Here is a 115,343-nt window from a genome sequence, read left to right on the forward strand (position 1 = left end):
CAAAGCCTCATCCAACAAACAGTACCAGTTGCAAACCCATCGGTTCATGCGAACTCCGTGTTAAATCACAATACAAATAATGGTTCACAATTGGTTCACGAGCAAAGCCTCATCCAACAAACAGTACCAGTTGCAAACCCATCGATTCATGCGAACTCCGTGTTAAATCACAATACAAATAACGGTTCACAATTGGTTCACGAGCAAAGCCTCATCCAACAAACAGTACCAGTTGCAAACCCATCGGTTCATGCGAACTCCGTGTTAAATCACAATACAAATAACGGTTCACAATTGGTTCACGAGCAAAGCCTCATCCAACAAACAGTACCAGTTGCAAACCCATCGGTTCATGCGAACTCCGTGTTAAATCACAATACAAATAATGGTTCACAATTGGTTCACGAAAAGGTTAATAATTTGGCATCTAAGACATTAGAGGATCAAGATATAGTATTGGAAAAAAATCCTCAAATTAGCTTTTCAAAATTAGTTGGCAACCAGCGGGCAATTATAATTGCACTATACAAAAACATTAAAATTAACAAATCAGATACAACTGATGAGTTAACACTCGAATCAATATCCAAATTAACCCAAGTCAATCAAAAATCTCTTAAAAACACTTTGTTCCGTTTAAATAATGCAGGAATACTTATCCGAGCCGATCAAAAGGTTGGGCGGGGTGGCTGGGTTAAATATAAAATAAATACTCAAATCATAAGAGAAATTCAACAGAAGGAGTTTTTTAGATAAATGGTGTTTTTTTGTGGTTCTATCGCGTTGTGATAACATAAGGAGCAATTTCGGTTTAAAAGAACATGATATAAAGAAAGAAATCAAAAAATAGATTTTATCTTCTCTTATAGGCCTAGCGCTCCGGAACTTGCGCCCTGACGCAAAAATTTAAAATATCAGATCGGAAAATCCCCGATAACATCATTATACTTATCTTGTGCATCGGCCAAGCTTAATTTGGAATAGATTTCCAGAGAGTCTCTTTTAGCATGACCTGAGTAGGGTTGAATAAAAGCATCATCGATATTTTTCTTCTTAAGCCAGGTAAATAAAAAATGCCTTAACTTATGAGGTGATATAGACCGCTCAATACCGGCAAGCTTAGTATATCTCATCAAAATTTTTCTAATTCCACGATCAGTATAGTGGCGTCGAAATCCTGACTCAAATAAAAATAGTCTGTTTTCATTTTTATATTGTTTCATATGAAGCGCCAAAGTTTCTTTAAATGCTGGCGAAAAAGGGACAACTCTATCTTTTTTTCCTTTACCTTGATTAATTTTTATTCGACAATTGGTTAAATCAACATCAGTTAATTGTATATTAATTAATTCACTAACCCTTATTCCTGTATAAAGCAAAACTTTAACGATAAGCATAGGAACAATATCATGAGACTCCCAAACTGCCTTATAAAAAAGCCTGATATCATCCTCAGTGGGTACGTAGGGTAAGCGCTTTGGTGTTGTAGTGACCTCGATATTCAGATTTTCTCTTACAAACCTGAATACATCTCGAAGATAATCATAATTAGGGTTCTGTGCTTTAAGCAAACTTGAAACCTTTTGAGCCATTTTTTTTGCTGATATTCGTTCCATTATGCGGCTACTCCATAATGAAGATGGGGCAAGCGTGTTGATAAATCTAACGGGAATAAGCCATATGGGTTTACGTGCTCATAAATAAGGGGTGTTAACGCTCTTTTATCTTCCGTCGTTAATTTATTTTTTAGTCCCTGCTCTTCTATGATTTGCTGAATCATTAAGGTATTGATATATACCATTGAGAGTTGTAAAAGATGTAAAGACAATACAGATAAGGTTTGTGCCTTCTCATGATTAGAGGATATCTCACCTGAACGGCCATAAAAAATGAACTTGGATACGCCATTCCAAAGCTCAACCACATTTAATCCTTCTTGAATTTCCTGTCTGATAGATTCATGCATCAAATAATTACAGATGAATATGGTTTTTAATACCTTACCTAATTGTGATAATGCTAAATACGCTGGATGTTTCAGATTGTTTTGATTAAAACGCCTAAGAATAGATTCAGGATCAGCATGACCAGCCTTCATTGCAGCAGTATATTTTACAATTTGGCTATATTGCTCTTTAATTAATTGCCAATTAATAGTGTCTGTAAGTACCGGTTGTAGATTTTTATACTTTTGATAATCTCCAAGTTCACATTGTGCCAGTTTTTGTTTGTTCAAATTCGCCAGTCGTGGCATTAAAGAAAATCCTAGAAGATGTGAAAAGGCAAAGCCAACCTCACTTTGGCCATGAGTATCAACATAATTTTTTTGAACCGACATTTCTGTACAGTGTCTTAGTACACCTTCAATCATGGCAGAAACCTCAGAGCTTGATACGCTTTTTAATTGAGAGTGGATGCAACAGGCATTTTTTTCAACATGCCAGTAAATCATCACGCCTCTTCCCCCGTAGCGATTATGGTATTCCGAAATCAAATTTTGAAAATAAGCTGAAAATTGCGTTGAATCACTGGCAACAGCTATAGGCATATCGCCCCATATATCTTTTAATCTGATTTTGAATAAAGCGTTTGCCACTTTGCTTAGCGCGTTTTTTAAGTTATCAGTGGATAAAAAGTAATTTTTGATGTGTCGAAGCTGGTACTCACTTACATGAGCATTTCCCGCACACATATGTTTTAACCCAACATTAGTTCCCATTCCATAAATAGACAATAAGATCCTTTCTGAAATTTCATTGGGTTTTAAATAAATTTTTTGGCCATAGGAAATAAAATCATGAGTAAACTGGTTTTCTAAATCGACCTCTTTAATCATATCAATAAGATTGGTTCCTTCCCATTTTTCCTGTAAATGTTTTTTTATAATTCCAATATTGTTTGATTCTGCCTGGGGTGTAAGAGGAGTTACGATAATACGACCGCCATTTTGGGGGCTAATTCGAACTTTCGTATTTTTGGGAATATTACCATTTAAAGCAGCTAATGCATTTGTGTGGCGCTGTTTTAATTGTTCAATAAATACATCACCGTCAAGGGGCAAAGAAAGTTCATCAAAATACACTTCTTTGTCTTCTTCAAAATTATTTGGCAAATCCTCATCTGGGTTTCGGTGTTTAAATGACGATTCAATCCATATTTCACGGCATCTAATCCTGTCTGCAAGTTTTTTTAGTACATAGACTTCATAACAAATACGTTTAATTTTTCCGCTAGTTGGATCAATAATACGCTTTTTCCATTTATCTGGTAAACAATCTAGAGGTACCTCTTCATTGTCTGGAAAATAAGTTTTGTTGCTGTCAAAATATTTTTTAATGAGTGCCAATGCATCGAGTATTGGTTGATGCTCTGAATTATTGGAGCGAAAAACGATATTTTCTAATAAAGGCTGAACCATGCGCCGATAATAAGTGGCATAAGAACTTCTAATCTGTTGATGCAGTAGACTCTGGTATTTTGGTCCTTTTTTCTTATATTCATCAATGATATTTTTTAGCTTATCCTGACCAACAATAGGAAAAATTTTATCTCGAATTGTTGCATCCGGCTGTTCCAAGCATACTTCGGCTATATTAAATAGAATAGTGTCTTTGCCATAGACTTTTTTTACATCATTGATAAGCTTTCTAACTACGCGCTTTTCCGATTTATGAATCACGTTACGGATGATGCGGTTAAACATATCAATCGTTTTATCTATAACGTTTTCTTTTCGTGTGTGACAATGTATCATTAAATGAGCGCATCGCTTGTTATCAGTCATTTGTTTTAAATCACTCGGATTAAAACGTGTAAATGCTTCTGAATAATGAATGGTTCTTTTTCTTGGCATTAGTTGAATAGTGGCTGAATCAAAGTTAAATCGGTTTAAAATAGACAACTGTTCCATTAAATCTAATATTGAATCTAGTGAAGGATTATTAATTTCTTTATTTACCCATCCTAAATAGGATAGTCCTTCTTTGTAAGGCAATAATAAGCCATTCAATTGTGCTTCATCCGTTGTAGACAAAGAGTTCTTTAGTTTTTCAAATAAATCATTCTCAAATGCATTTGTGGCATCAACAATTACTCGTGCCATCGTTTTTTCTTTAAATGTCTCAATGCCTTTTTCTTTTAAATACTGTATTGCCTGATTTTTAATTTCCTCGTCAGATAAATAATGAGCCGGTAGCAGCTCGCTCTTTATCCATGCTTCAAGTTCTTTATAATGTGTTTTTTTAGAGAATGAAGTTTTAAAATATTTTCTAATCAACGACAGATAATTGTCGTAAGTTCTTGAGGATACTTCACAAATAACAGGTGGAATGTTAAGTTGGTTTGCAACTTGATTGATAATATAAGCTGGTAATTTCGTTAAGTCGCTGATGAATTGATGGCTTTTTTGGTAGTACTTAAAAAGTAAAGCGAATGCTAGTTGCTTACTTGTATGTCTTGTCTTTATAAAGTTAATTTCTTCTTGGGTTAAACCAAATTCATTCATTGTTAAATCGGATACACTCATTTTACCAGTTCCTAGAATAGCCAGAGTCGGAACTCAAAAGGCTATATTCACTTCAATTTGTCATTGTAATCTATCCAAATCCGATGGTAATATCAACCACAAATATAAAGTAGGAACTATGATGTCCGATAAAAAAATTTCAACACTTCCACAAACTAATAATAATTACTTTATCTGGATCCAAAATGGACATTACCCAGTAGAATCCAGAGAATAAAGGAGGGATTGATGAGTAATTGAACGACCAAACGACTTAAGGATTTTCTGATGTTTTTGATAGCTGCAGCTCAAGATATCTCACATCATCTTGGCTATTTATATTTGATTAATTTTCGTTGGAGAAAAATGAATTTGTTCAATATCTATGATAGAGATGGTTCTTTAACAACCTTTACTTTTACGCGGCATATAGCATCAGTGTTCGAAAAAATTACGAATAAGGAGTGTAAATAAATGGGCTGCTCCACATGTATTTCTCATAAAGAGCCAATGCCCAGGCTGTGGCAAAATCCCCAAGTTATTACGGCAACAATAGCTGGTTTATTATTAACTATTGGTTTTGTAGGCTCATATTTGACGTTACCAAGGATTATCGCTAACGGGTTTTACGTAGGCGCAGTATTAATTGGCGGATATTATTTCGCCCGCGAAGCAATAGACGAATTTATCAAAGAATATGAAATCGGTATTGAATTCTTGATGTCTCTTGCAGCCATTGTTGCAGGTATCATGGGGCAATGGGCGGAAGCAGCAACATTGGTATTTTTGTATTCTATTTCTGAAGCTGCGGAAGGTTATTCCGGTGAAAGAGCGCGACATGCTATCCGAGCATTGATGGATCTTGCCCCAAAAACAGCATTGGTCCGGCGAAATAATACTGAATTTCGAATACCCATAGAAGAAATTCATATTGGAGATGAATTCATTGTTCTTCCTGGTGAAAGTCTTGCCACAGATGGAGAAGTCATTTCAGGACATTCTAGTGTTAATCAAGCACCTATTACGGGTGAGTCAATTCCAGTAGAAAAAACTATAGGGAGTAAAGTTTTTTCTGCAACTATAAACGGTGAAGGAACTCTTACTGTTCGTGCAACCAAAAAATTTGCTGATAATACATTATCTCGTATCATATTTCTTGTCGAAAAAGCACAAGACAAAAAGGGGCGTAGTCAACGTTTTATAGAACGTTTTGGTAACCTATATAGTCCATTTATCCTTTTGGTGGGAATACTCATAGCTACTTTACCACTTCTATTTGGGCAACCTTGGCAAGAGTGGGTGATTCGTGCCACAGTATTTATTGTTGCTGCAGCACCATGTGCCCTAGTGATTTCTATACCCATTACACTTGTAGCTGCTCTTGGCACAGCAAGTCGAAATGGAATATTATTAAAAGGTGGCTTATATTTGGAGCAACTAGTGAAGATAAAGGTTATTGCACTAGATAAAACAGGAACATTAACACAAGGTAAACCGAAGGTTACTGATATCATTCCATTGAATAACCATACTCGGAACCAAATTTTAAATGCAGCAGCAACTCTTGAATCGCGCTCCCAGCATCCCATGGCCCAAGCCATTTTGCAACAAGCCAATGAAGAAAATATTCAATATAATCCTGTTGAACAGTTTAAGTCATTAACTGGTTCGGGGGTACTTGGTTTTATCAATGGAAAAAAATTCTACATAGGCAATCCAAAATTATTTATTGATATGAACCTATTGATAGAAACATTAACACAGGAAATAAATAAATTACAGGCCGCTGGAAAGACAGTCGTATTATTAGGAACTGATAAGGAAATACTCGGTTTAATTGCAATTGCTGATCCTCTAAGACCAACAGCCAGACAGATGGTATCTAACCTAAAATCGATGGGTATTGAACGTGTGGTTATGCTCACAGGAGATAATTTGATAACTGCCTCCTCAATTGGCGAACAAGCGGGTGTTGATGAAGTATTTTCTGATTTATCACCAGAAGATAAGACAAGAAAAGTTGAAGAACTGGAAAGACGTTACGGTAAGGTAATGATGGTTGGCGATGGAGTAAATGATGCTCCAGCACTCGCAGCAGCTCATGTAGGAGTTGCTATGGGTGCTGTCGGAACTGATGTCGCATTAGAAACTGCGGATGTAGCATTAATGGGTGAAAATTTATTAAAATTACCTTATCTCATCGAATTTAGTCGTCGAACCTGGAATATAATTTTACAAAATTTGGGACTCTCTATAATTGTAATTGGATCTCTTGTTGTCGGAGCAGTAACTGGGTATTTTACGTTGCCAATAGCCGTTTTAGCTCATGAAATCAGTGAACTTATTGTTATTGCAAGTGGTCTTCGTATGCTAAGATCTTAATTATGGATGATCCATTACAATGCCTTTAGTACTCTCTCAAGTCTTTGTCTCACCTCACTTGCAATATGATTGATCTCAGAATTACCGACCAATTCTAATACGGCGTTCGGATCCATGAATTCGATATACACTTTGCCGGCATTATCTTGGCGTACAACCACATTACAGGGTAGAAGCAAACCAATAGACGGCTCTTTTTCTAAAGCTTGATGGGCAAATTGTGGATTGCATGCACCAAGAATTTGATAGGGAGGCATATCTTGATTTAATTTTTTTTTCAGAGTTGCTGACACATCTATATTTGTAAGAACTCCAAATCCCTCTTTTTGCAGTTCTTCGGTAACTTTTTTAATTGCATCATCAAATGAATACAATGTCTTTTTTCCAAATCCATATTTAATGTTATTCATATTTCTTCCTAATTGTTTTGATAATTAACTACTTACTTCGTAATCGTTTTGCCCACCAAAGGAGAGCTAGAGTAATCAGGGCATTGATAACAATTGACCAAGTATTTAAAGTGGGAGTCAGAATTATAAATTTAAGATCTAAAGGAACTAAAAATGCAAAAAAGACATGTGCCAGCGTATGAAAAAATTCAAATCCCGCAAAAAATAGAACGATATCCCTAAACATAGGATTTCTCCTTTCAATTAGTCCTTTTATTTGTTAATTATAGGGTACTTTCATGTACTAATAGAAAAATAGACGTTGATTATCGATTTTTTTAAAATACGTTTTTTTCTTAAGTAGGTGACAGAGGCCAATAAACGACATCCCTTTGTTTGGATGTTAGTGTGTCAATATTGCTAATGTAAGATCAGCTCCTTATGAAATACTAAAGCAAGCTTATCATCAACGTTCATTCTTTATAATAGTACAACTTCTTAAAATAAATCTCTTGAGAGCAATTTTTGCGTCAGGGCGCAAGTTCCGGAGCAGTAGGCCTAAAAGAGAATAGAAGTATTTTAGGAATTGCTCTTTACCTTCAACATTCAAGCTTTGCCACATGTGGGTATAACAACCACTAAAATAAAAAGTTTTAATAAATGCTCGTAGCTCATCAATATTACCCGGTATGGGATTATTTTCCAGAAGATGATCAAATTTATTCATTTGATAACGCAAAGCTTCAGTAGAACTATGGAGATGAGCAGAATCAACAGGACTCTTGGCATCTTTTTGATAAGCATTCCAAAATAATATTTTTGCTTCTGCAAATGTTAAACTGCCAGGAGAGCGTTTTTGTAGACTACTGGATAACTCCTGTTGGGCGATTACGTCACAACTATCTGTATTGCCTTTGGTTGTTAATATAGTAGGATTTCGCGTGACACAGTGTATTTTTCCTGAGTACTGCTTCTTCATAGTTAACCAAAGTGCAGCATCAACAAATGCTGCCTGACCACCAACGATATAAACATCATCTGCTAAATCCCATGTATCTGGATTTCCAGTTGTGTTTTCAAAACGGAGAAAACCCGGTTGATTCTCGACAGCATGAAAAAAAGGATTTGTTAAATGTCCAGTTGTTATAAAAAGTCTATCAGCGATATAATTTTGATCCATGCATGTTATCTGATAATTCCCTTCTTTTAGCGGACAAATATCTGAGATTGGCAAAAAAATTTCTTTGATTGTTATTCCTAGTGATTTAGCCAGTGTTTTATGTTTTTCATATTGAGCGCGTAAATAATGTCCCACCAACGAACGAGTGATATATTGTTTGTCTCTATATGGATAATGCTCTTGGAGCAACTCTGGATTAGCATCTATCCATTCTGTCAAGCTATCCGTAGTAGAAGTAAATTTGAACCCATCGGCAGGATTATTTAAAGTCCAAAAATCTGGGCTATCAATAGAATAAGCAAAACCTGTAGCGAAATATCGTGGGTTTTGTTCAAAAAGTAAGACAGTTATGTCATTGTCAGAATATTTCATTGTTGCCAGTAGGTGACTTAAACGACAAAAAACAGCATTTCCACAGAGTCCCATTCCCGCGATAGCAATTACTTTTGGCATTATATCAAGACAATTGTTGGATCAGAGGAAAATTCTAGGGTTTAACCTCGATACTGTCAATTTGTAGATTTCTTATCTTTAAATGACAACAGATTGATCGATCCAAATTCTTAATTTAGAGCTAAATCGTCCCTGACGGCATAGAGTTTTGACGGCCTTTGTAGTGATGCTTTTAATTAAGCGGTATTCCCCCAGTACTGCATGTATAGACCAACATTGGTTAATAATTGCGATGATCTCAAATAAATGAACTGAAGATTCTATGGAGAGCCAATTTTTAAAACAGGCCTCTTGTAACTGCCTGTATTGAGTCCCTGAAAGTTTTAGGTGTTCTGTTGCTCGATGCAAACAATTAACGAATGAGAAAAAGGGATGAGTAATAACAACTTCACCTAAATCAATCAGCGTGGTTTGATGAGTATTTGGATTCACTAAAATATTTTTATCATGAAAATCTGCATGACCAAAAGTATCAGGTACTTTAAAACTGGCTAATTGGTCACAAAGGGTTCGTAATTTACTATCTAAACTTTTTAATTGTTTTAATTCTTCTTGGGTTAATCCATCTCCCAACAATAACTCTTCTTCACATAGTAATTGCTTATAAAGTTTTGGCAATTGATGCAGGCGCCAATCAGGGATGCCCAGCTCAAGAAATAGATTTATTTTATCAGCTGAGTTTATTTGAAGCATTGTATAATGATGCATCGTATCAATTAAAAGATTAGGTCTAAATTCCTGTTTAAAAACATCATGCAAAGGAATGCCTGCATCTTGCATTAAAAAGCAGTGAAATTCCTGATTATGAGCTAAGATTTTTGGAACAGGGGCATTGAATTGTTTCTGTAATAGCAAAATGACGTTAGCTTCTAATGACAAGGCAGAAGGTACCTTCTTCAAATAAACTAATCCAAGATTGGTTTGAAAGCGACTCACTTCTGACCAGGCTGTGTCGAGAATTATTTCGGGTATCAAAGTTTTAAGTTGATATCCTAATTCGTTTAAGGCGCTAAGTGCCCATTCTATGTGAGGATTATTCATGATAATTGCTTATGATCCTCGACCACTTCATGAATCGTGCGCAATGCTCTTTTTGCTTCAAAATTCATCTCGGTTTGTTGGTTAACAAGATACATCATTGCTTTCCATAAAGCCCAGGCGCGTCCTCGTGCCCCAGTGTTTGGGTCAAGTTCCAGTGTTTCAAAAAAAATGCCCCGACTTTTTCCTTCAAATAGTGTCCAGGCAATAGCAAGATCGCAAGCAGGATCGCCGATTGCGAGTTGGCCAAAATCAATCACCGCACTTAATTTCCCTTGAGAAAGCAGTAAATTGCCAACACTCACATCACCATGGACCCATACTGGTAGATTTTGCCATGAGGTGGACAGTGCTTGTTCCCAAACTTGCGTTGCGGCATGAAAATCTATATGGCCCTTTAAGTCTTCGATGGCTTTGCGTGTCTCTGAATCATAAACGGCTAAATCACCACCACGATAAAAACTCTGGGGACCAGCAAGAGGGCCACCCATTGAATCGATGCTCTGGAGCGCTTTAAGAAATAAAGCTAAACCATGTGCAAATTCAGGCAAATCATTAATGGGAGCAGCTGCCGTCTCTCCAGGAAGCCAACGATTAATGGACCACCTCCAAGGATACAGTGTATTGGGTTTTCCCATCGCAAGAGGTGCGGGTATGGGAAGAGGAAGATGTGGGGCTAATTGGGGTAACCATGCTTGCTCTTTTTCCACTTGTCCAGCGTATTCGGCGCTACTTGGCATGCGAATGAGCATTTCTGTACCTAAATGAAAAGTTCTATTGTCCCAACCGCTATTTTTTACAGCTTGGATAGGCAGATGACTCCACTGTGGAAATTGCTGAGCAATGAGCTCGCATACTAGGGCTTCAGTAATATTCATTTGTTTGTTGGATTGTGTATTCGTCATTAGTACACCATAAAATCGATATTCTACCATATTAGCAATGAGCATCTTCTTAAGTGAATTCTTTTGTAAGAGAAAATACCGCTATTTTTCCCAAAATGAATTTTTCTGTTAGATTAAAATAATAAGCTTGTACCTGATACGCACGTAGTTCTACGTATTGATGCATCTTAGGCCCTATTTGTATAATTATTGTGTAATTTGGATTTAGGAGATAGTAAGAATGAATCAACCGCAACGAATTTTTATTGTTGGGCATCATGGTGCTGGTAAAGGATTATTAGCAAAGTCTGTAGCTCAATCATTAGGGTGGCAATTTGTCGATGCGGATTTGGGGTTAGAGTCTCATGTTGGACGACATATGTCTGAAATTCTTGGAGGCCCTGGGAGTGATGCGTTTTATGAATGTCAGTTTGATATATTAACCTCCCTTTGCACCCAAGAGCATATTGTGGTGACAACCGATTCCAGTGTTGTTCTGTCTTTAAAAAATCGTCAATTATTGCGAGATGAAATGACCATATTTTTGGATGTGAGTACTCCGATTCAAATCGATCGTACTGCACGCAATCCAGCAAATTTATTGCCTGTACCAAGTTGGAGAGACTTTTTTGACCAATTACATGATGAGCGCGATAACCTATATAAAGCAGTGGCTACGCTGACTATTCATGGAGATGATGGCAAATTAGAAGACCATACGAGTTGTATTGTGACGGCTATTTTGGGAAATGAAGAAAGGCTACTCCAGAAAAGCCTAAAATCAATTTTGGAGAAAAAAGATTTCACTTTATACCATAAAGAACTCCACACAAAAGTTGAATTATCTGAACAACAAGCCTTGTACCTCAAGTTATTGGCTCAAGGAAAAACGGCAAAAGAAATTGCGCGTGAAGCTCATGTTTCTTATAGGACAGTCGAAGGGATGGTAGCTAAGTTGATGGAGTCCTTAGGATGTTCCTCCAGTAAAGAATTAATTGCTTTATATCATGAACAACCATGAGTCTAGAACTATTCGATTGGCTTAACTAATAAATAAGTTTTTCGCGTTGTTGGCATCAATCGTTCAATAGCATAGCGAAGCATGGTTCTTGGCATCCGACAAGCATGGCTGTCTAAAAATTCGACGAGGATTGCTTGATTACGTTTCCCCACTTCCCTTAACATCCAGCCAACTGCCTTATGAATTAAATCATGTTTATCACACAGCAGGTTTCCTGCAATTTTAAGCGTGCATTCAAAATGATTGTTTCGGATAAAATACCAAGTGGCGATTATAGTTATGCGTTTTTCCCAAAGGTTAGTACTTTCTGCAAGGGTGAAGAGGAGTGTTTTGTCCTTATCTAATAAATGTGCGCCAACAATCCAATGGGCTGAAGCATCAACTAAATTCCAGTTAGTAACCTGATGGATGTGAGTTAAATAAAATTGAAAAATCGTTTGCTTAAGGTCTGTATCTCCTTTTTGATAACGGGTTACTAAAATCAACAAGGCTAATAATCGCTCTTCATTGATGGGTGAATACAACAATTCTTGTAACAAAGAAAAGGGTAGTAGTGATTGATAACGTTTGGCAACTTTTCTTAAATCAGGGACGCGTACACCCATAAATTGGTCATGCTCTGCATAATCTCCTGGTCTTGTTTTATAATAGATTGCTTTTGGCTGCGAATCAGGTTTTTTGAGTAACTCGAGCTCGCTTCTAAGTGTTTTGAGTGACTCCATCATTTCGGTTTTATTTAGAGTTGTTGTCATAGTTAAAGTCTTATTTTGGTTATTTTATGCCTATGTATACTGCACTTTCATGAGGCTTTTTGTAGAGCTCAAACTCAGTGAGGTAGGTTCTTTCGTATATTGATTTTTTATTAAAATAGCTCCAAATAATTTGCCAGGCATTAATGATTGCTGAGGGATTAGGGCCGATTGCTTCAAAAACCAGATAGTTGCCCGCTTTTATAGTGACTCTATCTAAGTTCATAACGTTAGATTCATTCACAATTTCTATTCCCGCAGTGACTGTATAGTACCCTGATGAATCGGACTCATAATGGTGATACACGCCATAAACCGGCTTTTCTTGTTGTGCTCTGATGTTTGAATCAAAGAATTGTTCCCATAGTTGAGGCAGTCTTGCCGTTTGAGGATTAAATTCCTCTTCATTTTTTGTTCTTACACTGTAAATTCTTGAATCTGAGTCAATTGGGGGATAATAACAGTCATACCGTTCTCCAAATAGAAGTTTTAATTAATATAAGCCTGCATGGCATTTGCAATGACGCGTTTGTCCTCTTCACTGATTTTTAATAATCCAAAACGAAATGGGTATCCCCAATTCTTAGTATTTTTTGTCAATTCAAGTGATTCAAGGAGCCCGTGTATGGGAACATCAAATCGTTTATTGGCCCAAAGTACATTGCGTCGAAATGGAAAAAAACCATTACCCATATCCACTTGATAGGGTGCGCCAGGTAGAACGATTCCAAGTGCTGTAAATGCTTGCAGTTTCTCGATGCCTTTAAAGTGCAGAGTTGGTGAGTAATAGATGATGCAATCACCTGCTTGTATTCTTTTTAGAGGCGCAAGTTTACCGTGGCAAACTTGCATAAAGCCTTTATCCACTCCAATTCGTACGTGGGACGCGCAGGCGACAGCCAGCCAGTTTTGGTTCATGATTAGTTCTTTGAAAAAAAACGAATTCGATGACCATCTGGGTCGCAGGTTACAAACGTGTAACCAAAATCCATTGGTGTTGGTTCTTGTATTATTTTAAAGTTTTTCGTTTGATAATTTCTAAAAAGTTCATCAACGGCTTGTTCATCGGGAACCAAAATAGCGAGTTCGCTACCGCCACCCAATGCAGTTGGTGCAGGTAACGCAGAATTTTGAGACCATAATCCCAATCGCAAACCGGATTTTAATACAAACATGGCGTAATCAGGCTCAGTGTGGATAGGCTGGGCATTGAGTAATTCTGAGTAAAAACCTGTACTGTTTTCTATATTGCTCACATAAAATAAAACTAAATTGGGGTCAAACGTCATGATTTCTCCTGTTTTTTATTTCGTTAAATTCATTGGGGAATATAAAACAGACTCATGACAGTTTTTGTCAGCATCATTTAATAGGATTGGGGAATATTATGTAGGATGCGCCACTTCTTTAAAAGGGATTGTCGGCGTTCGGAATATTTTTGTTCTTTAATGGATAATTGAAGAATTCTATCGGTTCTGAAGTGGCGGAAGTCCTGCCTAAGTTCACACCAACCCACCATGAGATGCGCTTCATCAAAAAAGCCGAGCGCAATAGGCCAGATTATTCGTGTCGAATGATTGTTTTGGAGATCTTGATATTCTAATTCGATTTTTCGCTCTAAACGTATCGCTTTGCGAATGAGAATAAGATCACTATCCTTACTTTCGGCACATTTTCCTGGAGGAACTAAGAGTCCTGAAGTTTCTAGTTGGTGTTTTAATTCAGTAGGAAGGACTGCTGAAATTTTTGCAAGCACATTTTGAGCTGCGATTTTAAGTTGAGTATCCGCTCGTTGTGCAACCCAACGTGAACCTAGCACCATTGCCTCAATTTCATCATCTGAAAACATCAAAGGAGGCAACATAAAACCAGATTTAAGCACATAACCAACACCAGGTTCACCTTCAATCGGCGCACCCAAGGATTGTAAGGTTATTATATCTCGATAAAGAGTCCGTAGGCTCACACCTAATTCTTCTGAAAGATTTTTGCCACTCACGGGTAATCGATGGCGTCGTAGTAGTTGAATTAAATCAAATAAACGTTCAGTTCGAGACATTGTTGTAATAAATACTGCTGCCAAATTATGTCAGTAGTGTATCATGAACACTTATAGAACTAATAATTTGCTTATTCTAATAGCAACGAACTTTGAGATTAATGGATGCCCTCAAGAAACGCTTTAAAACCACCTGCGATCGGGCTATGCTGATTGGGATAATAGGCTTGGTAGGCCTGTCGATCCACACTCAGTATAAACTGATTAGACGCGAGTATATTCCAAAATAGCCGGATTTGTTTCGCTAAAAGGAATGCACTTAATAACCGTTCCTTTGTCGCTAATCCTAACCAATTTTCGAGGCAAGCATCTTGAAGTTTCTGGTAGGTTGAATCACCTTCTATTATTCCATGGTGAGTAACCGATTGTTCTAGACAGGTATGTAAAGAAAAAAATGGATGAATTATAGCGGTCTCGGCCCAATCAACAAACGTCATTCTTTTAGTATTTGGATCAAAAAGAACATTCTTATCATGAAAATCGTGATAACCGATAGTTTCAGGAATCCTAAAGCTCGCTAATAATTTGCACTGAGCTGAAAATTTCGGGCTTAGGGTGTATAGTGTTTGTAATTCTTTATCGGTGAGTCCCTCTGCTTTTAAAAAAGTAGTTTGCTTTAAGATGTGATCATAAAGAAAGGGTAATTGATTTAATCGCCAATCGGGTACACCAAGTTTGAGAAACGTAGCGATAAACTCTTCAGATCTGCGTTGAATTGATGCATATTGCTTTATTGCTTGGCATAATAGCTCTGGCTTGAAGTTGGTTTTAAGCGTTTGACGCAAAGAAATACCCGCATCCTTCATTAGAAAACAATGTAAATCCTCATTAATTTCAATTATATCGGGCACATCGGCATGGAATTGGGATGACAATACTCGAATGATTTTCGGTTCATTAGATAGAAAAAGAGAGGGTGGTGTTTGTTTTAAATAAAAACTCTCTGTTGATGTTGCAAATCGGATCACATGAGACCACGGTGTTGACAATACAATTTCTGGCGAGTGCTCTATTGAGTAGCCATTAGAAACCAGGTAATCGGTTCCCCATTTGAGAAGTGGTAGTAGATTATTCATTTTTGGAAGTTAAAATGCATAAAATGACGAGAAAACTATAAGTCTTACTTAACATAAAAAACTTCCCTTTAAATAGTTACCAAGAGAATATTATACATAAAAAAGCGAGTCTCAATAGAATAGTAAAAGCAGGATAAAATAATGGAGCAGCAAGATGATTAACCTATATCCGTGGTATAAACAAAAGGATAATGGATTAATTCTTAGTTTGCTTATTCAACCCGGTGCCAAATGCAATCAAGTAGTAGGTGCTGTTGGAGGGGAACTCAAGATAAAAATCGCGGCACCTTCTATTGAAGATAAAGCCAACATGGAATTAGTGCGATACCTGTCTGTCTTATTCAAAGTCCCTAAAAGTCAAATTAAAATAAAGAGAGGCCTTAAGTCTCGACACAAGATCATTGAAGTCATTGGTTGTGGTGTTGATGCTCTTCAGTGGTGTAAAATTTAAAGAATGATTTTAAATAATGAGCCTAAATGCTGGATACAACAATAATTGAGAACAATTGGCGCTCTCGTGGCTTTAGTTTTGAGCTTTGGGAAGATCCCCCAGGTCAAATTTGGAAAGATTTTAAGCATGAAACGGATGAGTTATTCATGTTGCTTGAAGGTGAAGTTATTTTAACCGTGGGCAATAAAACGTTAAAACCTGCTATTGGAGAAGAAGTATTGATTCCAGCAGGAGTAGATCATACGGTTCAAACCAGTTCCACCACAGGGAGCCGTTGGTATTATGGTTACAAAGTAAGAAGGTAAGGAAATGACACAAAAGAAAATATCATTAGAAAATGATGTTGTTCTGCAATTCATTGTTGATGAATTAATATCTTTACATCATTGCCATACAATTATTTTATATGGCTCGCGCGCACGAGGAGACTTCACAGTAACCAGTGATTATGATGTTGCAGGGATTAGAGAAAAAGGAGATAAGCAACGAATTGCACGCTTTGATGAAGCACATCAAGTTTATCATGATATTTTTGTTTATCCCGAGAATGCTTTTGATTCAATTTCTGATGAACATTTATGTATGTCAGATGGTATCGTTGTTGTTGAAAAAGCTCATTTTGGCACAGAGTTATTAAAAAAACTCTCTGCTTTTTTAATATTGCCTGAGTCCCTCCCTCCTGATGAAATTACAGCACGTAGAGTGTGGTATCAAAAAATGCTGGCAAGGGCATATACTAGAGATTTAGAAGGGAAATATCGCCATATTTGGTCAATCTTCACAATTCTAGAGGATTATTTTGTATTCAAAGAATTGCGTTATCAAGGTCCAAAAAAAGCATTCAAGTATTTAGAAACACACGATCCAGAGACTTTATCATTATTTGATGAGGCCATAATGAATATCGATAACTTGGATGCCTTAAATAGGCTAATTACAAGAGTTATAAAGATAGACAAAACGTAGGATAATTATGCCAGAATTAGATATTGAAATTATCAAAGATAATCCAGAGTACTATCTTTTGAAAAGGCATCTATTATTTTAGAGTACATAGTAATGAAATTTAATATTTATATTAAAATCTTGACTGCGTTCTTTGTGATTTTTTTAATTCTTGTGTTGGCATTTTTTAACTATTTAAAGTCAGTTGAGACAAAGATAGTTGTTAATGCCGGGAAAACGACCTCGCAAGGGCTTTTAATTAGTTTAGAAAAAGAGTTAATTAATAACCCGAAATCAAACTGGGATGCGATAATAAAGAAAAAAACAGATTATGTTATTCATCTTATAGCAATCGACAGTCTAAAACTCACCCTGGTGCAGAATAATCAATTAAATAATGGTGAAATCATTTTTTTATCAGGTACAACCTATCAATTTCTAAACGAGGTCATTGTAGAACATACTGCGTATAAAAAAATTGGTAATACCCCATATGCATTAGCTTACAATTTTTCAGATCCTGGCGAAATTATTTTTAATTATATGAATCCTGTTTTAAAACAAATCGTTCAACATTTATTATCAAAATCAAAAAATACCTGGAGTAATGAACTATTAAATTTAGAAAAAATATATGGCTTCCCTCTTCATGTTTATAAAACTAAGAGTAAACACTTGCCAAGTAATATAATTAATTCTTTATCAACAAAGCGGTTAGTATTTGAAACCAATAATAACTCGTCACAAATTGTTATTCTCTATTATAGTTTTAGTGGTGGAATACTCAAAATTGGCCCACTCAGCTATCTGCCCGTTATGACAAGAATCAGTGATGTTATGTACTATTTTATAGGGACTTTCTTTTTTTTATCCCTCTGTCTTATTGCCTTTTTTTCATTGCTTTTTGTTAGAAATATGAAAAAGGTGTATCAGATAACTAAAAATTTCAGTCAAGGGAGCTTTGATTTTCATCGGAAAATAGGTACTACCTCTGTTTTGTATGGGCTGTATAGAAATATCATCCAAATGGGTGAGCAATTAAAAGAACTGATTGAATCACATAAACAATTGTGCCGGTTTGTCGCGCATGAAATTAGGACCCCTTTGTCAACCATACAAATGGCGACGGATAGTATCAAAAGGAAAAACGCTGAAGATGCATTGCTCAATAAACAGATAAGCAGCATACAAGAAGATATTGCAGATATGAATCGGCTCGTCAGCACTTTTTTGATTTACTCAAAAATGCATTTAAACGAATTGAAATTAAAACAGTCTGAGACCGATATAATAGTATGGTTAAGAAAGTTATTAGAGACTTATTCTTCCTCAACATTTGAAATTACATTTCATTCTAATGAGTTAAATTCTTTGAAAGCATACATAGATGAAAATATTTTAAAACACGCTGTTACCAATTTGATTACAAATGCCATGAAATTTGCAGAGCACACTATTTCTTTAACCATTTCGCTGGATGATAGTCATATTTTACTTCACGTAGACGATGATGGCCCAGGTTTGCCGGATGATGGTGCGGATGACATTTTTTCTGAATATACAATTGCCGAAGACTCCGGAATTGGAGATAAACATATTGGGTTAGGATTAGCTATTGTTAAAAAAGTTGTTAATCTCCACGGAGGAAAGGTCATGGCTACACAATCACCGATATTAAAAGGTGCTCGATTCACCATAGTACTTCCAATATATTCTTAACGATTAAGATTTTAGTTTTGGAAGTTGGTCCTCAACTGTAGCATCTTTTGAAGTACCCATCTCTTGTTTCATCCCAACCAGTGCGTCGATAACCGCTGTTAACTGGAGTTTTGCATTTTCAAAACGTTTAGGGATAAATTCATCTTCCTCACCATCAATCGCTTCTCCAGTTCCAATGCCTTTTTCAAGAGCGCTGATAACCACACTAAGCTCTGATTCAAACGCCGATAATAGTTCATTACTCCCCGTTGCAGATTGCAAGATTCCATGCAATTTTTCCACTACATCTTCAGGAATATAAAGAGTGCCTTCACTGCATTTGCTATATTCACGTTTCGCAATAGGTAATGAAAGTAGTTCATCAGCCTTGTGTTGACTCATCTGAAATATTTGTCTAACAGATTGTTTTAGTTCTAAGGGAGTTGGTGGCGAATTGCTAGATTTCAAAGATGCGAGAAGCTTATCACTAGCAGTTACTCTTCCATCTTTGCTATGTTCTTGCGCTGTCTCGAGAGGAGTCTGTCCTTTTTCATTTCGCACTTCAAGACTAGCACCACACTCTAATAACTTTTTAATGAGATGTAACGGCTCTTTTCTATAATTATAAAAATTCTGTACCGCATAGTGCAAAGCCGTCATGCCTTTTTTATCAGCACTATTAATATCAGCGCCATGTTTTAATAATAAAGCAATGACGCTATCATTACTTGGGCCACCAATAAGGACTTTTCCACAACTTACCATTGCCAGGTTTAACAAAGCTTTATTAGCTAGAATTGACTCTAGCAAGTCTTCATGACCTTTAAATACAGAAGGTTCTTTTAAACCTAAGAGAAGTTCTAGTACATCTCTATCTGTCAGTCGTTCTATAGGGTCCGCCCGACCTAAGATATCACGGACACGGGTTAAATAATTTTCTTGTTCTTTACCTAATATTTGGTTTTCCTGTTCAACAAACTTTGCAACATCATCTCCTTCAAATCGCAATTCTGGAAAACCATCAATTTTCTTTAAATCTTGAATATTTAGAATATCTCGATTTAAAGCGATTTTTGCTATCAGTTCATCGGCTCCGTCTTTACCTAGAATTGCACGGGCATATTCTATGGTGTTAACTTTTAATTCTTTAGCTGTTTGTGTTGAGGCAAATAAAGATTTTCGAACGGCAACTTGATATTCACCATGATGAAAAATAACACTGTTTCCAGCCTTCCAAATATTTCCTGCCATCGATGTGATAGGGGATGCCGGCGAAAGGGATCGGAAGCCGGTCTGTACATCTTGCGCATTCCATGGTCCAGTTCCACCAAACGTGATTTCTGGATGTTTCACTGATACTCTTTCTAAAAATGTTTTTTCCTGTGAGTTTGCTGCAGCATTAAGTTGATTGTCTGTATTACAACCTTCTAAAGTCACAAAAACTTCACCATGATGTGCGGGCAATGCTCGTTTAAAACTATGTAATAAATTATCAAAATTATCATCATATAACTGCTCACTTGGGCCATGGCAATTACCCATACCATATTCGCCACCACCAGCATGGCCCATAATAAATAATTTTGGGTTTTTCTCAAATATATTGTCTAGTTCTTCCGGTAAGTCGCGTTTGAGTTCATCCAAACTACTATAGATTTTTGGGGATTTATCACACTGATCGAAAAAATAATACTTCAAATCAGAGCCTTCTAAATAGACGCCAATTGGAACAAATTGCTTGAACCGTTGTTTTAAGTGAGGATTTATCACCACACCTCTCTGATTTTCAGGCAGTGGATGATCTGGATCTGGTTTATATATTAAGATTTCTATTGCAGCGTCTTTCATGGCTCATCTCGACTATTACTTAAAATAATAGGCTGATTTTATCAAAAACACTCGGCTCAAATGTATATATATTGTACAAACGTTCTAAAATGATACTTTTGTCGAGGGTAAATGATTATAGATTTGCGATATATTTGGTGAAGCTTTCATAACTGGACGAAAAATCCCAAGGTCGAGGCAAAAGAATTTTTTACTATTTTTGATAAGTCTTACATAAGATTAGTGGCTGTGATCTATATTTATTCCCAAGCCGCTGATACAAATATATATCCTTTTTTATGGATTGTTTTTATACGATAGGGCTTTTTATTATTATCATTCAATGCTTTTCTTAAACGTGATATTTTTAAATCGATACCTCTATCAACCCCATCATATTCATGCCCAGAAAGAGCATACATAATGCTATCTCGACTCAGCAACCTATCATGGTTCTTAACCAACAAAGCAAGCATTTCAAAGTCACTGGTACTTATTGAAATTTCTTCATCAAAGAGATGAACACTCTTAGTACTAAAATTGATAGAAAAATTGCCAAATTGAAATTGATTTTGATTATTAACTAAATTAGGTCGACGTAATAATGCTTCTATTCTTGCTTTTAAAACCTCGTCGGCAACAGGTTTAGTTAAGTAGTCATCTGCTCCTAAATTTAAAGAGGATACTTCACTTTCAATATCATTAACTGCTGTTAACATGAGTATTTTCCCCAAATATTCATCTCTAATGGTATGGCATATTTGATCTCCATTCATGCCAGGAAGCATTATATCTAATATGACTAGGCAAGGTTGCTCACGAATAATACGATAGACCGCTCTATCACCACGCTTTTCAATAGAAACATCATAACCTGCTTCGTGTAGGCTTTCTTTGAGGTAATTGGCTAACTTAACATTATCTTCTACAAGCAATATTGATTTATCTTTCATTCGTTCTGTCTAAGCCTCTTTTAAATAAGAAAACTCTCTAAACAAATTTAGTCTGAATTGATTTTTAAGTTCAGTGTTACATAGATATCAGTAGGTAAGCAAACACACGGCGCATCCGTACATTTTATATACAATCGATCTGTTTTAACTCGATATAATGATAGCTAATGGGCGAATCTGTGGAGATAAATTATGAACGCTTATGTTAAAAATTTTGATGAACATAAAGAAATCAAATCTTCACGTGACATTTGCAAATCATTAAAACCTGTTCCCACAGCGTATACGGACAATAAACATTGTGATCATTGCTATCCCGAAAAACGTTCTCATTTTCGAAGAAAATTTTTTAATTTATTCCATTATTTTATATTCAATCCATTTATCTATCTTTTATCTAAACTTTTTCTCCTATCAGAGCAGGATTTTTTACGATTCAATAACCTATTAAATCGGTTGGTCATTAATATTTTCCAAAAACTAAAACTATATACCAAGACTCAGACCATTGATAGGAAACAATTCAATAACAGTGTCCTTGCATTTTGGGATGAAGCACAAAGAAGAGGGCTAGAGCTGTATAATTTTAAGGAATCTAACTTGCATACTCTGTATTTTAAATTGGTCTACAATAGAAAAAAATATTATTTCATGCAGACCCCAATCTCTCTTATTTCTCAAAAAAATACACGCTTTGATGAGGATACTAAATATGATAATAAATGGAGCCTCAAGAAAAAATTATTAGATAGCCAAATTCCCTGTCCCTTAGGGAGGGTTTTTCTTTCCAGTAAAAACGCCTACAACTATGGTATCTCATTGGGATTTCCTCTTGTGGTTAAGCCACTATCTGAATCTCTAAGTATTCATACTTCATGTACTATTCAAACTCCAAATGAATTAAAAGAAGCGATAAAAATAGTAAAGCAGGTTGATTTTCGCGTGCTGGTTGAAAAACACATTCTTGGTGATGTTTATCGGTCATTAATTATTAATGATTCATTAATCGCTTGTGTGAGACGACAACCTGAGAGCGTTGTTGGCGATGGTGTAACTATACTTCAAGAGTTAATTGATAAAAAAAATAAAGTTACGTGGAAAGAAGGACATGGTGAATATCCATACAAAATTACTCCAAATAGCAACTTAATGAAAATTTTGGCAGCTCAGGGAGTTGCTCTTAATACGATAATAAATAAGGGACAACAAATCTTTATTGCAAAAAAAGTTACTATGAGTAGTGGTGCAAAAATCAGTAATGTTATCGACCTGATACATCCTGAGAATAAACTGTTATTGGAAAAAGTACATAAAATACTCAATATACCGCTTACGGGTCTTGATTTTATTTGTCAGGACATTTCTCTTCCATGGCAAAAGCAACAATTTGGCATTATTGAAAATAATAGCTTCCCTTATATTGACTTGCATCTCAATCCATCTGATGGGAAAGGAATAAATGTAGCAGGTAAAATTTGGGACTATGTACTCGATGTTTTAAGTCAAAAAAACGAGTAACCCAATAAATGTACATTTTATATACAATTGAGTTTTTTTAACTCGGTATAATAACAGATAAGTAAATCTTTATTCGGATGAAATCATTATGAACTTGCACTGGAGTATTATCATGAAAACAGACAAAGAAAAACATCAGCCTATCCCTGAATCCATAACGGCAGATGAACCCAAAACCTCTTCTATAGCATTAGCTTTACAACAATTTAGAAAGGAAGCAGAAAAAAAAAGAGGCTGCTGAGGAAGGTGCAAAAGTACGCTGCCGGACTTGTTTTAAAGAAATCGCACCTAAGCGCCTTTGTTCCGGACATGGCGCAGGTGGTAGCGGAGGTGATAGTGCCACCTCTGATAAGAAGACATCTGAGGAAAAAGCGAGTCCTGGTGAAGATAAATTCCTAACTAAATCAGGCAAAGTAGTTGGGTCTGAAGATGAATTGGTAGGCGTGTTTGGTTCAGAGGAACTTGATTTAGAGTCTGGTTTTGACCCAGAAATAATTGCGGAATTGATCGCCAAAGGATTATTGCTGGTTGATAGTGATCGCGAATCAATGACCCTTTCCATTAAATGTGAACCTAGTAAATTAACTGAAGAACAAAGAGAAGAATTAAAAAAATTCATGGAAGCGATTATAAAAGAATTCAATGAATTTAAAGAAGAAAATCATCTTTCTGATGATTGCATACAAATCCTTCAAGATGAGGAGGGAAACATACGTTCTCTTCGCATTACCATGCCCACATTAGCTTTATACGATGCATTTATCCAACAGTTAGCAAATAATTTAGTACCCGTACCCAGTCCGAAAGCACAAGAAAGAGATGAGGTAACAAAAGAGCAAGGCTTTACTCCAAATCCACTTTCGCGGGAACCAAGGCCGTCTAATAAAGATCAATTCTCCAAACAAGAAGCCAATGAGGAGATAAATAATAAATCTGAAGATGGGGAGCATGAAATTTTTAACCCATCTCCTTTTAATGGGAAGCCATGGTAATAAAGAGTAGGGGTTTATTGATTTTTGAAAAGAACTTTAATTCAAGGCCCCATTTTATATCCAATAAGACAATTACGTAATTGGGAAATACCATTTCATGCTTTCTCAAGACTGAGCCCTTAAGTTTCGATATATATAAGATCATTGAGGTCATTGATTGCGTGTTGAAGCGATCCAGTGGGTAGTTGATTTATAACTTTTCTTTTTCTGGTTTTCTTATTTATCTGATTGAATGGTGTAGCTTTTTAGGCTATGATTGAAGCTTAGTTGGCTTCAACATAAAAATCATGTTTGATACTTCAATATTGTTTTCTGAATATCGGCGGCGTGTGCTGGCACTTTTATTGCTTCATCCTGATGAGCGTTATCATGTCCGAGAGATTGCGCGGTTAACGAATACCACAGCGGGTACACTTCATCGAGAACTATCCAAACTTGCTAAATCCAAAGTACTTCTGCGCGAGCAGAGCGGTAATCAAGTTTATTACCAAGCAAATCGAAATTTTCTTATTTATACGGAGCTTGCAAGCATTTTAAAGAAAACGTCTGGTTTGGTGGATGTGTTGTTTGATTTTTTAACTCCATTAGCTGAAAAAATTGAAGTAGCTTTTGTTTTTGGTTCGGTGGCCAAAGGAACTGAAAACCTTGGAAGTGATATTGATGTGCTTATTATTGGTGAGGTTGATTTTACAGAAGCAGTTGCGGCTCTTTATGCTGCTCAAGCTAGTTTAGGAAGAGAAATTAATCCCAAAATATATTCCAGGGAACAATGGAAGGCATCTTTACAAAAACAAGACCTTTTCATTCAGGAGGTTTTAAATAATCCCAAGCTATTTATTATGGGAGCTGAACATGACCTTGGATAATTTAATTGGTATCAGCCTGGAAAAAATACCGATTCACCCAGATACCATAAAACGGCTTTTGCATGCTGCTGAACGTAATATTGTGGATTCAAAAATTGACTTGGTTAGTGCGGAGAATCGCTTTGATGCTGCCTATAAAGCAATTATGCAAATAGCAAATGCAGCACTTCAATCTCATGGATATCGAACCTTGACTTCTAAACCAGGACATCATCAAACGATGATTCAGTTATTGCCTCAGACTTTAGGTATTGATAAAAAAACAGTGATTATATTGGATGCTATGCGTAAACAACGCAATATTGCAGATTATTCTGGCGATATTATTCCTGAGAGTGCAGTAATAACTTGTATTGCTCAAGCAGAAGCATTGTTAAAGGATTTTAAAAAATGGCTGAGTGTTAATGATTGTAAACAACAGTGATGTAAAGCAACAACTCAATGAATGTCTTGAGGTACTAACAAAGATTTTAGGCGCAGATCTTTTGGGTGTTTATCTTTATGGTTCTTATCTTGTAAGTGGTTTGCAAAAATACAGTGACATTGATTTATTTGTTGTAACAAATCGTACCACAACTTCAAAAGAAAAGATGGAGTTGACTAACCATCTTCTCCAAATATCAGGCATTTACATGAAAAGTACGAAGCCACCTATAGAAATGACCCTTGTGGAAAGGGTAGCAATTAATCCTTGGCTTTATCTACCCCTTTTTGATTTTCAATATGGCGAATGGCTTCGCTCATCATTTGAAATGGGAAATTTTGAACCATGGTCTGATCGTGAAATGCCCGATCTTGCGCTGATTATCACTCACGTCTTATTGAAGAGTCATACATTGATGGGGGAAAGCCATGAGCAACTATTAGACCCGGTCCCATATAGCGACTTTATAAAAGCGATGCTTCATGATCTTGATAGACTTTCAGCGGAACTTGAACAGGACACTCGAAATGTATTACTAACCTATGCACGGATTTGGAGTACATTAGAAACTAATGAGATTCGATCGAAACCTATAGCCGCCGATTGGGTGATTGATCGTCTACCTAAAATGTATCAGCCTGTGATGAACAGAGCGAAACACATATGCATTGGTTTGGAAGATGAATATTGGGATGATATTAATGTGCTTGTAAAACCCTGTGCTGATTTTATATTAAGTAGAATTATCGATCAAAAGTTATCAATAAATCTAAAAGATCCTTGCGCCTTAATAAGGTAAGCATTCCATCAACAATAGGGATGGCTTTAGTAGTAAATACCTTTTGTAAGAAGGGGAGATAGGTAATGACAAACTGTACCACGGTGATGACAGTCTGACGATCTGGGTACCTTTCACGGCATCCCAAGTCAGGGAAGTGCCATACATGTTACGAATAAAAAACAAATGAAAAGAAAGAGACGAATTAAATGGTAATATTCTGTAGATTACTCCCCAATTTTTTTCTTTGGCACTATAGGTTGCGGGCGGAAATAACTCATCGGGTGTTACATCTAATCCCTTAAGTATTCTTAGAAGATTTAAAACGGTAACATTTGCTTCGCCACGTTCAACAGTTCCATAGTACCCACGGTTCATTTCAATGAAATTAGCAAAACCTTCCTGAGAGAAGCCTTTCTCTTTTCTGATTTTGCGAATTTGTTCGCCTATTAAAATTAAATCGGTCTGCTTGTTCATTTAAAAAGGATATGTGCTATGCTTCATATATAGCCACACGGTATGTCTACCATTTTTATCGTTAATCAGAAGATTGGATAAAAGAAACATCAATACGGTATTTTCTTAATAAAACAAATAAACTAATTTATACTTTCTCTAATTGAATGGAATTCTAAACATGAGCATTGAATCAGTTAAAGTGTTTAACCAATCTGCTGACAGTTATGATGGCTGGTTCGATAGCCATTCGGCTGTATTTCAATCAGAGCTTGATGCACTAAAGAAAGTAATACCCAATTCAGGAGAGGGCCTTGAAGTGGGCGTGGGATCAGGACGATTTTCTGCCGCCCTTGGAATTAAGACAGGTATAGAGCCCGCGGTTAATTTAAGCACTATAGCGAGAGCACGAGGAATCACTGTTTATGAAGGAGTTGCCGAATCATTGCCTTTTCAAAATCAGCAATTCGATTTTGTATTGTTTAATACTGTGTTATGTTTTTTAGATCTTCCATTAACCGCTCTTTCTGAAGCAAAACGAGTTTTGAAGCCAAATGGTACCCTTATTATTGGCATGATTGATAAAAATTCAATGCTGGGAAAACTCTATGAGGCGACAAAACAAGAAAATCCATTTTATCAGCATGCTCATCTGTATTCAGTAAAAGAAGTTCTTGAGTTGCTTCATGAAATTAATTTCAAAGAAGAGGGCATTTATCAAACACTTTTTTCTCCCATTGAAACAATAGCAATGCCAGAAGAGCCCAAATCAGGTTATGGAGAAGGGGGATTTGTCGTACTGTCCGCCCATATTGAAACCAATAGATTTTTGTATTAAAAAATTATTGGGATTGCAGCAGTCAAGTTAAATTACTGCAAGGATGTAGCGATCTATCACGATATAAGCATCAGTCTGATGCAGGAGGCAACATGAAGGGCATAGTCTTTACTGCATTAAATGACATGATTATAGACCAGTTTGGGATAGAAACCTGGGATCACCTGGTGACCCAAACGGATCTCCCTAGTGGCGGAAGTTATACCGCAGGTGGTACTTATGAAGATACTGAAATTCTCCAATTAATCCAAGCCTTAGCTCAAATGAAGAATTTGCAAATTCCTATTTTTTTAGAGTCATTTGGTAACTATATGTTCTTGGTGTTCTCGAATAAGTATCCCGTCTTTTTAAAAAAAGATCTGTCATTAAAAGAGTTTTTAAAAAGTGTTGATGGAACGATTCATGTTGAAGTGGAAAAACTAAATCCAGGTGAACAATTACCCTTTATTACCTATGAAGATCCTGCTTCAAACATACTTATTATGTTGTATCGTTCACCTAGGAAACTATGTCACTTTGCCATCGGCCTCATCAATGGGGCTGCCAAACATTATAGAAAAAACATTAAAATTAACCAGACACTCTGCATGCATCAACAAAGTGATCATTGTCGTTTGGAGATTGCCTTTGAATGACGAAAAAAAAGCGGCACTCTTTGAGCGCTCTTATTATCGGGAAAAGAAAGCTCGTGAAGAAGCAGAGCACTTGCTGGAAAAGGAGACCAGAGAACTTTATTTATTAAACCAGAATTTAGAAAAAAAGAATGCTGAACTTACAAAGACGCTAAAAGAATTAGAACTAGCTCAGGACGAATTAAGCAAATTAGCACATTATGATTTATTAACCAGTTTACCCAATCGGTTACAATTTGAACTGGATTTGAACCGTGAGATTGCAAGGTCAAAGAGATACAATCGGCATCTTGCTCTTTTAAGTATCGACCTGGACTATTTTAAAAATGTAAATGACCGATTGGGGCATGATGCAGGAGATTGCCTATTACGTGAGGTAGCCCAACGCCTCCACTCAAGTATTCGTGAAGAAGATTGCCTGGCTCGATTAGGAGGGGATGAGTTTTCAGTTATTTTGACGGAAATTAATAATCCTGAGCAGGCAGAGAGGGTTGCAAATACTATTATTCAACTTCTTGGTCATTCGTTTCTCATTAAGGGTAATTCGGTAGTCATTGGAGCAAGTATTGGAATTGCCTACTTTCCTGAAGCAGGGGATGATTCAATAACAATTCATAAAAATGCGGATATTGCTTTATACAATGCCAAAGCCTGTGGTCGTAATAATTGCCAATTTTTCACGCCATCTCTAAAAAAGCAATATTCAAAACGTTTGCGGATAGGGACAGCATTGCATCTTGCACTGGAGCGGCACGAATTTTTTCTCGTGTACCAACCTCGGTTTGATTTAAAAACAAATGCGATGGTTGGGATGGAGGTATTATTACGTTGGCAACATCCTAAAAAGGGTGTGATTTTGCCTGATGAATTCATCGCTGTTGCGGAAAAATTTGGCTTGATTATTCCGATTGGTGAATGGGTGTTACGAACAGCATTCAGACATTATGTGGATTGGCACAATAAATACGAACAATTCAACGCTACACTGGCAATTAATATTTCCCCCTATCAATTTCAACATAAAGAGTTTATTTCTTCTATTAAGCATCTGTTAGATGACTATAAAATACCTTCACATGTATTGGAACTTGAAATTACCAAAGCCACGGTGACTGATTTTTTGGGAACGATTGAAGAGACGTTAATTGGGCTTCGCGATATTGGGGTGAAACTTACTTTTGATAATTTTGGAACGGGTTATTCCTCATTATTTCATTTGAAAAAATCACCGGTGCATTCCATCAAACTGAAACAATCACAAGTTGATGATATTGGTTTGAGAAAAAAGGACAACTTAATTACTAAATCTACGATTGCATTAGCTAAAGAGCTGGGGTTGAATGTTGTCGTAGGTGGTGTAGAAACAGAAGCTCAACTCAATTTTCTACGGTCAAATCGTTGTCCAGAAGTACAGGGCTATTACAACAGTAAACCTTTAACAGTAGAGCAAATGACACAATTTATCGATGAAAGTAACTGATGTGCCTAGGCGAGTGGTATAGCAAGATCACATTTTGACAGAACCCTCCTTATTTTTAAAATTATCAATACGCCATCATCATACAGCCCTGCAATAAAAATCGAACACATACTCATTATTTTCCCTATATCCAGCGAGGGATGAGTGTTAGCTATCTGTTTCATGATCTGGCGGACAGTTAAGTGATCGCGATGCATGATCAGTAATACCGTGTAGCTTATTTGATTAAGCCTAATAAATTGAACCTTATCGTTGTCATCACAAAAAACAACCATTAAATGGTATGTATTGAATAGTACTTAATTAATGGATAAATATTGTTTCGATAAGCCGTCAGAATACACTTTTTTAAAGGATCGTTTATTTTGTATGGTGTTGTGCCATTCGCAAAATATCTCTGGCAGAGCCAAATCTGTTTGCTGGTTCCAACAAATAGGGATAAATTGCAGGTTTTATCTTCCATTTCTTGGCATCCTCCCTTATGACCACTCGCCGAATGCAAAATATTATTTATCTTGCTTGACCCTAGACTATAGTCCATGGTTTATGCTTTAGATAAGCACGAATGATTTTAAATTCTATGATAGGGGAGCTAACCATGGATAGTAAACAATTGGCACAAATTGATCCCGCATTGGGGTTGATAAAAGAATTTTCAAAAGTAAGCCTTGGTACAACTAAGGCCATTCAACAACTACGTCAACAGGTGATTTTTAAAGATGGAGCATTGCCTGCCAAAATCAAGGCGCTCATTGCCATGGTCTCTGGTATTAACGCACGTTGCGAGCCATGTTTGACCTATTACACCTTGCAAGCAAAAACATTAGGGGCAGATGAGATAGAGCTTGGTGAAGTATTGGCCGTGGTCACCACCATGGGGGGTTGTGTTGGTGAAATGTGGGCCTTAAAAGCCTACAAAGCATTTAAAGAACAAAATACCCTGCTTGATGCGTGTTATGAACACACTAAACTTTAAGAGGATGCCATCATGGTCTTGCTAACCATTGGACAGGTAGCTAAAAAGACTCAGGTTTCACTCGATACCATTCGATTGTATGAGCGTTACGGTTTGATCAAAGAGCCGCGACGCGCTGCCAATGGGTATCGGCAATACCCAGAAGACGTCATTGATTGTCTGAAATTTATTTCTCGGGCGAAACACATGGGGTTTACGCTTAAAGAAATCAAAGAATTATTAGTCATTCATCAAACATCGCAACACCGTTGTGGTGATGTGAAACAACGCACGCAAGACAAATTAAAGCAAGTCGCTGTGAAAATTGAGGAATTAAGACGATTGGAACACGCTTTGCAACAATTACTGAGCTCCTGTGGACAACATCAACCTAATGATCTATGTCCTCTTTTTATAACACTCGAACCGATGGAGGATCACCATGAAAAATCCACCATGGACCATTAGCGCTTTAGGTGGTGCCATCATAGGTGCCCTTACCGCTTCACTGTGTTGTATTGGGCCAGGGGTCCTTTTAGCCTTTGGCATCAGCGGTGCCTGGGTTAGTACATTCACTCAATTGGAATTTTTAAGGCCGATTGGCCTTGTCATTACGTTAGGTTTTTTAATGCTTGCTTTTTGGAAACTTTACCTGGAGGCCCCACAATCATGCTCCGCAGACAAACCTTGCGCTCTGCGTATTCAGCGATTTATTTTCTGGGTTATTACGTTGCTGTTGATTCTATTACTGGCTTTTCCCCGATACGCCTTTTTGTTCTATTAGCAAGGAAACTTTAATGTTTAATAAAATCATTATGATAACTCTCTATACCCACAATGACCTGTCCAGTCTGCCCTATTGCCCTTAAAAAATAGTGCCGGAGTTACTTAAGAGTCTATTAATTTCGAAGCTAAAATAGCTACTGTGGTTTTTAATTTTCACAAAGTGACAGTTTCTGATTTAACCATAGCTACTATAGATGCTGGATACTCAGTATAATCGTAACAAAATAAGTTTGGAGAAATACAACTTTGGTTGTAATTTCTAACGTTGTAATGAAGAAAGTATGGAAATTTTTATCAAGATATTAAAAGTAAATAAGGGAGTGTGACCCACATGAAACATATCAAATTGTTTAAAATAAAGAAAAAGAGCCTTTTAAAAGTTATCCTTATTGTTATTTTTTTCTTCATAGAAATAAACGCCTACGCAGGTATGGAATCCTTTCACATTAAATATCATAAAGATTCCAAAATAAAAAACGTCTCTTTATCCAATAGTGAGATATTAATAGAATTCCATCGCAATGGAAATTCACTGGGAAGACTTCTAACAAAAACTAATAATACTCAAAATATAGAAATAGATAACACCTATGGGGAACATTTAGTTATTCATGTTCTATTCATCAATAAAGATGGAAAAAGAATACGATGCTTTGGGGTATCCGCAGCTAAAACAAATACTATTGAAATCCAATGTGATAAAGTTATTCCGTTGAAAAAACTAGAGATGGATACTAAAAAAGCTACTGATTCAATGAAAATGAGTCAATAAGCCCGCTTCAGATTTTTGCTGCTCTACTTTTGGTCTCAAACAGAGAGCTCACTAAGCAAGAATAGTACCTCTCGATAACCAAACAGTTAAAAATACAAACCATTGACATAGAGAATCATGTAGCATGACACTATAGAGCACTCAATTATTAGGAAAAGAAACTAAAATGACCAATAAAATTCGCGGCAAAGTAAAATGGTTTAATGAAAGCAAGGGCTTTGGTTTTATTGAAAGTAGTGGCAAGGATTATTTTGTCCATTTCAGTGCCATACAAAGTAGCGGTTTTAAAACCCTTCCCGAAGGGGCGAATGTTCTATTTAAAGCAGGCAAAGGACAAAAAGGGCCGCAAGCAGAGGATGTTGAACTCATTAAATAATGAAACAACTAAATCAAGGAGGAAGGAAGGTGAATCAACGAGTTGCTTTAGTAACGGGTGGAACAGGTGGTATTGGTACCGCCATATGCCAAGAAATGCAAAAACTCAATTATCAAGTCATTGCTTGCTACTTTAAACAGGGCAATCATGAATTGGCAAGAGAATGGCAGAAAAAACAATCCATACAAGGATTTGATGTCGACATTGCCTACGCGGATAGTTCTTCTTTCAATGATTGTGAAAAACTAACAGATTTGGTGATTGAGAAGTACGGAAAAATTGACGTTTTAGTTAATAATGCAGGCGTTACCCATGATGCTACTTTGAAAAAGATGACATCGGAACAATGGCAAGAAGTCATGAATGCCAATTTAAATAGCGTTTTTAATATGACGAAAACCGTATTATCCAACATGTTGGATAATGGTTATGGGCGTATTATCACCATCTCCTCCGTTAATGGACGCAGAGGTCAATTTGGGCAATGTAATTATGCTGCCAGTAAATCAGCACTCTATGGATTCACCAAAAGTCTCGCGCAAGAAGTCGCAAAGAAAGGGATCACGGTGAATACGGTCTCCCCTGGTTATATTAAAACGGAGATGCTCGCCTCCATGAGAGATGATATTTTAGAAGCAATCGTTGCCCAAATTCCAGTTGGACGAATAGGGCAGCCTGAAGAAATTGCTCGCGTAGTTGCTTTTCTTGCTGATGAACAAAGTGGCTTTATCACGGGCGCTAACTTTGATATCAATGGTGGGCAATACATGTAATGACTAATAAACCAAGAATACTTTTAGAGAAAAATGATTCTTGGTTCATTAGCCCTTAATGTTGTAGCCGCCATCCACATAAAAAATCTGACCTGTGATGGAGGCGGCTTTATCGGATACCAGAAAAGAAGCTGTTTCACCAATGTCTTCTATTGTAACCAGCTGATGCAAGGGTGCTTCCTTGGCCGCCTTTTCCATCAGCTTATCAAAATCGGCTAACCCTGATGCCGCGCGAGTGCTTATTGGCCCTGGGGAAATGGCATTGACTCGAATCTTTTTACTGCCAAGCTCCATGGCGAGATAGCGTACTGAGGTTTCCAAAGCCGCTTTAACAGGCCCCATGAGATTGTAATTTTTGACCACTTTTTCAGCGCCATAATAACTCATGGTCATGATACTCCCTCCATTGACCATGAGGGGTTCAGCGGCTTTTGCCAACCGGATGAGCGAATGACAAGAAATATCCATCGCCATCATGAAGCCGTCTTTCGAGCAATCGATAACACGACCTTGTAAATCAGTTTTGGGTGCAAAGGCAATCGCATGGATGACAAAATCAAGACAACCCCAGCAGTCTTTTATTTTTTGAAATAGGGCATCCAATTGTGCCTTATCCGTCACGTCCAAAGGCATAACAATGGGAGATGACAGGTGTTCAGCCAAAGGCTGCACAGAACCCTTGGTTTTCTCGTTTTGATAGGTGATTGCCAATTCGCTGCCCGCTTCATGCAGTACTTTGGCACAACCCCAAGCAATGGAGTACTCATTGGCAATGCCAACAATCAATCCTTTTTTATTCTCCATCAGCTTTTATTCCCGTTTGACGCTCAAGAAGTGACATGGCATGAAGTGCCATCATGCGTTCTTCATTGGCTGCAACAACCCGTGTTTCAAAAGGCTTAAGAAATGTCACATGACGCAAGACAGTGCTTCGCACAAAGGCTGAGTTCTCACCAATACCACCTGTAAACACGATGGCATCCACCCCGCCTAGGGTTACTGCCATCATCCCCATGAATTGGGCAACTTTGAGACAGAAATATTCTAATGCAAATTGAGCCTTTGTATCCTTGCTGCCTTGCAAGACTTTAACATCATTGCTTAGACCCGATAAACCAAGAAGCCCTGATTCATTGTAAAGAAGAGACTCAATCTCATCGATAGACAAACCTAGGTGACGTATCATAAACGTCACAGCTCCGGCATCAAGGCTCCCACAACGAGTTCCCATGGGTAATCCATCCAGGGCTGTCATGCCCATCGTCGTATCAACACTTATTCCATGGTGTATGGCACACAAACTGGCTCCATTGCCAAGATGGGCCGCAATAAGCCGCCCCTCAGCCAATGACGGCTCATATCGCCGCAAGGTGTGAACAATCCATTCATACGATAATCCATGAAACCCATAGCGACGAACACCTTGCTCCCTTATCTTTTGTGGCAATGCATACTCGGTGAACAAAGCCTTATGATGGGTATGAAACGCTGTATCAAAACAAGCAATTTGAAGTACCTCTGGTTTCAGAGTACCGATGAACTCAATGGCTTTGAGATTATGGGGTTGGTGTAAAGGAGCCAATGGGGCTAATGCCCATAATTTCTGCATGACGTGTGGATTGATTAGCACACTGCTTTTAAAGAGGGTTCCACCATGAACAATGCGATGAGCCACTGCAGTCACCTGCCACTGCTCACTCCATTCCTCAATCCAGTCCCAAATACGGTGTAAAGCCTCTTCGTGCGAGCAATTATCAGAAAGTATTTTTTTGTCAGCCTGCTTATTCTCAGGGTTTAGCATGGTATCGGTGGCTATAAAGGAAGGTCTTCCGCCAATATCAGCCACCTTCCCTTGAACTAAAAGTTGCGGGTTTAATTGTCTTGAAAAAAGCTGAAATTTGACGCTGGAAGAGCCCACATTAATCACAAGGATACTGGCTGCTTTGATTGCAGTCATTTGATTCGTCCTTCCTTTCGAGCTGCCGCCAGTTTAACAGCCAGGGAGCAAGAGAAAAGCCGCGTTCGCAGTGAGTCTGCTCGGCTCACCAGAATGATGGGAACACGAGCACCCAAAACAATTCCGGCAGCATCCGCATGACCTAAAAAAGTTAATTGCTTGGCCAAAATATTCCCAGACTCGATTTCAGGAACCAAAAGAATATCTGGATCGCCTGCCACAGGGGAAATGATTCCTTTTTCTTCTGCGGCATCCTTGTTAATCGCATTATCAAACGCCAAGGGACCATCAAGAATGCCATCATTTATCTGTCCTCTGTCCGCCATTTTGCATAAAATAGAGGCATCAACCGTGGCTTGCATCTTAGGGTTGACGGTTTCGATGGCGGCAAGGATAGCTACTTTGGGTTTTTTATCTTCGCCAAACAATACTCGCCAAAGGTTAATGGCATTCTGGCAAATGTCGGCTTTCTCGGTGGCGCTAGGGGCAATATTAATCGCAGCATCGGTAATGATGAGTGGTTTGTGGTAAGAGGGGACGTCCATGACGTAGGCGTGACTCACGCGATGTTGCGTGCGTAAGCCTGAGGCAGTGGGTACAATAGCCCCCATTAATTCATGGGTACTTAATGAGCCTTTCATGAGGGCATCAATCGCTCCAGAAGATGCCAATTCGGCAGCCTTGCTTGCTGCGGCATCGCTGTGCTCCGCATCAATCATTTCCCACTGTGATAAATCAATCCCTGCCTCTTGAGCTGCAGTCTTCATTTTGACCAAAGGGCCAATTAAAATGGGAATAATGAGCCCTGCGTTTACCGCATCGTTCACTGCATCTATGATGTTGGCAGTGACTGGATGCACAATGGCCGTACGAATGGCGCTCATACAGCGACACGTTTTGATTATCGCTTCAAAGCGGTCGTGGTTATGAATTTCTATAGACGGTAAATGAGTCCGTGCAACCCGTACTTTTTTCGTTGGCGCAAGCACGGTTGCCAAGCCCTCGATGACCGTTTCTCCGTGCTGATTCACACCCTTGCAATTAAAAATCACGCGGGGCTTATTGGCTCCCTTATCCTTGACGATGATGGTGATGGTGAGCGTATCCCCTAAACGCACTGGCTTTTTAAATTGAATGTCCTGTTTAAGATAAATGGTGCCTGGACCAGGTATAACAGTACCAAGAAGTGTTGAAATCAGCGAGCCAGACCACATGCCATGACCCACAATACCATGAAAAATATCGCTTTGAGCAAACACCGGATCCATATGAGCAGGATTCACATCACCCGACATGGCGGCAAATAAATTGATGTCGTCTTGAGTGAGTGTTTTACTTAGACTCGCCTGACGACCCACCGTAAGCTCATCAAAAGTCACATTCTCAAGAAACTCCTTGTCCATCTTTTTTCCGTTTTATTTCTGCAGTACATAAGTACCTGGTGCAGCGGGTAGTGAGGTATTCATGACCCGTGGAGGGGTGCGTTTTTTAGTCGATTGCTGCACTAACCAATCATGCCATTCTTGCCACCAGGAGCCTTCGTGTTGTTTTGCGATCGCAAGCCAGCTCGCAGGGTTGAGATAAACATCCTCTTTCTTGTGCTCATGAACACGATAAGAGCGCCCAGGATGACCTGGTTCACTCACAATACCCGCATTATGTCCACCGCCGGTGAGGATGAAGGTAATGTCACCCTCCGTCATCAGGTGGATTTTATAAACAGATTGCCAAGGCGCTACGTGGTCTTTTTCAGTACTGACTGCAAAAACGGGCAACTGAATATTTTCAGCAGCCACTGGTTTTCCTTCCACGGTATAACGACCTTCTGCAAAATCATTGTTTAAGAACAATTGTTCAAGGTATTCACTGTGCATTTTATAAGGCATTCGGGTGGCATCCGCATTCCAAGCGGTTAAATCAATCATCCCACGCCGCATCCCGTGCATATAGTCCTGAACCATTTTGGACCAAATCAAATCGTAGGCACGCAACATTTGAAAGGAGCCGGCCATTTGTTTGGTATCAAGATACCCTTGTTCTCCCATCATGTTTTTAAGGAAAGCCACTTGGCTTTCAGTAACAAAGAGCATTAATTCCCCTGCCTCAGTAAAATCTCCTTGGGCTGCAAGAAGGGTGAGGTTATTTAATCGTTCATCCTTATCTCTTCTCATCGCGGCCGCCGTAATCAGGGCTAGCGTGCCACCTAAACAATAGCCCATTAAGTTAATTTTTGTTTGGGGCAGAATGGTTGATACTGCATCAATAGCAGCCATTGCTCCTTGGCGATAATAGTCATCCATTCCTAAATCACGATCTTCTTTGTCGGGGTTACGCCAGGAAATGATGAATACGGTATGCCCTTGGCTTACGAGCCATTTCACCAAGGAATTATGAGGCGATAAATCCAAAATATAATATTTCATAATCCAGGCGGGTAAAATGAGTATCGGCTCTTTATACACTGTCTTGGTTTGGGGTTCATATTGAATGAGCTCAATTAAATGATTTTGAAACACCACGCGCCCTGGGGTAATCGCCACTTGTTTGCCGGGAATAAAATGTTCAGAGCCCGTAGGTGGTGCGCCTGTTAGCTTTTCTAACCAGTCTTCACATGCAATTTGACTGCCCTGAATGAGATTCAATCCACCAGTGCGCGAGGCTTCATGAAACAAATCAGGGTTAGACCAAACACAATTGGAAGGCGACAGGGCGTCAAGGAATTGCCGTGCCCAGAATGAAACGGTACGCTCCACCTGGCTGGATAATCCGGGCACGCGGGTTGTGGCGCGTCGCCACCAATCCTCTACCTGCAAAAATCCTTCTGCATAAAGACGCCAAGGCATAGGCTGCCAACTGTCTTTTTTAAAACGTACGTCTTTACCACCGGCAGCACGCTCGACACAAATGATATTATTCATGCAATCATTAGCATGAAAGACAGGATAAAAGGCCAGTTCCCATAATACTTCTGGGGATTGTGCTAATTGCCAAAGCCATGTGGAATAGGAAGAGCCTAGCGCTGCAGGACTTATCCCCGCCGTCAACTTGGCAAGGTTTGCTTGAAATAACTGACCGAAAAAAGCAAAGAAATTATCTGAAACGTCCACATCACTGGGTATACAACAAGAATCTAAACCTTCTGGAGATTCTTCCTGCTGGGTTAATAGAATGTTCTTGGGACAGCATTCCTTTTCTAGTCCGTTCATCACCGATATTCCTAAGTATTAAGCTATAGAATCAATAAAATATAGTAAATCATAGCATAAAATTTAACCTGCCATTCCATTTTCAAAGAGTTCTAACCCCATTTTATTACCAAAAAGATGTTTTATGGCGTTCAATATCCATTGTACGGATTAAATTCAAAATTATATTAAATCTAATTTATTGTCATAAAACCTTTCGGAAGTACACATCAAGCCCTCAAAGATAAGCGCTCTTTTTATTAATTATTCTATAACTCTTAAGGTGCAGCATAATATGCTTTACAACACGTTATATTAGTCATTTTTCATTTCAGGAGTATTGACGAAATACCTAGAGTAAGCTCATCTTTTTTTCAAAAAGTGACCATGATTAGCAGCGCGTGTTTTTAATAGTGCTATGATAATAATGAGTTATAAAATAATAATACAGGTTGTTATTATATTGATTCAATACTCACCTCATTTCATTGCAAGGAGCATTGATATGCAACCTATCAGACTATTTAAAGTAGTTATTGGGGTAGTGATATTATTAAGCTCAACCCTGCTGTTTACCTCGTGTGCTTCATCAACAAAAGCCACTAATTCATATGCTGTTTCTCCTGCTTATGAAGGACACAATACTGGAGGAATTGGCTGGCATTAAGCTTTGATAGTTTTATTGGATTTTCGATGCCTTTCAAAGCCTATTCTGCTTCAAAATGAGCTGCTTGGTAGGTGAAAAAATATTAGTGCCTTCTAGGATGAGCAACCCAAACGCGCCCAACAGATGCTTTACTGTGTTTGTCGCTGTTCTTATTATCATTACTTTTAGACTCATTGGTTGTCGTTGTCATAGAAGTGCATGCAGAAATAGCAAAAAATGTAAAAAGTATCATTAAAAAAGTCATTTTTTCTAGCCTGGTTAAACTAGTCACTTTTGCATCCCTAAAATTAAAGTTATTTATTATAAATAAGAATTTCTATTAGTGATTAAATCTTTTATTTCTTCTTAGCTATTTTGTGCGATAAGAGCATTGAAGTCCAATGGTGTCGAGTAACCACTCCTCATTGTTTTCTAAGTCACTTAAGTGTTCTTTGTGCTAAGCTATATATTAATTGTTGCGGCAAACGAGACGGTATTTCATGGACGAACACAATTTAAAGCGAGGGGAAGAGGCTATCTCCAAAGAGCAAAAGCCCTCATTGACTGAAGTATTTTCTCAATCTTACCCACTGTGGAATGATTTGTTTCATTACCAAATTGATTATTGGCAACGAAGCGTCCTATTTTTCGACACACTACGTCAGCGGGCCAATGACATGATGGAACATGAACAACAAGGGATGCCACCGCCTCTGCGCTTTAGGTATGAGCTGGTGCTGGATGGCAGAACCTTGGAGCCCAAAACGAATTATGCGCTACTTAAAATTCTTGAAATTGATGATGTGTGTTTTGAAAAGTGTTTCGACCCCAATAAACCACCGGTCATTATTGTTGATCCAAGGGCAGGTCACGGACCAGGGATTGGCGGAATGAAACGGGATTCTGAAATAGGAATTGCGCTACATCGGGGTCATGCCGTTTATTTTGTCATGTTCTACCCTCAACCCATTCCGCATCAAACATTGGCTGATGTATTGGCAACAATGAAGCAATTTGTTGCACAAGTGAAAACCTGGCATCAAGACCAACCACCCATTCTTTATGGCAATTGCCAGGCGGGCTGGATGTTGGCGTTACTGGCTTCTGATTGCGCAGGCTTGGTGGGCCCACTCGTAATGAATGGCTCTCCCATTTCTTATTGGTCCAGTGGCGAAGAAGAAGTAAATCCCATGCAATTGCTCGGCGGGCTTTTAGGCGGTGTGTGGCTTACTCGTTTCATTACTGATTTGAACGATGGAATCCTTGATGGGGCATGGCTTGTACAAAATTTTGAACTGTTAAACCCCACTACCGCCATTTGGGATAAATACCATCATCTCTTTGATGCAGTTGACACGGAGCGTGAGCGCTTTTTAGATTTTGAACATTGGTGGAATGGATTTTATCACTTCAGTACAGAGGAAATAACAGCAACGGTTGAGAATCTTTTTATTGGTAATAAACTGGAGCGAGGTGAAATTGCTATTCATCATGATTGTGTTTATGATTTAAAGCGCATCCATAACCCTATTGTGATTTTTGCCTCGCAAGGTGATGAAATTACACCACCTTATCAAGCCCTGCATTGGTTAAGAAGAATCTATCCAACGACAAATGATTTAAAAAAAGCCAAGCAACGCATTATTTATCTTTTGCATCCTACCATCGGTCATTTAGGCATTTTCGTTTCAGCCAAAGTGGTTCGCTTTGAACACCGTGCCATTTTGGAACATTGCGCGGCCATTGAGACGTTACCACCCGGTTTATATGAAATGATAATCACCAACCCAACAGGCAATCCAGATTGCAGCAAGGAACAATATGAGGTTTACTTTAAAGAACGTGATCTCGCAGAACTGTGTTCCAGCAATCCCATCGAACCCTTCGAGAGGGTGCGCAAACTGTCTGAGGCAAACGACACTTATTATCGCGCTCTTTGTCAACCTTGGATTCAGGCAATCAGCAATCCTCTCCTGACATTCTGGCTAGAGAAAACGCACCCCATGCGTCTGAGTCGCTATGTCTTTTCTGAAAAAATAAATCCAACCATGCGGCTCATTTTATTGTTAGCAAAAGCAGTCGAAGCGAATCGTCAGAGGCTAGAAGGAACTAATTTATTTAAAAACAATGAACAGCTGTTTTGTGAGATGATTCGCTCGTCATTGGAGGCAGTGAGGAATGAGCGAAATAACCTCATGAAACATTTATTTGAATCCCTTTTTGGTGGAGATAACAAGGATAAAGGATGATGAACACAGAACATGACCAACACCAACAGACCAAAAAATCCGGGCTTCCTTCTGCGCGTGGATTTATCCTAATTCTCATTTTCGTGATTATCGGTTATTACCTTTTCACAGAACACAGAGCCCATGTGATCGGTTTTTTGGCGGCTTTTCCCTGGTGGATACTGTTGTTTTTATTATGCCCTTTAATGCATCTTTTTCATGGTGGGCATGGGGGACATAGCAATCACAAAACGCAACATGACAAAAAAGATAACAACCTGGATTCGAATGAAAAGGATAGATGATGGAACATTCTAATGCTTATGGTCTTTGGCTTCTAGTGATGATTAACTCAGCCATTTTTATTCTCTTTGCCCTCAGTTTTACTCAACTCAAATCCAAACGTGATTGGAAGAGCCTTGGCGCCTTTTCTGCCTTTGTCATCGCTTATTTTACGGAAATGTATGGATTTCCTTTAACCATTTACTTATTATCCGGATGGCTTTCTAACCATTACCCTGGCATTAATCTCTATGGCCACGATTCTGGTCATCTACTGCATACGCTATTAGGGCTGAAAGGTGATCCGCATTTTGACTTATTTCATATCTTAAGTAACGTATTCATCTTTGGCGGTCTTTACCTCATTTATTCGGGGTGGAGTACTCTTTATGCGGCGCAAAAAACCAATCAACTCGCCATCACAGGACTTTATGCCTACGTTCGGCATCCGCAATACGATGGGTTCATTCTAGTGATGATTGGATTTTTATTGCAATGGCCAACGCTTATTACCTTAATCATGTTTCCCATCCTTGTTTACGTCTACGTACGTCTTGCTCACCGAGAAGAACAAGAAACGCAAGCGGTGTTTGGGGAACCCTATCAACGTTATGCGGCAAAAACACCCGCATTTATCCCCCATCTTTTTTACAAACGCCAAAGAAAAGGAGATCTGCCATGATGTTTCTATTTCACACAGCTATGACGCTGGGCTTAATTGCTTTTTCATTAGGTGTAAGTCTCATTATCTGGGGGCTACGCAATCAAGGAGCTGGCGTACAATTGGCAAGAGTACTAGGATCTTTAGTCGCTATTATTGCTGTGATTAGCATGCTATGCAGTAGTTATTATGTCATTAAATATTGGCATGAGGGTTACTTTGAATCACCTGCTGCTGTGGAGAAGGTTCGTAGATAAAAACCAGAAGGTTGTTTTATTAGGCAGGTAGCCTAATAAAACAACGGAAAACAAAAAGACACATCACATTACCAGGTACTTAATCAATGGGTAGTCGAAGAGTCTTTATAATTGGCACGAATTTGCGTTAACACCTGTTGCAATTTTTGCCAATTGGTTTCAGTACCTTTTTTATCATTGGCATCACCGGTTTTATCAAGTCGCTTTGCTAATTGCTCAGTATACCCGACGTTTTGCTGAAGATTCTTTAATTGTTCTTCGGACAAGTTTTTACTTAAACCAGGTAGTGCTTTGACTAAGTCCCGAATCGCAAACGCATGGTGATGAATGGTATCCAACTGATTGTTGGCAATCGCTTTATTAATTGCTGCAACATGTTGGTCAATCGCTTCCCAAATGGCTGGAATGGTGGTTGGGATGGATTGAGCCTGCTCATCCTGGTTGGTTGCTGCATGCAAAGGGGATAATAAAGCCAATAAAACCACCAACACGGAAAATAAATCCACTGCTTTCTTACTAATACATTCCATTATTCGACTCATCATGACTCTCCTTGAGGGTTTTGGTTTTCCTTTAAATACAAACGCTGTTCACGCCATGCTTCGATGGCATTATAAACCGTTGGTACCACAAACATATTTAAAAACGTTGAGGTAAATAACCCTCCGAGCAATACTTGTGCCAAAGGACGCTCCAATTCCTTACCAGCAGGAGAACCCCATAACAGGGGGACTAAGCCAAGGGCGGCTGTGGCTGCTGTCATTAACACGGGCACCAAGCGGTCAAGGGTTCCTTGAATGACCACTTGTTCACGGGTTTGTCCTTGGGTGCGCAATTGATTGTAGTGGCTCACTAAAATAATTCCATTACGTGCTGCAATGCCAAATAAGGTGATAAAACCAATCATGGCCGCCACACTCATGTCACCACTGGCAAGAAACAAAGAAACCACCCCACCAATCAAAGCCAGTGGCAAGTTGAACATCACGAGTAGTGCTTCACGGAACGTGCCAAAGGCTTTGTGAAGCAGAATCAACATAATGAAAATAGCAAGCCCACCAAACACAATAATCACGCGTGAGGCTTGTTGTTGACTTTCAAATTGACCGCCGTATTGAATGAAATAACCGCTCGGCAAGGAGACCTTTTCCTTAACCCGTTGTTGCACTTCTTGAATCACGCTGCCTAAATCCCTCTCTTGCACATTAAAGGCAATCACTAAGACGCGCTGCACGTTTTCTCGATTAATCGCAAAAGGCTGAGGCTCTAAGCGAATATCAGCCACAGCACGCAAAGGAATTTTGGTTTCCTGATTTGCCACTCCATGAGCATCAATGAGCATGTTTTGAATGGCCTTAATGCTGTCTCGCCCTGTTTCATTCATGCGCAAATACAAATCGAACGTTCGCTGGCCTTCGAGAATACTCGATACCGTCATCCCATTGAGAAGGACTTGCACGTCCTCAGAAATTTGCCCCACATTAACCCCATAACGAGCCGCTTTCTCCCGATCAATGGTAATGATTAACTGAGGCACATTGATTTGCTGCTCTTTGTTAACATCCACTATTCCTGGAATGGTTTTCAAAATCGCTTCGACCGACTGACCCAGTTCGTTAAGGGTAGCAAGATTATCGCCAAAGAGCTTTACCGCCACTTGCGCTCTGACGCCTGATAGCACTTCATCCATGCGATGGGCAATAAATTGCCCTACATTAAACAGTGCTCCTGGGATATTTGCCAAATCCGCGCGAATGCGTTGCAACAATTCATCAGGGGACATGGTTTTGTCTTTGTCAAAATTCAAGCGCACATCAAACTCACTCACATTAGGTGGTAGTGCGTCTTCATCCAATTCACTGCGTCCTGCCCGTTGGGCAATGGAGATAACTTGCGGGTACTTCAGCAAAGTTTTACTGACTTGATTGCCTAGCCGCATGGACTCATCCAATGAAGTTCCAGGCAACGTGCTCATCACAATAATAAAATTACCCTCATGAAATTCAGGTAAGAAAGAAGTCCCAAAAAAAGGAAGCAAGGCCAAGGCGAAAAGAAAGGCACCGATTGCCATGATCACGACTGTTCTACAATGGGCCAGAGACCAATTTAACCCAGTTAAAAAATGTTTTTTTAACCAAATCACAAAACGAGTTTCCGCTTGAGCGTGTTGGGCCGCTTCTTCTTCCGTCAAATGATAACGTTCCTCTTGAGATAACGCATGCATCACTACTTTAGTATCCTGCTGTTTTTCAGTTTTTCGTACTAAAAGAAGATAACAAAGAGCTGGCACCATAGTAATAGAGACCACAAGAGAACCTAATACTGAGGCGATATAAGCAATCGCTAAAGGGCTAAAAATTCGCTCAGGAATACCTGACAAAAAGAAAATAGGCAGAAACACCAAGCTAATAATAATGGTCGCATAGACCACTGAACTTCTAATTTCCAAAACCGCATCAAAAACAATTTCAATCGCAGGCAAGGGCTTCTCTGCCAAACGATTAATCCTTAAACGATGCACCACATTTTCAACGGTGATGATGCCATCGTCCACCACCTCACCAATGGCAATTGCCATTCCTCCTAACGTCATAGAGTTAATGCCAAAACCAAAATAGTGAAGTACTAGAATACCCACAATAAAAGAAACCGGCATGGAGAGAAAGGTAATGAAGGAAGCTCGCCAGTTCATTAAAAAGAGAAACAATATAGCAATCACAATGATGCCCCCTTCAATAAGGGCTTTGGTCAAATTGTGAATAGCTGATTCAATGAAATTGGCTTGGCGAAACACATCGGTGATTAATTCAACATCTGCTGGCAAGGATTTTTTGATATCGGCTAATGCGTGTTCCACTTTTTGTGTCGTGGTAACCGTATCGGCACCATAGATTTTAGAAACGGTACCAATCACGGCATTTTCTGCATTATAGGCCCCATCCCCTCGTTTGATTTCGCCACCAAAAGCGACGGTGGCTACGTTGTTCACAGTAATAGGAACCCCGTTACGAACTATAATGAGCGTTTTTTTAATGTCATCCAGCGTTTTAATACGCCCAATGGTGCTCACAACGAATTCAGTACCGGCCTGATGGACAAACGCACCAGGCACATTTTGATTCCCTGTTGCTAATGCCTGACGTACCTCTTCAACCGTGATGCCATAGGCCAACATGCGTTTAGGGTCAAGCCGCACCTGATATTGCTTCACTTCCCCGCCTAGAGACACCACAGAAGCGACGCCACCAAGAGCCAAAAGGCGCGGACGGATGGTCCAGTCTGAAAGTGTTCGCAAGGTTTCAGGACTTGCAGTGCGGCTAATGAGCGCATATTTAAGCAACCATCCAACCGCTGAGGTGACGGGTAACATCAATGGGGATGAGACACCCGGAGGAAGGCGGTTGACTACTTGTTGAATCCGCTCATTAACCAATTGGCGATTGCGATAGATATCCGTTTTATCATCAAATACCACCGTAATCGTTGATAGTCCGACGGAGGTTTTTGAACGAACGCTGGCTACTCCTGGCGTTCCATTGATGGCACTTTCTAAGGGATAGGTCACCAAGGTTTCCACATCCTGGGTGGCCATGCCAGGCACTTGGGTTTGTACCACCACTTGCGGTGGAGCAAATTCAGGAAAAACATCCACGGGCATTTGTTTTAAGGTATAGCCACCCAGTAAGCAAAGGATAATCGTTAGAGCCAAAATCAAGGGGCGATTATGTAAAGACCAGGCAATGAGGCGAGTAAACATTATTGAGGCTCCCCACTACCTGATTGAAATTTACTGCTCCCTGTGAGCCAGAGTGTATAAAGCTCGCGATTACCTTGAGTCACAACGAGGTCACCGGGCACCAAGCCGTCTGTAATTTCTGAGTAGTCATCGTCCACAGCACCTACTTTAACGTCCACCCGTTCATACGCATCCCCACTTTGCACAAAAACAAATTGTTCATTATCCGCTTGTAAAAGGGCGGCATTAGGCACCGCAAGTGCCGCTTCATTGTGACTTAAAATGACATTAGCACGCACAAACATGCCCGGTTTGAGTAGTCCTTCCTCATTATCTAAAGTAATTCGTAGGTTCACTGTGCGAGTTAACGGGTCAAGATTGGGTTCAATTAAAGTGACTTTGCCTGGAAAAACCTGCTTTGGGTAACTCAAAGCATGAATATTGACTTCCTGTCCTACCCTAACCTTGCCTAAATCTTCTTCATAAACCTGGGCAATGACGAACAGTTTATCGCGGTTGCTGATGTGAAAAAGAACCGTATTCGGTTCAACGGCTTGGCCTAAATTGATGTTTCTCGCATCAATGATGCCGGCAATGGGGGCTGTGACCGCCACACTGGGTGGGGGATTACCTACTAATCTTGATTGCACAGTAGCTAAGCGTTGTCCTGACTTGACACCATCGCCTAAATTCACATCAATGGCTGTCACGCTCCCACTAATCCGAATACTGACATCCGCCTGCGCATCGGGTAAGAGTTGAATTTGGCCATTCAAACCCAGCATTTGCGCCATGGGACGATTGGTTGCTTTTGCGACTTTGATTTCGAGCATTTTGGTTTGTTGAGGCGTCAAATGAACAGGACCTTTGGCTCCTCCTTCACTCACTTCGATTTCTTCTCCATGGGCAAACACTCCCTGAGCATGGATGAGGAGACCAAGAAAAACACTGGTTACTAAAAGAGCTCTAATTCGCTGTTGTAATGCCATCATCATAACCATTCCTTTGATAAGCTAAGTAAGGACAAAATCCTTGTGTAGAACCAGGGCCAATGGCCGTACATAAAGCCACATATACTTGTAAATACTTTTCTAAAGTCGTGAGATAAGTCATTTGCAAATCATTTTGTTGTTTTTGTACTTGCAACACATTCAAAAGCGAAATTTGTCCGTTTTCATAAGAGTCACGCGCCAGTTTCACGCTTTCAACGCCTATTTTTAGAGATACGCTTTGCGTTTCTCTAAGGCTCATCCTAAGTGCTTTCAATTGGGCATAGTTACTCGCTATTTCTGTTTTAATGCTTAAATTCAAGGCGCGTAACGCCATCATCGCCTGAGTTCCCGTGCGACTTGCCTCTAAAATTCGTCCCTGATTCTGATTTAAAAGAGGAAGTGGAACAGAAAGCGTAACGCCTAAAGTACGATCGGCGGGTTGGGGTGGTCCCTCTTCCACCACAATTTTATCTTGTTGGACACCAAGCCCTACTGTCCAATCAGCAAAGCGCTCCGCTTTGGCCAAGCGGCGATCGGCAATGGCGCGGTTAATTGATAGAGCAATGGATTGGAGGTCAGGACGATTATTAAGCGCCAGCTCTTTTAGAATGGGGAGATTAGGGAATTTTTGCCCTGTATTTAGGTCAGCCTTAAGAGATAAAGGAGAATTCGCATCTCGGCCCATCAATTGGTTCAGTGTGGCCATTTGACTGATGCGAAGGCTATGTAATAAATGCTTTTCTTGAACAATGCGCAGATACTCAATGCGAGCTGCATTCTCATCCAACTTTGAAATTTCAGCGGCATGATAACGATTATGGATGACGTTCACTAATTCTTTGTTGATTCTTAATAAATAATTCAATTGTTGCAGGCGACGCTCCGTAATCACCGCGGCATAAAACGCATTCGCCACTTTGGCACTGAGTTGACGCTCGGCCTCCCTAATTTCAGCCATGGCTTTCATGACATCGAGGCGTGCGACTGTCTTTTGTTTTGCAATACGTCCGGAAATAGGGAATGCTTGACTAAAACCAGCACTGCGCGAATACTCTCCTTCATTATTAAATAAGCGATCGTCGTTGTTTGAGAGATTAACGCTTGGATTGGGCCAAAGACCGGCTTGGATCAGTCGGGCCTTTGCAATAGCTACATTATAACGAGCCGCTTTTAAATCCTTGTTATTCGCTCGAGCAATTTGGGTTATTTCCTGAAGGGTCAATGTCTTTCCTGCTATTGCCGAATAGGAGCACAACAGGAGGAGCACTATCCAACAAGAACACTGCCAAGCACGATAATGTTTCATGACCAGGAAGACTCAAAATGAATTATAAATTCGTCTTACATCGGTAAGCACGACCCACCATCCCATGATCCGCCACAAAATCATTTTTGGGATTGCCTTCATAAGTTTGTTTATGTTCGGTAACCCGAAGTGTATTCGCTCCTAAAAGAGCTGCTTTATTTCTTAAGATATTGAGTTCATCCTGAATCAAATGCTCATGGGATTGATAAGATTGGCTCATCCCATTGCGATCATAAGCACTCACGTCACCTAAAAAAGTGCAATTTTTTGTGGGCTTTCCTGACTGTACAATGGTTACTTTTTCACCTTCAGGAGTTAACTTAGCATTATAAGAACAACCAACAAGGACTACGGGAACCATGAATAGGAGTGTGCGTTTTTTTAGAAAATGTGTCATGAATCAATACCTTTTTTTGTTATTCTATGCTCTCAGTATCTCTTATCCAATATGATTAAACAAGGCATGACATCAAGAAGAAAAAAGGGACTCATTTGAGTCAATGAACCGTTATTAAGAGACTGGGTTTTTGTTGGCTTTTACTCCTTATGGGGTAATCTGATTTCCACTAAAATTGATTGCATTATTTTTTGACGTAATCATGGAATTATAGACACAAACCGAACCATTCATTTTTCTTTGCTTTGCCGCATAACAGGCCAAATCGGCTTCTTTAATCACGGCATTCACTGAAGCCGAGTGGTGATTCATCTGGGTAATGCCAATGGAGCAACCCAGATTAAGCTCAGATAGAGTACCTTCTTTTAGAGATTTTTTCGTCACCGTAATAAGATTCTCAGCAATCTTTTTTGCCTCATCTATGGAAGTGTTCTCCATCAAGACAATAAATTCGTCCCCACCATAACGAGCCACTACATCATCCCTTCGCAAGCGCTGCCTTAGGAGTCCACCAAACATGTGTAACGTGGTGTCACCTACCCCATGACCATAGCGATCATTAACCGTCTTAAATCGGTCCATATCAATAAAGAGAACAATAACAGAGCCTCCATTCATCTTGATTTGTTGAAATCGTGTGTTCATCATCTCAAAAAGATACTCCCTATTATTGCAGCCTGTCAGCGAATCATAGGTTGCGTGATGCCGTAATACTTCATAGCGATTTTTAAAATCATCCATCAACTCCATTTTTTGAATGGTATTGGTTATAAGACGGCAAGATGAATAGATATAGGTAGCACCTAATAAAAGCACGCTGGCATAAAAATTATTAAGACAGTGGGGATCGACTAATAGACCGTAAAAAATGCTGGCTGAATAACTGAGAATAAAAACTGCAATAAAGGCAAGATAACTTAACCACTGCCTGCGATAATGATTTGTTTTTTGAAGTAACTTATTGATTAAATAGGCTCCACTGATAAGAAGGATAATACCTAACACGATCATTACGACTGGGAACACCATGATTTTGCCTTAAAAACAGCCTGATTGATTCATTTTAGTATAGATTCTGTCTCTTGATTTGTCAGGAACATTTAAGGGCACACATAAAAAAACAGCAAAAATTAATAAAATTGTCTACAATTGAATAGCGGCCTGTCATTACTCGGCCATCGCGACACTATTCATCGTTTAAGGGAGAAAACCATGAAGGTTAGATTATTATTAATTCCAGCCCTATTATCATTTGGCCTTATCAGTTCATTGGTACAGGCAGCCGACACAGAAAATAAACAAACGACGGCGACGTTTAAAACACAGGATGGAAAGACGATAGAGTGTTTGATGGCTCCAGAGGTCGGTAAGGACATGAAGACGGGTGACATGATGGAAATGATGAGCATGCATAGCATGCAGGGAAGCCACATGAAAGGATGCCATATGCAAGGAAACCAGATGAAAGGATGCCCTATGAAGGCGATGTTTAAAACACAGGATGGAAAGACGATAGAGTGTTTGGTGACCCCAGAGGTCGGTAAGGAAATGAAGGCGGGTGAAAAGATGGAAATGATGGGTATGGGTATGCAGAACATGAAAGGAGATACTATGGAAGGAAGTGGCATGGAAGAAGACCATCAGTAATTTGAGGGTAGAGGTAGGGTGGACGGTTTGTTTGGGCATGGAGTTTGCAGGGAAAATCAATTTGGACCTGCAAACTTAAATAAAAAATAACAGTTGTATTGTCAGGCGATCTGGTCTAAAAAATCATGCCAAGAGAGTCCACCACTACACAAATCCTTGTTAATCCTCTCATCTCAGGTGAAAGCCTGGGTCTGTAAATAATTTTGTGTAATTAGTCATAGTATATAATCTGCCTATTTTTCCGATAGGCATTTCTAAAGAGAAAAACTATGACACAAGATATTGATATGCCTGTGTATGTTCCTCTCTTGCTACCTTCCTTCGCTAAACATATGGTTTAAAAACAGCACAAATTATTGCTGTGCTTAGAACCTCAAATGAGCATGATTCATGTCGTACTAAAATAATGTCGTTGTGTCCCTTGGGCCTCGACGGCTTCGCCATAACGATTTAGGGCGTGTATATAGGCCGCTGTGCGCATATCAATTTTATTCTTTTCCATTATTTGATAGACTTTTAAAAACTCAGGTACCATAATATCATGTAACCGTTGCTGTACTTGTTCACCACTCCAGTAATATCCCGTTTTATTCTGTACCCATTCAAAATAACTGACAGCAACCCCTCCCGCATTAGCTAACACATCGGGTACTACTAAAATATTTTTATTTTTTAAAATAGGTTCCGCATCCAGCATTGTTGGGCCGTTGGCAATTTCTACAATCACAGGTGATTTTATTTTTGCTGCATTATCTTTGGTAATCTGGTTTTCTAATGCGGCAGGGATGAGTAAATCAACATCCAATTCCAGAAGTTCTTCATTTGAAATTTTGTCAGCGTCAACTAGTTCACATTCACATACTGATCTGGTGCAATAGACTGCTTGAATATTCTTAGTGCTGTTTTTTGTATGAACCAACTTAGGAATATCAAGTCCTTTTGCTCGATATATACCTCCTTGAGAATCACTTACTGCTACTATTTTATAACCTGCCTCATAAAGAAAGAGAGCGATGTGCTGTCCTGCGTTTCCAAAACCTTGAATTGCTACACGAATGTTCTGGGGTTTCCAATTTTTTTTCTTAGCTAACTCATTAATGCAATAAAAAGCACCACGACCAGTCGCATCTTCTCGTCCATAACTGCCACTTAAAGCAATGGGCTTCCCGGTGATAACAGCAGGACTGTATTCTTGTTTAAGTTTAGAGTATTCATCCATCATCCAGCCCATAATCATGGCATTTGTATAAACATCGGGTGCCATAATGTCTGTGTTAGGCCCAACAAAACTGGCAAAATGCTCTAAATAAGTCCGGCTTAAACGCTCCAATTCCAATTTGGAAAGTTGTTTTGGATCAACTACAATTCCACCTTTCGCACCACCAAAAGGAATGCCGATTACCGCGCATTTAATTGTCATCCAAAACGACAGAGCCTTTATTTCTTCGAGAGTAACGAGAGGATGAAAACGAATACCTCCTTTAGTTGGGCCGCGGGTATTGTCATGATGAACTCGATAGGAGGAATATATCGCTAAACTGCCATCATCTTTTCGAAGAGGTAAAGACATTTGAATGATTGCTTTAGGATACTTTAATCTCTTGATAGCTTCTGGATCAATTTCTGCATACTGAAAGGCATCATCTAATCGTGCTAATGCATCCGTAAAAATGTTATCCATGAATATTCCTTTAGTGATGTTTATAAAAACCGATGCCTTTAATGTCCGTCCATGCCGTCGTTTGATGACACATAAAACATTGATCTACCTGTGCATGCTCCTGCTTTGCTACCTTCATTGATATCATCCGGAAATGCTCCATGTAATGACTGGGAGGTGCTTGATGACATTGGGCGCAATCCTTCGACTCAGGGGATGGATGAATAAATTCCGGGATGTTCCAATGTGCTGTTTCATGGCAGGCAGAACAATTGTTGCCAAATAAAGTAAAGTGCTTGTCTTCATTCTGATGGCATGTGGTGCACTGCAAGGTGAGCTCAGCAGGAGACACGTGTGGGTTGATAAGCGGTGATTGTTTTTGAGATTTATTCATTTCTAAGTAATGCTGAACTTGCTCAAAAATTAATTGCTGTTCTTCATTCTTGATTGCATTTTTTTTAAGTTGCTTCAGCTCAATTGCAACAAACGCATTATGATCCATTTGGGTGGGACGTCTATTTTGGCCTTGATGCTCAGCATGACATTCAACGCAACTTCCAATATCGGCATGAAATGAGGTAGGTTGCCTTTGTAAAAGAGCAACATCATTTGCATGGCAGGTGATGCAGTTTACTGCTTCCACTCCTTTGACGGGCGTATGACAGGCATTGCACTTGTGACTGAGAAAGGAATGCGCTTTGGATAATTTCCCGGGACTTGCCATTCTTTGCCATTCAGCAGGATTAAACCAATTCGTAGGCCCTTCTTGTTCATGACTGGGTGCATAATAGGCTGCAACAAACAGCGCAATTAAAACAACAAGGGCAGTTAATAGGGCGCCACTGAGTTTCATTGAAACCACCTTAGCCCAAAGTAAATTCCAGACCAAACATGCAAGGCCAGTAAGCCATACAACACAAGGGCAATCACAATATGCAGCCTCAACCATGTCCGAAAGGCACGTCTGAATTGCTCATGAAATTGAATGGCGTATTCCAGCTCTGCAATGGACTCCACCAAACACAAGGCACGTAGACTTGCTGGAGCTGTGCTTTCGCCATTTAATACGTTCTCATTAAATAGCCAAGAGGCGAAACGGGCTCTCATAGAATGAAAGCGCGTGATGGTTTTCTTTAAATCAGGGTTTGTTTGAATTTCCTGCGCTACCCTTTGATACTGATTCTGCAGGCCTGAAAGGAGTTCTTTTTTCTCACGAACCTCATCGGCTATAAAACTCAAGAGGTAGCGACCCACAAAGCCGCTTATCGTGACAATTAAGGTCATCCCGGTCAGTGCAATACCAAGCGCACTTTGAAATTTATGTCCGGTATGAATCAGTACGAGAATGGGACCAATAATACCGGCATAGATATGCCAGGAAAGTAAGGTGTTCATGGAAACATACTGGGTGACCCAATGCTTTAAAATAGGGATGCGTTTAATAAAAAGGTAAAGTAAGGGAACGAGCATGAATAGGGCGCCACTAATGCCAATGACACCACCCCACAGGCTTCCTGCAAAACGAGGAGACACATGCACCGTAAATCCAAGCCATGTCATCATCATGAGCAGCATTAATCCGAGTGCCATCAGGCGTCCTGGTGCGTTCATCACACATCCACCTCAATATTCTCACTCGTTTTGGCCTGGCATGCCAGGATAAAACCGTGCTGCTTTTCTTCCTCAGAAAGCGCGTCATCACAATCCATGGATACCTTGCCTGCGAGTAATTTCACTTTACACAGTCCACACTGGCCTGTGCGACACGAGTTATCAATAGAAACACCATTGGCCTCGGCGATTTCAAGAAGCGTGTAGTTGGGTACAATGGGGGCTGTTTTATGAGAGCGCTTAAATGAAACAACCGCCTTAAGTTCTGGCGCAATAGCCTCCATTTGTTCCGGGGTTAATGGCGGCTTCATGACTGGACCAAATGCTTCGGTATGGATGAGTTCTTCTGGCACATGAAGCTCTTTTAGTATAGTCTGCACCGCATTCATCATGCCCGGCGGGCCACAGACATGGATGCGACGTGTGGCGATATCCGGAACGAGGTGGGAAATGATGCTGGTTGTAAATTCCCCTTTTAAACCCATCCACACGGTTCCTGATACACGTAACATGGTGGCAAAGACATTGAGGTTAGGATACCTTTTTTGCAGTCGCTCTAATTCCTCACGAAAGATAAAATCACTTGTTGTTCGGCAGCAATACAGTAAAAAAATCTCACCGTGCCATCCTATATCCGTTAAATAACGGATAATACCCATCATCGGAGTAATACCCACACCGCCACAAATAAGCACAATGCTTGATGCTTCTTCTCCGGTAAACGTAAATTTTCCATTGGGCCCCATCACTTCAAGCACATCGCCTTCTTTAGCCTCATCATGTAAATAACGCGAGAACAAACCTTGTTCTTCACGTTTCACCGTGATGGCACAATAGTGAAGTTGGGTGGGCGTTGAGGCGATGGTATAGCTTCGCTTCGCCCGGGTGCCATTAATGGTGGCTGTGATGGTGATGAATTGACCAGGGAAATAGGTAAAGGGCAAGGCCACTTCTTTTAATGAGGCGAGCCAAAAGGTTTTTACCCCAGGCGTTTCATCAAAGATACGGCACACACGCAATTGCCCCTCCCACTGGTCAAGGGGGATTGTTAGCGTACGCATGACCGGGAATTTTGGTGGTTTCGCAGGTGGTGCTAATCCTCCAGAGGATGGATGAGTCTCTTCAATGACCTCAGCAGCGGTTGCAGGAGGAGGACTTATTGGGTTCGTGGCTGAAATACGAGAAAGGACATCTCCTTGGCTGGCCAAACTCTCAAGCAATGCCGATGCCCTGCGCATTTTAAAAAAATACATCCAAATCATAATGATAAAGAAGACAAGAAACAGCGCGATAATCGTCAAATGAAAAAGCGGGCCACCTAAAAGAGTATGGGTGGCTGGTATCGGAGGGAGTAAATTCATTTCCTGTTTGAACCATAACAAGGCCACTTGGCGCGGGACCTTCCCCTCGGCAAGCGCACGAGATGCAGCCAATCCACTATCATACTGTGAAAGACCTTCACGTATCGAAGCAACTGCATCCTGCATCTGAGAAAAATTCGTCTTAGCCGATGCTTTAAGAAGCGTATCAATCCCTTTCGCCATCAAAGACAGACCCGATTGCATCCGTTCTTGTGCCAATTGTTGTATTTCACTGCGCCTTTCCAGTGGGATATCGGGCAGACTCATCAACGAAGGATACAGCGCTTTTTTTTTCGGCACGCCCATTTCCTTCATCATCTCACCCATAGCACCCATCATGTCTTTACTAGGAGTTTGTCCAGTTACACTCGGAATGACACTGAGATTACCCTGGCTGCTTTGATGATGACTGGCATGCTCATCGGATGCCTGAGCATAGGATGATGCGGTGGCGGCCATTAAAATCAAAACCAACAGCCCTTTCAGTAGGGGATGCCATTGGCGAAGTATATTATTGGTGTTGTGATATCGAATCATTCTTTTCCACGATAAAGTAATATTTCCGAGCTATGCCTATATTATGCTATTGATATTAGTACAATTTTACAAGGGGTCTGTCCTCGCCAATCATCCCCTTTCGAAACCAAAGAGGGCGCAAGACATAGGTCCTCACTCAATGTCCAAGTGGTGTTCCTTCATGTCATTGCCAATAATCGCTTCCGCACATCGGATGATGTTCTGAATTTCTTCAGTAATTTCTTCTTGACGCAGTATATTAAGGTATTTTTTTAATGCGCTTCGTTTATTCTCTAAACTATCCAAGGCATGATTCAAATGAAACAGCCTTTGGTGGTTTTCACCATAAAATGATTTATAAAAAATGGAATAACACATTGAAAATAAATACTGTTCAGCAAACTCAGATAAAAATTGCTCATGGGATACATTGAGAATCGGTGGAACGGAACATGGCTTGTTATTGGTTAAAAAAAACTCTTGGAATGGGCGCACTGTTCTTACCTCAATTTGATTTTTTTCCTCCTCATTGAACAGGATCCCCCACTGCCAAGAGTGCCATTTCATACGCTGTTGTGATGCTACTTCCTCAAGAGACTGCAACAGATGTAAAATCACCGCAGGAATTTCTTCGAGGGCATTAGCGCCATCTAATGCTTTGATGACACGCGAATCGTTTGCCATTTTCAAAGCCAATTTACGCCCTACGACAAGGAATACTGGCAAAAATTCAGGGTCTTGTTGCTCCCTCTCCGCTATCCAGTGAAGCACGTTATCATTAAAACCACCACAAAAACCTCGTTCAGAACCAATAAGAATATAAAGGGAAGGATTACCATTTGGTGTGTTCATGGGGGAAATGGGGTACGCACTAAAAAAATCATGCCCTGCGTCTCTAATGGTTTGCATGACGTGTTCCTGCATAGGAAGAAATTTGGTGATTTTATTGAGCTCAATAGAACAAAGAGTTTTCATGGCGGTCATGATAGTACCAATGTCGTCTAAGGCCGTAAAATGATCGTTTAGTTGACTACGCTTGGTCATAAATTTCTTCCAAAAATTCAATGCGCCTGAGAAACAGGCATGGTACTACCCATTTAACCAGCCTTTGACTGCATTGCTCCATTCCTCGCGAGAACTGGCCAGTGACAAGCTGCTTTTTTTGACTTCTTGCTCTATTTTTTTTAGAACCTTGGGGATGTCGTCTAAACTTAAGTGGGCAAAGAGTCCCTCATTGTAGGCAATCAACCAGGCGAGTTGGAATTCAATTGGCAAGGGCGAAAGACGCTCTTGTTTAAACACCTCTCTTAACAGTCGTCCATTTTGAATGTGTTGTTGCATTTTAATATCAAGCTTAGCCCCAAAACGCGTAAACAGTTCCAAGTCAAGAAATTGCATGTAATCCAGCTTCATTCGACCCGCCTCTTTTTTTATGTTGGGGTGTTGGGCTTTACCGCCTACGCGAGAAACGGATTTGGTGATATCAATTGCCGGTAGAAATCCTGCTGAGAATAAATGTTCATCAAAAAAGAGTTGCCCATCGGTGATTGAAATCAGATTTGTAGGGATATAGGTCGCAATTTCCCCTTGTTTTGTTTCTATAATAGGAAGTGCGGTCATACTGCCCCCGCCCATTTCAGGAGACAGGCACGTTGAGCGTTCTAATAAGCGAGCATGTAAATAGAAGATATCCGCAGGAAAAGCTTCACGCCCAGGAGGCCTGCGCAGTAAAAGCGACAGTTCACGGTAACAGTTGGCATGAGCACTCAAATCATCGTACACGACCAACGTATCAAAGCCTTGCTTCATCCAATGCTCCGCAACAGCACATCCTGCGAAAGGGGCGAGATAAAGCAATCCGGGTAATGAGGCGGCCAGTGCCACAACCACCGTGGTGTATTCCAACGCCTGAGTTTCTTTTAGCAATTGGATGGTATTGGCAACCGTAGAACGTTTTTGGCCAATTAACACATAGACACAACGCACGTTTTTATCTTTTTGATTGATCACAATATCAATAGCCAAGGCGCTTTTGCCCAACCCATTATCACCTATAATGAGTTCCCGCTGTCCTTTTCCAAGAGGAATGACATTATCAATCATTTTATTACCGGTATAAAAAGGGCGCGTCACAAAATCACGGTGAATAATAGGGGTCGATAAAATGTCAAGTAATCCTTGTTCATCACAGGGTGGTGGTTCCTCTTCATCTAATGGATACCCTAAAGGATCAACCACTCGCCCCAAAAGCGAATCCCCTACAGGAATACTTAATGAACGCTTCAGATGAAACATAGGGATCCCGGCTTTTAATTTTTTAGTTTGCAACAACATGATGGCGCCTATAAGGCGTTCGGTGAGATGAAAAACCATAGCGATACAACAGCCATCGACTGAAATAAGAATTTCATCAATAGCCGCCGTTGGCAGCCCTGCAATCCAGATAATTCCATCGCCCACTGAGACTACATGCCCCACTTCAGAACGCCTTACTTCAAAGTGATAGTTCTCAATTCGTTGCCGCTGACGCTCAAGAACGGAGTGGTTGTCGGGTAAGTTCATTATTCGTCTCGGTAAAGAATTTTAATTCATCGCGAAGATTCGCTTGCAGAAGGATTGAGCCCATTTGAAGTGTTAACCCTGCCAGAAGCGCTGGGTTTTCAACCCATTCTATAGTTGGTTTTTTACCCACTACTTTTTCAATGGCCTGGCCTAGGCGGCGTTGTTGGCTTTTATTGATTGCATAAGCACTTTGGACAACAAGAGTATCCTGTTCAGAAACATCCGCCATTAATTGCCATGGTTTTTCTGGATAACGATTAAGGTCTTCGATTGTTTTTTCAATGATTTTTTGTTCAAGGTGCTCATCAGCAAACTGGATTAACAATTTTTCTGTAAATTTTCCAGCCAGTAACAGCGCTTCTTTGGCATTTTTTTCAATATATTCTTTGGCTTTGTTCATTTCACGTGCATTTAATTGTTCTTGTTCTTTTTTTATTTTTTTTTCAAAATGGAGCATTTCTTCCGACTTCCATCGTTCCATCGCTTGTTGGAATTCCTTTTGCAACGTATTTTTCTCTTGTTGCCAATCGGCAAGACGATGTTCATATTTTATTTGTAACTGCTGGGCTTCATTGTACCGTTGTTCCGCATTTTCTAATTGTTCTTGGACCAGGTGTTTGCGCTTTGCAATGGTTCTCTGAATTGGGGCATAAAAAAAATAGTTTAAAATCCATACAAGAACAAGAAAATTAATGAGTTCCAATAAAAAGGTTGACCACGATAGCTCCATTTCTAATCCTTATTGAGAAACGAGATAAGACAATAATGGATTTCTAAATAAAATAATCAGAACAATCACCAAGCAATAAATAGCCAATGATTCAATCATGGCTAAGCCGATAAATAAGGTTCTGGTGATTGATTTTTCAGCCTCTGGCTGTCTTGCTAACGCATCAAGGGCATGACTTATAGCACGTCCCATGGCGATCGCAGGACCAATTGTCCCAATAGCAATCACCAGTGCGGCAATCACTGTGGATGCTAAACTAAACCAGCTGATACTGTTCATGACCCCTCTCCTTGTTTTTTCAACTCGTGGGATTGAATACCCCCGGCAATATAGATTAAAGCCAGCATACCAAAGATATACGCTTGTATCACTGCTTCAATAATATGAAGCATGAGAATGGGTATCGGTGCTAAGAATCCAGCAATCATCAGAACAACAAGTGCCGTTAACTGAAGACTCATGACGTTACCGAACAAGCGGATAGCCAAAGCCAATGTTCTCGATAATTCGCTAATTAAGTGAAACGGTAATAAAAAGGGCGTGGGCTTAAGGTAATGCTTTAAGTAGGCTTTCCACCCCTCGGCGCGAACTCCAAACCAATGCACGGAAAAAAAAGTCACTATCGCTAGAGCCGCTGTGACCGATAGATCGGCTGTAGGCGAATAGAATCCTGGAATAATGCCAATTAAATTGGAAATAAGGATAAAAATCCATAACGTGGCAATAAAAGGAAAGACCAAAGCAACATAGGTCAAAGGCAGCACTCCGTTCATCGTATCCTGCATTGCGACCACAATACCCTCTAAAACAACTTGGCAACTCCCCGGAAGAAGCGATAAGTGTCGCGATGAAAGCCATAAAAAAAGGAGCAAAGCCATCATAATGAGCCAGGTGGTTAACACACTTTGTGTGATGACCACTGAGCCTAGCGAAAAGGATAGTGCATTTAAAATCCCTTCTTCCCCCATGGCTATTCCTTAATCAGAAGATACACATTCATCGCACCAACGATAACTCCAATAATAATTAGGTTGATTGTCCAGCTAATAGAAAAACCCTTCAGTTTGCTGTCTAACCAAACCCCTAGATAGGCCCCGGCAATAATGGGCAAAATAAATACAAATCCCAAAGTGCCTAAATAAATCGTCTGTGCTAACACAGTGGATTTCTCCTTTTTGGCTTTGTTGATTTTGCTCACGTCCAATTTGACGTGTTGTGCCAGATCTTTTTTTGGATCTTTAAATTTCATGAGCGTTCTGCCGTTTTAAATTCCATAGACGCTGTAACATCTCTTCATCCAAACGATGTAAACTGTCATTGATGCGGATTAGATGGTCTTCTTCACTCTTTAATTCGTTCTCTAAGATATGCTGTATGGCTTGATATTCTTTGTGACGAACATAATGTCGCGTAGCGAGAAGCAATTGATTGTCTTTAAAATAGAGGATTGCTCCTGGCAAAGCCAAATACTCCGTCTCATTATTATCGTAACGAAACCATGCCAAACCGAAATGTAAGCACGTCATCATTGGGGTATGCTGGGCTAAGATACCAAACATCCCTGAAGCATCTTCACCAACAAAACTGACGACATTTGAAATTTTTTCATATTGTGTCGAACTCTGTACGTATAAATCGAAACACGCCATTTAGTTTTGGTTCCTTTTCATGGTGCCTTTCATGTAGCAGTCATCCTCCGATAATTCATCAAAATCACCATGGATGAACGCCTCGCAATCGGCTAATGTCTCTGCTAATGACACCGACTGTCCTTCCATGGCCGTTTGTTGTTTCGTCACATGAAAAGGCTGGGTAAGATAGCGTTGCAGTTTGCGTGCTCTTAATACCATAGCACGGTCTTTAGGGGAAAGCTCTTCAATCCCCATCATGGAAATAATGTCCTCTAATTCATCATAACGTGCTAAATGCTCTCGTACCGCCTCTGCAATCGAATAATGGCGTTCCCCCAGCACGATTTTATCCATAAATTTACTTTTTGATGCCAAAGCATCCACTGCGGGATAAATGCCTTTACCCGCTTGAGCACGAGAGAGCACCACAATGGAATCCAAATGGGTAATAATTCCAGTCACTGCGGGATCACTCATATCATCGGCGGGAACATAAACCGCTTGCACTGAGGTCACAGCACCTTGAGCTGTTGATGTAATGCGTTCTTGGAGTTCTGCTATCTCCGTCATTAAAGTAGGCTGATAACCGACATTGGCAGGCATTCGGCCTAATAACCCTGAAATTTCACTGCCGGCTTGTACAAACCGATAAATATTATCGACTAGAAACAGTACGTCGCGTGCCACGGTGTCTCGCAAATACTCCGCATAGGTTAATGCCGACAACCCTGCTCGAAAACGAACGCCAGGCGGCTCATCCATTTGACCAAAGACCATCAAGGTTTTTTCCATCACACCCGCTGCGTTCATTTCATACCACAACTCATGGCCTTCTCGTATGCGTTCCCCAACCCCTGCAAAAACTGAAATGCCCTGATGCCATTGAATAATGGCATGCATTAATTCCATCAGCAGTATGGTCTTTCCTACACCCGCACCACCAAACAATCCTATCTTACTGCCCCTGATAAAGGGACAAAGCAAATCAATCACCTTGATTCCCGTCTCAAGAACAGTCGCCTGGGCTGTCTTCATTTCAAGAGGCGCAGGACTTGCTAAAATATCGCGATATTCCTCAGTGTGTAGCGGCAAGCCTCCATCAAGCGGTTCGCCAAAAATATTTAAAAGTCGGCCCAGGCAATGGGGAGAGACTGGAATGTGCAGTGAGTTGCCTTGGTCATACACGGCAAATCCCCGCTGCAACCCAGTGGCCCGATGAAGGGTCAATGCCTTCACATGATGTTGATCAAGATGCTGAAACACTTCTAGAATATATCGGTCCGTATCGGAATAGGTATTAAGCGACTGGTGCAAGGGCGGTAACTTATCACACCGTATGGTGATAACAGGACCATTGACTTCAACGATATGGCCGATTAATTGTTCATCATCCTTAACAGCAACCGAAATGTTATCCATTTTTTAATTAAGCTCATCACATCAAATTGAAAGCTTATACCTTGCCTCTTTGGCTTGCAATAGAAGGAATCCTCATAAAGCAGAATATCCTGTTATGAGCTAATCCGATTCACTTAAAGTCAACTTAAGTAAAATAACCTCTTCTTTAACCCATTGATCGTTCAATTAGCACACGTTATCAAAGAAATGAAATTCATTTTTTAATAACTACTAATTGCTTGAACGTATCACATCAAACTCATCATCCCAGTCAAAGACATGGCTTGGGTTATTCTTTTCATTAAATTCACTCTTTGGTTGCAGCAATAAGGTGTAGGTTTTTTCTTCTATACCTTCTTCTACTAAGGGCTTCAAGACATCCGAGTCCATCATGACTGTTCCTTATTATAAAGAGTTCTTATCACTCACCTCAATTGATTGGAGCATGACAAAAATGAAGCCTTTCATGCTGTTGAAAGGCTTTCTACTTAAAATATCACAGCAACACCGAAGGACAACGTCGTCTGAGTGGCCGATTCTCCTAAATCAGTAAGAATCCTCTTGTAGGCACCATAATCTTTGTCATACTCAAATTCCGTATAGACATTTAAACCAGGCATAACGCGATAATAAGGTCTAATGATATAACGCATTTGGTTTAAGCCAGAACCAAGCTCATTTTCGACCACGGTATGAGTGGCGAGAATGCTGCGGATCCCTGTTAGGAAGAAGAAGTTATTGGTAAGCTGGGTAGCCCGCGATAACTGAATGTCAAACTTAACACTGCCATCACGATAATAAGTTCTAATGTTGGTGTCAATGTAATAAGGCATCAACCCTTCGATGCCAATACCAGGTTGCCAATAAGGTCCTCCAGGGCGATAAAAATAATTGACCCCGCCTTTAACGGCCCAGAATTGACTAATCAAATGCCAATAAAAAACATCGATGTCCGCATTTTCAACAATTCCTTGATAAATTTCAGCATCCTCAGTATACAGCTGGAGTTTTTGGTAATCAGTCCCATAATACCCTCGAAACGTCATTTCTTGAGCGTTATGAAAAGGATCTTCATTCACCTCAAGAAAATTGGCGCGATAGAACCCTTGATGATGTCCTGCGGGGTGCGTAATAAGGGCCTTGTCAATAGGCATCACCTCATCGACTCGTACAATCGGTCGATTGATATAGGGTGTTGGAGCAATTTCCGTTTCAGGCTTGGCTTTTCCGTTCACCACGTCGATAATGGTTTCATATTGGAATACCCGCGCCATACCCGATGTCATGTGAAACAGATGATGACAATGGAAAAACCATTGGCCGCTGGCCTCCGTATCAAAATCAGCCACCGCAGTCGCACCGGGATCGACTTCAATGGTATGCAATAAGGGATCATAAACGCCATGACCATTGCGTAAAATAAACCAATGGCCATGAATATGCATAGGATGGCGCATCATGGAGTTGTTGGTAAAGATAATCCGGTAGCGTTTTCCAGGTTCAATGACAATCGGTTTTGCTTTGTATTCCGGCAAGCCATTAATCATCCAAATATACCTGTCCATATAACCAAACAATTCCATGCGGATAATCCCATCGACGGGTATATCCGGGTTATTGGTAGGAACCGCTGCGGTTAATTGTTGGTATTTTGTTCCTACGGTTTTAGCGCTTATGGAATTGGGCGCTGAAATCGTATCCCCGATAATGGTTGGTTCGATGGGCATGGTCATGCCATTATCCATGGACATCCCATTGTTCATCGTATCGTCTTGCATGCCTCCATCACCCGCCATCGTAGCGTGTTTCGTCTGCGTGGCAGACTGGCTCTCCATCGAACCCGTTGACATAGAACTCATGGGAGGCATGCCTTTGGGTTTCATTGGTCTGGAGGCTGAAGTGGACTCGTTCATTGAAGAAGAGGGGGCTGTCGACATTTTATTCTTAAGCATGGAAGCATGATTCATCCCCGACATCCCTTGGTCTTGTTTCATAGAGGACATGGAGTGATTAGAGTGCTTGGTATTACCCGGACTATTTTGAGAAGTCATTGCTGACATGTTGTGTTGATTGCCTTGCGAACTCATTGTTTTGGAATGGGAAGGCATGGATTGTTTCATGGTCGTACTTTGTCCATTCTTCATGGAGTTATTGTTTTTTGCCATCGAGCCATGATTCATCCCTGACTTCATCATGTTGGCCATCATCTCTCTTGTGACAGGAAGAGGCTCTGGAAAGGGTACAATGTGCTGATAATCAACGGGTTGTTTGAGGTTGGTCACTAAGGCACCATACACTTTGCCGAGGGTATCAATGGATTCAGCATAAATAATGTAAGGTCTGTTTTTTTGAATTTTAACCAAGACATCATAGGTTTCCCCCGGTGCAATCCAAAAATCATCGATGAGATAAGGGCGTACATCATTTCCTTGACTGTGCACCATTTCCATTTTGGCATCAGGAATTTTAACGTGATAGATAGTACTGGCACCCGCACCAATGAACCGTAACCTTACGGTGTCCCCTACTCGAACAGGTGCCGTCCAGGGGGATGATTTAGGCTGACCATTGAGTAAATACGCATCATAAGCAATGTCGCTTAAATCATAAATACTCATGCGCATTTGCTGCATCATTTTGTAATCAGCGATTAATTCTTTGCGTTCTTTAGCTGGCGCTTTGCGATAGTCATGAAGAAATTTCATGAGCGAGGGCTGCAATGGGAATCGAGGGCTATAGTAATCCCCATCTTTTTTTAAATTAGCAAACACGTTATCGGCAGGGGTGTTGCTCCAATCGGATAATACCACCACATAATCCTTGCTGTACTGGTAGGCTGGGGGTCTCGGTGGGTCAATAAGAAAGGCGCCGTACAAACCTTCTTGCTCTTGAGCCTTGGCATGAGCATGGTACCAATAGGTTCCTCTTTGATAAAGAGTAAATCGATAATGGAACACACCTCCTGGTGGAATGGCTTTCTGACTGACATTCTCGACACCATCCATTTGCCAGGGGACAAGTAAACCATGCCAATGAATGGAGGTTTCCTTATCCAAATGGTTGTACACATTAATGGTGACCTGCTCACCTTCCTTGAAATGTAGGGTAGGGGCAGGGATTTGACCATTGACGGCAATGGCACGTCGAGGTTTACCAGCAAAGTATACGGTTTTATAAGCCACTACCAAATTAATCGTACGCGCTGGGCCACGCGGAAGGGACAGGGGTTTTATTGCCCTGGCAGGTTTCTTTTTGGCCGTCTGTTGTTCCGTTTTTTTTCCCGTAGGTTTGGATTGAGACAGTGTCGTTTTGGAAGAAGTCTCTGTTGGGGTCGCCGCACCATGCTGTTCATGTTGGGCAAACAAAGCAAAAGGGCTGAACACCAAAAGGAAAAAAATAAGAAAATAGTTCCTTAGTACATGATGGAAGTCCTTTTTTAACATGTTACTATCCTTCTATAAAAATTTAATGTTGAAATGCTTTTTGTGCTTGGGTAGGCGCAAGAACACCATAACCATAGCGATAGACTAACTCTCCTCCATGCCAGGCCGTTGTTAACAACAGTGCCTGGACAATGAACAAAGCAATCAAGAAAGCCAGGGTTGGTTTTTGGGTTTTACTATAACGCAAAATAGACCAGCAAGCCATTAATAGGATAGTGCTTGCTGTGAGAAGCGCCCAGTTTCGATGAATCACTTTCGCTGCATGCATGACCTCATCATGCTTTACCGTGTAATAGGCATAAAACCCGGCTGCTACAGTAGTTAGAGTACTCAGTGCTCCTAGCCACAAACACCAACGAGCCACTATTTCAAATTCGACAACAAAAAGATGTGTTTTCCAGCGGGTATAAGACGCCAAATAGACTAAAGCATACAATAGAGTCGAAATAGTGAATAAGGCCACTGTAAAATGGACAAAAATAGGATGCCAATTAGGGATAATTTCGATCATTGCCTGTGTCTTCCTTACTCTGATTTGTGGTTCTAGGTGTAAACCGTACAAATTTCCGATCAATTATTTTTCATTAGCCTTATTTAAAAATCGCTGACGAGCAAATTCAATAGATTGATGTAGCTTTTTCTCCAATTCTAGCGGCTCTATTTGCTCATGGGTTTTTCCTGTACACAATATGATGCCCAATGGTGGGTTTTCACCAGGCTCTAGTTCATACTTTGCCAGCCAACGTAGATAAAGCTCCATTTGTCCTTTATAAGCTGAGTCAAATTCTCCAAGCTTCTATTCTTATATGCCAAGTCAATTATGTATTGTTGACCCTACCAGGTCACTCAAATTTTCCCATCAAAATACATCTAAGAACACATAATATTATCAAGTCACAGTCTATTTAAAAAATAGCTCAAAATTACAACACATCTAGTTGATGACAAAGTTTAGCATAATATGCTATTATTTGTTATATAATATTTCATTAGGAGCGATGTAAATGAACATTTCACTTACTCCAGAACTTGAGCATTTCGTACAAGACAAAGTAAATAGCGGCATGTATACCTCAGCAAGTGAGGTGATTCGTGAATCCTTAAGACTACTGCACACACATGACGATTTACAAAATCAGCGTATTAAACAGTTGAATCAAGCGATTGATATTGGATTACAACAATTAAATGCCGGCAAAAAAGTTCCTGCTCATGAGAGCTACAACCGTATGAAACAAAAAATTAATAAGTTAGCTAAGGATAATAAATGACATCCAGATGTGTTTTATCTGTTGTCGCAGAACAAGATATTGATGAAATAATCACTTACCTTGCACAAGAAAATCCTGTAGTGGCTCAAACGTTTCTTGATGCGCTATTTGATGCAATGGATAATTTAGCTGAATATCCAGAACTTGGCCATCTCCGTGAAGACCTGACTGATAAGCCCGTAAAGTTTTGGCCGTTTAAATGGCATTATCTGATTATCTATAAACCCACGTCACCCCTTGCGGTTGTCAGAGTTTTAAGTGGGTTCCGTGACATTGTTAGCTTGATCGGGTGATAGTTGTTGCTTAGAATAATCATGACAATTCTAAATAGTTATGTTGTTTTAAAAAAGAATATTTGTTAAAGAATCATGGACATAATAATTCAACAACACATAATTGACTTGACAACCTAAGTATTATGATGACTGCACATATCTTCCTTCAAATCTACATAATAATGCAGTTTTTTCAGAGGAAATGTCATGAGTTGTGAATGTCAACAAGCGACTACGATTGGAGACAAAAAAGTACTATTCATTGCGCTGGTCTTAAACTTTACCATGTTTGTGGTAGGATTAATTGCCGGGATTGTCTCTGAATCGACAGGACTCATTGCCGATTCACTCGACATGCTTGCTGACGCATCAGCTTATGCATTAGGTCTTCTCGCGGTAGGTCGTGGCATGCGTTTTAAAACAACCACTGCGGCATTCAGTGGAAGCGTATTATTAATATTAGGCATTGGTGTGCTGTTTGATGTTGGGCGAAGAGCCATTTGGGGTAGCTCTCCAATCAGTACCATCATAGTCACTATTGCTTGTATCTCCTTAGTGGTCAACAGCATTGTTTTGTATTTGCTTCGTCGATTTCGCAATGGTGAGATCCATTTACGCACCACATGGATTTTTACTCGAGCCGATGTTGTTGCTAATCTTGGTGTCCTCTTATCAGGAGGTTTAATCGGATTAACGAAATCCCGATACCCTGATCTGATCGTTGGCATCGCCATCTCCTTGTATGTCATCAAAGAAGCTTTTGAAATTCTAGGCGAAGCCCACAAAAATCACATCAAAACGAAAAGCCATTGACTTTATCCATCTCAGCTATCCATGAAACACTTCGCAATAATAGAAACGGATAAAATCAAAAATGACCTATCGCCTGAAATTATAGGCTTCATAGTGTTATCTGCCGTAGCCTCAGTGCATTGATAATAACGGATACAGAAGAAAGTGCCATTGCTGCTGCTGCAATAATTGGACTTAAGAGTAAGCCTGTCAGTGGATACAAGATGCCTGCCGCCAATGGCACACCCAGTGCATTATAAATAAATGCGAAGAAGAGATTTTGGCGGATGTTACTCATGGTACTTTCTGACAAATGTCGAGCCTTGGCAATGCCGCGCAAATCGCCATGCAGCAAGGTAATACCTGCACTTTCAATGGCCACATCAGTGCCAGTCCCCATAGCAATGCCAATGTCCGCTTTTGCCAGCGCTGGAGCGTCATTCACCCCATCTCCTGCCATTGCAACAATGAGTCCTTTATCTTTTAATTCGCTGACAATACGGCTCTTGTCTTCCGGCATGATTTCAGCCACCACGTTCTTTATGCCGAGTGTTGTTGCTACGGCTTGGGCTGTTTTTTTGCTATCCCCAGTCAGCATAACAATTTCAATACCACATTGCTGCAACTGGCGAATCGTTTCTGGGGTAGTCTCCTTAATTGGGTCTTCCACCACCAGAAGAGCACTTGTTTTTCCCTCTACCGCCACGAACATCACCGAAGCTCCTTGACTACGCAGCTCATCCGCTTTGTCAAAAAGAGAAGCATTATCGCTCCCATGCTCCTGCATTAATCTGGCGTTACCAATGGCCACACGATGACCATTGACCTTCCCTATTACTCCCTTTCCGGTAGGTGCTTCAAAATCTTCAACCATCCCCAATGATAATTGTTTTTCTTTTGCAGACTTCACAATCGCATTGGCAAGCGGATGCTCACTTTGATGTTCAAGAGCTGCGGCTAATGCCAACACCTCATCCTCCTCAAACTCCTCGTTGGTTACAATGCGTGTGAGCTTAGGGTGTCCCTCGGTAAGCGTGCCCGTTTTATCAACGACTAAGGTATTCACTTTTTCCATACGCTCTAAGCTTTCTGCGTTTTTAATCAATACCCCGCTCTGAGCCCCTTTTCCTACACCAACCATGATGGACATGGGTGTTGCTAAACCAAGGGCACAGGGGCACGCGATGATGAGGACTGACACCGCCGCAATCAAACCATAGCTCAATGCCGGTTGCGGTCCTAGCCATGCCCACAGGATAAAAGACAGCACCGCAATCAAAATCACCATTGGCACAAACCACCCAGAAACCGTATCGGCTAAACGTTGAATAGGAGCACGACTTCTTTGGGCTTCACTCACCATTTGGACAATACGTGCGAGCATCGTATCACTGCCCACATGCAATGCGCTCATCACAAAGCTGCCCGTCTGGTTTATGGTAGCCCCTATGACTTTGGCCCCCGCTTCTTTCGTAACCGGAATAGGCTCGCCCGTCACCATGGACTCATCGACAAAACTTCGCCCTTCCACTACTTCACCATCCACCGGTATCTTTTCACCAGGGCGAACGCGAAGTCTATCATCGACTTGAACTTTATCGAGCGATACTTCTTCTTCACTGCCATCCTCTTTAATTCGATGAGCGCTTTCAGGGGCTAATTTCAACAAAGCACGGATGGCACCACCCGTTTGTTCGCGTGCTTTGAGTTCCAATACTTGTCCTAATAAGACCAAGGTCGTAATCACTGCGGCCGCCTCAAAATAAACAGCAACTACCCCTTCTTCACTTCGAAACACTTCAGGAAATAAATCGGGCCAAAAGACCGCTACCACACTATAAGCCCAAGCCACGCCAATGCCCATGGCAATTAAGGTGAACATATTCAATTGTCGTGTTTTAAGTGATTGCCAACCACGCTCAAAAAAAGGCGAACCGCACCATAAAACCACCGGCGTTGCTAGAAGCAGTTGAACCCAACTTGAAACATGGCCAGAAATAAAATGCTTCAATCCATGTCCACCCATTTCCAATACTACGACAGGAATAGTCAAAATCAGCGCAATCCAAAATCGACGCCTCATATCCAGGTATTCAGGACTTGATGTTTCCTCGGTCAAGATCGTTTCTGGCTCTAAAGTCATGCCACAAATGGGGCAATTTCCAGGATGTGGTTGGCGGATTTCTGGGTGCATGGGGCAAATGTACAGGATTGGACCTTCCATTTTGGATGAAGCCAAGTGAGGTTTTTGTGCCTGATGGTCATGATGACAACCAGCATGCTCTTTACCAGAATGGGTTTGTCCTTGATGATGCTCATGTTTCATTAGTCACCTCGTTGTATTGTTTAATGGCTTTGGTTATAGGACTGTCTGACCTATCCTCAATGCCCGGCGCCGCCATGACCACCATGTCCACCCGTACTGTGTCCACCATAGCCTCCATCGACCTCAGTCTCTTGCGAGCCATGCTTCATGGCACCATCACAGGCACTTAAAAAGAGCGCTGCCCCGATTAGTCCAACAAAAACAATAAACACCCTCATTGTTTTAAAAATTGACATGTACCACTCCTTGTAAATAATAAATGTAATCGTCTTACTTATCCTTTTAAAGCCTTTGCTAGTTTGTTTTTTACTAACTCATCCACAATCAAATCACTCACATCAATGGCATTGATTCTATGACTTACCGTATTACAAGTAATGATTTGCGTCCCTTCCATTTGCGATAAGAGGGAATAGGCATCTTCTGCAAAAAGCGCATGCACCCCAATGCAAGTCACTGACTTAACCCCTAACTCGTGCAAATGCTTCACCGTTTCCACCATGGTTCTGGCCGTGGAGATGATGTCATCGACTAAAACTGGGGTAGAGGAATGAAGCTTCGGGATATTGGGCACTGAAATCACCACCTCTTTATCACCCCGTCTTGTTTTTTCCAATATCACATAAGGAAAATCTCCCTTTTCTGCAATGTCGGCAACCCATTGCTCACTTTCCATATCAGGGCCAATAAGCACTGGTTTATTCACATGGGCTTTAATCCATCTCGCAATATTTGAAGTGGCATGCAGGACAAAAGTAGGAATGGAGTAGACTTCATCTAAAGAGTGATAACGATGCAAATGGGGATCTATGGTCATGAGCCAATCAAAGGATGTTGATAGTAACTCAGCAAAATAACGCGACGTAATTGCCTCACCCTGATGAAAGCGCTTATCTTGACGTAAGTAGGGCAGATAAGGGGTAATCAAGCCGACTTTTTTAGCGCCTAATTCTTTGGCTGTTTTAGCAAAAAACTGCAAGGGCAGTATTTTTCCATCAGGCTGGTTTAAGCTGTCCACTACAATGAGACTGCGATCTTTAACTTCAGAATTAATTTTTACGTACCACTCCGTGTCTGGAAAACGGTGCAACATGACATCACCCACCTCCACTTGAAGTGTCTCTTTGAGACGTCTACTGATTTCTGAAGAATCAAATAATGAACAGATAATAGGCTTCAAGTTTACTCCCCTAAAGAAATGATGTCTCGTTTGTCACAAAGAAAATCGCAGGCGTAGTTCAGCTCACCTGAAGACTCTGCATGAAGGGTAAACAAAGGCGCCCCTTTTTCAACCACGGCACCAACATGAACATGGAGGTCCACTCCAGCCGATTTAGACTTCGGGGCTCCAGCCAATTTGGCCATGGTGGCAAGCTTTCGATTATCAATAAGAGTTACCTTGCCCGCTTTTTGAGCAACCACAGGATGAGTAAAACGTGCCACCGTCAATTCCCTCATGCCTCCTTGTGCCTCACAAATGGCCTGAAATTTTTTAAAGGCTTCTCCGCTATCTAATAATTGTTCGGCTATTGATTGACCCATTCCAGGTTGGACTTGGGGAGCAAATTCAAGAGCAGCCCCGGCCAGTGCGAGTGCTCGTTCACGTAAATCTTGAGGTGCTTCGGGCAAGCCTTGTAATACTGCCAACACATCGCGTGCTTCCAGGGAAGGGCCAATGCCGTTTCCTACCGGTTGTGCGCCATCAGTAATCAAGGTATGGACAATAAGACCTAGCTGTTTTCCTATGTCTTCAAGCGATTGCTTCAGAAGTAAAGCCATAGGTTGATTTCTGACCTTGGCGGTAGGCCCTACCGGGATGTCAATGACTGCATGAGTGGCTCCTGTGGCAATTTTTTTAGAAAGAATGGAGGCCACCAATTGTCCTTCACTATCTAGCTCAAGAGCACGCTCCACCCGAATTAGCACATCATCAGCAGGGCTTAAGCTCACAGCACCTCCCCAAACAATGCAGCCGTTTTCCTTTTCAACTACTTGGCGCATGGCTTTAGGGCTTAGTGATACCGGAGCCAAAACCTCCATGGTATCCGCTGTACCTGCAGGAGAGGTAATCGCCCGAGAAGAGGTTTTTGGGATCATCAAGCCAAAAGCAGCCACAATGGGTACCACAATGAGGGTAGTACGGTTACCAGGCAATCCGCCGACACAATGCTTATCGACAATAAGAGGTGAAGACCAGGATAAGCGATCGCCACTGTCAATCATGGCTTTGGTGAGTTTCATGATTTCGATGTTCGTCAGTCGGCCCGCCGCACTGGCCGCTAAAAAGGCCGAGATTTGCAAATCGGAAAGACGACCACTTAACACATCATCAACAATCACCTTAAATTGTTCGGAAGAGAGTTCATTACCATAAATCTTTCTATGCACAAAGCTTAAGGATTCAAGAGGCTTAGGATGGGATAAATGAATCTCATCCCCTTCTTTGGCATGTAAAGAATTCCAGGCATAGTGTGACAAACTGGCTTCCCCAGGCTTAAGAAGCTCTGAGGTAATGACATTAAGCGTCGCGATAATGGAACGTTGACCAAGAGTTACTTGAATGCGGGTCTGAACTTCAAAGCCTTCTGAATGACAGACATGACAATCTTCTCGCATGTAAATAATGGCTTCGTGATACGTTTTAATGCCTAAATATTTTAAGTGCAAGGCATGACCGACTTCTTTTGTCACAACAAATCCTCCACGTGCTGATAAGAAGGAATCAGGCAGGTAAAACCTAATTGCTGTTCAATCTTGTCTTTAAGCGATTGGGCACTGTGGGGTTCGCCATGGGTGATAAAGACTTTTTTGGGCGGCCGAGTAAAGTGCTTAAGCCAATCTAACAGTTCCTGATAATCGGCGTGTGCTGACGTACTGCTCATGACAACGACTTTGGCCCGCACAGGAACCATAGCGCCATGAATTTTGACCTCGTGTTCTCCATTGACAATCCGGGCGCCCCGAGTGCCTCCGGCTTGAAAGCCGGTAAAAAGAAGGGTGCTTTTAGGATCGGGAGCAAAGGTCTTCAAATGATGCACAATACGACCCCCTTGGGCCATCCCACTGGCAGCGATGATGATTTGAGGCATTTTATGACGGTCAATCTCTTTCGACTCCTCTGGAGTGTTGGTGTACGTTGCCGCATGACATAAACCACGGCATTGTTCTTCATTTAAATGATGGTCTTTTTTATAAGTACACATCAAATGAGTCGCATCAATGGCCATGGGACTGTCTAAAAACACAGGCAAGTCTTTGGGAATTTCTCCTTTCTGTTTCAATTGATAAATAAAATAAAGAAGACTTTGCGCACGTCCTACGGCGAAAGCTGGAATAATAACCGAGCCGCCTCGCTTGATGGTGTCATTAATCACCTGACTCATTTGCGGCAGCGGATCGGTTGCATCGTGCAATCGGTCGCCATAAGTGGACTCCATAACCAGATAATCCGCTTCTTGAATAAGGGAAGGGGCTTTCATGACTGGATCATAAGGTCGACCAATATCTCCACTAAACAAAATGGAACACTTTTTTGTTTTTATTTTAATCATGGCAGCACCAATGATGTGTCCTGCGCGATGAAATTCAAAACTGAACTCATTAAATAATTGATGCCTCGTATTAAAATCTACGGTTTCAAAAGAGTTTAATGCCGTTTTCGCTTCTTTTTCGGTATAAAGAGGGAGTGCTTGCTTATGTTTCGAAAAACCGTATTGATTGGCTATTCGTGCTTCTTCTTCCTGCAGGTGACCACTATCCGGTAATAAAATAGCACACAATGCTTTTGTTCCGGGTGTTGCATAGATTTTGCCTTGAAATCCATTTTTTACAAATAGAGGCAAGTAACCGCTGTGGTCAATATGCGCATGAGTGATAATCACCGCATCAATATCGCGTGGGTCAATAGGCAATGGAGCCCAGTTGCGTAATCGCAACTCTTTATACCCTTGAAAAAGACCACAATCGATGAGAATTTTTTTAGAATCGACTGTCAAAAGGTATTTTGAGCCGGTAACGGTTTGGGTTGCCCCTAAAAAGGTGAGTTTCATGCTGTCTCCAATATCTGGTTTTTTTTCAAGTCCACTTGCCAACGCCACATCACATAAACCACAGGAATAACAATTAAGGTCAGTAATAATGCTGAAAAAACGCCACCCACCATGGGCGCTGCGAGCCGTTTCATCACATCCGCACCAATACCTGTGGCCCACATCACCGGTAACAAACCAAGTATGTTCGCAAGCCCCGCCATAACCATGGGGCGAATACGCGATACCGCGCATTGTTGCACCATCTGAATTAAATCCGGCAAAGTGTTGAGTAACCCTTGTTTTTTTTGCTCGTTGTAATCGGAATCAAGGTAAGCGAGCATCACCGCACTGGTTTCTGCAGCAACGCCTGCGAGTGCAATCATCCCCACCCAGACCGCAATACTCATGTTGTACCCTAATAGAAAAAGCAGCAAAAATCCGCCAAACAGAGCAAAGGGCACTCCCAACATCACCATCAAGGTCTCCGTGATGGTGCGGAAGGTAAAGTAAAATAAAACAAAAATAATGGCTAAAGTGAGTGGTACGAAAATTTTAAGGCGTTCAAACACGCGTTGCATGAATTCGTATTGACCTGACCAGGCCAAGGTATAGCCAGGAGGCATTTTGACTTTGGCCTTGACTGCTTGCTTTAATTCATCCACGTAACTGCCGATATCCCTGCCGTCAATGTCAATGAACACATAGCCTGCCAACATCCCATTCTCATCGCGAACCATGGCAGGACCCGAGCGAAAGGTTAAAGTCACCAATTGGGCGATGGGCACTTCGGCACCACTGGGTGTTTTGACTAAAATACGGTTGAGTTTATCCGGATCATCACGTAATTCTCGTAAATACCGCACATTAACCGGGTAACGCTCACGCCCTTCAATGGTAGTAGTAATGTTTTCACCACCCACGGCGGACTCGATGATGCGATTGACATCCATAATGGTTAAACCATAGCGAGCCAGTTGATCGCGATTCATTTGAAAATCAAGAAAATAGCCGCCAGCGACCCGTTCAGCATACACGGTGCGTGTGCCAGGTACTTCTTTGGCCACCATTTCAATGTCTTTGCCGATGGCTTCAATCTTTTTAATATCTGGCCCAAAAATTTTAATGCCTAAAGCGGTACGGATCCCAGTGGTAAGCATGTCATTACGCGCTTTAATCGGCATGGTCCAGGCATTGCTCACCCCTGGAAATTGTAACGCTTCGTCCATCTCGGCGAGCAAACTGTCGTAAGTCACTCCTTTGCGCCAAAATTCTTTAGGCTTTAATTCAACAATCACTTCCATCATGTTAAAAGGAGAGGGGTCGGTTGAGGTTTCCGCTCTTCCTGTCTTTCCAAAAACATGAGCCACCTCAGGAAATGCTTTTAATTTTTTATCCATTTCTTGCAGCAAAGCCGAGGCTTGCGTCACAGAAATTCCGGGTAAGGTGACGGGCATGTACAAAATCGTCCCCTCATAAAGAGGCGGCATGAATTCAGAACCTATGAGTTTGTAAAGAGGAATGATGGCTAAGGCAGACACCACGGCAATGGCCAGCACAAAAGTGCGATTTCTTAAGGCTAATTTTAAAACTGGCGCATACATTTTTTTCATCAAGCGAGTAATCGGGTGTTTTTGTTCAGGGATGATTCGCCCACGCACCAAAAGAGGCAGTAATACAGGAATTAAGGTGATGGCGAGCAAGGCACTCATGAAAATGGCTAAATTTTTGGTGTAGGCCAAGGGTGAGAATAACCGCCCTTCTTGGGCTTCCAAGGTAAAAACAGGCATAAACGATATGGCAATAACCACGAGCGATGAAAAAATCGCAGGGCCTACCTCTTTCGCCGAATCAATCAGCACTTTAGTACGATCACCAACGCTTCCCTTCGCTTCCCAATCAGCTAATCGTTTATGGGCATTGTCCACCATGATAATGGCTGCATCCACCATATCACCAATGGCGACAATAATGCCACCGATGGACATGATGTTCAGACCGATATTGAAAAAATAAATGGGAATAAATGAAATCAAAATGGCAAGCGGCAAGGTAATAATAGGAATCAACGCCGAGCGGAAATGTCCTAAAAAAATAATAATGAGTAAACCCACCACCACAAGCTCTTCAATGAGATTCCAGTTGGCGGTTGAAATGGCTTCATTAATTAATTGACTTCGGTCATAAACAGGGACAATCTTAATCCCCTCAGGAATAGCTGAAGCTAATTCTTTTAATTTGGTCTTGATGCGGCCAATCACTTCCAAGACGTCTTCGCCAAAACGCATGATGACAATGCCACCAACGGTTTCCCCTTGACCATTTAAATCGACCACGCCACGACGCATATCCGAGCCAAGCTGCACGGTTGCCACATCACGTAGCAAAATCGGTGTTCCATTGGCATTGGTACCGATTGCAATTTGTTCAATATCATCTGTTGACTTGATATACCCTCGTCCACGAACCATGTATTCTGTCCCTGAAAATTCGATGACACGCCCGCCAGTATCATTATTACTCATGCGAATTTTTTCGATGATCTCAGGAACCGATAAATTATAAGCAAGGATTTTGACTGGATCTAAATTGATTTGATATTGCTTGACAAAACCACCGACACTGGCCACTTCAGACACACCAGGAACACTTCTTAACCAATAACGTAAATACCAATCCTGAAAGGTGCGTAATTCGGCCAGATTATGCTTTCCATTTTCATCCACTAAGGCATATTGATAAATCCAGCCAACCGGGGTGGCATCAGGACCTAATTGGGGTGTGACACCTTCGGGTAATTTTCCCGCCAATTGACTCATGTACTCCAAGACACGCGAACGCGCCCAATAGATGTCAGTTCCATCTTTAAAAATGATGTACACGTAAGAGAAGCCAAAATCAGAAAAGCCACGCACCGCAACCACATTGGGTGCGGATATCAGTGCTGTAACAATAGGATAAGTGACTTGGTCTTCCATGAGATCGGGTGAACGGCCCATCCAAGTGGTATACACAATGACTTGTGTGTCTGAAATATCAGGCAAAGCATCCATACGGGTATTTTTCAGGGCCATGTAGCCCATGAAAGAAAATCCGAGCACAAAAAGCAGCACAATAAAACGGTTGCGTGCACAAAATTCAATAATTCGTTCAACCATAAAATCCCTTTATTGTTTTAATTTAATGTTGCATGCCACCCATAGCCGCCTTTAATTGACTCTCCGAATCAATCAAAAAGTTTGCAGAGGTAATAATCTTATCCCCCTCTTTAACCCCTTGTACTATCTCAATCAGATCGCCAGCCCTCACCCCTAAAGTAACGTCGCGCCATTCAATTTTGCCATTGCCATGGTAAATAAACACTACTGCCCGTTCGCCACTGATTAACACCGCATTTTTAGACACCATAAGGCGTTCTCCCAAAGGGATTTTTAATTCCAGGTTAGTAAACATACCCGGTTTTAATTGTTCCTTTTGATTGTCCACTTCAAAGCGGACCTTGGCAGTACGTGTTTTCATGTCAATCGTTGGATAAATAAAATCAAGCTTGGCCTTAAATAATTCATTGGGCAAATAGGTGAGGGTAAGGTTCGCGGTTTGTCCAAGGCGAATGTAGGGGAGTTCGTATTCATAAATATCTCCTAAAACCCACAAGCGCGATAAATCAGCAATGGTGTATAATTCATCACCTGGTTCAATGCGCATGCCCACCAGCGCCATTTTTTTAAGCACTGTTCCTTGGATGGGGGAATGAATGGTCATAGTCCTGGTTATGTTGCCGGTGCGTTTTAATTGCTCAATGTCTTGTTCCGAAATCCCCCACAGCAACAACCTTTGATGGGCTGCTTGAAAAGCCCCCTTCGCACCACTGGCAGCACTGGATGTCGTATTTTTACTTAATATTTTTTGAGCATTAAGAGCGAGTAAATATTCTTGTTGGGTGGCGACCAATTCAGGACTGTACACGGTAAACAGAGCTTGCCCTGCTTTGACTTTTTCACCCGTAAAATTGATGAATAATTTCTCTATCCAACCATCAAAGCGCACATGAATATGGGCAACACGCCGCTCATCGGCTTCAACGCGTCCTACGGTGCGGATTGTTTTTTCAACCACTTGACGGCGTACTGGCTCTGAAGTAATGCCAATGGCCTGTAGGCGGACCGGATCAATCACCATCTCATTTTTTGGAGTGGACTGTTTCATGTCCATCTTGTTATGAGTATCCGTGGCCTCTTGTGCCTGCGTTATGGGTAACAAAGACAGTACGCCCAAAACGACAACACCCTTTATCATCACCTTAAGATTCATAAGAACGTCCCTGTAGTTTCTTCGATTTGAGTGATCGCTTTTTCATGTTCAGCGAGTTCACCGTGCCATTCCAATTCATTTTCTTGTAATGTCAGCAAATTATTCAGCGTCGTTAAAAAATCGACTTTGCCCACACTGTAATTGGCTTGGGAGGAAGTAAAGGTTAAGGTGGCTTGAGGAATAATGGTATGCTGAATCAAGTGAATAAGCTTTGCAGAGCGCTCGGCCAACAAATAGGCGTTTTTCACTTGGAAAGAAAGGGTGCGATACGTGGTGTGTAAATCTTCAATATCCGCATTGTAGCGAGCAAGTGATTCACGCACGGCATGGTTTTGTTTTTGCATGAAATAAAGAGGAACAGTGGCCTTCAGCAACACTTGATAGCCTTTGGTGTGCATTCCCTTATCATGAAGTCTGCCTCCTTCAATTTCAACATCCGGAAAATAATCCATTTTGCTTAAGTTGATGGCTTGCCGTCCTTTTTGAACACTTCGTTGCTGCATGATCAATTGTGGTGCCCGTTGCTTAACCAATGTATAAAAATGCCCTAAACGGTGGCCTATTGGCGTTACAGAGAGTGTTGCTGGGGTACTGATTGCAATGTCTAAGGAACGGTTCAAAAGGCGGTTGATATCGGCTTGTAAAGATTCCCGTTGTTGCTTTAAGATAACCAAGCGCATGAGAAGACGAGAAACTTCCGTTTGCGCGCGATAAATATCCTGTTGCGGTGTTTTTCCCACACTGTAGTTAACTTCAGCACTTTTTTCCATTTCTTCAAGAAGCGCTTGATTTCTTTGCACAATCGCAATGGATTTATTGACAAAATAAAGATCGTAATAGAGCCTTTTTAATTGCGCAATGACAGCAAAACAGGTGGCTTGATACTCGGCTTCTGCTCTTTTAGCCTCTAAGGTGGCTATCCTTCCTCGCACAATGAGTTTCCCAGGAAAAGGAATTTCTTGTTGCCCACCCAGCATTTGCTCACGCCTCGGATCCACATCCATGGGGATGTTCTCTGACATGTTGATGTAACCCGCATTAAGCTTGGGATCGGGAAGCGCTTTGGCTTGTGGAATCATATGGATGGCGGCCAGCAAGCGATCACGCGCTGCTCGAATCTGAGGGTTGTTTTGCGTGGCCTCCGTGATTAACTGGGATAATACAGTTGTTGGCTTGGCATAAGTGAATGATCCAGTCAAGTAGACAGCAAAGAAAACCACCCCAACGATTTTTTTAACACTACAATGCTTCATCAGTTGCCTTCCTTAACCATTTCTGTGCTTCAATTACTAACAAAGGCAACATTCCCAATAAGATCCAGGAACTACATTGGGTGAATGAGACCGGCTCAATGCCAAATAATTCACGCAACATAGGAATGTGATGAATCAAGACCTGTAGTGAAAAGCTAATACTGACAATAAAGAGTAACCGCAGATTAGAGAAAAAGCCTATTTGCCAAATGGTTTTGGTTTGACTTCGAGCCCCAAAAGCGCGCAAAAGTTCCGCAGTGACTAATACTGAAAACGCCGCATCCTGGGCCTGGATTAAATCCTTATCGATTAAATATTCATACGCAAAAACACCAAGGGTTACCAAAGCCGTTAAGCAGCCAATAAACGTCACCCGTTTGAAAAAAGCAATATCCATCAGGGATTTTTGTGTGGCTCTTGGTGGTCTATCCAAAATCCCCGGTTCAGAAGGGTCGGTCGCTAAAGCAATGGCCGGCAGACCGTCTGTGATTAAGTTAATCCATAACAATTGAATAGGAAGTAAAGGCAATGGCCAACCGATTAACAATGCTATAAAAACCACCAGTAATTCTCCACTGTTTCCTGCTAACAAATAAGCGAGCGTTTTGGCAATGTTATCGTAAATCGTACGTCCTTCTTCAATCCCCGCCACAATTGAAGTGAAGTTATTATCCATGACAATGATGTCAGCCGCTTCCTTAGTGACTGCAGTTCCTGTTTTTCCCATGGCAATACCCACAGACGCTTCTTTTAAAGCCGGAGCATCATTGACTCCATCTCCTGTCATCGCCACTACCATGTTTTGTTTTTTCCAGGCACGCACGATTTTTAATTTATGCTCGGCAGTTACACGAGCATAAACAGCAATGTCTTTAACGCAACGGTTAAATTCCTCCTCTGGCATATGTTCAAGTTCGTTGCCCGTGAGCAATCGGTCATTTGCTTCCAAAATACCAAGCTCTTGAGCAATCGCTCTTGCAGTATCAGGATGGTCCCCTGTAATCATGATTGGTTTAATGCCTGCTTTTTTACAGCGAGCAACAGACTCTTTAGCGCTGGCATGAGGTGGGTCTTGAAGACCAATAAGACCTAAAAACACCAGGTTGTTTTCAATGTCTTCGTCTTCCTTTTCTAGTAAAGCAGGCTCTAATTGGCGCTTAGCGAAAGCCAGTAGCCGCAACGCTTCACTGGCCATGAGTTCGCACGATTGTTTCATACGTGCCCTGTCATTCGGTGTTAATTTTTTAATGCCATCGTTTGTCAATATATGGGTACAACGCTCCAAAATGATTTCTGGGGCTCCTTTTACAAAAGCCATGAGTTCATTTTCTTGTTTGCAGACCACTGTCATCCGTTTACGCTCAGAACTAAACGGTAATTCTTTGATACGCAAAAGGGAGGTTTGAAGCTCACTTCGCCAAATCCCTCCTTTGGCTGCAGCAACCAAGAGCGCAACTTCGGTCGGGTCTCCTACCGTTGCCATCTGCTCATTCTGCTGGCAAAATTCGGCGTTATTACAAGCCGCCATCGCTTGCAAGGTAGCCTGCAACATCTTGTCTTCAGGCACATTAATTTCTTGGGCTTGAAGTGAAAATCCCCCTGTTAGGTTATAGCCCTCGCCGCGAATGCTGTAAACATCCCTTGCGGTCACAAGCTTACGCGCAGTCATTTCGCCCACCGTTAAGGTGCCTGTTTTATCCGTGCAAATGACTTGTAAACAGCCGAGTGTTTCTACTGCTGCTAATCGTCTGACCAGCACCGCACGGCGCACCATACGTTGCACCCCAAGTGCTAAAGCCACCGTGACCACAGCAGGCAAGCCTTCAGGGATTGCGGCAACTGCAAGACTCACTGAGCTCATGAACAGTTTAAAGAGGGGAATGTTACGAAGTAGTCCTAAACCAAAAATGGCAATTACAATGAAAAAGCAAAGCCACAACAAACGAGAACCCACTTGATTGAGTTTTTTCTGTAAAGGGGTTTCATCACGAGAAGCCTCGGTAAGCATTTTGGCAATATGTCCCATTTCCGTTTGCATTCCTGTTGCCACGACAAGAGCACGACCGGTGCCATCGGCAATGGAAGTTCCCGTAAACACCATGTTTTTGCGATCGGCTAAAGGCGTATCTTTAGCAAAAATATCAAGGCTTTTCGCAACCGGTATGGATTCTCCCGTGAGCGGTGCTTCATTGACCTTAAGTGATGACAACTCAAAAAGACGGGCATCTGCAGCGATTAAATCACCACTTTCAAAAAGGATAATATCACCGGGAACGATCTCAGAAGCAGCAATCCTCTTCGCATGACCGTCACGCAAGACGGTGGCTTTGGGTGCAGCCATTTGTTGTAGTGCCAGCATGGCACGATCGGCACGGTATTCTAATACAAAGCCAATGATGGCATTTAAAATGACAATGGCAAAAATGGCGATGGCATCGGCTTTTTCATCCAATAAAAAAGAAACAATCACTGCACCCAAAAGTACCCAAGTGACCACACTGCCAAATTGCTGCAAAAAAATGATTAAAGGGGATGTTTTCTTCTGTTGACTCAGTAAGTTAGGTCCTACTTCTTTTAACTGCTGCGCGGCTTGAGTTTCCGTTAATCCCAAAGCCAAATCGGTTTTAAACTGAGAAGCAATATCCTCAACTGTTTTCTCAAACCATAACTCTGCCATGACAGCCATCCTTTGCATGTGACCCCAGTCTTAATTTACTGAGCTCCATCCTACCCCAAATTTTAGCACTTAATCAGGTCTATTAATAAGCCACCTTAATGACAAGTCTTTGTAACATAACTCAAAGATTTTAGTCTTAGCGCCCACCACCGCCACCATGGCCAACATGTCCTTGCGCGACATGCTCATCTAAACTCTTGGTATTCTTGCCGGTAGTACTATTGTTCATACAAGCAGTAAGTACTAAACAACATGTTAAAATAAACCAATGACTTTGTTTCATGATGGTATTTATCCATGATTTTAAAGGGAAATAATTACAATATAGACTGTTTGGCAATAGCAAGTCAAAGCAGATGAATCAATAATGGATAAACATCCTTAATGTAATTATCCAAGATTTAGTATAATAACCTAATCATGATATCATGCTACTCAATGATTAAAATCAGTAGCAAACAGACCGAATGACTGTAAGAAAATTATATACAGAACCATTAGTTGTCTTGGAGACTCAATTATTGTGAAAAAATTTGCCATTACCCTATTCAGCGTGTCATTGTTCACTGTACATCACCCTATCGCTTTTGCTGGAAACTCCCATCATCATCCGATGAAAAACCTTACTGCTGCACATTCTTCAAAATCAGAGAATGCCTCTACTATGCGTTTATCGATTCAAGAAATAATTAATAAAAATGACAAAAAACTGGTAGTAATCAAAATAACTGACTCTAAAGGTAATAAACCAATCACACTAAATGACCTTGCTGAGGCACATACTCAAAGGATTCATTTGTTGATTATTGATGATAATCTCATCGACTACAGTCATGTCCATCCAGTTGAAACAACTACACCCGGTATTTACCAATTTGAATGGCAGCCTACCCTCAAGAATGCTTCGTATCGTGCATGGGCCGATCTATTACCTGTGGATACAAAAATTCAGGAATACGTTATTGCAGATTTCTCCTCTCCAAAAAAAATGAAAAAAATGGGAAATCGTATTGATCGCCGTCCTCTATTTGAAAGTACTGTCGATGGCTACCAATTCAAATTGTCTTTCGATAAAACACCCTTACATGTCGGTCAACCAGTCATGGGTAAAATAGATATTGTTGATGCCAAGGGAAAGCCAGTTCATACGTTAGAGCCGATTATGGGTGCTTACGCTCACATCGTTGGTTTTAATGAGGACTTCAAAACGGTTACCCATGTCCATCCAATGGGCAAAGAACCAACAAGCGAAATTGAGAGAGGAGGCCCCGAATTACAATTTCATATTGAACCCAATAAAGCGGGATTTATTAAATTGTTTGCCCAAGTACAAATCAATGGGAAAACACTTTTTGCTCCGTTCGGAATCCCTGTAAAAAAATTGCTGTGAGCTAGTTGATTTACTAGACTCAATGAATTATGAGCCTATCCAGCCACATATAAATACTTGGCGTACAAACCATCATTGACAGAGCGCTTCGACCCAACTCCACTCAGAACCCCTTCTTAATTTAAATACACTCCTACATTCAAGTCCACCTCATTAGTTATCTTTAATCTTGTCCAAAAACAGGTGCAACATACACTGTAGGTCTGATAAGATAAAATCAAATAATGTGAGCAGGAAAATCCCGATAAGCGCGAACAACAACTCTTAGTTGTGTTCTATTTGTCGGAAAAAGAGTATATTGGGTACTTAATAAAATTACTAAATGCTCTTTATTATTTAACTAAAAATGAAGTATTTGAATTTTAAAGCCAATACTAATTATCCTCAAATCAAAAATACATTTTATGAAAAAACCGAGTAACATAATTTGTCATATTACTAAAAAACCACTCACCCCTGAAGAAGGTTATCGTGGTGATTTTATAAGAAAAGAAATAATTAAACTGATTAAAATAGATCATCCTGATTTCAATCAAGATTCCTATATTTCAGTTGAAGAGCTTAATAATTATCGAAAAATTTATTTGTCCAGCTTGATAAAAAAAGAATCGGGTGAATTAAATACGCTTGAAAAGGAGGTTATTGATGCAATTTCCAAAAATAAATTTCTTTCAGAAAATATTGAAATTTACATCGAAAAGGAATTAAGTTTTGGGCAAAAACTTGCTGATATCATTGCTAAATTTGCAGGTAGTTGGCTATTTATTATCTTTTTCTTTTTAATTATCATGCTCTGGGTAGGAATAAATGTTTTGGCGCTAACAATAAACCCATTTGATCCCTACCCGTTTATTCTACTTAACTTAATATTATCTTGTTTAGCAGCCATACAGGCACCAATTATTATAATGAGTCAAAATATTGGAGGAGAAAGACAGAAGAAGAGGTGAGCACGATTATAAAATTAATTTAAAAGCAGAGCTTGAAATTCGTTTACTGGATGAGAAGATGGATCATCTAATGATGCATCAAAACAAAAGAATGGTTGAAATACAAGAATTGCAGATGGACTATCTTGAGGACATCCTAAAGAAAATTGAAGAAAAAATCATTCAATAACAAATAGACAAATGATGCGATGAAAAAGAGGAATCATTTGAATCTTCGGTTACTGGCAAAGGATGTAATTTACATTTTTTAATATACGTATTGAGCACAATATGACCGGTATAGTCAAAAGTGGTAAATTTAGGATCCATAATCTGTCCTAAATCAGCTCCAACACATTAGGCCTGAATTTACGCCGCATAAACTGCGACATACCTTTTTGAAGAAGGTGACCGTGCACTTTGCCCAGGAACTCAGTGGGAACGTTTCCATTAAAGAGATCTTTCGCTATGCCAAGCCGAGTCAGGATGAGATGCAGTCAACGATTGAAGCGTTATTTGACAGTTAGGAACTAAAGATTTTGCTGCACTTATCTTATATAGTTGTTTGACACAAGATATAAATTCTACTATTCTAGAAATATGGACATAAAAGAATCTCTAAAAATATTTGATACCCTTTCGCAAGAAACCCGTTTGCAAGTATTTAGATTACTTGTTCAGGCAGGACCAGAAGGGTTATCAGCAAGCGCAATTGGCGACGAATTAGGTATCCTACACAATACCTTGTCATTTCATTTAAGCCATTTGTCTCATGCTGGAATTGTAACTTCTTGCCGTAAAGGGCGTTATGTTTTTTATTCAGCAAATTTTGAATTAATGCGCGATTTTATCGCCTTTATGGTTCAGGATTGTTGCAGTAAACAACAAGTAAAAATTCAACAACCTGATACAAAAAATTGCATGGTCATTGAATTAAGTAGTTGTTGTCCTTCTACTAAGGAGTAAATCATGAAGCGTTTTCATATTCATATTGGCGTTGAAAACCTTGCTGATAGCATCCGTTTTTATAATGCCTTGTTTGGAGCCGAACCTGTTAAAGTAAAATCGGATTATGCCAAATGGATGCTGGAAGATCCGCGTATCAATTTTGCAATTTCAACATGTGCTGGCACACATGGGGTGGAGCATATGGGTATCCAAGTAGATGACGCTGCTGAATTAGAGGAGTTAAGAAAACAGTTTTCAGAAGCCAATATTTCAACCCATAGCGATGGTGAAACAACCTGTTGTTATGCTAAATCAGAGAAATCTTGGGTGAATGATCCAAATGGAATCGCATGGGAAGCCTATCATACCATGGAAGATGCACAATTTTTTTCTGGTGAAAGGGCAACAAATAACGCCTGCTGTACACCAAAAACAAAGAGTTCAACTTCTTGCTGTGATTCCAGTTCAAAAACTGCTGGGTGCTGCGGATGATGAGCAATAGGCCTATTAAGCTGTTGTTTCTGTGCACAGGGAATTCTTGCCGCTCCATTATGGCCGAAGCAATAGTTAATCATTATGCCAGCGAGCGCTATCTTGCTTTTAGTGCGGGTAGTGCTCCAATTGGATATGTACATCCTAAAGCATTGGAAACACTTGAGTGTCATGGAATTAAACCCAATAAACCGCGTAGTAAATCCTGGAATACGCTTAAATCTCAGTCTATTGATTTAGTCATTACTGTCTGCGATCAGGCCGCCAGTGAAAGCTGTCCTATTTTTCCAGGCCAACCCCAAAAACAACATTGGAGTATACCTGATCCCGCTAAAACCAAAGGAAGCGAAATAGAAATCAATGCAGCATTCGAATCAGTATTTAACCAACTGAAATCAAGAATAGAAAAGGAGCTGCTGGCATGACGACTTGTGGCACAAGCCGACTTTCATTTCTGGATCGCTATTTAACGCTATGGATTTTTGCAACGATGGGCATCGGTGTTTCCATTGGCTCCTTATTTACAGCAACTCCTCAATTTTTAAATTCACTGTCAATTGGTTCTACCAATATCCCCATTGCAATGGGTTTGATTTTAATGATGTATCCGCCATTGTCCAAAGTAAAATATGAACAATTACCACTGATTCTTAATGATTGGCGTATCTTACTATTGTCTTTGATTCAGAACTGGCTTATTGGTCCTTTCCTCATGTTTGGACTGGCCGTTTTGTTTTTGCATGGATACCCCGAATACATGACTGGCCTCATTCTCATTGGATTGGCACGTTGCATTGCCATGGTGATAGTCTGGAACCAGTTAGCTGAAGGAGATAATCAGTATGTTGCAGCGTTGGTAGCGTTTAACAGTATTTTTCAATTGTTTTTCTTTAGCGTTTATGCCTGGTTTTTTCTTACTGTTTTGCCTCCAATAGTTGGCTTAAATGGGCAAATAATCCATATCAATTTTACGACCATTGCTGAAAGTGTCTTTATTTACCTTGGGATTCCCTTTCTGGCTGGGTTTCTTACACGTGTTGTATTAATAAAACAAAAAGGTATAGACTGGTACGAAAATTACTTTTTACCAAAAATTTCTCCAATTACGTTCATAGCGTTGCTCTTTACGATTTTAGCCATGTTTTCCTTGAAAGGCGCGATGGTTTTGCAGCTTCCACTCGATGTCATTCGCATAGCTGTTCCCTTGATACTTTATTTTGTGGTCATGTTTTTCGTCAGTTTTGCAATGGGAAAGCTTATTGGTGAAAACTACGAAAAAACAACGGCAGCCTCATTTACTGCAGCCAGCAATAATTTTGAATTGGCTATTGCTGTAGCAATTGCAACTTTTGGACTTAATTCCGCTATTGCTTTTACAACAGTGATTGGCCCTCTTGTTGAAGTGCCAGTTCTAATTTTGCTCGTAAACGTTGCACTGTGGTTAAAGAAGTATTGGTTTTTGAAATTTAATCTTGGCAGTATAAAATAACTCGCTATTATTGCCAGCTCGTATTTGTTGCGTTGCTTTAATTTTAATCAAAATTAAAGGGAAATGCATTTTTCTCTATTGCCTACAGACTTTAATTATTCACCATGAGATTCTTACTGAGATTCAATTCAGACACGACATTATGATTTTTACATTTATTGACAAAAGTGCTCCATTGGAGCATAATGAGAATATGAAAAGAATGATAACAATAATCGAATTTCCTGGGTTCCTCTCCCAGGTGGGAAATTCAATCAGCGCATCTGAGCGCGATGAATTTATTAATTTTATTGCCCGAAACCCAGAGGCAGGAGATCTTATTCCGGGAACAGGTGGGGTGAGGAAAGTACGTTGGGGAAGCAATAATAAAGGAAAAAGCGGTGGTGTTAGAGTAATTTATTATTTTTACGATGAGCTTGCCCCTGTTTTTTTGTTAACCGCTTATGGGAAAGGGGAAAAAGAGAATTTAACTGTCGAGCAAAAGAAGCAAATATCAGCTCTTGCTCAAATTTTAAAGTCTGAGTGCAAGAACCGTAGGAGTCAAGAACATGACTAATCGAAATATAGGAAATGAAATAATTCAAGGTATGACAGAGGCTATTGAGTATATTCGAGGCAATAAAGGATCTGCCAAGGTTCATAAAGTCGAAATACCTGATGAAATTGATGTTCGAGAAATTCGAGAAAATCTTAATTTATCCCGAAAAGAATTCGCAGACAGTTTTGGCTTTAGTCCGAGAACATTACAGCATTGGGAGCAGGGCGATAGAATTCCTCATGGCTCTGCAAGAGTCCTGTTATTGCTTTTACAGCGTGAGCCAGCAACCATCGCAAAAATTCTACGTCAAAATTGAAGTTATGGCATGACGCATGTTTAATAATTATGGGGAGTTTCCCATACCCCAATTTCGCGAGCACTAACAGGTAGTAGACCATGCTTAGTAATCTCGTATAAATAACTGAGTTTTATGCAACTTATATCAGCATGAACCTTTCATAATTGCGTAGGGATAGAGTTAACTCGGAGGACTCAAGCTGGCCTTCACTCATCTCTACTGAGTTGTACATGTTTTGCACGCTTCCTTTTTTCATTGCGCACATGATGTGTTAACAGCTGTCGAATATAAGGCCGGTAACCCAATCCATCTTCTCCTGCTAAATCCTTAAGGTCATCAATTAAACTTTTTTGCAGTCGGATAGATACGATCTGCAAATCCATTTTATCATCCAGAGATTTCTTATTTCAGTTGACGCTTTAGAGGGTCGGGGTGAGTAGAATGGCCGGATCACTCCGACCCTCTATATGTTCATAGGATTGTCTCCGAATTAACGTTTTCGGTGGTTAAGCCACAAAACCCTATAAGCCATTGGCACTTCAGCAAAAAAATTATAAAATGCTGTTTTTAGTGGCCTCCTGCTTAATTAACAAACAACAAGAAAGAAACGTTTTTATTTTTACTGGTTATCAGCACGAAGCAAAACAAAATCGCCCTTTATATTTCGCTTTAGATGAATGATTATCCTCATGCCAATACAAAACCATACAGAACATTAAACGCCACTTAAATCGCTATTAAACGAGACTGAGTTCATTTATAGCTCTGATTGAGCAATTAAATTCACCAATTGAAGTGGTGGCTTATTAAAATTGCGGCGTTATTTAAAAAGAAAGGTCCATTTGTTGCACAGAAAGTTCTTGCAATATAGGGAGATTTGATGTGAATGATGAGGTAATGCTTCTTTTTCTATGGCGGTTAATGAGGTGTACCGAGTCAGTACCTGTCTTCTGTTTAGAGGATGAAGGTTTAACACAGGATAACAGGGACACGAAAAGAGGATGATCACAATCAATCCATTTTAAATGATACCCTCTTCGGTGGCGTGTAGTGCACAGCTGAATCAGTTGCTCCAATCCTTCATCAAAATCAACAAAAGCCAAGGTGCGGCTCTGACCCAGTTTTGATTTAATCCGGCCATTAATCAGAGTAATAATCCAATCACCCAATAAGTCTTTGTTTAAACGCAATTCATAATAACGAGTGACTCTTTCAAACCGAAGCGATGAATAGAACTCCTTAAGGTCATAATTAAGAAGATGAATCAACGATGTGCTGACAAACCAAGGTGTGTGCATTAAAAGGCAGCAAAACTGGCAATACGTTTTAAGCGCATGGGGTTATCTTCAACGTATTCTGAGGTGGTGGCAATATTGGCATGTCCAGCAAGACGTGAAACCGCTTTAATGTCTGCGCCTTGTTCAATCAAACGAGTGATAAAAGTGCGCCGCCCTGAATGGGAGCTGGCGCCAATCAGTCCTGTTTTATCATAGAGTTTGCGGAACCATTTTTGTAAGACATCCGGTTGAAAGCGACTGCCGCGTTGGGTTTTAAATAAATACTCTTTGGGATTAAAAGAGTCATGCTCTCGTACTTGATTGATATAGTCTTGAAGTGCTGCAGCGACTTTTTTATTGGTTACATAAACATGACGTTGTTTCTCACCTTTAGTCATAGCACGTTTTAAATTGATTTCATCCATAACTTGAAGTTCTTTATCAAAGACATCACTGATTTTGAGTGCGGAAATTTCTTTAACCCGAAGTCCCAAACCAAAGGAGCAATAAATAATAGCGATATTGCGTAAAGCAAAAGGGCTATCTTTGGCGATAATCAATAGGCGTTTGAATTCACTTTCGGTTAAAACCCGTGCTTTGCCTTCTTTAGCCATAAACGCACCTCGAGTTCTTAAAATGATAGTATATCATGTATTTTAAGACCTAAATGAATTGGGCGCAAGAGGGAGAGACGCAACAGCCCTTATAAACACTGAAGAGGTCTAGTAATGCACATTTCAAGACCTCTTTGGCATTGATTCATTTTTGATAAGTTCATAGTGTGAAGATTTTTTTGAGAACGTGGGTAGTGTTAGTGGAATCAAAGGAAAGGGTGATCAATGATCGCTCTGCACCGTACTGAATATTTTTGTTTCGGTTCTTTGTTATTGTTTATAATGGCCTAATGTGAAAGGTCTTCTAAACTTGATAATAAGTAACATATAGGTTACTATTTAAGGATGAAAATAAAAGTTGCATCTTATATAACTAAAGAAGGCATTGATCCATTTGCTAAATGGTTTGATAAATTAAATGCCATTGCTGCAGCAAAGGTATCTACGGCGCTATATCGTATGGAGTTAGGAAATTATTCTAATGTCAAATCTCTGGGAGATGGTGTTTTTGAATATAAGATTGATTTTGGCCCTGGATATCGTATCTACTTTGGGCAAGATGGTGAGGAATTAGTGATTTTAGTTGGTGGTGGATCAAAAAAGCAACAGGATAAAGATATTAAAATCGCTAAAAATTATTGGCAAGAGTATAAGTTAGCAAAAAGACGAGGGTAGTATTATGGCCTTAACAAGAGAATTTAAAAGTACCATCCGAGACAGAGCACAAAAAGACTCAAAGTTTAGAAAGGCTCTATTAATCGAGGCTGTTAATTCTTTATTAGCAGATGAGCTTGATGTCGCAAAATCTTTATTAAAAGATTATATTAATGCTTCTATTTTATTTGAGCCCTTAGCAGAAAGGGTCCATAAAAATAGTAAAAGTTTACAAAGAATGTTTAGTTCCAAGGGAAACCCTACAGCGCAGTCATTATTTTCAATTATTCATGTTCTGCAAGAAGCAGAGGGGATAAGGTTGACTGTAAATGAAACGCATTAAATATTTGAGTCTTTAAAAGGGAACAATAATGGCTAAAATAGATAGTCACTTTATAAAAAAAATTTAGAAAATAAGATTTATCCGTTATACGGAGGAGTTTCCAGGCTAAAAAATGATTCTATTTTAAATAGAACAAAATGTATCATTGATACAGGTTGTGAATCAAATCTTACAAGTTTATTCTTATCTGAAAATAGCTCAGCTTCGTTAAATAATGATAAAAATCCCATGCCAGGAAAAGGGTTCAAAGAGTGGCTTTAATGAAAAATGATTTTCTTATTTTGGTTTCTTTTTTAATAGGTATAAAACCATTATCTATTACACAGAGAGAAGCTTTAATAAAAATTTGTGATTCACACCCAACAGAGTCGACATTGAAAGAATTATTTCATGCCTGTATTAGTGAAAATTTATCAAATTATAATTTGACATTGGAACAAATAAAGAGCTTGCTTCCCTTGAGCGATACGTTTGAAAAAACCGTTGGTTTGCCGAATATGGATATCGTTTTAGAAGAAGCCAAAAAGTTTCAACAGCTGCTAAATTATACTGAATAAAATTAAAATACTAATCGTCCCAGTACTTTTTCATACCATGGACCCAACCTATATAAAACGTTTATGCATACGTTCAATCTTGAATTAAAAAATGGAAAGCGATTGGTTATTCCTGCTGAATATTATCCAAGATACGCTGACATTGTAGCTACTAAAGAGAATTCATTTTGCCTCACACCCATTAGCCGATTTTATTTGTAGCAAAAAAGTTGCTACTGTATTGCTACGACATGCTACATTTCGAACGCCAAAAAACACATCCTGAAATAGACAAAAGAGGATGTCTTCAGTTGTGGCTTGGGTTGTTGTAAGTTGCTTATTTTTGTACACCACCATTTTTTGATAAGAGTTCCTTATTTGTAATAATTTTGTATAAAGAAGGAAAATAGTAAAAAAACGAAATTGCGCGAGCATTTTATTTGGGATTGCAAAATGTAGCAAAGAGTAGCAGTTATGTAGCGTTATTATTGCTACATTCTTTCTGGCATTTTGATACAGAGATAGTGCCACAATTCTTTTGCACGCACTCTTATCAAGGCAATACAGATTACTAACCAAGAAAGTGTAGCAAATGTAGCATTTAATTCGTTATGTAAATTCTGGCTGTAATCGGGGTTTGAACGATGCTAAAATCACAAAAATTCATCCTTTTTAAATAATTTCTATGATCCATCATCATATAGAAAAAGAAAAACATGAGCCTACTTTAGATCGAGTGGTTTATTCAAATTCATTAGATTTAACTACTTATGACTTAATTGAAGCTCCTATTTTTATCAAAGATAAATTGGGCCGTTATCTTTGGGCAAATGCTTTTTTCATCAGCCGTTCAGCGGGCTATGGTTCTCTTGGAGAAATCACTAATAAAACTGATACTGATTTTTCTTGGCATGAGTATGCTACACAACTACGTAACAATGATAGGTCGGTGATAGAAGCCAGGCGGAGCCAAAGCCATTACGAGCAAATTATTCGACACGATGGAACTTACGTTAATATCCTCACTAAAAAATCCCCTCTTGTTGATAGTTCTAGCGAATTAATAGGATTAATCGGATTTAGTATTGCATTACCACAATCGCATGGTATTGCTGCTTTAAGTGCTCGCGAAAGAGAATGCCTTTATTATTTATCCAAAGGATTTACTGATAAAAAAATTGCAAAACAATTAATTATTTCACCTCGAACAGTAGAAACTCATCTTGGTAATGCGAAATACAAACTAGGGGTCAGCACCAGAGCAGAATTAATAGCGACTTTTTCTCGCGTCTATCCGTCATTTTCCGGATAAAAACTCAAAATCCTAGTGGTTATACTGTCACTGAATTAAAAGGAGTATAACAATGCTATCAAAAACATTTAAAAATCAACGTGACTCAATTCTTGAATTGACGCTTTTACCTAATAATCAGCTTGAGGGCTATTTTACAACAGCAGTAGCATCCAAAGAATGTCAACAAATTATTGGCCAGAGAAAACCTATTACTGGACTATGGACAGGGAATGCACTGACATTTAGTGTTGTTTATGAGCAATGTGGTTCGATATATAGTGTGGTTGGTAATTTTGATCAAGAAAAAAATCACATCGATGTGATTGGATTAATCAATCATCAATCAGATGATGCGACAGGAAAAGATTGCGGTTCTCGCTATATTACTCATGATTCTTATAACAGCATAAATTAACTATATGGATAAAAGGATTAATAAAAAACTTCAATTATTGGGCAGGAAATTGTCTAATTTAGTATAATCTCCTGCTAGAATAGAACCATTAATAAATTTTTTTCATTCTTCTTTGAATATGGCTGCACTTCTCAATGCTGTTTATAACATCTCAAAACGGAAAGCCTGATAAGAAGGTGATTCATAGGGATGAGCCTTCTTTAAGGATGCAACAGCAGCTTTGATTTACTCTTCAGTACAGATAATTTCTACTTTATATTCAGGGACTCTTTCAAGCTGATTGATTTCTCCAATAAAAGCATGGCTGCCAGGTAATGGCATAAATTGCCCCTCACCCAATGTTTGCCAAGCACAATGCTGATAATGATCAACACTCCCTGCGCCTGTAGAAAAAATAGCATTTTTAACAAGTTCCAAATGGGTTTCTGGAACACAAAAACAAAGCATATACATGATATCACCTATGGGGAAATTAATTCTGTTTTCCAAGAGTCTTCTATCTTCGTATAACGAATTACTTCAGAAAAAGAAATAGAGCCAACCGTGTAGAAAACCCATGTTTTTGGGATAAAGCGAAAGCCAAAATACTCCTCACTCATAGGGATAGGAAGGCTTGCAAATTGCTCACTCAATTCTTTTTTCCTGGTTTCCAATTGATTTAGATCTTTAATAACAAGACCAGAAGTAGGGGCATAAGCAGAGAATCTCAATTGGCGCTCACGAGGAAGAGTTTTCCAAAAAGCCTCATTTTCTTCTTGAGAAATGGGTTTTGCTGTTCCTTCTAAAATAACTTGTCGGTTCTGCATCGCAAATAAAAAATTTAAACAGGATTTAGGATTATTTAATAATTCAGCAACCTTACGTGTTTTTTGCTGTGTAAAAAATAAAAGACTCTCGGTTTCAATTTCGCGAATGGCCACCACTCGACTATGAGGTTCACCAGAACTGCTACAAGTGCTTAAAACAGCACAATAAGGATCCTCAATCCCTCGTTCTTTTTCCTTGTTCAACCATTCTTTTAGCATATTAAAGGGCACAAATTTCTCCTGTTAATTGGTGGTATAAAGTTGAACTTATACTTTGAATGCACGAGGATTCACTTCCACCATTGTTTTTGAACCTGACTTTACAATGCGTATTTGATTGTGCTCCACTAATAATTCAACAGCTAAGTCGCGTTTTATTTTATCTCGCAGTGGGCTTAATTGTTGAATGGTTCGTAACGAAGTTGTGCTAATATTTTTTTCAATAAACCAGTCCATTAGTTTTAGCGCATCGGAAAACTGCAAAGAAACGGTTTCAGTAGGCATAATTCGTCGTGCTTCTTGCAAATGCCAATTAATTATTTCAATGGCATTTTCGGTATGCTCGACACTAATATCCCCATGGCGTCCTTCAAAGAGATGAAAGAGTGCTGCTAGCCGCACAGTATTTTCAGCCGCTTTTGATGCAAAATCAACGACATCGACCCACTGTCCTTGAGGTTTTAACCCAGCTTCCACCGCATTAAAAAATAAGATCCATTGTTGTTTTGCGGCCATACTCATTTTCAACAATGGAAGTTGAATACAACCTTGATGTGTTAATTGTTCTGACTGGTTTAAGCAGGCAGTGACGCGTTGATCATAATAGGTTAGAGAATGTAAAGAAGCAGGCGGCTCCTGGTAAAATCGATTTCCCATACTGTTGGCAGGATAAGCCATAAGGCAACGAGCTAAAAAACCGCTTTGTCGACTAATACCCGATGCTTGCTTAGTAAGTTGTTGTAAAATAAGCGGTTGCATCATTAAGTTAAGTGTTAAACGCCGATTTTCAATGGTAAATCCTTGCGTTGTTTTGCGATGTGCAGTGAATGTCTTACCGTCCCACAAACGATTAAGCAAAGCGACAAAACGCGTTGGATTGCCTTGCATGCTATGGCTACCTATAATGATACCCGCCTCATCAGACCATAAGGAAGCAGAAGGCCAGCCTTGGGCCAAATGAATAGCCAATGCTTCTTGGGTAGCATCTTCAAAATAAAGAGTAGGTTGCAAAGGAATTTCCGGTTCTTGATGAATTAATTCATCGAGCATTTCTTTGGCATAATCAGAATCTTCTCCCGTATAAGTTGCACGTTTGATTTGGGAGAATAAACTGTCTTTTTCCATTTGCCATACTTGGTGTTGCGTTAGCGCTGATAAAACTTCAGGTTCGCGCCTTTTACGAACAAGTGTTTCCCAGTGACGCGCTGCTTTAGAAAAAACATTATCTGCAGCAGTTTTTCGGGTGCCAGAGCCGCTGGCAATTAAAAAATAAAGCGATACAGGACTAATTAAATAGTTGTCTCGCGCAACATTGGCAAGCGATTGGCATGATAGAGACATATTAGCTAAGGCACTGCATGCAATCAAAGGCAGGGGTTGCTGTCCGTATTGTTGATAGTCTACTACGGCTTTTCTAACAATTGAGGGAAGTGCCTCAACTGGATAAGGACAGTCAGGGGCTAAGATTGGAGAAAGTGGAATAGGCTGTCCCCATGTGATGCTTTGATGTGGATTATTTTTAATCTCTAATTCATTCTGTTCAATAGTCATTGTGTTAGAGGATGAAGTTTTGGTTTCCGATTTTACCAGTAGCGTCTGTATGATGTAAAATTATTGGCCTGGGAATACAATATCGATATCCCGATATTATTGAGCATGAGCTTTGAGGCGCTTTGATAAGTTTCTTTTCCATTTTATCCTGGACAAAGGTGATTTTTTTGAGCAACCCAAACCGTTGCTTCTCCACATTCCGGGTCTCTAATATTATGTACAAGGACTTTAAAATGGCACTCTAAAAGGATTTGAGTATATTCTTCGGACGAAAGGGAGGCATGATATAAATCATATCCTCCATTATCACCCCAAACTTCTCCATACTCCGGTCCCGAAGTAAATATTAATAAACCATTTTCCTCCACTAAAGAGGCAAGGGATTTTAATGTTTTTCGTTGATCGCCATGAGGCAAATGAAAGAAACTATGCCATGCAATGACCGCATCGAATTTCTCTTGTAAATCTAAGGTTCTCATGTCAGCAAGTAGCCATTTTGCAGTTGGGAATCGTTTTTTGCATTGCTCAATCATTTTTTGACTTGCATCAATCCCTGTTACTTTATACCCTTGTTTCATTAAAAATTGTGCTATGGGTTCGCCCGTGCCGCAGCCAACATCTAAAATTGTTCCTTTGGATGGAAGCTGATTTTTTAATAGCTCTAAATAAAATTGCTCCATCTTGAGCTCTTTATTGCGATGACTATCAAACCACTCAGAAATTTCATCATAAATAAGGTAGACGTTGTTTTTATTTCTTTTTTGGGTTGAAGGATGAGTTCGATACCTCAACTGAACAAAACCACCGCCAATAGATCGTGTTTCAAGATGCTCCAGCTCAAGGTCTTGCGTCAAAGGTCCAAATAATGAACGACCAGAACCAAGCAATACTGGTGCGATGGTTATTGTTAATTCATGGATTAAATGCGCGGCTATAAAATTTTGGACAGTTATACCGCCATCAATATAAAGATGTTTAAACCCTTCATCAGTTAAGCGCTTCACGAGCTCAATAGGCGTTTCGGAGGAGGTTGAAACATGTTTTAAATGAACAGGAATTTCTATGGGTTTGCTGCTCATCACTACAACTGGAAGCTCACCATAAGGCCAAGGGTCAAATGATAATACTTTCTCAAAAGAATGCCTACCCATAATGAGTCCATCGACCGTAGATATGAACTCTTTATAACCACCATCCTCACCAGAAGGCGCAAGCTCATTTGCTTTCGTTAGCCAATCAATAGAACCATCATCTCTTGCAATAAAGCCATCAAGGCTTGTAGCAATAAAAACAGAACACTTAGCAAGCATATTCGTTTATCCTTTGTATACAGATTTATTGATTGAGTTCAGAGTCGATTCTTTTTGAAGTCAGATGAAGACTCTAGAAGTCCTAAACTTAAAGCTCCTGGAAAAACAGTATCATGATCCATATTATTTAGAATATTAAAAGCAGTGCTTAAATTCCTGTGAGGCTTGCTCATGATGGTTTCATTCAATAACTTTAAATCATCTATCATTTGGTAATCGCCTTTATTTTCTTGGTCACCGATAATAAAGCAAACACGAGTATTTTGTTCAAGATTAAAATTTCGCTTTTTTTGAGCTGCGTTTAGCACCAAATGATTATCATACCAGAGAGAGGGGCTAACGATAATGTAACGATTAAATATTCCAGGATGATGGACTAATAAATATACCCCAAATAATCCACCGTAAGAATGACCGACAAAAGTAGCGGTTTTATTAACTCTATATGTCTGGTGAAGATATGGAATAAGTTCTGAATGAATAAATCGATAAAATGATTCGGCACCACCCGAGTATTTTTGATATTCAGCTCCATATCCTCCTGATCCAACATAACTTGGTGTGTAATCTCTGGTTCTATTTTTCTTATACTCATTAGGATTTGCATAAGCTATCCCAACAATAATGGAGTCGTTGATTCTATTTCGGTCAGATAAATGCTCACTAATTTGTTTAGCTAATGCAAAGCTGTAATCAGCATCTAATAAGTAAATAATTGGATAGTCTTTGTTGTTAGAATCGTATTCTTTGGGGAGACTAATATATAAGTTATATTTGATTCCATTGATCTTTGAAGGAAACTCCTTGGTTAACGTATGATGTAAACTAAATGTATTCGTGTATTTTTCCTCTAGCGGATTACTTTGTATCTTCGCCGATATGCTGGCTACTGCCATAAGGCTTAAGGAAAAGATTAAAATGAACAAGGTGAGCATTTTTTTCATAAACTAGCCTCGCAAGAACTTTAAAATAAGAGCATTCATTTGTTTCTGTATTACCTCAGGCCCACGGTCACATAAATCAATATGTTTGGCTTCAGGTAGTGGGATAATTGTTATGGCTAATTGTTTTAACGACTCTTCAGGAGGCAGTACGCCTTCATCTGCCTTAGTATCATTTCCACGTAGCGATAAAATAGGTGTTAGTCCGGTGCGTGGAAAAGGCATGCGCAAGCTATCCAATGATATAATTTTTTTCACAAATTGAGGATGGTTTCTTGCAAACAACATGGCAATATCACCACCATTCGAATGACCAATTAATGTCACTTTAGACAAGTTTAAACTGGGGTTGATGCGGTTAAGCTCTTTGATTACGTAAAGTATATTGGTACTTCCTCGCTCCCATAAGGGTTTGCGTCGCTCAAATAAATTGCCAGTTTGAGCTAATGGGGGATCTGATTTTAGATCATGCTGGATGCTTACAACAAAATAACCGTTTGCAGCAAGTGCATTGGCTAAGAATGAATATTCAGTATTGCGTACTGTGTATCCGTGATTAATGATGGCAACGGGTAGTTTAATAATACCAGCATTTGCTTTCCCCTGTGATTCATTACTCACATAAATTTTAACTGGAATAAGTCGTTTGCGATCTTTATCATAAAATTTAATAAGCTTAGCTGAGATAAATGGATTGTTATCAGGCTCTGGATCTTTTGACCAATCAACAACTTTCCCGCGGGTAAAATCCCATCTATAAAGCCAAGACACCCCAAAATGGGCATAATAAGAGTCAGGGGATAGATAAGCTTTATCCTCTAGTGCATCATCAAGACTGATAAAATGATAACCGTATTCCTGCGCTATAGTTAAGAGCGACTCAATGGCTAATGAATTAATAAGATTGGCATGCAGAAGCCAAATCTGATCAATATTTCTATCAAATATTTGCTTAGATGCGCTTTCATAAAAGTCAAATTTAGCACGTGTATGTTTCAAGTAACTTTGAATGATTTTGCCTTTATTTTGAGGGAACTCATGTAATTGCTGGTTAAATTTCCAATCGTCAGTGTCTATAGTAACTGGAGCAACTAGGTATCCCTCATGTTTTAAAAACGACTCAAATTCAGAGCGAATCTTGAATGTTTCACCTGTATCAAGGTAGGGGTGCCTAAAATAGCGGTACTCTCTACCGGCACCTTGCATTAATTGTTTGGATATTTTAGAGCCATTAGTCACTTCAGCTTTAAATTGCTCAGGAGTGAGACTGCTTAAGTGCAGATGTGAATAGGAATGATTTCCTAAATCAAATCCATTATCCACCCATAATCTTAAAAGATTTATTTTTTCTTGCGTTTCATTAGTGCGGTAGAGCTTCCCCTCATTCACGAATCCAATTGCAGGTACTTTATATTTGATCAGAGCATTTACTATTCGCTGATTGATTTGAGCTTGTTCCTCTATAGACTCTTCTATTGAAGCAGGTAAATCGTCAAAAGTAATTGCTATTTCACTGGAAAAACTTAAAGCATGGTAGCAAAACAGAAATAGAACACGTGCTATTAATAGGACTATACTGGGTCTCATGTCTTATTGTTCCAATTCATTAATTAAATAAAACAATTGATTCAGAGCCTCATTTTTTGCTCTAAAACTGGCAAATGTTGCTTGTGTTTTACTGTCTGCAATATGATTTGCAAAGGTAATCACACGACCATCTTTCTCAATCCAGCCTACAAACCACCCATGTTGTAACGTTAGTTTCTGACGCTTGTCCTTTGCTAACAGTCTACCATTTCCTGTTTTTCCGTATAGTTTCCAACCACCTGCCAATTCTTGAATATATATAATATTTTTAGTCATCATGAGCGCTTTGTGGCTTACAGGTAATTTTTCATTCACTATTCTTTGCAGAAACTGAATTTGCTCAGTTGGTGAGATAGCAAGCGAGCTTGATAGCCAAGCATGAGTTAGTCCATTATTCTTCCCTTTGTCGCCGGAGACATCCTGGTTGCCATAGTGAAATGCATCAACATAATTTTTAAATCGGGTCATACCTAATTGTTGGGTTAGAACTTGCGAATACCAAACACAGGAGTCCCTTATCCAGGTATGGGGATTATGAGGATATTTCCACACATTGAGATAAAGTTCATATTCTTTTTTGTACGGCCATTCTGGATGAAGATCATCTTTTAATAGTTTTGAATCAAAACCCATAAGGCTCAAAGCAATTTTAAAGGTTGATTCTGGTGCAAAGCGTTTATTGCAATCCTTGCCTTCGTGTTTTAGAACGGTTTGATTTTCCTGTACCAGAAAGCAACTACTTTGAGCCCAGGTAGTACCGCAATAGAATAGTGCCATAACTAGAAATACGCTTAGTTTCTTCATAACAACTCCAACATCATTTGAATTTATATCGATATGGGTACGAGCTATCATGCTGCGTACCCATAGGTGATTTATAGCTTGGTATTGTCTAGGCTATTCATGGCAACCTTACGAAATACTGGGGCAGCCAACTCTCCGCCGGAAGTTAAAGTTTTACCATTTTTTCTTAAATGACCGTCTTCAATCACTACAACCATCGCATAACGTGGCGCATTAACGGGTAGATAGCCTGCAAATAAGGCAAGATGTTCCGCCTTCGCCAAATTAATATTTTCGGCAACTGTTCCAGTTTTACCCGCTACACTAACATCGGAAATCGCGGCGAGTTTTCCTGTGCCATTTGTAACAACGTTCTTAAGGATATTATTGATTGAACTTGCGGTTGCTGAGGAAATAACAGGAGTTTCTCCTTGTTTGAATGGGCGTCCAGAGTGTGCAAGAAGTGCATAGGATTTTGTTAACGAGTCAATCGTGACCGGTATATTCTCACCAAGAGAAACCATTGCAAGTTGTAAGTCATCACTTTGATTTGCTTGCCACCAAGTATTCATATCAAAACCAAATTCAGCAAGTTTTTTACGAATGACAGGTAGTCCAGTTTCTTGAGACACTTTAATAAGGCATACATTACTTGATTTTGCGACAGCCTCTGTTAGGGAAGCAGAACTAATATTGGGATTGTAGTCTGTAAATGTTTTTCCCTCTATCTTATAAGGTGAACGGCAATCATAGGTCTTTGTTTCAGAGCTATGGCCGGAATCGATTGCTGCGGCTGCAATAAAAGGTTTTATCGTCGAGCCAGGTGAAAAAACACGCGATTTCCAACTGTTCTGATTTTTATTCTTACTGGATTCAGCAAAGGCAATGAGTTCACCGTTTTTTGCATTGACGATTGCAATAACCCCTGATTTGGCATGATATTGTTTCACCGCCGTTTTAATTTCTTGCTCTGCAATATGTTGCATTTTAGGATCTAAATGGGACGTATCTACTTCCTTTGGCTTAGAACCGGTTAATGATCCTACTGCCGAATAGGCGACACAGATTGGGGCCAAAATAGAAAAGCCCACAAATGCAGCCCCTAACAATAAAGATTTAGAGGGTTTAAGTGGATAAGCTGATAACATTGAAATTCTCCTGATGATAAAAGTACAGTCTTCATTGTCTTTGCCCAAGGCCATACCCACCGTGCATGCAATTTCTCGGTTAGATGACAGAGAACATTGAGATACTGTCTGCACTACATGAAACAGACAGCTGCCATAGTCATGCGCCGAAATTTTTGGCTGGCCAACCAATACTTCATCACATGAACATTCTTGTAATTCGCTTAAAATACGAATCCAGCGAGTAACACCTGGATTACCCCAGAAGATAATGCGCAGGGCTTCAATAAAATAGGCCCATAGACAATCACCATTACGATGGTGTTGGCCTTCATGAGCAATGGCAATCTTCACATTCTTGGAGGAAGAAAATAGGGATATGGGTAATACGATATAAGCTTTATTAAATAAAACGACTGAGAAAGGAATATGGCAACGTCGCGAAACTTTAATGACCAATTTACCGGAGGTTCGATACGGAATTGCTTCAGCCAATAGTACTCTTAAACTGCCCAAACTCAATAATACTTTATAACTGCGAAATAAAATGAGCAAACAAAGGACGACATAAAAAAGATGAAAATAACTCGTATTGCTTATCGAAAAAGAGGTTGCTGATTCAGTAATCTCTTCAGACGGTTTAGACTTTAAGATGGGTTGATTCACATACTCTTGCAAAGCATCAATGGATGCGTAGTGATGCGGCTCCATTTTTTGATTGGTGTTTATACAATGAACCATTAATGGAGAAATCACACAGCTAATTAATAAAAAACGGGCCAATTTGAGTTTAAAAGATGGCTGATTTGAGAGCCAACGACCGCCAATACCCCATGAACTTACTAAAAGTAAGCAATGAATGCTCAAGAAAATTTCCAGGAATAACATACTCAAGCCTCTATTTGTTGTTCGGAAGTTGCTAATTGTTTTAGTGCTTCCTCAATTGCTTGAATGTCATCATGTTGTAGCCTTTTGGCCATCAAGAGTCTTTGTACCAGTGCTACAGGTTCACCATCAAAAACATTATTTACCATATGCTCAATACATGTACTTTCATACTCAGCCTTAGTAACTATTGGGAGAAAAACATGGGCATAAGTGTTTTTTTGGCATCCCAAAAATCCTTTTTGTTCAAGCACTTTTACCACCGTTGCTACAGTGGTATAAGCCAAAGGTCTTTCTTTGGGTAAATTTGAAACAATATCTTTAATGGTTACTTTATTAAGGCTCCAAATAATATTCATTAATTCAAGTTCTACCTCTGTAAGGAGGCGATCATGAGCAAAAGTGTTTACCCCTCTCTTTGTTGGCATTTTTTCTCCAGAAACCAATTAAAGCATAACCTACTATATTTTTAGTAGATTCTACTATAGAAATAGTAGGCTTGGAAGAAGTTTTAATTGGGTATAACAAATAAAATTTTATAGTTAAAACACTTTATGGGAGATCTAGGTGCAAACCTCAGTCACCCTACTTGATGAGCGGCAAATTAAACGCATGTTAACCTACTGAATATATAAACCATCTGGGATGCTAAAGTGCTAGCGAGCAACTCAATGAATACTTAAAACAGTCCTAAGTCAGAAGGCTTTTGCTCTTTTTCTTGTTGCCCTATAGTGACGACCTCATCTGTCGATTTAATTTGTGTCTGCTCTTGTAAATGCTGACTCATTTCTTGGACTGGACTTTCTTTTGCACGCGTATAAAGAGGTAAATCTTCTCGTATTGATAGCCATTGCCCGATAGCACTTAAATCACCAACAATAGGCTCTGCTATTTCTCGAAAAACAGCCGGCCCATTCTCGCTATTGGTGAGACAAACAACCGCTTCATCAGTAGTAAGATTAATCGCTGCTAAATTGCGTCCAGTTCCATTGTCGCCCCAATGAAATGCGATACGGGTTCCATCGGTATTTTTCTGAATCCCGATTCCTAGACCCCAAGAGATTTGATCTAAAATATCGTTAGAAACTCCCTGGCTCAGGGCTTTAGTATCTTTATCTCTTAATGATGAAACAATAGGTTTGAACATTTCCCACCTAACATAGGGATCGTTAACACAGGCTTTTAAAAATTTTGCATAATCAGAAGTTGTTGTATACAAAGAGCCTGCCGGGTGAACCATATAAAATTTTTGCTTAAGATTTACTGAACCATCTTTATCATGACCTATTGCTATAGTTGCAGCATGTGCTGGAGGATGACCTACAATCGTAGTCACAAGGGGTAACTCTCTTGCTTCAATAGGTATTGGTTTTGACCAAAAAAATGGTGGTATTTGAGCAAAGCGGGCTTTGATTTCTTTTAGACTTTTTTCTTCGATTTGGCTGGAATTTTTTTCAATAATTTGCACACTACCGTTTATTGCTCGTTCAGCAACAAATAATTTATCCTTATGAAGGATAATACTTAATTGGCCATGTACATCTAAAGTATCTTTTAATAATTTTTTAATGCGTTCAGACGTTGGTTCTTCCTCTTCATCTGGCAGTTTAATAAGACTGCAACCCGTTGGCGGCATGAAACTACTATCAGTCATACCTATCTTAGCGAACTCTTCTTGAGCTAAAGCTTCCAGTGATTTTGAAGTAATGTGTTCCACAATTTCACCTAGAAATTGATAAGCTACACCTGAATAATCAAATTGTTTTCCCACTTCAGAAACATACTTTAGGGATTCTGGGGATGAAAATTCATTAGGTAAACCTGCTTGATGGGATAGAATCATACGGGCGGTTAATTTTTTATAATTTTTATCAGTTCGCATCTCCGGAGGACCAAAATCGCCATATTCATGGAGTGGTTTGTCTAAATCAATCAGGCCTTTTTGCGCTAGTTTCAAGACAATATAAGCAAAAACTGGCTTACTCAATGAAGCGGCTTCAAAAACAGTTGAACTAGTAACTTCTTCTGGTTTGTTGACATTAGTCACACCCACCTCTTGCGTAGTAACAACTCCGCGGTCAGAAATAATTGCTGTAGCAATACTTGGGATATTACTTCTTTTTTGCAATTCACCTAAGGAGCTTGTTAGCTCTTTAGGTGAATTGGGTCTTGGAAATGGATTTATGCCCCAATTATTCGTTTTACCACCTAGCTCATCAAGAGTTCTAGCAAAACCCCATTTGGGGAAAAAATAGTGTGAAGCCAGTTCTATTTGAATTGTCGAAGGGATAATGTGTTCCGCAAGAATATGTCCATTATGCGAATTAGCAAAGAACACCACGGCACTCTTATCTTTTAAATTGACTGCAACCCACGCTCTACAATCATTCATGTCGCCTGAGTGGTAAGCCGTAACAACCTCTTCCTTTTCATTGGTTTGTAGCCCCCAACCTAAGCCCCATGCGACATGACTTAAAATGAGCTCGGGTATCTTGTCTCTAGCAGTTCCAATCGCTCCAGCTAAACCTCTATCGTGCGTCATGAAGGCATGTGGAACAAAAGGATTTTCAATGGAGTTGTCATGGCTTAGATATTTGACAAATTTTGCATAATCTGTTGCTGTAGTTCGTAGTGTATTGGCGGCACATGGTTTGGGCTCTTTACATCCATATTGCGAGATTACAGCTTCTATTAACTCCAGATTGTTTGAAAGTTTACCTTTATCAGGTAACTGTCCAAGAATTCCTGGAACTACTCTTTCCGGAAAAGAACGATTGACTATTTTTCCATTCTCTAACCAATATGCTGTTAGTTGCTCATCTTCTTTTAGTAGGACAATCTGACCAGGCTTCATTTCATCAAAAATGGGTTCTCTTTCAGCATGCAAAAGCGAGTGATAGGCCTTTGATGGCTCATAAGTGCTATGAGTCATGTCACAACGATCAAATACATTGTTTTTGGCCAATGTTTCTAGATTTGCTTCAGTCAATTTTTCAATTACTTGTTGTAAGTACACGATACCAACATTTGAATATCCATGCATTTTTTCTTTAGAATCTTTTTCTTTAGGATTAGGAATGAACTGAAACTTCATTTCACCATGAGCAAGGCCTGTTGTATGTGATAACACCATCCTTGCAGTAAGTGCTTTAGCGCAGACAACAGCAGATGTGTCAGTCATATCAAATTTCATTCCCTCTATCTCAAACTCTTCTAACGGTAAGATATGAAAAAGAGGGGTATCTAAATCAAATTGACTCAGGTTGAATTTATCTAAATTAAATTTACCTGTCCCGGGCTTTGCTTGATTCGTCGCATTTGACTCAATCAACTTTTGCACTAAATAGGCAAATACGGGTTTGCTTAGCGAGGCTGCTCCAAAAACGGTTTCTGGTTTCACTTTCGTAGGTGGTGCAAGACCTGTTAGAGTAGTTATTAATTCAGACTCTTGAGGATCAGCCAATTTATAGGTATCAGTACAACTTTCTCGTAACTTTTGATATGAGGATTGATTACTTTCATTTAACTGTATTTTATGAACGCTTTGTGTCGTTTGATTCACATAATAAAGTTTGCCGTCAAATAAAATTACAGCATCTTTAGTGCCTAATCCCAGCTTATTAAAGGGACACTTGAGTGGATCAACTGATATTGCAAAAAGACCACAACCCTCTGTAAGGCCTCGTTCTTGAGTAGATATGATTCCATCACTGCTTATGAAGGCAATAGAAACTCCTGGAATCTGTGCTTTAGACATGACGTCCAGCAAAAGTAATTCTGCCATTTTTGCATAAGACATAAAATTGCTCAAAATACAAACCAGTGATTTAATTATACCTGAAGCCGTAAAATTTATTCCCAATCAGCATTTTTTTTACGAATTTTTTAACATTGGCGGATGCTCAAATTGGCGGCTTTTTACCGGACAGAATCCCCCTAGATGGATTAAGTTGATATTTAATTAAATTTGGATCGGTAAAAATAGCACCGATCCAAATTTACATCTATTGTTTACATTTTGTAGACATCTAAGATACTTTTAAGCCAAGCTTTTGCTTCTGGACTGACCTTATCATCATTCAAAGCAATGTCACAAACAGCATATTTTCGTGAGGTTTCTTCACCATACATATCATCTAAGGCCTTATTCCAAAGCGTTAATACGGTTGAAGCTGGTGCTTTCCCTACTTGCTCAAGAATGCTATAAAGTCTGTCTTTCCAATAAGCATCTAAGGCTTTTTCTAGCCATGTCATGATTTCAGCTGTTAAACCAATGTCCTCAAGGCCTTTTCCTTCACCAAATCCCTTTTCCCATTTTTTGGTCCTCAGGTGAGCATATTTTTTACAATATACGCTATTAACCCATTCCATGTAGTTTTTTCCTGTTTGGATACCTATAGTGGAATCAGGGTCATGTTTCATGTTTTGTTTCAGTTCATCTAGGAGTTGATGCCATTGTTTTTCAAACTCAGCCTTGTTATTTGTTTTCATTTCCTTTTCAAATGCTACATATTGTTTTAATTCACCCGGAGTGAATATTTCTTTAACCCAATCATGTTCAAGATGCTCTGCCATTTTATATACCTCAATCAGTTGAATAATGGTTTCCCATGGAATGGATTGATTGATATCAACAGAGTCAATAATGCTTCTTAAGGTTTTAGCTCCGGAAGTGCATGCCGCTGCTTTTTGTTCTAACACTTGAGCTTGGGCTTCAAAATGGTTTAGCGCATGACGTTCTTCAGAGAGCAAGGTTTTGATTTGCGACAACTCAAAACCAAAAAACTTTAAAGCAATAATCTGTTGTAATTTCAATAAATCCTTCTCGGAGTAAATACGATACCCATTGGACCGTCGCAATGCAGGTTTAAGTAAACTAATGCGGTCATAATGATGCAATGTTTGCACCGAAACACCGGTCAATTTGCTTAAGTCTTTTACGAACCATTGAGTCATAGCATTACCTCCTTAAGAACAAAGGTAAGATATATAGTAACAATAGGGTCAAGCGCTTTTTTCATAAAATGGATATTTATTTTTTTATACCTAACGTTTCAAGGACAAATTCACAGCGCTCTGTAATCGTTTTTTTAGGCACAAGCACGATTTCAAAACCAAACTCCTTATATACATCTATGTGAATTTTCTCAAAAATAAGGGCATCTTCATAACTGATTTTGCGAGCGGAAGTTGGTTCAACAAACCCAAGATTTTCAAAAAAGAATACGTTGCGTTGATAGATACCCGTCTTTAGGCAGCGGTCAACTTCAGCTAATAAAACAGATGAGGGTGTAAAATCACGATGATGCCAATGAGAGGAATAACGTCCCAATGCATAAGCACAAAACGGCGATCGATCATAAAATTGCAACTCGCCTTGAGCATTCAATTGCCGTAATTTTTGTGTTAAAACAATCTTATCTACAAAATCAGTCTGTTCCCATGGACGCATAGTGCCCATTGCCTGCCCCTCGGCAATGACATCTGTTGCAGACTCAGGAATCACTACATACCCTAATCTTTTCAATGCCAAAATAACAGAAGTTTTTCCACTGCCTGGGGTGCCAGTGAAGATAAAACGATTTGCTTGTTCTAAGTTATTCATTTAATTTAAATCTTTTTTGGACCTCGCCATTTATTTCAATGTCTTCAAGAAACATCTTAAGAGGTCGAACCCATAGTTCAAAATCGCCGTAAAGCGCTCTGTAAACTACCATATCTTCCAAGCTTTCTGAGTGCCTGGCAACATCAATCACTTCATATAGATTGCCTTTATAATGACGGTATATTCCTTTTTTTATAAAACTCATAGTACCTTCTTCATATAATAACGCTTATGACCTTTAGGGCAGTCATCCAGAACCCCAAATTCCTCATAACCATGTTTGAGATAAAAATCTTTTGCTTGAAAATCAAAGGTATCGAGGTGAATTAAAGTCACTCCTAATTTTGTTGCTTTCTCCTCAACTTTATTGAGTAAAATGGTACCCAAACCTTGGTTGCGATATTTTTTCTCAACAAAAAAGACACTGATGTACAGGATCTTCCATGTATAAACCTCTGAACAAATACCAGCTATTACTTCATCACCATTTTTGATCGTAACGTTTATATCAATTACTTCAGGTTTTTGTGTGGAAGGCACGCACGATTTATTAAACTCAAACAACTTTTGATCTACAATTTTAAATGAATCTTTTGCATTGAATTCCAATTTATAGTTTGTATTTGGTACATACACATCGCAGCTATCAGTTATTTTTTTAGTTATGGTATCACTTTCTGCATGCAAATTTTTGGTTAATTTTTTCGTAAACCACAAAATTAAATCATCATCCAAGGGATATGTTTCCCCAGGAATGGTTGGTTTATAACCATAAGTTACCCCTAAACCATCAGGAATATAACCTCTGTTAACATAAAGCCGTTGAGCTTGTCCATATCCTCCATCGGGACCACCATATAATCCAACACCAATACCTACAACATCACACTGACTTGCTGCCTTGTCTTCAGCAACAGTGAGCAAAGCACTGCCTATTCCAATTTTGCGAAAAGCAGGCAGTACATTTAAGTCCATAATTTCTGGGACTCCTTTACGGGCAAAGGGTTCATAGTGGGAGGCCCATTTTAGAGTAACATAGCCTGCAATTTGATCTTGAACATAGGCGACCCAAACTGCTCGCTCAGATTGTTGTTGTTCTTGATGGTACCCTTCAAACAATGACACAGGTTTTTGCCAATTTGCTTTTTGAAACGCATCGACCAAAACGGGGATATCGGATAATTCCAGGAGTTTAATGGCAATTGACTGTTGGTTTTCTGCTAAAGCTTCAAGCTGCTTCACCATATAAACCATACTCCACTCATACCCCGCGGGTTTTAAATCAAAAAGAGCGTTAAAACCAACTGACTGATAAAATCGGTAGGTTTTAAGGTAATTCTCTTCCGATTCAGATGGGCTTAGGGTTTCAACGGTTATGGTTTTAGCTCCTTGTGTTGCAGCAAAATGGCAAGCCGCTTCGATTAATTGCTTTCCTACACCTTGACGATGATAGTCACGTTTTACAGCCATCCAGTAAATATTGGCGTTATTAGGATAAGGAAAATCAATAGCAACGAGGCCAATCATGTTATCCCCATCTTTTGCCGCAAAATTAGTGCGTGTGTTTACACCTATTGCGTAGTGCTCGTTTGCTTCTGGTAATCCAAAGTATTCTGGCAAATCCTTTGTAATGGTTCGACATAACGATTGAGCCAAATCCCCCGTTATTTTTTCGATTTGAATCATAGCATTTTCCCTACGGCAGTATCTCTCGCATCACCTTCATAGCCATCTGGATCATCAAATGGCATGTCGATGTAATCATTATTTCTATAAAATCGTAGCGCATCCGATGAAGACTCCACGTGCACGCTTTGATAGCCTTGGGTTTTGAGCCACTTTTCACATAACGCCAAGAATTGGCTGCCGTATTGATGGTTTCTTTTTTCCTCATCAATCACAATGATACGCAAAGCTGCTCTCTTGTGAGGCCATAATTGCAGATGGGCATAACCAATGATGTCACTTCCCTGAGATAAAACGAAATGAACATGAGCATCATGCTCAAAAGTCCAAATGTAAGGGTCAGAAAGACCTGCTTTATCAAAAAAATAGAACTGTCTGAAATGACGTACTTTATCCCATTCACGCGGTGTTAATGCCTTCACCACTCTTAATCCATTAAACCCTGCTTTTTTATCAATTGTTGCAATAAAGTGTTCTTTACCCAAGCAATAGGCAGTAATGTCATAGGGATGTTGATGCGCCAACTCGTGTTTTAAGCGTGCATAAGCTTCCTTATCTTCCGGATGTGTTCTCATCCAGTCCCTAAATTTTAAATGCCGCTCGATTTCGGAGTTTCCAAGCTCAAAAATATGAGCATGATGTGTTCTTAGGTTATCTCCCTTTTGGAAATAGCGTCGAAAAGGGATGCCGTATTCTCCTTTGGCTTCATAGCCAAATACCTGCATGGCAGCATTGGCACTGTCTACTTTGCTAATATCTAAAACAACTGGAATCATATCGATTATTGGTTTTGCAGCCAAACCAGGTACTGAAGTGGAACCGATATGATGAATTTCAATACAATTACTGCCTAATGCCTTTTTAATTCGCTCTGCTTCCTGTTCAAATTGCATAGACCAATTAGCATCATAAGAAACTACTTCGATAAGCCATTGTTCTTGGTTGACTTCCATCATTTATTCTCTCTCTTGAATATGCTGAACCATTTCATCCACAAATGCAGAGACTTCTTGCCAGGTTTCTTCGGTCAAGATATCGCTTGCATGATTTAGTTCCGCTTTAGTTAATGCTCGTTGAATTAAAACTCGCCATTTTGGGAATTGATTTTTAGCCCAAGTTCCAGCTTTTAACTTAGAGCCTTGTTCCTGATGTTGGAGCACATACAAAGCCCTGCATAGAGTTAATACAGCATAATATTGATACCCTAAAGAATTTCTGGTATGAATAACCCAATCTTGCCACTCAATGGCCTGTTTTTTGACATGCTCTATAAACTCACTATTTGATACAGGAGCAATAATCGACTTTGCTGATGGACCGTATAGAATGAGACTATTTGTTTGCAACAAATAGTAATTAATAAGCCAATCTGTTCCTGCTTTTTTGAGGTGAAACGGTTCTCCTGGGCTAATGACAGCAATTTGACCTTGCTCTGTCTTAAAATGTTGTAACATTCTATAAGATGCATAAGCCACTTCAATTCGGTCATTCCAAGCTGGGAAATTCTGAACAAGATTGGTATGCAAATCACCTAAAGCTGCAAATTCTTCTGGTGTCATTTCTTGGTTTAATGCCACAAGAACATCAATGTCGCTGGTTGTTTCATCAAAATCACCCCAGACGAATGAACCATACACGTAAACACCCAACAAATGTTCTTTTAAAATCGATTGCAAGCCGGATAGTAAGTCATTAAGTAAATGATGCACTACCCTAAACTCTATATGTGGTTTATTCATTTGCTACCCCACTATCCACTAAGTCTTGAGACTCTTCTTTTCGTTCATCGGGTAAAAACCCACCTACCTGCGCATCCCACAGTGTTTTGTACAAACCACCGCGATTCAATAGTTCAGTATGTGTACCGTCTTCAACAATATGACCTTTATCGAATACTAAAATTCGGTCCATATGCAGGAGAGTAGATAAACGATGCGCAACTACCAAGGTTGTTTTTCCCTGCATCAACTCCCAGAGACTCTCTTGAATGTTGGATTCTGTAATGGAATCCAGCTGAGACGTGGCTTCGTCCAACATTAAAATGGGCGCATTTTTTAAAATCGCCCGTGCTATGGCAATGCGCTGGCGCTGACCACCTGAAAGCTTCACACCACGTTCACCGACCAAGGTCTCATAACCTTCTGGCAAAAGACTAATGAATTCATGCGCATGGGCCTTCTTGGAGGCTGAAATGACTTCCTCATCCGAGGCTTTTGTCCTGCCATAACGAATATTATCCATGAGGTTTCGATGAAAAAGAGTTGGGTCTTGTGGAATCATGGCAATGGCTTGCCTTAAACTCTCTTGAGTCACTTCGGATAGGTTTTGACCATCGATTAGAATTTGCCCATCCACTACTTCATAAAGTCGTAAAATCAAATTAACAAAAGTGGACTTGCCGCTTCCTGAATAGCCCACCAAACCCACTTTTTGACCGGCTTCAATTGTGACCGACTTATTCTGGAACAGGGAGTAACCACCTTGGTAATGAAATTTTACCTTGGAAAATTCAATTCGTCCCTGCGTGACAATTAATTGGGGTGCATTATTCTTATCCTGTATCTCATGAGGGATGACCAATGCATTTAAACTTTGCTTTGCTTTACCCAAGGCTTGGTTAAATTGGTCCACTTGGTACATGGTGTACCACATCATATGCCCCAATTCCATGGAAAGTCCAAGAATCAAAGCAAAATCACCAATGCTCACCAGTCCCTTGCCATACAAGTGAATTAAGGTAATCGATGCCAAACCCATCATTACCGCAATCATTCCACCTTGGGCGCAGCATAATAAAACAATAAACAGTTCTTTTTTCTGAAAAGCCCGTTGTACCGAGCGAAAAAAAGTATTCATACGCTCTACTTCAAAGCCTTTACGTGAAAAAATACGAATATTGGATTGATTCGCCAGGCTATCGACTAATTGCCCAGAAAGCTGTGATTCAGAACTTGCATGGTCATCAGATAATTGGACTAATCGTGCCGACATCCAAATACTAAATGAAGCAAAGGCAATAAACCAAAAAAATAAAATATAAAAGAACAAGACATTAACAAAATAGGCTGTAATAAATGAAACCACTAACAACGAAGCACCACGAAGAAAATCGACAGACACGCGATGCAAAATAATCTCAAGATTATCAGCAAGAGTGGTAATTTGTGTGGCAATTCGCCCAGATAGATTATCCTGAAAAAATTGCGTACTACTTCCCAGCACATACTCAAACATTTGGCTAATGATTTGGTTTTTAATCACTGCTTCGTATTTGTAGTTCAAGTACCCAATTGTTCGCCAGGTGATATTGTCAAAGACAATAAAGTTCACTACCAGTAATCCAGCGATCCAATACAAAGAGGAGAAGTCTGTATTTGTCTTTGCCGCTAAGGTATTAATGAAGGACTTAATCAATAAACTATTAAACGGTCCCCAAAATCCAGCCATTAAAGCAAGCAGGATAAATAAAAAAACCATGCGACGATACGGTTTTAAAAAATGCCACATAAAAGAGCCTATGTGATTAGGCAAACGATTAGTCATCATGATAAACACCCTCTGATTGTTCCCCATTGAAATGATATATCTTCCCTTGATGAACGTGATACCTGGTTTCAATGTGAATGGATTCTAAAAAGTCATGGTCGTGAGAAATAACCAACATTGCGCCTGGAAATTCACGTAATACCTCGATGATATGAGCGCGTGTCTCCAAATCCACATTGTTGGTTACCTCATCTAAAATAAGTAGTTTAGGCGGATTGGCGGCAATTAAGGCTAAAGAAAGCCTTGCCTTTTCACCACCAGAGAGATCTTTGACCTGTAGTTCTACTTCTTCATTTTTGCGAAATAAAAAGTCATTCAAATGGACACGAAGTTCAGCATGAGAAGCATGGGGCATCTGACTTTTCATCAAATCCAGAACTGTTTCGTCACAATCCAGATGTTGATAATGCTGATCGAGATACCCAATTGTATTGCGCTCTGGAAGAGTCCATTCACCTGTTCTCTTAATGTGACTATCCCCCAAGATCGCTTTGACAAAGGTGGACTTCCCTGATGCGTTGTCCCCATACAATGCCACCCGTTCGCAGCCATTCAAGTGAAAATGAATCTCTTCAAGAATCACATCGAAAGCCTCGTAGGCAATAGAAGCGTCTTGAATCCTGATTAAGGGCTTATGGTGGTCAAGACCATTTAATTTAAATTTGGGCTTAATCGTTTCCGGAAGATTTAAAGATGAAAGCTCTTCAAGCGCCTGTTGTTTTTTATGATTAATCTGACTTAATCGTTGATTTCCTGTTGTCATTGCATTGGCCAGCTTTGAATGAGATCGAATCGTTGGCCATTTACGCTGCGCTATCTTTTTTTCACCCTGTACACGAGAACGTTTGTTCCGTTCTTGTTCTCTCATTAGAGCAAGATGGGATTCTTTCTTCTCACGTGTAATCCGTGATAATTCCTGTTCAATCGATGCTTTCTTGTCTTTAAGCATGTGCTGATAATCACAATAAGCCCCTCTAAATATAGTGAGCTTACCTAAATCAATATGCCATAGAGTATCTGCGACTGTATTGATGAGCTCCGTATCATGAGAAGCAATGATCAACGTCCCTGGATAATGCAGGAGCATACGCATTAAAGAACGACGATTGCGTCTGTCCAGATGATTTGTGGGTTCATCCAACAACAACACATTCGGATCTTCAGACAATATTTTGGTTAATGCTTGGTTTAATCGTTGACCACCACTTAAATCAGGACACTCTTCAATCACTTGGGGTAAATAACCAATACGAACATCCTGTGGCATTTTAATTTCGCCAGCAGAAGCTGAACAAAGACCAGCAAGCATCTTAAGTAAGGTTGATTTTCCTGAGCCATTTCGGCCAATCAATGCAATACGCTCACCAAAATGGATTTCACCACTGAAGTCTTGAAAGCAGATTTTATGCGGATAGATAAGACCTAGGTCTTTAAATTGAATCGGTTTATGGTGCATGGTTTACTCTTAAGCATGTCTTTTAGGACAATAAAAAAATAGAAAATCAAAAATGACTTTCTCTCTTCGCCCTATAGATGGGCGTACTTAAGATGTAATTTTCATGGCGTTATAAACCTACTTTTGAGGGTTTTTCATATTATTTCAAATTTTAAAGCAAAATAATCACTAAAGTCAATATGAATTTTTGACTGCAACGGAGTGCGTGTTGCATCACTGATTTCGGCTCT

116 protein-coding genes and 3 pseudogenes are annotated in these 115,343 nt (G+C 39.9%); 45 read left to right on the forward strand and 74 right to left on the reverse strand.

The features are described from left to right. On the forward strand, nucleotides 1-756 hold a 756-nt coding region (locus Lqua_RS18295), incomplete at its 5' end, for a hypothetical protein (RefSeq protein WP_058472555.1). A 158-nt stretch (nucleotides 757-914) separates the two neighbouring features. Here the strand turns inward: Lqua_RS18295 and Lqua_RS01500 are convergent. Continuing rightward, nucleotides 915-1,616 carry a tyrosine-type recombinase/integrase gene (locus Lqua_RS01500; protein WP_058472556.1) on the reverse strand — a complete coding sequence of 234 codons (702 nt, stop codon included), beginning with the start codon at nucleotides 1,614-1,616 and terminating at the stop codon, nucleotides 915-917. Then, nucleotides 1,616-4,525, reverse strand: coding sequence for a Tn3 family transposase (locus tag Lqua_RS01505; protein WP_058472557.1), 2,910 nt, complete (start codon nucleotides 4,523-4,525; stop codon nucleotides 1,616-1,618). Before Lqua_RS01505 ends, Lqua_RS01500 begins: the two co-directional genes overlap by 1 nt. 267 nt (nucleotides 4,526-4,792) lie before the next feature. Here Lqua_RS01505 and Lqua_RS01510 point away from each other — a divergent pair, with 267 nt between their 5' ends. After that, nucleotides 4,793-4,978, forward strand: a complete 186-nt coding sequence (locus Lqua_RS01510; protein WP_058472558.1) for a hypothetical protein — start codon at nucleotides 4,793-4,795, stop codon at nucleotides 4,976-4,978. Further along, nucleotides 4,979-6,886, forward strand: a complete 1,908-nt coding sequence (locus Lqua_RS01515) for a heavy metal translocating P-type ATPase (RefSeq protein WP_058472559.1) — start codon at nucleotides 4,979-4,981, stop codon at nucleotides 6,884-6,886. A 14-nt stretch (nucleotides 6,887-6,900) separates the two neighbouring features. On the opposite strand, the gene Lqua_RS01520 is transcribed toward Lqua_RS01515, so the two are convergent. The 5 genes from Lqua_RS01520 to Lqua_RS01540 form a co-directional block, all read right to left on the reverse strand. After that, nucleotides 6,901-7,296 (reverse strand): DUF302 domain-containing protein, encoded by a 396-nt coding sequence (locus Lqua_RS01520; protein WP_058472560.1) that lies wholly within the window; start codon nucleotides 7,294-7,296, stop codon nucleotides 6,901-6,903. A 28-nt stretch (nucleotides 7,297-7,324) separates the two neighbouring features. Continuing rightward, nucleotides 7,325-7,522, reverse strand: a complete 198-nt coding sequence (locus Lqua_RS01525) for a hypothetical protein (RefSeq protein ID WP_058460656.1) — start codon at nucleotides 7,520-7,522, stop codon at nucleotides 7,325-7,327. A gap of 219 nt (nucleotides 7,523-7,741) precedes the next feature. Next, nucleotides 7,742-8,908 (reverse strand): FAD/NAD(P)-binding protein, encoded by a 1,167-nt coding sequence (locus Lqua_RS01530; protein ID WP_058472561.1) that lies wholly within the window; start codon nucleotides 8,906-8,908, stop codon nucleotides 7,742-7,744. 78 nt (nucleotides 8,909-8,986) lie between these two features. Further along, nucleotides 8,987-9,949, reverse strand: coding sequence for an aminoglycoside phosphotransferase family protein (locus Lqua_RS01535; protein WP_058472562.1), 963 nt, complete (start codon nucleotides 9,947-9,949; stop codon nucleotides 8,987-8,989). Continuing rightward, nucleotides 9,946-10,851, reverse strand: coding sequence for an aminoglycoside phosphotransferase family protein (locus Lqua_RS01540; RefSeq protein ID WP_058472563.1), 906 nt, complete (start codon nucleotides 10,849-10,851; stop codon nucleotides 9,946-9,948). Before Lqua_RS01540 ends, Lqua_RS01535 begins: the two co-directional genes overlap by 4 nt. A 220-nt stretch (nucleotides 10,852-11,071) precedes the next feature. Between Lqua_RS01540 and Lqua_RS01545 the strand changes: the two genes are divergently transcribed. Then, nucleotides 11,072-11,851 carry a shikimate kinase gene (locus Lqua_RS01545; RefSeq protein ID WP_058472564.1) on the forward strand — a complete coding sequence of 260 codons (780 nt, stop codon included), beginning with the start codon at nucleotides 11,072-11,074 and terminating at the stop codon, nucleotides 11,849-11,851. A gap of 8 nt (nucleotides 11,852-11,859) precedes the next feature. Here the strand turns inward: Lqua_RS01545 and Lqua_RS01550 are convergent, their stop codons facing one another. From Lqua_RS01550 to Lqua_RS01575, 6 genes are all read right to left on the reverse strand, one after another. Then, complete coding sequence (locus tag Lqua_RS01550; protein WP_058472565.1) at nucleotides 11,860-12,603, reverse strand: DNA alkylation repair protein; 744 nt, start codon at nucleotides 12,601-12,603, stop codon at nucleotides 11,860-11,862. A 19-nt stretch (nucleotides 12,604-12,622) separates the two neighbouring features. Next, nucleotides 12,623-13,048 carry a GyrI-like domain-containing protein gene (locus Lqua_RS01555; protein WP_065240136.1) on the reverse strand — a complete coding sequence of 142 codons (426 nt, stop codon included), beginning with the start codon at nucleotides 13,046-13,048 and terminating at the stop codon, nucleotides 12,623-12,625. Between the two features lie 41 nt (nucleotides 13,049-13,089). After that, complete coding sequence (locus Lqua_RS01560; RefSeq protein ID WP_058472566.1) at nucleotides 13,090-13,518, reverse strand: EVE domain-containing protein; 429 nt, start codon at nucleotides 13,516-13,518, stop codon at nucleotides 13,090-13,092. Nucleotides 13,519-13,520: 2 nt separating this feature from the next. After that, nucleotides 13,521-13,889, reverse strand: a complete 369-nt coding sequence (locus tag Lqua_RS01565; protein WP_058472567.1) for a VOC family protein — start codon at nucleotides 13,887-13,889, stop codon at nucleotides 13,521-13,523. A 77-nt stretch (nucleotides 13,890-13,966) separates the two neighbouring features. Continuing rightward, nucleotides 13,967-14,659, reverse strand: a complete 693-nt coding sequence (locus Lqua_RS01570; RefSeq protein ID WP_058472568.1) for a helix-turn-helix transcriptional regulator — start codon at nucleotides 14,657-14,659, stop codon at nucleotides 13,967-13,969. Nucleotides 14,660-14,757: 98 nt separating this feature from the next. After that, nucleotides 14,758-15,735: a phosphotransferase gene (locus Lqua_RS01575; protein ID WP_058472569.1), complete on the reverse strand. Its 978-nt coding sequence runs from the start codon at nucleotides 15,733-15,735 to the stop codon at nucleotides 14,758-14,760. A 154-nt stretch (nucleotides 15,736-15,889) separates the two neighbouring features. Between Lqua_RS01575 and Lqua_RS01580 the strand changes: the two genes are divergently transcribed. From Lqua_RS01580 to Lqua_RS01595, 4 genes are all read left to right on the forward strand, one after another. After that, the gene (locus tag Lqua_RS01580) at nucleotides 15,890-16,186 is read left to right on the forward strand and encodes a DUF167 domain-containing protein (RefSeq protein ID WP_058472570.1); all 297 of its coding nucleotides are present in this window, start codon (nucleotides 15,890-15,892) and stop codon (nucleotides 16,184-16,186) included. Nucleotides 16,187-16,212: 26 nt separating this feature from the next. Then, a complete protein-coding gene (locus Lqua_RS01585) occupies nucleotides 16,213-16,491 on the forward strand; it encodes a cupin domain-containing protein (RefSeq protein WP_058472571.1) in 279 nt (92 codons plus the stop codon). A 4-nt stretch (nucleotides 16,492-16,495) separates the two neighbouring features. Then, the gene (locus tag Lqua_RS01590) at nucleotides 16,496-17,152 is read left to right on the forward strand and encodes a nucleotidyltransferase domain-containing protein (protein ID WP_058472572.1); all 657 of its coding nucleotides are present in this window, start codon (nucleotides 16,496-16,498) and stop codon (nucleotides 17,150-17,152) included. Nucleotides 17,153-17,245: 93 nt separating this feature from the next. Continuing rightward, entirely contained in the window at nucleotides 17,246-18,850 is a 1,605-nt protein-coding gene (locus Lqua_RS01595; protein WP_058472573.1) for a sensor histidine kinase, read from the forward strand. A 3-nt stretch (nucleotides 18,851-18,853) separates the two neighbouring features. On the opposite strand, the gene Lqua_RS01600 is transcribed toward Lqua_RS01595, so the two are convergent. Together Lqua_RS01600 and Lqua_RS01605 are read right to left on the reverse strand one after the other, a co-directional pair. Further along, nucleotides 18,854-20,677, reverse strand: a complete 1,824-nt coding sequence (locus Lqua_RS01600) for an ankyrin repeat domain-containing protein (RefSeq protein WP_058472574.1) — start codon at nucleotides 20,675-20,677, stop codon at nucleotides 18,854-18,856. A gap of 239 nt (nucleotides 20,678-20,916) precedes the next feature. After that, on the reverse strand, nucleotides 20,917-21,609 hold the full coding sequence (locus tag Lqua_RS01605) for a response regulator (protein WP_058472575.1): 693 nt from the start codon (nucleotides 21,607-21,609) through the stop codon (nucleotides 20,917-20,919). Between the two features lie 192 nt (nucleotides 21,610-21,801). On the opposite strand from Lqua_RS01605, the gene Lqua_RS01610 reads away from it, so the two are divergent. The 6 genes from Lqua_RS01610 (at nucleotide 21,802) to Lqua_RS01630 (ending at nucleotide 26,208) form a co-directional block, all read left to right on the forward strand. Beyond that, a complete protein-coding gene (locus Lqua_RS01610) occupies nucleotides 21,802-23,127 on the forward strand; it encodes a hypothetical protein (RefSeq protein WP_058472576.1) in 1,326 nt (441 codons plus the stop codon). Nucleotides 23,128-23,239: 112 nt separating this feature from the next. Further along, the gene (locus tag Lqua_RS18975) at nucleotides 23,240-23,368 is read left to right on the forward strand and encodes a hypothetical protein (RefSeq protein ID WP_420798048.1); all 129 of its coding nucleotides are present in this window, start codon (nucleotides 23,240-23,242) and stop codon (nucleotides 23,366-23,368) included. 202 nt (nucleotides 23,369-23,570) lie between these two features. Further along, nucleotides 23,571-24,119, forward strand: a complete 549-nt coding sequence (locus Lqua_RS18980; RefSeq protein ID WP_420798049.1) for a hypothetical protein — start codon at nucleotides 23,571-23,573, stop codon at nucleotides 24,117-24,119. A 287-nt stretch (nucleotides 24,120-24,406) separates the two neighbouring features. Further along, nucleotides 24,407-24,985: a nucleotidyltransferase domain-containing protein gene (locus tag Lqua_RS01620; RefSeq protein ID WP_058472577.1), complete on the forward strand. Its 579-nt coding sequence runs from the start codon at nucleotides 24,407-24,409 to the stop codon at nucleotides 24,983-24,985. Beyond that, nucleotides 24,972-25,409: a hypothetical protein gene (locus Lqua_RS01625; RefSeq protein WP_058472578.1), complete on the forward strand. Its 438-nt coding sequence runs from the start codon at nucleotides 24,972-24,974 to the stop codon at nucleotides 25,407-25,409. Before Lqua_RS01620 ends, Lqua_RS01625 begins: the two co-directional genes overlap by 14 nt. After that, the gene (locus Lqua_RS01630) at nucleotides 25,390-26,208 is read left to right on the forward strand and encodes an aminoglycoside adenylyltransferase domain-containing protein (RefSeq protein WP_058472579.1); all 819 of its coding nucleotides are present in this window, start codon (nucleotides 25,390-25,392) and stop codon (nucleotides 26,206-26,208) included. Before Lqua_RS01625 ends, Lqua_RS01630 begins: the two co-directional genes overlap by 20 nt. Here the strand turns inward: Lqua_RS01630 and Lqua_RS18985 are convergent. Further along, on the reverse strand, nucleotides 26,197-26,664 hold the full coding sequence (locus tag Lqua_RS18985) for a helix-turn-helix domain-containing protein (protein WP_238585508.1): 468 nt from the start codon (nucleotides 26,662-26,664) through the stop codon (nucleotides 26,197-26,199). The two genes, Lqua_RS01630 and Lqua_RS18985, sit on opposite strands and share 12 nt — an antisense overlap. A gap of 160 nt (nucleotides 26,665-26,824) precedes the next feature. Between Lqua_RS18985 and Lqua_RS01640 the strand changes: the two genes are divergently transcribed. From Lqua_RS01640 to Lqua_RS01650, 3 genes are all read left to right on the forward strand, one after another. Next, nucleotides 26,825-27,481, forward strand: a complete 657-nt coding sequence (locus Lqua_RS01640; RefSeq protein WP_058472580.1) for a class I SAM-dependent methyltransferase — start codon at nucleotides 26,825-26,827, stop codon at nucleotides 27,479-27,481. 92 nt (nucleotides 27,482-27,573) lie between these two features. Further along, nucleotides 27,574-28,116, forward strand: a complete 543-nt coding sequence (locus Lqua_RS01645; RefSeq protein ID WP_058472581.1) for a heme NO-binding domain-containing protein — start codon at nucleotides 27,574-27,576, stop codon at nucleotides 28,114-28,116. Beyond that, nucleotides 28,109-29,593 (forward strand): putative bifunctional diguanylate cyclase/phosphodiesterase, encoded by a 1,485-nt coding sequence (locus tag Lqua_RS01650; protein WP_172459558.1) that lies wholly within the window; start codon nucleotides 28,109-28,111, stop codon nucleotides 29,591-29,593. The genes Lqua_RS01645 and Lqua_RS01650 overlap by 8 nt, the downstream gene beginning before the upstream one ends. A gap of 5 nt (nucleotides 29,594-29,598) precedes the next feature. Here the strand turns inward: Lqua_RS01650 and Lqua_RS18990 are convergent, their stop codons facing one another. Beyond that, a complete protein-coding gene (locus Lqua_RS18990; protein ID WP_058472583.1) occupies nucleotides 29,599-29,868 on the reverse strand; it encodes an HvfC family peptide modification chaperone in 270 nt (89 codons plus the stop codon). Between the two features lie 323 nt (nucleotides 29,869-30,191). Between Lqua_RS18990 and Lqua_RS01665 the strand changes: the two genes are divergently transcribed. The 6 genes from Lqua_RS01665 to phbB all read left to right on the forward strand — a co-directional run bounded on the left by Lqua_RS01665 (nucleotide 30,192) and on the right by phbB (nucleotide 33,255). Continuing rightward, nucleotides 30,192-30,569 carry a carboxymuconolactone decarboxylase family protein gene (locus Lqua_RS01665; RefSeq protein ID WP_058472585.1) on the forward strand — a complete coding sequence of 126 codons (378 nt, stop codon included), beginning with the start codon at nucleotides 30,192-30,194 and terminating at the stop codon, nucleotides 30,567-30,569. Between the two features lie 12 nt (nucleotides 30,570-30,581). Next, a complete protein-coding gene (locus tag Lqua_RS01670; protein WP_058472586.1) occupies nucleotides 30,582-31,016 on the forward strand; it encodes a heavy metal-responsive transcriptional regulator in 435 nt (144 codons plus the stop codon). After that, nucleotides 30,991-31,332: a mercuric transporter MerT family protein gene (locus Lqua_RS01675; protein ID WP_058472587.1), complete on the forward strand. Its 342-nt coding sequence runs from the start codon at nucleotides 30,991-30,993 to the stop codon at nucleotides 31,330-31,332. Before Lqua_RS01670 ends, Lqua_RS01675 begins: the two co-directional genes overlap by 26 nt. Nucleotides 31,333-31,665: 333 nt before the next feature. Then, on the forward strand, nucleotides 31,666-32,106 hold the full coding sequence (locus tag Lqua_RS01680; protein ID WP_058472588.1) for a hypothetical protein: 441 nt from the start codon (nucleotides 31,666-31,668) through the stop codon (nucleotides 32,104-32,106). A gap of 166 nt (nucleotides 32,107-32,272) precedes the next feature. Then, the gene (locus tag Lqua_RS01685) at nucleotides 32,273-32,482 is read left to right on the forward strand and encodes a cold-shock protein (protein WP_058472589.1); all 210 of its coding nucleotides are present in this window, start codon (nucleotides 32,273-32,275) and stop codon (nucleotides 32,480-32,482) included. A 29-nt stretch (nucleotides 32,483-32,511) separates the two neighbouring features. Then, entirely contained in the window at nucleotides 32,512-33,255 is a 744-nt protein-coding gene (gene phbB / locus Lqua_RS01690; protein ID WP_058472695.1) for an acetoacetyl-CoA reductase, read from the forward strand. 48 nt (nucleotides 33,256-33,303) lie between these two features. Here the strand turns inward: phbB and fabI are convergent, their stop codons facing one another. The 4 genes from fabI to Lqua_RS01710 are packed head-to-tail and all read right to left on the reverse strand — an operon-like array spanning nucleotide 33,304 to nucleotide 38,418. Continuing rightward, on the reverse strand, nucleotides 33,304-34,059 hold the full coding sequence (gene fabI, locus Lqua_RS01695; RefSeq protein ID WP_058472590.1) for an enoyl-ACP reductase FabI: 756 nt from the start codon (nucleotides 34,057-34,059) through the stop codon (nucleotides 33,304-33,306). Beyond that, complete coding sequence (locus Lqua_RS01700; RefSeq protein WP_083501225.1) at nucleotides 34,049-35,212, reverse strand: acetate/propionate family kinase; 1,164 nt, start codon at nucleotides 35,210-35,212, stop codon at nucleotides 34,049-34,051. The genes fabI and Lqua_RS01700 overlap by 11 nt, the downstream gene beginning before the upstream one ends. Beyond that, nucleotides 35,209-36,615 (reverse strand): bifunctional enoyl-CoA hydratase/phosphate acetyltransferase, encoded by a 1,407-nt coding sequence (locus Lqua_RS01705; protein WP_058472591.1) that lies wholly within the window; start codon nucleotides 36,613-36,615, stop codon nucleotides 35,209-35,211. Before Lqua_RS01705 ends, Lqua_RS01700 begins: the two co-directional genes overlap by 4 nt. Before the next feature lie 12 nt (nucleotides 36,616-36,627). Then, nucleotides 36,628-38,418 (reverse strand): PHA/PHB synthase family protein, encoded by a 1,791-nt coding sequence (locus Lqua_RS01710; protein ID WP_058472592.1) that lies wholly within the window; start codon nucleotides 38,416-38,418, stop codon nucleotides 36,628-36,630. 484 nt (nucleotides 38,419-38,902) lie between these two features. On the opposite strand from Lqua_RS01710, the gene Lqua_RS18420 reads away from it, so the two are divergent. The 5 genes from Lqua_RS18420 to Lqua_RS01730 all read left to right on the forward strand — a co-directional run bounded on the left by Lqua_RS18420 (nucleotide 38,903) and on the right by Lqua_RS01730 (nucleotide 42,471). Continuing rightward, nucleotides 38,903-39,064, forward strand: coding sequence for a hypothetical protein (locus tag Lqua_RS18420; RefSeq protein ID WP_165483193.1), 162 nt, complete (start codon nucleotides 38,903-38,905; stop codon nucleotides 39,062-39,064). A gap of 479 nt (nucleotides 39,065-39,543) precedes the next feature. After that, nucleotides 39,544-41,292, forward strand: a complete 1,749-nt coding sequence (locus tag Lqua_RS01715) for a DUF3141 domain-containing protein (protein ID WP_115148858.1) — start codon at nucleotides 39,544-39,546, stop codon at nucleotides 41,290-41,292. After that, nucleotides 41,289-41,576, forward strand: coding sequence for a DUF2933 domain-containing protein (locus Lqua_RS01720; protein WP_238585509.1), 288 nt, complete (start codon nucleotides 41,289-41,291; stop codon nucleotides 41,574-41,576). Before Lqua_RS01715 ends, Lqua_RS01720 begins: the two co-directional genes overlap by 4 nt. Next, complete coding sequence (locus Lqua_RS01725) at nucleotides 41,576-42,235, forward strand: methyltransferase family protein (protein WP_058472593.1); 660 nt, start codon at nucleotides 41,576-41,578, stop codon at nucleotides 42,233-42,235. The genes Lqua_RS01720 and Lqua_RS01725 overlap by 1 nt, the downstream gene beginning before the upstream one ends. Next, a complete protein-coding gene (locus tag Lqua_RS01730) occupies nucleotides 42,232-42,471 on the forward strand; it encodes a hypothetical protein (protein ID WP_058472594.1) in 240 nt (79 codons plus the stop codon). The genes Lqua_RS01725 and Lqua_RS01730 overlap by 4 nt, the downstream gene beginning before the upstream one ends. A gap of 83 nt (nucleotides 42,472-42,554) precedes the next feature. Here the strand turns inward: Lqua_RS01730 and Lqua_RS01735 are convergent, their stop codons facing one another. The 6 genes from Lqua_RS01735 to Lqua_RS01760 form a co-directional block, all read right to left on the reverse strand. Next, on the reverse strand, nucleotides 42,555-43,013 hold the full coding sequence (locus Lqua_RS01735) for a hypothetical protein (RefSeq protein WP_058472595.1): 459 nt from the start codon (nucleotides 43,011-43,013) through the stop codon (nucleotides 42,555-42,557). Then, the gene (locus Lqua_RS01740; RefSeq protein WP_058472596.1) at nucleotides 43,013-46,228 is read right to left on the reverse strand and encodes an efflux RND transporter permease subunit; all 3,216 of its coding nucleotides are present in this window, start codon (nucleotides 46,226-46,228) and stop codon (nucleotides 43,013-43,015) included. Before Lqua_RS01740 ends, Lqua_RS01735 begins: the two co-directional genes overlap by 1 nt. Beyond that, nucleotides 46,228-47,196, reverse strand: a complete 969-nt coding sequence (locus Lqua_RS01745; RefSeq protein WP_058472699.1) for an efflux RND transporter periplasmic adaptor subunit — start codon at nucleotides 47,194-47,196, stop codon at nucleotides 46,228-46,230. Before Lqua_RS01745 ends, Lqua_RS01740 begins: the two co-directional genes overlap by 1 nt. Then, entirely contained in the window at nucleotides 47,174-48,505 is a 1,332-nt protein-coding gene (locus Lqua_RS01750; RefSeq protein ID WP_058472597.1) for a TolC family protein, read from the reverse strand. Before Lqua_RS01750 ends, Lqua_RS01745 begins: the two co-directional genes overlap by 23 nt. 22 nt (nucleotides 48,506-48,527) lie before the next feature. Next, nucleotides 48,528-48,902 carry a DUF4156 domain-containing protein gene (locus Lqua_RS01755; RefSeq protein ID WP_058472598.1) on the reverse strand — a complete coding sequence of 125 codons (375 nt, stop codon included), beginning with the start codon at nucleotides 48,900-48,902 and terminating at the stop codon, nucleotides 48,528-48,530. 147 nt (nucleotides 48,903-49,049) lie between these two features. Then, nucleotides 49,050-49,931 carry a GGDEF domain-containing protein gene (locus Lqua_RS01760; RefSeq protein WP_058472599.1) on the reverse strand — a complete coding sequence of 294 codons (882 nt, stop codon included), beginning with the start codon at nucleotides 49,929-49,931 and terminating at the stop codon, nucleotides 49,050-49,052. Between the two features lie 183 nt (nucleotides 49,932-50,114). Here Lqua_RS01760 and Lqua_RS01765 point away from each other — a divergent pair, with 183 nt between their 5' ends. Further along, nucleotides 50,115-50,549: a hypothetical protein gene (locus Lqua_RS01765; RefSeq protein ID WP_058472600.1), complete on the forward strand. Its 435-nt coding sequence runs from the start codon at nucleotides 50,115-50,117 to the stop codon at nucleotides 50,547-50,549. 388 nt (nucleotides 50,550-50,937) lie between these two features. Here the strand turns inward: Lqua_RS01765 and Lqua_RS01770 are convergent, their stop codons facing one another. The 16 genes and pseudogenes from Lqua_RS01770 to Lqua_RS01840 all read right to left on the reverse strand — a co-directional run. Continuing rightward, the gene (locus Lqua_RS01770; RefSeq protein WP_058472601.1) at nucleotides 50,938-52,230 is read right to left on the reverse strand and encodes a Glu/Leu/Phe/Val family dehydrogenase; all 1,293 of its coding nucleotides are present in this window, start codon (nucleotides 52,228-52,230) and stop codon (nucleotides 50,938-50,940) included. Between the two features lie 10 nt (nucleotides 52,231-52,240). Further along, the gene (locus tag Lqua_RS01775) at nucleotides 52,241-53,062 is read right to left on the reverse strand and encodes a multiheme c-type cytochrome (RefSeq protein ID WP_058472602.1); all 822 of its coding nucleotides are present in this window, start codon (nucleotides 53,060-53,062) and stop codon (nucleotides 52,241-52,243) included. Then, on the reverse strand, nucleotides 53,059-53,820 hold the full coding sequence (locus tag Lqua_RS01780) for a hypothetical protein (protein WP_058472603.1): 762 nt from the start codon (nucleotides 53,818-53,820) through the stop codon (nucleotides 53,059-53,061). Before Lqua_RS01780 ends, Lqua_RS01775 begins: the two co-directional genes overlap by 4 nt. Continuing rightward, the gene (locus Lqua_RS01785) at nucleotides 53,820-55,718 is read right to left on the reverse strand and encodes a 2Fe-2S iron-sulfur cluster-binding protein (protein ID WP_058472604.1); all 1,899 of its coding nucleotides are present in this window, start codon (nucleotides 55,716-55,718) and stop codon (nucleotides 53,820-53,822) included. Before Lqua_RS01785 ends, Lqua_RS01780 begins: the two co-directional genes overlap by 1 nt. A 132-nt stretch (nucleotides 55,719-55,850) precedes the next feature. Beyond that, nucleotides 55,851-56,741 carry a F0F1 ATP synthase subunit gamma gene (locus tag Lqua_RS01790; protein ID WP_058472605.1) on the reverse strand — a complete coding sequence of 297 codons (891 nt, stop codon included), beginning with the start codon at nucleotides 56,739-56,741 and terminating at the stop codon, nucleotides 55,851-55,853. Between the two features lie 45 nt (nucleotides 56,742-56,786). Further along, a complete protein-coding gene (locus tag Lqua_RS01795) occupies nucleotides 56,787-58,259 on the reverse strand; it encodes a F0F1 ATP synthase subunit alpha (protein ID WP_058472606.1) in 1,473 nt (490 codons plus the stop codon). Then, nucleotides 58,228-58,989 (reverse strand): F0F1 ATP synthase subunit delta, encoded by a 762-nt coding sequence (locus tag Lqua_RS01800; protein WP_058472607.1) that lies wholly within the window; start codon nucleotides 58,987-58,989, stop codon nucleotides 58,228-58,230. The genes Lqua_RS01795 and Lqua_RS01800 overlap by 32 nt, the downstream gene beginning before the upstream one ends. Nucleotides 58,990-58,998: 9 nt before the next feature. Then, complete coding sequence (locus Lqua_RS01805; RefSeq protein ID WP_010652840.1) at nucleotides 58,999-59,268, reverse strand: F0F1 ATP synthase subunit C; 270 nt, start codon at nucleotides 59,266-59,268, stop codon at nucleotides 58,999-59,001. Further along, the gene (locus Lqua_RS01810; RefSeq protein WP_058472608.1) at nucleotides 59,265-59,957 is read right to left on the reverse strand and encodes a F0F1 ATP synthase subunit A; all 693 of its coding nucleotides are present in this window, start codon (nucleotides 59,955-59,957) and stop codon (nucleotides 59,265-59,267) included. The genes Lqua_RS01805 and Lqua_RS01810 overlap by 4 nt, the downstream gene beginning before the upstream one ends. A gap of 2 nt (nucleotides 59,958-59,959) precedes the next feature. After that, complete coding sequence (locus Lqua_RS01815; RefSeq protein ID WP_058472609.1) at nucleotides 59,960-60,238, reverse strand: AtpZ/AtpI family protein; 279 nt, start codon at nucleotides 60,236-60,238, stop codon at nucleotides 59,960-59,962. After that, complete coding sequence (locus tag Lqua_RS01820; RefSeq protein ID WP_058472610.1) at nucleotides 60,228-60,638, reverse strand: F0F1 ATP synthase subunit delta/epsilon; 411 nt, start codon at nucleotides 60,636-60,638, stop codon at nucleotides 60,228-60,230. The genes Lqua_RS01815 and Lqua_RS01820 overlap by 11 nt, the downstream gene beginning before the upstream one ends. Continuing rightward, entirely contained in the window at nucleotides 60,639-62,039 is a 1,401-nt protein-coding gene (gene atpD, locus Lqua_RS01825) for a F0F1 ATP synthase subunit beta (RefSeq protein ID WP_058472611.1), read from the reverse strand. Between the two features lie 210 nt (nucleotides 62,040-62,249). Beyond that, nucleotides 62,250-62,411 carry a hypothetical protein gene (locus Lqua_RS18085; RefSeq protein WP_157076120.1) on the reverse strand — a complete coding sequence of 54 codons (162 nt, stop codon included), beginning with the start codon at nucleotides 62,409-62,411 and terminating at the stop codon, nucleotides 62,250-62,252. Nucleotides 62,412-62,506: 95 nt separating this feature from the next. Further along, entirely contained in the window at nucleotides 62,507-65,461 is a 2,955-nt protein-coding gene (locus tag Lqua_RS01830) for a multicopper oxidase domain-containing protein (protein WP_058472612.1), read from the reverse strand. A 22-nt stretch (nucleotides 65,462-65,483) separates the two neighbouring features. Beyond that, a complete protein-coding gene (locus Lqua_RS01835) occupies nucleotides 65,484-65,972 on the reverse strand; it encodes a DUF2231 domain-containing protein (protein ID WP_058472613.1) in 489 nt (162 codons plus the stop codon). A gap of 63 nt (nucleotides 65,973-66,035) precedes the next feature. After that, a pseudogene (locus Lqua_RS01840) lies at nucleotides 66,036-66,245 on the reverse strand (PDDEXK nuclease domain-containing protein); the annotation flags it as partial. 220 nt (nucleotides 66,246-66,465) lie between these two features. Between Lqua_RS01840 and Lqua_RS01845 the strand changes: the two are divergent. The 3 genes from Lqua_RS01845 (at nucleotide 66,466) to Lqua_RS01855 (ending at nucleotide 67,820) form a co-directional block, all read left to right on the forward strand. Beyond that, a complete protein-coding gene (locus tag Lqua_RS01845; protein ID WP_058472615.1) occupies nucleotides 66,466-66,732 on the forward strand; it encodes a type II toxin-antitoxin system ParD family antitoxin in 267 nt (88 codons plus the stop codon). Beyond that, the gene (locus tag Lqua_RS01850) at nucleotides 66,729-67,025 is read left to right on the forward strand and encodes a type II toxin-antitoxin system RelE/ParE family toxin (RefSeq protein ID WP_058472616.1); all 297 of its coding nucleotides are present in this window, start codon (nucleotides 66,729-66,731) and stop codon (nucleotides 67,023-67,025) included. Before Lqua_RS01845 ends, Lqua_RS01850 begins: the two co-directional genes overlap by 4 nt. 189 nt (nucleotides 67,026-67,214) lie before the next feature. Continuing rightward, complete coding sequence (locus tag Lqua_RS01855) at nucleotides 67,215-67,820, forward strand: cation efflux transmembrane domain-containing protein (RefSeq protein ID WP_058472617.1); 606 nt, start codon at nucleotides 67,215-67,217, stop codon at nucleotides 67,818-67,820. 88 nt (nucleotides 67,821-67,908) lie between these two features. On the opposite strand, the gene Lqua_RS01860 is transcribed toward Lqua_RS01855, so the two are convergent. The 9 genes from Lqua_RS01860 to Lqua_RS01900 are packed head-to-tail and all read right to left on the reverse strand — an operon-like array spanning nucleotide 67,909 to nucleotide 82,394. Further along, nucleotides 67,909-70,125 (reverse strand): copper-transporting P-type ATPase, encoded by a 2,217-nt coding sequence (locus Lqua_RS01860; protein WP_058472618.1) that lies wholly within the window; start codon nucleotides 70,123-70,125, stop codon nucleotides 67,909-67,911. 56 nt (nucleotides 70,126-70,181) lie between these two features. Further along, on the reverse strand, nucleotides 70,182-70,361 hold the full coding sequence (locus tag Lqua_RS01865; protein ID WP_058472619.1) for a hypothetical protein: 180 nt from the start codon (nucleotides 70,359-70,361) through the stop codon (nucleotides 70,182-70,184). Nucleotides 70,362-70,399: 38 nt separating this feature from the next. After that, complete coding sequence (locus Lqua_RS01870; protein WP_058472620.1) at nucleotides 70,400-71,305, reverse strand: ribose-phosphate pyrophosphokinase; 906 nt, start codon at nucleotides 71,303-71,305, stop codon at nucleotides 70,400-70,402. Nucleotides 71,306-71,307: 2 nt separating this feature from the next. Then, entirely contained in the window at nucleotides 71,308-72,816 is a 1,509-nt protein-coding gene (locus Lqua_RS01875) for a thymidine phosphorylase family protein (protein WP_058472621.1), read from the reverse strand. Next, complete coding sequence (locus Lqua_RS01880) at nucleotides 72,813-74,174, reverse strand: MBL fold metallo-hydrolase RNA specificity domain-containing protein (RefSeq protein ID WP_058472622.1); 1,362 nt, start codon at nucleotides 74,172-74,174, stop codon at nucleotides 72,813-72,815. Before Lqua_RS01880 ends, Lqua_RS01875 begins: the two co-directional genes overlap by 4 nt. Beyond that, a complete protein-coding gene (locus tag Lqua_RS01885; protein WP_058472623.1) occupies nucleotides 74,171-77,311 on the reverse strand; it encodes an efflux RND transporter permease subunit in 3,141 nt (1,046 codons plus the stop codon). The genes Lqua_RS01880 and Lqua_RS01885 overlap by 4 nt, the downstream gene beginning before the upstream one ends. A 22-nt stretch (nucleotides 77,312-77,333) precedes the next feature. Beyond that, nucleotides 77,334-78,464 carry an efflux RND transporter periplasmic adaptor subunit gene (locus tag Lqua_RS01890; protein WP_058472624.1) on the reverse strand — a complete coding sequence of 377 codons (1,131 nt, stop codon included), beginning with the start codon at nucleotides 78,462-78,464 and terminating at the stop codon, nucleotides 77,334-77,336. Further along, nucleotides 78,461-79,717: a TolC family protein gene (locus Lqua_RS01895; protein WP_058472625.1), complete on the reverse strand. Its 1,257-nt coding sequence runs from the start codon at nucleotides 79,715-79,717 to the stop codon at nucleotides 78,461-78,463. Before Lqua_RS01895 ends, Lqua_RS01890 begins: the two co-directional genes overlap by 4 nt. Continuing rightward, on the reverse strand, nucleotides 79,704-82,394 hold the full coding sequence (locus Lqua_RS01900) for a cation-translocating P-type ATPase (protein WP_058472626.1): 2,691 nt from the start codon (nucleotides 82,392-82,394) through the stop codon (nucleotides 79,704-79,706). The genes Lqua_RS01895 and Lqua_RS01900 overlap by 14 nt, the downstream gene beginning before the upstream one ends. Nucleotides 82,395-82,917: 523 nt before the next feature. On the opposite strand from Lqua_RS01900, the gene Lqua_RS01905 reads away from it, so the two are divergent. The 8 genes and pseudogenes from Lqua_RS01905 to Lqua_RS01940 all read left to right on the forward strand — a co-directional run bounded on the left by Lqua_RS01905 (nucleotide 82,918) and on the right by Lqua_RS01940 (nucleotide 88,496). Beyond that, on the forward strand, nucleotides 82,918-83,784 hold the full coding sequence (locus tag Lqua_RS01905; RefSeq protein WP_058472627.1) for a hypothetical protein: 867 nt from the start codon (nucleotides 82,918-82,920) through the stop codon (nucleotides 83,782-83,784). Nucleotides 83,785-84,572: 788 nt separating this feature from the next. Beyond that, a pseudogene (locus tag Lqua_RS18995) lies at nucleotides 84,573-84,903 on the forward strand (DUF1003 domain-containing protein). 410 nt (nucleotides 84,904-85,313) lie between these two features. Then, a complete protein-coding gene (locus Lqua_RS01915; RefSeq protein WP_058472628.1) occupies nucleotides 85,314-85,679 on the forward strand; it encodes an ArsR/SmtB family transcription factor in 366 nt (121 codons plus the stop codon). A gap of 3 nt (nucleotides 85,680-85,682) precedes the next feature. Further along, nucleotides 85,683-86,153 (forward strand): ArsI/CadI family heavy metal resistance metalloenzyme, encoded by a 471-nt coding sequence (locus tag Lqua_RS01920; RefSeq protein ID WP_058472629.1) that lies wholly within the window; start codon nucleotides 85,683-85,685, stop codon nucleotides 86,151-86,153. Further along, entirely contained in the window at nucleotides 86,150-86,578 is a 429-nt protein-coding gene (locus tag Lqua_RS01925) for an arsenate reductase ArsC (protein WP_238585510.1), read from the forward strand. Before Lqua_RS01920 ends, Lqua_RS01925 begins: the two co-directional genes overlap by 4 nt. Then, nucleotides 86,575-87,642 carry an ACR3 family arsenite efflux transporter gene (arsB, locus tag Lqua_RS01930; protein WP_058472631.1) on the forward strand — a complete coding sequence of 356 codons (1,068 nt, stop codon included), beginning with the start codon at nucleotides 86,575-86,577 and terminating at the stop codon, nucleotides 87,640-87,642. Before Lqua_RS01925 ends, arsB begins: the two co-directional genes overlap by 4 nt. Nucleotides 87,643-87,784: 142 nt before the next feature. Beyond that, nucleotides 87,785-88,198, forward strand: a complete 414-nt coding sequence (locus Lqua_RS01935) for a type II toxin-antitoxin system RelE/ParE family toxin (RefSeq protein ID WP_238585511.1) — start codon at nucleotides 87,785-87,787, stop codon at nucleotides 88,196-88,198. Further along, the gene (locus Lqua_RS01940) at nucleotides 88,191-88,496 is read left to right on the forward strand and encodes a helix-turn-helix domain-containing protein (protein WP_058472632.1); all 306 of its coding nucleotides are present in this window, start codon (nucleotides 88,191-88,193) and stop codon (nucleotides 88,494-88,496) included. The genes Lqua_RS01935 and Lqua_RS01940 overlap by 8 nt, the downstream gene beginning before the upstream one ends. A gap of 188 nt (nucleotides 88,497-88,684) precedes the next feature. Here the strand turns inward: Lqua_RS01940 and Lqua_RS18100 are convergent, their stop codons facing one another. From Lqua_RS18100 to Lqua_RS01950, 3 genes are all read right to left on the reverse strand, one after another. Continuing rightward, nucleotides 88,685-88,861 carry a hypothetical protein gene (locus Lqua_RS18100; RefSeq protein ID WP_157076121.1) on the reverse strand — a complete coding sequence of 59 codons (177 nt, stop codon included), beginning with the start codon at nucleotides 88,859-88,861 and terminating at the stop codon, nucleotides 88,685-88,687. 441 nt (nucleotides 88,862-89,302) lie between these two features. Further along, nucleotides 89,303-89,776, reverse strand: coding sequence for a WGR domain-containing protein (locus tag Lqua_RS01945; RefSeq protein WP_058472633.1), 474 nt, complete (start codon nucleotides 89,774-89,776; stop codon nucleotides 89,303-89,305). Continuing rightward, nucleotides 89,776-90,369, reverse strand: a complete 594-nt coding sequence (locus Lqua_RS01950) for a tyrosine-type recombinase/integrase (RefSeq protein WP_058472634.1) — start codon at nucleotides 90,367-90,369, stop codon at nucleotides 89,776-89,778. Before Lqua_RS01950 ends, Lqua_RS01945 begins: the two co-directional genes overlap by 1 nt. Nucleotides 90,370-90,714: 345 nt before the next feature. Here Lqua_RS01950 and Lqua_RS01955 point away from each other — a divergent pair, with 345 nt between their 5' ends. From Lqua_RS01955 to Lqua_RS01965, 3 genes are all read left to right on the forward strand, one after another. Continuing rightward, nucleotides 90,715-91,044: a type II toxin-antitoxin system RelE/ParE family toxin gene (locus Lqua_RS01955; protein ID WP_058460648.1), complete on the forward strand. Its 330-nt coding sequence runs from the start codon at nucleotides 90,715-90,717 to the stop codon at nucleotides 91,042-91,044. A 4-nt stretch (nucleotides 91,045-91,048) separates the two neighbouring features. Next, a complete protein-coding gene (locus Lqua_RS01960) occupies nucleotides 91,049-91,366 on the forward strand; it encodes a hypothetical protein (protein WP_058472635.1) in 318 nt (105 codons plus the stop codon). A gap of 260 nt (nucleotides 91,367-91,626) precedes the next feature. Next, complete coding sequence (locus Lqua_RS01965) at nucleotides 91,627-91,923, forward strand: hypothetical protein (protein ID WP_058472636.1); 297 nt, start codon at nucleotides 91,627-91,629, stop codon at nucleotides 91,921-91,923. A gap of 162 nt (nucleotides 91,924-92,085) precedes the next feature. Here the strand turns inward: Lqua_RS01965 and Lqua_RS18105 are convergent, their stop codons facing one another. Next, the gene (locus tag Lqua_RS18105; protein ID WP_157076122.1) at nucleotides 92,086-92,259 is read right to left on the reverse strand and encodes a hypothetical protein; all 174 of its coding nucleotides are present in this window, start codon (nucleotides 92,257-92,259) and stop codon (nucleotides 92,086-92,088) included. A 328-nt stretch (nucleotides 92,260-92,587) separates the two neighbouring features. On the opposite strand from Lqua_RS18105, the gene Lqua_RS01970 reads away from it, so the two are divergent. Both Lqua_RS01970 and Lqua_RS17780 read left to right on the forward strand, forming a co-directional pair. Beyond that, nucleotides 92,588-93,214 (forward strand): PAS and helix-turn-helix domain-containing protein, encoded by a 627-nt coding sequence (locus tag Lqua_RS01970; protein ID WP_058472637.1) that lies wholly within the window; start codon nucleotides 92,588-92,590, stop codon nucleotides 93,212-93,214. 52 nt (nucleotides 93,215-93,266) lie between these two features. Beyond that, nucleotides 93,267-93,611, forward strand: a complete 345-nt coding sequence (locus Lqua_RS17780) for an avidin/streptavidin family protein (protein ID WP_058472638.1) — start codon at nucleotides 93,267-93,269, stop codon at nucleotides 93,609-93,611. A gap of 141 nt (nucleotides 93,612-93,752) precedes the next feature. Here Lqua_RS17780 and Lqua_RS01980 read toward each other — a convergent pair. From Lqua_RS01980 to Lqua_RS02065, 18 genes and pseudogenes are all read right to left on the reverse strand, one after another. Further along, a pseudogene (locus tag Lqua_RS01980) lies at nucleotides 93,753-94,064 on the reverse strand (YqfO family protein). 8 nt (nucleotides 94,065-94,072) lie between these two features. Further along, nucleotides 94,073-94,636, reverse strand: coding sequence for a pyridoxine/pyridoxamine 5'-phosphate oxidase (locus tag Lqua_RS01985; protein WP_065240139.1), 564 nt, complete (start codon nucleotides 94,634-94,636; stop codon nucleotides 94,073-94,075). A gap of 48 nt (nucleotides 94,637-94,684) precedes the next feature. Continuing rightward, the gene (locus Lqua_RS01990) at nucleotides 94,685-96,187 is read right to left on the reverse strand and encodes a YfjI family protein (RefSeq protein WP_058472640.1); all 1,503 of its coding nucleotides are present in this window, start codon (nucleotides 96,185-96,187) and stop codon (nucleotides 94,685-94,687) included. 143 nt (nucleotides 96,188-96,330) lie between these two features. Next, on the reverse strand, nucleotides 96,331-97,497 hold the full coding sequence (locus tag Lqua_RS01995) for a methyltransferase domain-containing protein (protein WP_058472641.1): 1,167 nt from the start codon (nucleotides 97,495-97,497) through the stop codon (nucleotides 96,331-96,333). Nucleotides 97,498-97,535: 38 nt separating this feature from the next. Next, nucleotides 97,536-98,441, reverse strand: coding sequence for an alpha/beta hydrolase (locus Lqua_RS02000; RefSeq protein ID WP_058472642.1), 906 nt, complete (start codon nucleotides 98,439-98,441; stop codon nucleotides 97,536-97,538). Nucleotides 98,442-98,444: 3 nt separating this feature from the next. Then, nucleotides 98,445-100,025, reverse strand: a complete 1,581-nt coding sequence (locus Lqua_RS02005; RefSeq protein ID WP_058472643.1) for an alpha/beta fold hydrolase — start codon at nucleotides 100,023-100,025, stop codon at nucleotides 98,445-98,447. A 3-nt stretch (nucleotides 100,026-100,028) separates the two neighbouring features. Further along, a complete protein-coding gene (gene blaOXA, locus Lqua_RS02010) occupies nucleotides 100,029-100,829 on the reverse strand; it encodes a class D beta-lactamase (RefSeq protein WP_058472701.1) in 801 nt (266 codons plus the stop codon). Between the two features lie 71 nt (nucleotides 100,830-100,900). Further along, nucleotides 100,901-102,823 carry a M56 family metallopeptidase gene (locus tag Lqua_RS02015; protein ID WP_058472644.1) on the reverse strand — a complete coding sequence of 641 codons (1,923 nt, stop codon included), beginning with the start codon at nucleotides 102,821-102,823 and terminating at the stop codon, nucleotides 100,901-100,903. A 2-nt stretch (nucleotides 102,824-102,825) separates the two neighbouring features. Beyond that, complete coding sequence (locus tag Lqua_RS02020) at nucleotides 102,826-103,248, reverse strand: BlaI/MecI/CopY family transcriptional regulator (protein WP_058472645.1); 423 nt, start codon at nucleotides 103,246-103,248, stop codon at nucleotides 102,826-102,828. Nucleotides 103,249-103,499: 251 nt separating this feature from the next. Further along, nucleotides 103,500-106,619 (reverse strand): serine hydrolase domain-containing protein, encoded by a 3,120-nt coding sequence (locus tag Lqua_RS02025; RefSeq protein WP_058472646.1) that lies wholly within the window; start codon nucleotides 106,617-106,619, stop codon nucleotides 103,500-103,502. A gap of 212 nt (nucleotides 106,620-106,831) precedes the next feature. Then, nucleotides 106,832-107,776 (reverse strand): MerR family transcriptional regulator, encoded by a 945-nt coding sequence (locus tag Lqua_RS02030; protein WP_058472647.1) that lies wholly within the window; start codon nucleotides 107,774-107,776, stop codon nucleotides 106,832-106,834. 76 nt (nucleotides 107,777-107,852) lie between these two features. After that, nucleotides 107,853-108,425: an AAA family ATPase gene (locus Lqua_RS02035; RefSeq protein WP_058472648.1), complete on the reverse strand. Its 573-nt coding sequence runs from the start codon at nucleotides 108,423-108,425 to the stop codon at nucleotides 107,853-107,855. After that, nucleotides 108,418-108,630 (reverse strand): DUF1653 domain-containing protein, encoded by a 213-nt coding sequence (locus Lqua_RS02040; protein WP_058472649.1) that lies wholly within the window; start codon nucleotides 108,628-108,630, stop codon nucleotides 108,418-108,420. Before Lqua_RS02040 ends, Lqua_RS02035 begins: the two co-directional genes overlap by 8 nt. Continuing rightward, a complete protein-coding gene (locus Lqua_RS02045) occupies nucleotides 108,627-110,111 on the reverse strand; it encodes a GNAT family N-acetyltransferase (protein WP_058472650.1) in 1,485 nt (494 codons plus the stop codon). The genes Lqua_RS02040 and Lqua_RS02045 overlap by 4 nt, the downstream gene beginning before the upstream one ends. After that, a complete protein-coding gene (locus tag Lqua_RS02050; RefSeq protein WP_058472702.1) occupies nucleotides 110,108-111,064 on the reverse strand; it encodes a bifunctional GrpB family protein/GNAT family N-acetyltransferase in 957 nt (318 codons plus the stop codon). The genes Lqua_RS02045 and Lqua_RS02050 overlap by 4 nt, the downstream gene beginning before the upstream one ends. A gap of 3 nt (nucleotides 111,065-111,067) precedes the next feature. Next, the gene (locus Lqua_RS02055) at nucleotides 111,068-111,850 is read right to left on the reverse strand and encodes a nucleotidyltransferase domain-containing protein (RefSeq protein ID WP_058472651.1); all 783 of its coding nucleotides are present in this window, start codon (nucleotides 111,848-111,850) and stop codon (nucleotides 111,068-111,070) included. After that, complete coding sequence (locus tag Lqua_RS02060) at nucleotides 111,843-113,654, reverse strand: ABC transporter ATP-binding protein (RefSeq protein WP_115148862.1); 1,812 nt, start codon at nucleotides 113,652-113,654, stop codon at nucleotides 111,843-111,845. The genes Lqua_RS02055 and Lqua_RS02060 overlap by 8 nt, the downstream gene beginning before the upstream one ends. Continuing rightward, on the reverse strand, nucleotides 113,647-115,113 hold the full coding sequence (locus Lqua_RS02065) for an ABC-F family ATP-binding cassette domain-containing protein (protein ID WP_058472653.1): 1,467 nt from the start codon (nucleotides 115,111-115,113) through the stop codon (nucleotides 113,647-113,649). The genes Lqua_RS02060 and Lqua_RS02065 overlap by 8 nt, the downstream gene beginning before the upstream one ends. Nucleotides 115,114-115,343: the final 230 nt, after the last annotated feature.

This window comes from Legionella quateirensis (genome assembly GCF_001467955.1).
In the GTDB taxonomy this organism is placed as follows: Bacteria; Pseudomonadota; Gammaproteobacteria; order Legionellales; family Legionellaceae; genus Legionella; species Legionella quateirensis.

Bases quoted from the DNA above. Each gene is read 5' to 3' on its own strand.
- Lqua_RS01595 (WP_058472573.1), top strand. From the start codon at position 17,246: ATGAAATTTAATATTTATATTAAAATCTTGACTGCGTTCTTTGTGATT.
- Lqua_RS01780 (WP_058472603.1), bottom strand. From the start codon at position 53,820: ATGAACGCACCAGGACGCCTGATGGCACTCGGATTAATGCTGCTCATG.
- Lqua_RS01940 (WP_058472632.1), top strand. From the start codon at position 88,191: ATGACTAATCGAAATATAGGAAATGAAATAATTCAAGGTATGACAGAG.
- Lqua_RS01585 (WP_058472571.1), top strand. From the start codon at position 16,213: ATGCTGGATACAACAATAATTGAGAACAATTGGCGCTCTCGTGGCTTT.
- Lqua_RS01855 (WP_058472617.1), top strand. From the start codon at position 67,215: ATGAGTTGTGAATGTCAACAAGCGACTACGATTGGAGACAAAAAAGTA.
- Lqua_RS01705 (WP_058472591.1), bottom strand. From the start codon at position 36,615: ATGGACAAGGAGTTTCTTGAGAATGTGACTTTTGATGAGCTTACGGTG.
- Lqua_RS01965 (WP_058472636.1), top strand. From the start codon at position 91,627: ATGAAAAATGATTTTCTTATTTTGGTTTCTTTTTTAATAGGTATAAAA.
- Lqua_RS02020 (WP_058472645.1), bottom strand. From the start codon at position 103,248: ATGCCAACAAAGAGAGGGGTAAACACTTTTGCTCATGATCGCCTCCTT.
- Lqua_RS02040 (WP_058472649.1), bottom strand. From the start codon at position 108,630: ATGAGTTTTATAAAAAAAGGAATATACCGTCATTATAAAGGCAATCTA.
- Lqua_RS18975 (WP_420798048.1), top strand. From the start codon at position 23,240: ATGAAAACAGACAAAGAAAAACATCAGCCTATCCCTGAATCCATAACG.
- Lqua_RS01560 (WP_058472566.1), bottom strand. From the start codon at position 13,518: ATGAACCAAAACTGGCTGGCTGTCGCCTGCGCGTCCCACGTACGAATT.
- Lqua_RS18085 (WP_157076120.1), bottom strand. From the start codon at position 62,411: ATGATGGACTCGGATGTCTTGAAGCCCTTAGTAGAAGAAGGTATAGAA.
- Lqua_RS01715 (WP_115148858.1), top strand. From the start codon at position 39,544: ATGGACGAACACAATTTAAAGCGAGGGGAAGAGGCTATCTCCAAAGAG.
- Lqua_RS01670 (WP_058472586.1), top strand. From the start codon at position 30,582: ATGGTCTTGCTAACCATTGGACAGGTAGCTAAAAAGACTCAGGTTTCA.
- Lqua_RS01545 (WP_058472564.1), top strand. From the start codon at position 11,072: ATGAATCAACCGCAACGAATTTTTATTGTTGGGCATCATGGTGCTGGT.
- Lqua_RS01810 (WP_058472608.1), bottom strand. From the start codon at position 59,957: ATGGGGGAAGAAGGGATTTTAAATGCACTATCCTTTTCGCTAGGCTCA.
- Lqua_RS02025 (WP_058472646.1), bottom strand. From the start codon at position 106,619: ATGTCTTATGCAAAAATGGCAGAATTACTTTTGCTGGACGTCATGTCT.
- Lqua_RS02045 (WP_058472650.1), bottom strand. From the start codon at position 110,111: ATGATTCAAATCGAAAAAATAACGGGGGATTTGGCTCAATCGTTATGT.
- Lqua_RS18420 (WP_165483193.1), top strand. From the start codon at position 38,903: ATGCAACCTATCAGACTATTTAAAGTAGTTATTGGGGTAGTGATATTA.
- Lqua_RS01525 (WP_058460656.1), bottom strand. From the start codon at position 7,522: ATGTTTAGGGATATCGTTCTATTTTTTGCGGGATTTGAATTTTTTCAT.
- Lqua_RS01510 (WP_058472558.1), top strand. From the start codon at position 4,793: ATGTTTTTGATAGCTGCAGCTCAAGATATCTCACATCATCTTGGCTAT.
- Lqua_RS01685 (WP_058472589.1), top strand. From the start codon at position 32,273: ATGACCAATAAAATTCGCGGCAAAGTAAAATGGTTTAATGAAAGCAAG.
- Lqua_RS01845 (WP_058472615.1), top strand. From the start codon at position 66,466: ATGAACATTTCACTTACTCCAGAACTTGAGCATTTCGTACAAGACAAA.
- Lqua_RS01865 (WP_058472619.1), bottom strand. From the start codon at position 70,361: ATGTCAATTTTTAAAACAATGAGGGTGTTTATTGTTTTTGTTGGACTA.
- Lqua_RS01590 (WP_058472572.1), top strand. From the start codon at position 16,496: ATGACACAAAAGAAAATATCATTAGAAAATGATGTTGTTCTGCAATTC.
- Lqua_RS01795 (WP_058472606.1), bottom strand. From the start codon at position 58,259: ATGAACTTACCCGACAACCACTCCGTTCTTGAGCGTCAGCGGCAACGA.
- Lqua_RS01895 (WP_058472625.1), bottom strand. From the start codon at position 79,717: ATGAAGCATTGTAGTGTTAAAAAAATCGTTGGGGTGGTTTTCTTTGCT.
- Lqua_RS02005 (WP_058472643.1), bottom strand. From the start codon at position 100,025: ATGAGACCCAGTATAGTCCTATTAATAGCACGTGTTCTATTTCTGTTT.
- Lqua_RS18100 (WP_157076121.1), bottom strand. From the start codon at position 88,861: ATGGATTTGCAGATCGTATCTATCCGACTGCAAAAAAGTTTAATTGAT.
- Lqua_RS01645 (WP_058472581.1), top strand. From the start codon at position 27,574: ATGAAGGGCATAGTCTTTACTGCATTAAATGACATGATTATAGACCAG.
- atpD (WP_058472611.1), bottom strand. From the start codon at position 62,039: ATGGATAACATTTCGGTTGCTGTTAAGGATGATGAACAATTAATCGGC.
- Lqua_RS01540 (WP_058472563.1), bottom strand. From the start codon at position 10,851: ATGACGAATACACAATCCAACAAACAAATGAATATTACTGAAGCCCTA.
- Lqua_RS01790 (WP_058472605.1), bottom strand. From the start codon at position 56,741: ATGACCAAGCGTAGTCAACTAAACGATCATTTTACGGCCTTAGACGAC.
- blaOXA (WP_058472701.1), bottom strand. From the start codon at position 100,829: ATGAAGAAACTAAGCGTATTTCTAGTTATGGCACTATTCTATTGCGGT.
- Lqua_RS01775 (WP_058472602.1), bottom strand. From the start codon at position 53,062: ATGAAACTCAGTGGCGCCCTATTAACTGCCCTTGTTGTTTTAATTGCG.
- Lqua_RS01675 (WP_058472587.1), top strand. From the start codon at position 30,991: ATGAAAAATCCACCATGGACCATTAGCGCTTTAGGTGGTGCCATCATA.
- Lqua_RS01970 (WP_058472637.1), top strand. From the start codon at position 92,588: ATGATCCATCATCATATAGAAAAAGAAAAACATGAGCCTACTTTAGAT.
- Lqua_RS01605 (WP_058472575.1), bottom strand. From the start codon at position 21,609: ATGAAAGATAAATCAATATTGCTTGTAGAAGATAATGTTAAGTTAGCC.
- Lqua_RS01730 (WP_058472594.1), top strand. From the start codon at position 42,232: ATGATGTTTCTATTTCACACAGCTATGACGCTGGGCTTAATTGCTTTT.
- Lqua_RS01950 (WP_058472634.1), bottom strand. From the start codon at position 90,369: ATGGCTAAAGAAGGCAAAGCACGGGTTTTAACCGAAAGTGAATTCAAA.
- Lqua_RS01700 (WP_083501225.1), bottom strand. From the start codon at position 35,212: ATGACTGCAATCAAAGCAGCCAGTATCCTTGTGATTAATGTGGGCTCT.
- arsB (WP_058472631.1), top strand. From the start codon at position 86,575: ATGACGACTTGTGGCACAAGCCGACTTTCATTTCTGGATCGCTATTTA.
- Lqua_RS01640 (WP_058472580.1), top strand. From the start codon at position 26,825: ATGAGCATTGAATCAGTTAAAGTGTTTAACCAATCTGCTGACAGTTAT.
- Lqua_RS01860 (WP_058472618.1), bottom strand. From the start codon at position 70,125: ATGAAACATGAGCATCATCAAGGACAAACCCATTCTGGTAAAGAGCAT.
- Lqua_RS02000 (WP_058472642.1), bottom strand. From the start codon at position 98,441: ATGAAAAAAATGCTCACCTTGTTCATTTTAATCTTTTCCTTAAGCCTT.
- Lqua_RS01740 (WP_058472596.1), bottom strand. From the start codon at position 46,228: ATGTTTACTCGCCTCATTGCCTGGTCTTTACATAATCGCCCCTTGATT.
- Lqua_RS02060 (WP_115148862.1), bottom strand. From the start codon at position 113,654: ATGACTAATCGTTTGCCTAATCACATAGGCTCTTTTATGTGGCATTTT.
- Lqua_RS01735 (WP_058472595.1), bottom strand. From the start codon at position 43,013: ATGAGTCGAATAATGGAATGTATTAGTAAGAAAGCAGTGGATTTATTT.
- Lqua_RS01785 (WP_058472604.1), bottom strand. From the start codon at position 55,718: ATGATTCGATATCACAACACCAATAATATACTTCGCCAATGGCATCCC.
- Lqua_RS01835 (WP_058472613.1), bottom strand. From the start codon at position 65,972: ATGATCGAAATTATCCCTAATTGGCATCCTATTTTTGTCCATTTTACA.
- Lqua_RS01625 (WP_058472578.1), top strand. From the start codon at position 24,972: ATGACCTTGGATAATTTAATTGGTATCAGCCTGGAAAAAATACCGATT.
- Lqua_RS01830 (WP_058472612.1), bottom strand. From the start codon at position 65,461: ATGTTAAAAAAGGACTTCCATCATGTACTAAGGAACTATTTTCTTATT.
- Lqua_RS01955 (WP_058460648.1), top strand. From the start codon at position 90,715: ATGAAAATAAAAGTTGCATCTTATATAACTAAAGAAGGCATTGATCCA.
- Lqua_RS01680 (WP_058472588.1), top strand. From the start codon at position 31,666: ATGAAACATATCAAATTGTTTAAAATAAAGAAAAAGAGCCTTTTAAAA.
- Lqua_RS02035 (WP_058472648.1), bottom strand. From the start codon at position 108,425: ATGAATAACTTAGAACAAGCAAATCGTTTTATCTTCACTGGCACCCCA.
- Lqua_RS01665 (WP_058472585.1), top strand. From the start codon at position 30,192: ATGGATAGTAAACAATTGGCACAAATTGATCCCGCATTGGGGTTGATA.
- Lqua_RS01755 (WP_058472598.1), bottom strand. From the start codon at position 48,902: ATGACACATTTTCTAAAAAAACGCACACTCCTATTCATGGTTCCCGTA.
- Lqua_RS01800 (WP_058472607.1), bottom strand. From the start codon at position 58,989: ATGGAGCTATCGTGGTCAACCTTTTTATTGGAACTCATTAATTTTCTT.
- Lqua_RS01960 (WP_058472635.1), top strand. From the start codon at position 91,049: ATGGCCTTAACAAGAGAATTTAAAAGTACCATCCGAGACAGAGCACAA.
- Lqua_RS01505 (WP_058472557.1), bottom strand. From the start codon at position 4,525: ATGAGTGTATCCGATTTAACAATGAATGAATTTGGTTTAACCCAAGAA.
- Lqua_RS01550 (WP_058472565.1), bottom strand. From the start codon at position 12,603: ATGACAACAACTCTAAATAAAACCGAAATGATGGAGTCACTCAAAACA.
- Lqua_RS01720 (WP_238585509.1), top strand. From the start codon at position 41,289: ATGATGAACACAGAACATGACCAACACCAACAGACCAAAAAATCCGGG.
- Lqua_RS01630 (WP_058472579.1), top strand. From the start codon at position 25,390: ATGATTGTAAACAACAGTGATGTAAAGCAACAACTCAATGAATGTCTT.
- Lqua_RS01530 (WP_058472561.1), bottom strand. From the start codon at position 8,908: ATGCCAAAAGTAATTGCTATCGCGGGAATGGGACTCTGTGGAAATGCT.
- Lqua_RS01620 (WP_058472577.1), top strand. From the start codon at position 24,407: ATGTTTGATACTTCAATATTGTTTTCTGAATATCGGCGGCGTGTGCTG.
- Lqua_RS01990 (WP_058472640.1), bottom strand. From the start codon at position 96,187: ATGACTATTGAACAGAATGAATTAGAGATTAAAAATAATCCACATCAA.
- Lqua_RS01935 (WP_238585511.1), top strand. From the start codon at position 87,785: ATGATTTTTACATTTATTGACAAAAGTGCTCCATTGGAGCATAATGAG.
- Lqua_RS01710 (WP_058472592.1), bottom strand. From the start codon at position 38,418: ATGAACGGACTAGAAAAGGAATGCTGTCCCAAGAACATTCTATTAACC.
- Lqua_RS01565 (WP_058472567.1), bottom strand. From the start codon at position 13,889: ATGACGTTTGACCCCAATTTAGTTTTATTTTATGTGAGCAATATAGAA.
- Lqua_RS01535 (WP_058472562.1), bottom strand. From the start codon at position 9,949: ATGAATAATCCTCACATAGAATGGGCACTTAGCGCCTTAAACGAATTA.
- Lqua_RS01805 (WP_010652840.1), bottom strand. From the start codon at position 59,268: ATGAACAGTATCAGCTGGTTTAGTTTAGCATCCACAGTGATTGCCGCA.
- Lqua_RS01925 (WP_238585510.1), top strand. From the start codon at position 86,150: ATGATGAGCAATAGGCCTATTAAGCTGTTGTTTCTGTGCACAGGGAAT.
- Lqua_RS02015 (WP_058472644.1), bottom strand. From the start codon at position 102,823: ATGTTATTCCTGGAAATTTTCTTGAGCATTCATTGCTTACTTTTAGTA.
- Lqua_RS01945 (WP_058472633.1), bottom strand. From the start codon at position 89,776: ATGCACACACCTTGGTTTGTCAGCACATCGTTGATTCATCTTCTTAAT.
- Lqua_RS01995 (WP_058472641.1), bottom strand. From the start codon at position 97,497: ATGCTTGCTAAGTGTTCTGTTTTTATTGCTACAAGCCTTGATGGCTTT.
- Lqua_RS01820 (WP_058472610.1), bottom strand. From the start codon at position 60,638: ATGGCGTGTTTCGATTTATACGTACAGAGTTCGACACAATATGAAAAA.
- Lqua_RS01745 (WP_058472699.1), bottom strand. From the start codon at position 47,196: ATGGCATTACAACAGCGAATTAGAGCTCTTTTAGTAACCAGTGTTTTT.
- Lqua_RS02055 (WP_058472651.1), bottom strand. From the start codon at position 111,850: ATGAATAAACCACATATAGAGTTTAGGGTAGTGCATCATTTACTTAAT.
- Lqua_RS01580 (WP_058472570.1), top strand. From the start codon at position 15,890: ATGATTAACCTATATCCGTGGTATAAACAAAAGGATAATGGATTAATT.
- Lqua_RS01570 (WP_058472568.1), bottom strand. From the start codon at position 14,659: ATGTCTCGAACTGAACGTTTATTTGATTTAATTCAACTACTACGACGC.
- Lqua_RS01985 (WP_065240139.1), bottom strand. From the start codon at position 94,636: ATGCTAAAAGAATGGTTGAACAAGGAAAAAGAACGAGGGATTGAGGAT.
- Lqua_RS02030 (WP_058472647.1), bottom strand. From the start codon at position 107,776: ATGACTCAATGGTTCGTAAAAGACTTAAGCAAATTGACCGGTGTTTCG.
- Lqua_RS02065 (WP_058472653.1), bottom strand. From the start codon at position 115,113: ATGCACCATAAACCGATTCAATTTAAAGACCTAGGTCTTATCTATCCG.
- Lqua_RS01520 (WP_058472560.1), bottom strand. From the start codon at position 7,296: ATGAATAACATTAAATATGGATTTGGAAAAAAGACATTGTATTCATTT.
- Lqua_RS01500 (WP_058472556.1), bottom strand. From the start codon at position 1,616: ATGGAACGAATATCAGCAAAAAAAATGGCTCAAAAGGTTTCAAGTTTG.
- Lqua_RS01765 (WP_058472600.1), top strand. From the start codon at position 50,115: ATGAAGGTTAGATTATTATTAATTCCAGCCCTATTATCATTTGGCCTT.
- Lqua_RS01770 (WP_058472601.1), bottom strand. From the start codon at position 52,230: ATGGATAACATTTTTACGGATGCATTAGCACGATTAGATGATGCCTTT.
- Lqua_RS01610 (WP_058472576.1), top strand. From the start codon at position 21,802: ATGAACGCTTATGTTAAAAATTTTGATGAACATAAAGAAATCAAATCT.
- Lqua_RS01920 (WP_058472629.1), top strand. From the start codon at position 85,683: ATGAAGCGTTTTCATATTCATATTGGCGTTGAAAACCTTGCTGATAGC.
- Lqua_RS18105 (WP_157076122.1), bottom strand. From the start codon at position 92,259: ATGGTGGTGTACAAAAATAAGCAACTTACAACAACCCAAGCCACAACT.
- Lqua_RS01900 (WP_058472626.1), bottom strand. From the start codon at position 82,394: ATGGCAGAGTTATGGTTTGAGAAAACAGTTGAGGATATTGCTTCTCAG.
- Lqua_RS01515 (WP_058472559.1), top strand. From the start codon at position 4,979: ATGGGCTGCTCCACATGTATTTCTCATAAAGAGCCAATGCCCAGGCTG.
- fabI (WP_058472590.1), bottom strand. From the start codon at position 34,059: ATGGAGAATAAAAAAGGATTGATTGTTGGCATTGCCAATGAGTACTCC.
- Lqua_RS01885 (WP_058472623.1), bottom strand. From the start codon at position 77,311: ATGGTTGAACGAATTATTGAATTTTGTGCACGCAACCGTTTTATTGTG.
- Lqua_RS01600 (WP_058472574.1), bottom strand. From the start codon at position 20,677: ATGAAAGACGCTGCAATAGAAATCTTAATATATAAACCAGATCCAGAT.
- Lqua_RS01725 (WP_058472593.1), top strand. From the start codon at position 41,576: ATGGAACATTCTAATGCTTATGGTCTTTGGCTTCTAGTGATGATTAAC.
- Lqua_RS01880 (WP_058472622.1), bottom strand. From the start codon at position 74,174: ATGAAACTCACCTTTTTAGGGGCAACCCAAACCGTTACCGGCTCAAAA.
- Lqua_RS01850 (WP_058472616.1), top strand. From the start codon at position 66,729: ATGACATCCAGATGTGTTTTATCTGTTGTCGCAGAACAAGATATTGAT.
- Lqua_RS01750 (WP_058472597.1), bottom strand. From the start codon at position 48,505: ATGAAACATTATCGTGCTTGGCAGTGTTCTTGTTGGATAGTGCTCCTC.
- Lqua_RS01575 (WP_058472569.1), bottom strand. From the start codon at position 15,735: ATGAATAATCTACTACCACTTCTCAAATGGGGAACCGATTACCTGGTT.
- Lqua_RS01760 (WP_058472599.1), bottom strand. From the start codon at position 49,931: ATGGTGTTCCCAGTCGTAATGATCGTGTTAGGTATTATCCTTCTTATC.
- Lqua_RS17780 (WP_058472638.1), top strand. From the start codon at position 93,267: ATGCTATCAAAAACATTTAAAAATCAACGTGACTCAATTCTTGAATTG.
- Lqua_RS02050 (WP_058472702.1), bottom strand. From the start codon at position 111,064: ATGGAAGTCAACCAAGAACAATGGCTTATCGAAGTAGTTTCTTATGAT.
- Lqua_RS18990 (WP_058472583.1), bottom strand. From the start codon at position 29,868: ATGGTTGTTTTTTGTGATGACAACGATAAGGTTCAATTTATTAGGCTT.
- Lqua_RS01915 (WP_058472628.1), top strand. From the start codon at position 85,314: ATGGACATAAAAGAATCTCTAAAAATATTTGATACCCTTTCGCAAGAA.
- Lqua_RS01815 (WP_058472609.1), bottom strand. From the start codon at position 60,238: ATGAAATTTAAAGATCCAAAAAAAGATCTGGCACAACACGTCAAATTG.
- Lqua_RS18985 (WP_238585508.1), bottom strand. From the start codon at position 26,664: ATGAACAAGCAGACCGATTTAATTTTAATAGGCGAACAAATTCGCAAA.
- Lqua_RS01890 (WP_058472624.1), bottom strand. From the start codon at position 78,464: ATGAATCTTAAGGTGATGATAAAGGGTGTTGTCGTTTTGGGCGTACTG.